This is a genomic window from Corynebacterium sp. LK10 (assembly GCF_008042455.1).
Taxonomy (GTDB): domain Bacteria; phylum Actinomycetota; class Actinomycetes; order Mycobacteriales; family Mycobacteriaceae; genus Corynebacterium; species Corynebacterium jeikeium_D.
In genome coordinates this window covers 1-104,776 of record NZ_NOVT01000033.1, presented here as the reverse complement: position 1 = coordinate 104,776, position 104,776 = coordinate 1, and the positions used below count along the sequence as shown (strand labels likewise).

Annotated in this window: 94 protein-coding genes; 64 read left to right on the top strand and 30 right to left on the bottom strand. The window is 56.0% G+C overall.

All coding sequences use genetic code 11. From position 1 onward, the window contains the following. Nucleotides 1-147 precede the first annotated feature (147 nt). The 11 genes from CHU70_RS11170 to CHU70_RS11120 all read left to right on the top strand — a co-directional run bounded on the left by CHU70_RS11170 (nucleotide 148) and on the right by CHU70_RS11120 (nucleotide 12,606). The gene (locus CHU70_RS11170) at nucleotides 148-768 is read left to right on the top strand and encodes an exonuclease domain-containing protein (RefSeq protein WP_187269958.1); all 621 of its coding nucleotides are present in this window, start codon (nucleotides 148-150) and stop codon (nucleotides 766-768) included. A 600-nt stretch (nucleotides 769-1,368) separates the two neighbouring features. After that, entirely contained in the window at nucleotides 1,369-2,325 is a 957-nt protein-coding gene (locus CHU70_RS11165) for a DUF932 domain-containing protein (protein ID WP_187269957.1), read from the top strand. A 259-nt stretch (nucleotides 2,326-2,584) separates the two neighbouring features. Continuing rightward, complete coding sequence (locus CHU70_RS11160) at nucleotides 2,585-3,757, top strand: hypothetical protein (RefSeq protein ID WP_147739903.1); 1,173 nt, start codon at nucleotides 2,585-2,587, stop codon at nucleotides 3,755-3,757. A gap of 730 nt (nucleotides 3,758-4,487) precedes the next feature. Then, nucleotides 4,488-5,477, top strand: coding sequence for a tyrosine-type recombinase/integrase (locus tag CHU70_RS11155; RefSeq protein WP_187269956.1), 990 nt, complete (start codon nucleotides 4,488-4,490; stop codon nucleotides 5,475-5,477). A 188-nt stretch (nucleotides 5,478-5,665) separates the two neighbouring features. Then, nucleotides 5,666-6,364 (top strand): HNH endonuclease family protein, encoded by a 699-nt coding sequence (locus tag CHU70_RS11150; protein WP_242451402.1) that lies wholly within the window; start codon nucleotides 5,666-5,668, stop codon nucleotides 6,362-6,364. A 96-nt stretch (nucleotides 6,365-6,460) separates the two neighbouring features. Next, entirely contained in the window at nucleotides 6,461-6,985 is a 525-nt protein-coding gene (locus CHU70_RS11145; RefSeq protein ID WP_147739900.1) for a hypothetical protein, read from the top strand. A 20-nt stretch (nucleotides 6,986-7,005) separates the two neighbouring features. Then, nucleotides 7,006-7,524 carry a hypothetical protein gene (locus CHU70_RS11140; protein ID WP_147739899.1) on the top strand — a complete coding sequence of 173 codons (519 nt, stop codon included), beginning with the start codon at nucleotides 7,006-7,008 and terminating at the stop codon, nucleotides 7,522-7,524. 79 nt (nucleotides 7,525-7,603) lie between these two features. Next, on the top strand, nucleotides 7,604-9,259 hold the full coding sequence (locus tag CHU70_RS11135; RefSeq protein ID WP_147739898.1) for a DEAD/DEAH box helicase: 1,656 nt from the start codon (nucleotides 7,604-7,606) through the stop codon (nucleotides 9,257-9,259). 278 nt (nucleotides 9,260-9,537) lie between these two features. Next, nucleotides 9,538-11,400 carry an ADP-ribosyltransferase gene (locus CHU70_RS11130; protein WP_187269955.1) on the top strand — a complete coding sequence of 621 codons (1,863 nt, stop codon included), beginning with the start codon at nucleotides 9,538-9,540 and terminating at the stop codon, nucleotides 11,398-11,400. Nucleotides 11,401-11,482: 82 nt separating this feature from the next. Next, a complete protein-coding gene (locus CHU70_RS11125) occupies nucleotides 11,483-11,713 on the top strand; it encodes a hypothetical protein (protein ID WP_147739896.1) in 231 nt (76 codons plus the stop codon). Nucleotides 11,714-11,817: 104 nt separating this feature from the next. Next, nucleotides 11,818-12,606, top strand: coding sequence for a hypothetical protein (locus tag CHU70_RS11120; protein WP_147739895.1), 789 nt, complete (start codon nucleotides 11,818-11,820; stop codon nucleotides 12,604-12,606). A 48-nt stretch (nucleotides 12,607-12,654) separates the two neighbouring features. On the opposite strand, the gene CHU70_RS11115 is transcribed toward CHU70_RS11120, so the two are convergent. The 13 genes from CHU70_RS11115 to CHU70_RS11055 form a co-directional block, all read right to left on the bottom strand. Further along, nucleotides 12,655-13,788 carry a hypothetical protein gene (locus tag CHU70_RS11115; RefSeq protein WP_147739894.1) on the bottom strand — a complete coding sequence of 378 codons (1,134 nt, stop codon included), beginning with the start codon at nucleotides 13,786-13,788 and terminating at the stop codon, nucleotides 12,655-12,657. 41 nt (nucleotides 13,789-13,829) lie between these two features. Further along, the gene (locus tag CHU70_RS11110) at nucleotides 13,830-14,459 is read right to left on the bottom strand and encodes a hypothetical protein (protein ID WP_147739893.1); all 630 of its coding nucleotides are present in this window, start codon (nucleotides 14,457-14,459) and stop codon (nucleotides 13,830-13,832) included. Further along, complete coding sequence (locus CHU70_RS11105) at nucleotides 14,456-15,058, bottom strand: hypothetical protein (RefSeq protein ID WP_147739892.1); 603 nt, start codon at nucleotides 15,056-15,058, stop codon at nucleotides 14,456-14,458. The genes CHU70_RS11110 and CHU70_RS11105 overlap by 4 nt, the downstream gene beginning before the upstream one ends. A gap of 2 nt (nucleotides 15,059-15,060) precedes the next feature. Beyond that, nucleotides 15,061-18,450, bottom strand: a complete 3,390-nt coding sequence (locus CHU70_RS11100) for a transglycosylase family protein (RefSeq protein ID WP_147739891.1) — start codon at nucleotides 18,448-18,450, stop codon at nucleotides 15,061-15,063. A gap of 3 nt (nucleotides 18,451-18,453) precedes the next feature. After that, the gene (locus CHU70_RS11095; protein WP_147739890.1) at nucleotides 18,454-19,110 is read right to left on the bottom strand and encodes a hypothetical protein; all 657 of its coding nucleotides are present in this window, start codon (nucleotides 19,108-19,110) and stop codon (nucleotides 18,454-18,456) included. A 454-nt stretch (nucleotides 19,111-19,564) separates the two neighbouring features. Continuing rightward, nucleotides 19,565-20,005, bottom strand: coding sequence for a hypothetical protein (locus CHU70_RS11090; RefSeq protein ID WP_147739889.1), 441 nt, complete (start codon nucleotides 20,003-20,005; stop codon nucleotides 19,565-19,567). 20 nt (nucleotides 20,006-20,025) lie between these two features. Further along, entirely contained in the window at nucleotides 20,026-23,076 is a 3,051-nt protein-coding gene (locus tag CHU70_RS11085) for a hypothetical protein (RefSeq protein WP_147739888.1), read from the bottom strand. A gap of 238 nt (nucleotides 23,077-23,314) precedes the next feature. Beyond that, nucleotides 23,315-26,383: an ATP-binding protein gene (locus tag CHU70_RS11080; protein ID WP_147739887.1), complete on the bottom strand. Its 3,069-nt coding sequence runs from the start codon at nucleotides 26,381-26,383 to the stop codon at nucleotides 23,315-23,317. Nucleotides 26,384-26,395: 12 nt separating this feature from the next. Then, nucleotides 26,396-26,887 carry a hypothetical protein gene (locus CHU70_RS11075; RefSeq protein ID WP_147739886.1) on the bottom strand — a complete coding sequence of 164 codons (492 nt, stop codon included), beginning with the start codon at nucleotides 26,885-26,887 and terminating at the stop codon, nucleotides 26,396-26,398. 96 nt (nucleotides 26,888-26,983) lie between these two features. Next, nucleotides 26,984-27,274: a hypothetical protein gene (locus CHU70_RS11070; RefSeq protein ID WP_147739885.1), complete on the bottom strand. Its 291-nt coding sequence runs from the start codon at nucleotides 27,272-27,274 to the stop codon at nucleotides 26,984-26,986. 123 nt (nucleotides 27,275-27,397) lie between these two features. Further along, nucleotides 27,398-29,002, bottom strand: coding sequence for a conjugal transfer protein (locus CHU70_RS11065; RefSeq protein WP_147739884.1), 1,605 nt, complete (start codon nucleotides 29,000-29,002; stop codon nucleotides 27,398-27,400). Between the two features lie 96 nt (nucleotides 29,003-29,098). Further along, a complete protein-coding gene (locus CHU70_RS11060; RefSeq protein WP_147739883.1) occupies nucleotides 29,099-31,732 on the bottom strand; it encodes a hypothetical protein in 2,634 nt (877 codons plus the stop codon). 85 nt (nucleotides 31,733-31,817) lie between these two features. Then, nucleotides 31,818-33,062 carry a hypothetical protein gene (locus CHU70_RS11055; RefSeq protein ID WP_147739882.1) on the bottom strand — a complete coding sequence of 415 codons (1,245 nt, stop codon included), beginning with the start codon at nucleotides 33,060-33,062 and terminating at the stop codon, nucleotides 31,818-31,820. Between the two features lie 2,471 nt (nucleotides 33,063-35,533). Here CHU70_RS11055 and CHU70_RS11050 point away from each other — a divergent pair. The 20 genes from CHU70_RS11050 to mihF all read left to right on the top strand — a co-directional run bounded on the left by CHU70_RS11050 (nucleotide 35,534) and on the right by mihF (nucleotide 53,617). Further along, nucleotides 35,534-35,791 carry a helix-turn-helix domain-containing protein gene (locus CHU70_RS11050; protein ID WP_147739881.1) on the top strand — a complete coding sequence of 86 codons (258 nt, stop codon included), beginning with the start codon at nucleotides 35,534-35,536 and terminating at the stop codon, nucleotides 35,789-35,791. Between the two features lie 78 nt (nucleotides 35,792-35,869). After that, nucleotides 35,870-36,484, top strand: a complete 615-nt coding sequence (locus tag CHU70_RS11045; RefSeq protein WP_147739880.1) for a hypothetical protein — start codon at nucleotides 35,870-35,872, stop codon at nucleotides 36,482-36,484. A gap of 102 nt (nucleotides 36,485-36,586) precedes the next feature. After that, complete coding sequence (locus CHU70_RS11040; protein WP_147739879.1) at nucleotides 36,587-36,982, top strand: hypothetical protein; 396 nt, start codon at nucleotides 36,587-36,589, stop codon at nucleotides 36,980-36,982. Nucleotides 36,983-37,283: 301 nt separating this feature from the next. Beyond that, entirely contained in the window at nucleotides 37,284-37,901 is a 618-nt protein-coding gene (locus tag CHU70_RS11035; protein ID WP_147739878.1) for a hypothetical protein, read from the top strand. A gap of 251 nt (nucleotides 37,902-38,152) precedes the next feature. Then, on the top strand, nucleotides 38,153-38,791 hold the full coding sequence (locus CHU70_RS11030) for a hypothetical protein (protein WP_147739877.1): 639 nt from the start codon (nucleotides 38,153-38,155) through the stop codon (nucleotides 38,789-38,791). Between the two features lie 232 nt (nucleotides 38,792-39,023). After that, a complete protein-coding gene (locus tag CHU70_RS11025) occupies nucleotides 39,024-39,332 on the top strand; it encodes a hypothetical protein (RefSeq protein WP_147739876.1) in 309 nt (102 codons plus the stop codon). Between the two features lie 183 nt (nucleotides 39,333-39,515). Further along, nucleotides 39,516-39,896, top strand: coding sequence for a hypothetical protein (locus CHU70_RS11020; protein WP_147739875.1), 381 nt, complete (start codon nucleotides 39,516-39,518; stop codon nucleotides 39,894-39,896). 205 nt (nucleotides 39,897-40,101) lie between these two features. After that, entirely contained in the window at nucleotides 40,102-41,010 is a 909-nt protein-coding gene (locus tag CHU70_RS11015) for a hypothetical protein (protein ID WP_147739874.1), read from the top strand. Between the two features lie 301 nt (nucleotides 41,011-41,311). Continuing rightward, nucleotides 41,312-42,331, top strand: coding sequence for a DUF4192 family protein (locus CHU70_RS11010; RefSeq protein ID WP_147739873.1), 1,020 nt, complete (start codon nucleotides 41,312-41,314; stop codon nucleotides 42,329-42,331). A 135-nt stretch (nucleotides 42,332-42,466) separates the two neighbouring features. Then, entirely contained in the window at nucleotides 42,467-42,955 is a 489-nt protein-coding gene (locus CHU70_RS11005) for a hypothetical protein (RefSeq protein ID WP_147739872.1), read from the top strand. Nucleotides 42,956-43,192: 237 nt separating this feature from the next. Further along, nucleotides 43,193-43,486: a hypothetical protein gene (locus tag CHU70_RS11000; RefSeq protein ID WP_147739871.1), complete on the top strand. Its 294-nt coding sequence runs from the start codon at nucleotides 43,193-43,195 to the stop codon at nucleotides 43,484-43,486. Nucleotides 43,487-43,916: 430 nt separating this feature from the next. Continuing rightward, the gene (locus tag CHU70_RS10995) at nucleotides 43,917-44,234 is read left to right on the top strand and encodes a hypothetical protein (RefSeq protein WP_147739870.1); all 318 of its coding nucleotides are present in this window, start codon (nucleotides 43,917-43,919) and stop codon (nucleotides 44,232-44,234) included. A gap of 310 nt (nucleotides 44,235-44,544) precedes the next feature. After that, nucleotides 44,545-45,639: a ParA family protein gene (locus CHU70_RS10990; protein ID WP_147739869.1), complete on the top strand. Its 1,095-nt coding sequence runs from the start codon at nucleotides 44,545-44,547 to the stop codon at nucleotides 45,637-45,639. Continuing rightward, nucleotides 45,629-46,111, top strand: coding sequence for a hypothetical protein (locus CHU70_RS10985; protein WP_147739868.1), 483 nt, complete (start codon nucleotides 45,629-45,631; stop codon nucleotides 46,109-46,111). Before CHU70_RS10990 ends, CHU70_RS10985 begins: the two co-directional genes overlap by 11 nt. 146 nt (nucleotides 46,112-46,257) lie before the next feature. Then, nucleotides 46,258-47,805: a MinD/ParA family protein gene (locus CHU70_RS10980; protein WP_147739867.1), complete on the top strand. Its 1,548-nt coding sequence runs from the start codon at nucleotides 46,258-46,260 to the stop codon at nucleotides 47,803-47,805. Next, complete coding sequence (locus tag CHU70_RS10975; protein ID WP_147739866.1) at nucleotides 47,802-48,209, top strand: hypothetical protein; 408 nt, start codon at nucleotides 47,802-47,804, stop codon at nucleotides 48,207-48,209. The genes CHU70_RS10980 and CHU70_RS10975 overlap by 4 nt, the downstream gene beginning before the upstream one ends. 41 nt (nucleotides 48,210-48,250) lie before the next feature. Continuing rightward, a complete protein-coding gene (locus CHU70_RS10970; protein WP_147739865.1) occupies nucleotides 48,251-50,701 on the top strand; it encodes an ATP-dependent DNA helicase RecG in 2,451 nt (816 codons plus the stop codon). 194 nt (nucleotides 50,702-50,895) lie between these two features. After that, complete coding sequence (locus CHU70_RS10965) at nucleotides 50,896-51,216, top strand: hypothetical protein (protein ID WP_147739864.1); 321 nt, start codon at nucleotides 50,896-50,898, stop codon at nucleotides 51,214-51,216. Between the two features lie 1,465 nt (nucleotides 51,217-52,681). Continuing rightward, nucleotides 52,682-53,206, top strand: a complete 525-nt coding sequence (locus tag CHU70_RS11255) for a hypothetical protein (RefSeq protein ID WP_187269954.1) — start codon at nucleotides 52,682-52,684, stop codon at nucleotides 53,204-53,206. An 84-nt stretch (nucleotides 53,207-53,290) separates the two neighbouring features. Next, nucleotides 53,291-53,617 (top strand): integration host factor, actinobacterial type, encoded by a 327-nt coding sequence (mihF, locus tag CHU70_RS10955; RefSeq protein ID WP_242451401.1) that lies wholly within the window; start codon nucleotides 53,291-53,293, stop codon nucleotides 53,615-53,617. 60 nt (nucleotides 53,618-53,677) lie between these two features. On the opposite strand, the gene CHU70_RS10950 is transcribed toward mihF, so the two are convergent. Next, complete coding sequence (locus tag CHU70_RS10950; RefSeq protein WP_147739862.1) at nucleotides 53,678-58,036, bottom strand: cutinase family protein; 4,359 nt, start codon at nucleotides 58,034-58,036, stop codon at nucleotides 53,678-53,680. A gap of 349 nt (nucleotides 58,037-58,385) precedes the next feature. Between CHU70_RS10950 and CHU70_RS10945 the strand changes: the two genes are divergently transcribed. Continuing rightward, nucleotides 58,386-59,453 carry a replication protein RepA gene (locus tag CHU70_RS10945; protein ID WP_147739861.1) on the top strand — a complete coding sequence of 356 codons (1,068 nt, stop codon included), beginning with the start codon at nucleotides 58,386-58,388 and terminating at the stop codon, nucleotides 59,451-59,453. A gap of 579 nt (nucleotides 59,454-60,032) precedes the next feature. Here the strand turns inward: CHU70_RS10945 and CHU70_RS10940 are convergent. Both CHU70_RS10940 and CHU70_RS10935 read right to left on the bottom strand, forming a co-directional pair. After that, nucleotides 60,033-61,337: a WVD2 family protein gene (locus CHU70_RS10940; protein ID WP_147739860.1), complete on the bottom strand. Its 1,305-nt coding sequence runs from the start codon at nucleotides 61,335-61,337 to the stop codon at nucleotides 60,033-60,035. 136 nt (nucleotides 61,338-61,473) lie between these two features. Beyond that, entirely contained in the window at nucleotides 61,474-62,427 is a 954-nt protein-coding gene (locus tag CHU70_RS10935) for a hypothetical protein (RefSeq protein WP_147739859.1), read from the bottom strand. 226 nt (nucleotides 62,428-62,653) lie between these two features. Here CHU70_RS10935 and CHU70_RS10930 point away from each other — a divergent pair, with 226 nt between their 5' ends. Beyond that, on the top strand, nucleotides 62,654-62,962 hold the full coding sequence (locus CHU70_RS10930) for a hypothetical protein (protein ID WP_147739858.1): 309 nt from the start codon (nucleotides 62,654-62,656) through the stop codon (nucleotides 62,960-62,962). A 32-nt stretch (nucleotides 62,963-62,994) separates the two neighbouring features. Then, nucleotides 62,995-63,423 (top strand): hypothetical protein, encoded by a 429-nt coding sequence (locus tag CHU70_RS10925; RefSeq protein WP_147739857.1) that lies wholly within the window; start codon nucleotides 62,995-62,997, stop codon nucleotides 63,421-63,423. Nucleotides 63,424-63,439: 16 nt separating this feature from the next. Here the strand turns inward: CHU70_RS10925 and CHU70_RS10920 are convergent, their stop codons facing one another. Beyond that, the gene (locus CHU70_RS10920) at nucleotides 63,440-64,297 is read right to left on the bottom strand and encodes a hypothetical protein (protein WP_147739856.1); all 858 of its coding nucleotides are present in this window, start codon (nucleotides 64,295-64,297) and stop codon (nucleotides 63,440-63,442) included. A 320-nt stretch (nucleotides 64,298-64,617) separates the two neighbouring features. Between CHU70_RS10920 and CHU70_RS10915 the strand changes: the two genes are divergently transcribed. Next, nucleotides 64,618-65,895 (top strand): hypothetical protein, encoded by a 1,278-nt coding sequence (locus CHU70_RS10915; RefSeq protein WP_147739855.1) that lies wholly within the window; start codon nucleotides 64,618-64,620, stop codon nucleotides 65,893-65,895. A 13-nt stretch (nucleotides 65,896-65,908) separates the two neighbouring features. Then, on the top strand, nucleotides 65,909-68,332 hold the full coding sequence (locus CHU70_RS10910) for an AAA family ATPase (RefSeq protein WP_147739854.1): 2,424 nt from the start codon (nucleotides 65,909-65,911) through the stop codon (nucleotides 68,330-68,332). Nucleotides 68,333-68,604: 272 nt separating this feature from the next. On the opposite strand, the gene CHU70_RS10905 is transcribed toward CHU70_RS10910, so the two are convergent. The 3 genes from CHU70_RS10905 to CHU70_RS11520 all read right to left on the bottom strand — a co-directional run bounded on the left by CHU70_RS10905 (nucleotide 68,605) and on the right by CHU70_RS11520 (nucleotide 70,465). Next, nucleotides 68,605-69,330, bottom strand: a complete 726-nt coding sequence (locus tag CHU70_RS10905; RefSeq protein ID WP_147739853.1) for an Abi family protein — start codon at nucleotides 69,328-69,330, stop codon at nucleotides 68,605-68,607. Between the two features lie 690 nt (nucleotides 69,331-70,020). Then, nucleotides 70,021-70,245, bottom strand: coding sequence for a hypothetical protein (locus CHU70_RS10900; RefSeq protein WP_147739852.1), 225 nt, complete (start codon nucleotides 70,243-70,245; stop codon nucleotides 70,021-70,023). A 19-nt stretch (nucleotides 70,246-70,264) separates the two neighbouring features. Beyond that, nucleotides 70,265-70,465, bottom strand: coding sequence for a DUF2599 domain-containing protein (locus CHU70_RS11520; protein ID WP_353936068.1), 201 nt, complete (start codon nucleotides 70,463-70,465; stop codon nucleotides 70,265-70,267). Nucleotides 70,466-71,188: 723 nt separating this feature from the next. On the opposite strand from CHU70_RS11520, the gene CHU70_RS10890 reads away from it, so the two are divergent. Both CHU70_RS10890 and CHU70_RS10885 read left to right on the top strand, forming a co-directional pair. Further along, entirely contained in the window at nucleotides 71,189-71,404 is a 216-nt protein-coding gene (locus CHU70_RS10890; protein WP_147739850.1) for a type II toxin-antitoxin system HicA family toxin, read from the top strand. Beyond that, the gene (locus CHU70_RS10885; RefSeq protein WP_147739849.1) at nucleotides 71,401-71,793 is read left to right on the top strand and encodes an antitoxin HicB; all 393 of its coding nucleotides are present in this window, start codon (nucleotides 71,401-71,403) and stop codon (nucleotides 71,791-71,793) included. Before CHU70_RS10890 ends, CHU70_RS10885 begins: the two co-directional genes overlap by 4 nt. A 110-nt stretch (nucleotides 71,794-71,903) precedes the next feature. Here the strand turns inward: CHU70_RS10885 and CHU70_RS10880 are convergent, their stop codons facing one another. Then, the gene (locus CHU70_RS10880; protein ID WP_147739848.1) at nucleotides 71,904-73,178 is read right to left on the bottom strand and encodes an AAA family ATPase; all 1,275 of its coding nucleotides are present in this window, start codon (nucleotides 73,176-73,178) and stop codon (nucleotides 71,904-71,906) included. Nucleotides 73,179-73,341: 163 nt separating this feature from the next. Here CHU70_RS10880 and CHU70_RS10875 point away from each other — a divergent pair, with 163 nt between their 5' ends. The 11 genes from CHU70_RS10875 (at nucleotide 73,342) to CHU70_RS10825 (ending at nucleotide 84,228) form a co-directional block, all read left to right on the top strand. Next, a complete protein-coding gene (locus tag CHU70_RS10875; protein WP_147739847.1) occupies nucleotides 73,342-75,021 on the top strand; it encodes a hypothetical protein in 1,680 nt (559 codons plus the stop codon). Between the two features lie 122 nt (nucleotides 75,022-75,143). Next, nucleotides 75,144-76,058: a hypothetical protein gene (locus CHU70_RS10870; RefSeq protein ID WP_147739846.1), complete on the top strand. Its 915-nt coding sequence runs from the start codon at nucleotides 75,144-75,146 to the stop codon at nucleotides 76,056-76,058. Between the two features lie 92 nt (nucleotides 76,059-76,150). Further along, a complete protein-coding gene (locus tag CHU70_RS10865; RefSeq protein ID WP_147739845.1) occupies nucleotides 76,151-78,811 on the top strand; it encodes a hypothetical protein in 2,661 nt (886 codons plus the stop codon). 33 nt (nucleotides 78,812-78,844) lie between these two features. Then, nucleotides 78,845-80,101 (top strand): hypothetical protein, encoded by a 1,257-nt coding sequence (locus tag CHU70_RS10860; RefSeq protein WP_147739844.1) that lies wholly within the window; start codon nucleotides 78,845-78,847, stop codon nucleotides 80,099-80,101. 142 nt (nucleotides 80,102-80,243) lie between these two features. Further along, complete coding sequence (locus CHU70_RS10855) at nucleotides 80,244-80,606, top strand: hypothetical protein (RefSeq protein ID WP_147739843.1); 363 nt, start codon at nucleotides 80,244-80,246, stop codon at nucleotides 80,604-80,606. Between the two features lie 763 nt (nucleotides 80,607-81,369). Then, nucleotides 81,370-81,744, top strand: coding sequence for a DUF4313 domain-containing protein (locus tag CHU70_RS10850; protein ID WP_147739842.1), 375 nt, complete (start codon nucleotides 81,370-81,372; stop codon nucleotides 81,742-81,744). 267 nt (nucleotides 81,745-82,011) lie between these two features. Further along, nucleotides 82,012-82,509 (top strand): hypothetical protein, encoded by a 498-nt coding sequence (locus CHU70_RS10845; RefSeq protein WP_147739841.1) that lies wholly within the window; start codon nucleotides 82,012-82,014, stop codon nucleotides 82,507-82,509. 26 nt (nucleotides 82,510-82,535) lie between these two features. After that, nucleotides 82,536-82,895 (top strand): hypothetical protein, encoded by a 360-nt coding sequence (locus CHU70_RS10840; protein ID WP_147739840.1) that lies wholly within the window; start codon nucleotides 82,536-82,538, stop codon nucleotides 82,893-82,895. Nucleotides 82,896-83,116: 221 nt separating this feature from the next. Further along, nucleotides 83,117-83,542 (top strand): DUF3846 domain-containing protein, encoded by a 426-nt coding sequence (locus tag CHU70_RS10835; protein WP_147739839.1) that lies wholly within the window; start codon nucleotides 83,117-83,119, stop codon nucleotides 83,540-83,542. Between the two features lie 215 nt (nucleotides 83,543-83,757). Beyond that, nucleotides 83,758-83,958, top strand: coding sequence for a hypothetical protein (locus tag CHU70_RS10830; RefSeq protein ID WP_147739838.1), 201 nt, complete (start codon nucleotides 83,758-83,760; stop codon nucleotides 83,956-83,958). 6 nt (nucleotides 83,959-83,964) lie between these two features. Next, nucleotides 83,965-84,228, top strand: coding sequence for a hypothetical protein (locus tag CHU70_RS10825; RefSeq protein ID WP_147739837.1), 264 nt, complete (start codon nucleotides 83,965-83,967; stop codon nucleotides 84,226-84,228). A gap of 67 nt (nucleotides 84,229-84,295) precedes the next feature. On the opposite strand, the gene CHU70_RS10820 is transcribed toward CHU70_RS10825, so the two are convergent. From CHU70_RS10820 to CHU70_RS10810, 3 genes are read right to left on the bottom strand one after another with little or no spacing between them, the layout of a single operon-like run. Then, nucleotides 84,296-85,090, bottom strand: a complete 795-nt coding sequence (locus tag CHU70_RS10820) for a metal-dependent hydrolase (RefSeq protein ID WP_147739836.1) — start codon at nucleotides 85,088-85,090, stop codon at nucleotides 84,296-84,298. A gap of 2 nt (nucleotides 85,091-85,092) precedes the next feature. Beyond that, on the bottom strand, nucleotides 85,093-85,299 hold the full coding sequence (locus CHU70_RS10815; protein WP_147739835.1) for a hypothetical protein: 207 nt from the start codon (nucleotides 85,297-85,299) through the stop codon (nucleotides 85,093-85,095). Nucleotide 85,300: 1 nt separating this feature from the next. After that, on the bottom strand, nucleotides 85,301-85,555 hold the full coding sequence (locus CHU70_RS10810; protein ID WP_147739834.1) for a hypothetical protein: 255 nt from the start codon (nucleotides 85,553-85,555) through the stop codon (nucleotides 85,301-85,303). Between the two features lie 143 nt (nucleotides 85,556-85,698). On the opposite strand from CHU70_RS10810, the gene CHU70_RS10805 reads away from it, so the two are divergent. Both CHU70_RS10805 and CHU70_RS10800 read left to right on the top strand, forming a co-directional pair. Then, a complete protein-coding gene (locus CHU70_RS10805; protein ID WP_147739833.1) occupies nucleotides 85,699-86,310 on the top strand; it encodes an N-acetyltransferase in 612 nt (203 codons plus the stop codon). Nucleotides 86,311-86,448: 138 nt separating this feature from the next. After that, nucleotides 86,449-86,901, top strand: coding sequence for a hypothetical protein (locus CHU70_RS10800; protein ID WP_147739832.1), 453 nt, complete (start codon nucleotides 86,449-86,451; stop codon nucleotides 86,899-86,901). 70 nt (nucleotides 86,902-86,971) lie between these two features. Here the strand turns inward: CHU70_RS10800 and CHU70_RS10795 are convergent, their stop codons facing one another. Then, on the bottom strand, nucleotides 86,972-89,455 hold the full coding sequence (locus CHU70_RS10795) for an FtsK/SpoIIIE domain-containing protein (RefSeq protein WP_147739831.1): 2,484 nt from the start codon (nucleotides 89,453-89,455) through the stop codon (nucleotides 86,972-86,974). Between the two features lie 113 nt (nucleotides 89,456-89,568). Here CHU70_RS10795 and CHU70_RS10790 point away from each other — a divergent pair, with 113 nt between their 5' ends. Together CHU70_RS10790 and CHU70_RS10785 are read left to right on the top strand one after the other, a co-directional pair. After that, on the top strand, nucleotides 89,569-90,603 hold the full coding sequence (locus tag CHU70_RS10790; protein WP_147739830.1) for an ADP-ribosylglycohydrolase family protein: 1,035 nt from the start codon (nucleotides 89,569-89,571) through the stop codon (nucleotides 90,601-90,603). Nucleotides 90,604-90,697: 94 nt separating this feature from the next. Beyond that, on the top strand, nucleotides 90,698-91,336 hold the full coding sequence (locus CHU70_RS10785; protein WP_147739829.1) for a PolC-type DNA polymerase III: 639 nt from the start codon (nucleotides 90,698-90,700) through the stop codon (nucleotides 91,334-91,336). 39 nt (nucleotides 91,337-91,375) lie between these two features. On the opposite strand, the gene CHU70_RS10780 is transcribed toward CHU70_RS10785, so the two are convergent. The 4 genes from CHU70_RS10780 to CHU70_RS10765 all read right to left on the bottom strand — a co-directional run bounded on the left by CHU70_RS10780 (nucleotide 91,376) and on the right by CHU70_RS10765 (nucleotide 95,513). Next, complete coding sequence (locus CHU70_RS10780) at nucleotides 91,376-92,302, bottom strand: hypothetical protein (protein ID WP_147739828.1); 927 nt, start codon at nucleotides 92,300-92,302, stop codon at nucleotides 91,376-91,378. Between the two features lie 2 nt (nucleotides 92,303-92,304). Then, complete coding sequence (locus CHU70_RS10775; protein ID WP_147739827.1) at nucleotides 92,305-93,231, bottom strand: hypothetical protein; 927 nt, start codon at nucleotides 93,229-93,231, stop codon at nucleotides 92,305-92,307. A 234-nt stretch (nucleotides 93,232-93,465) separates the two neighbouring features. Continuing rightward, complete coding sequence (locus CHU70_RS10770; RefSeq protein ID WP_147739826.1) at nucleotides 93,466-93,987, bottom strand: single-stranded DNA-binding protein; 522 nt, start codon at nucleotides 93,985-93,987, stop codon at nucleotides 93,466-93,468. Between the two features lie 38 nt (nucleotides 93,988-94,025). Next, nucleotides 94,026-95,513 (bottom strand): hypothetical protein, encoded by a 1,488-nt coding sequence (locus tag CHU70_RS10765; RefSeq protein WP_147739825.1) that lies wholly within the window; start codon nucleotides 95,511-95,513, stop codon nucleotides 94,026-94,028. Between the two features lie 139 nt (nucleotides 95,514-95,652). Here CHU70_RS10765 and CHU70_RS10760 point away from each other — a divergent pair, with 139 nt between their 5' ends. The 4 genes from CHU70_RS10760 to CHU70_RS10745 all read left to right on the top strand — a co-directional run bounded on the left by CHU70_RS10760 (nucleotide 95,653) and on the right by CHU70_RS10745 (nucleotide 98,395). After that, entirely contained in the window at nucleotides 95,653-96,474 is an 822-nt protein-coding gene (locus tag CHU70_RS10760) for a RusA family crossover junction endodeoxyribonuclease (RefSeq protein ID WP_147739824.1), read from the top strand. Between the two features lie 76 nt (nucleotides 96,475-96,550). Further along, nucleotides 96,551-97,192 (top strand): hypothetical protein, encoded by a 642-nt coding sequence (locus CHU70_RS10755; protein WP_147739823.1) that lies wholly within the window; start codon nucleotides 96,551-96,553, stop codon nucleotides 97,190-97,192. A 129-nt stretch (nucleotides 97,193-97,321) separates the two neighbouring features. Then, the gene (locus CHU70_RS10750) at nucleotides 97,322-97,504 is read left to right on the top strand and encodes a hypothetical protein (RefSeq protein ID WP_147739822.1); all 183 of its coding nucleotides are present in this window, start codon (nucleotides 97,322-97,324) and stop codon (nucleotides 97,502-97,504) included. Between the two features lie 213 nt (nucleotides 97,505-97,717). After that, nucleotides 97,718-98,395, top strand: a complete 678-nt coding sequence (locus tag CHU70_RS10745; protein WP_147739821.1) for a hypothetical protein — start codon at nucleotides 97,718-97,720, stop codon at nucleotides 98,393-98,395. Nucleotides 98,396-98,495: 100 nt separating this feature from the next. Here CHU70_RS10745 and CHU70_RS10740 read toward each other — a convergent pair whose 3' ends face one another. Then, on the bottom strand, nucleotides 98,496-99,296 hold the full coding sequence (locus CHU70_RS10740) for a hypothetical protein (protein ID WP_147739820.1): 801 nt from the start codon (nucleotides 99,294-99,296) through the stop codon (nucleotides 98,496-98,498). A 169-nt stretch (nucleotides 99,297-99,465) separates the two neighbouring features. Here CHU70_RS10740 and CHU70_RS10735 point away from each other — a divergent pair, with 169 nt between their 5' ends. The 7 genes from CHU70_RS10735 to CHU70_RS10705 all read left to right on the top strand — a co-directional run bounded on the left by CHU70_RS10735 (nucleotide 99,466) and on the right by CHU70_RS10705 (nucleotide 104,534). Further along, nucleotides 99,466-100,503 (top strand): hypothetical protein, encoded by a 1,038-nt coding sequence (locus CHU70_RS10735; protein WP_147739819.1) that lies wholly within the window; start codon nucleotides 99,466-99,468, stop codon nucleotides 100,501-100,503. Then, entirely contained in the window at nucleotides 100,500-100,865 is a 366-nt protein-coding gene (locus CHU70_RS10730) for a hypothetical protein (protein ID WP_147739818.1), read from the top strand. The genes CHU70_RS10735 and CHU70_RS10730 overlap by 4 nt, the downstream gene beginning before the upstream one ends. A 165-nt stretch (nucleotides 100,866-101,030) precedes the next feature. Beyond that, nucleotides 101,031-101,612: a hypothetical protein gene (locus CHU70_RS10725; RefSeq protein ID WP_147739817.1), complete on the top strand. Its 582-nt coding sequence runs from the start codon at nucleotides 101,031-101,033 to the stop codon at nucleotides 101,610-101,612. A gap of 61 nt (nucleotides 101,613-101,673) precedes the next feature. After that, entirely contained in the window at nucleotides 101,674-101,946 is a 273-nt protein-coding gene (locus CHU70_RS10720) for a hypothetical protein (RefSeq protein ID WP_147739816.1), read from the top strand. 22 nt (nucleotides 101,947-101,968) lie between these two features. Beyond that, complete coding sequence (locus tag CHU70_RS10715) at nucleotides 101,969-102,553, top strand: hypothetical protein (protein WP_147739815.1); 585 nt, start codon at nucleotides 101,969-101,971, stop codon at nucleotides 102,551-102,553. Nucleotides 102,554-102,708: 155 nt separating this feature from the next. Continuing rightward, complete coding sequence (locus tag CHU70_RS10710) at nucleotides 102,709-103,404, top strand: DUF2786 domain-containing protein (protein ID WP_147739814.1); 696 nt, start codon at nucleotides 102,709-102,711, stop codon at nucleotides 103,402-103,404. Nucleotides 103,405-103,562: 158 nt separating this feature from the next. Next, nucleotides 103,563-104,534, top strand: a complete 972-nt coding sequence (locus CHU70_RS10705; RefSeq protein ID WP_147739813.1) for a hypothetical protein — start codon at nucleotides 103,563-103,565, stop codon at nucleotides 104,532-104,534. The last annotated feature ends 242 nt before the right edge of the window (nucleotides 104,535-104,776 follow it).

The window sequence follows — 104,776 nt, the reverse complement described above, 5'->3', positions numbered from 1 at the left end:
CCCCACACCGACCGCAACCAGGCGTTTTCCCCAATGCGGGCATCGATTGCCCACCCCGTCGCGCACCTGTTCGACTGCCAACCGGCCAGCCAATCCGGGCGCCACGGCATAGTTAAACCAAACACCACCACACGAGAAGAGGGCACCATGAAATACACCTACCTCGGCCTAGACGTCGAAACCACCGGCATCGACCCCTACGGAGAAGACCCGGCTGGCCTGCTTGAAGTTGGACTCGTCGCCTTTGACCGCAACATGCAGCCAGGAGCACACTTTCAATCCCTCGTAGCCTCTCCGGTCGCACAAACCCACATCGACAAAGGCATCAGTCCCTACGTGCATCAAATGCACACCAAAAACGGGCTCTTCAATGACCTCGCCCACGCAAACCCCGCAGACATCAGTGTGGACAAGGTGCAGGAACGCGCACTAGAGTTCGTCGCCACACACTTCGGAGAGCACAAGCCCTTCATGCTCGGATCATCGCTCACTCTGGATCGCACCTTCCTGTCAGCCGAAATGCCCCTTCTGCTCGATGCCTTCCATTTCCGCAGCATCGACGCAACGAGCCTGGCGCTTATCTGCACCGAAACCCTCGGCATCGACAGTGACCAGTTCCAGGCGAGGCAACCAGCGCCAGCATCTCAGGGTCTTCGTGGTAGCGCTCACCGTGTCATTGATGACCTTCATCGCAGCGCCTACCTCGCGCGCCGCGCAATCACCCTCATGGCGAACCACGGAGAGCTTGCGGGCACCCTCGCTGCATAGGGAATCGACATGGAACCTAGTCGGGGCTAGGGGAGGGGGTAGTCTCGTATGGTTCACATCACAAAAAGAATTGCGGCTTCCACCTGGCCACTCTTGAACCACGTAACTACATCTGTAGTTGCAGGCCAAAAAGTAGCTTTGCAATGCGTTGAGAACCCCACTATCACGTGCGACAATCGACAGTGTTCATCCCAGTTGTCGAACTGCGATGGATACACTTTTAGTGTGGTGCGAGCGCCCGGCATTTCCCCCTAAGAAAGCCCGCTCGGTTTTTGGTGAAAGGACGGTAGGTTGCTCCTACCGTCCTTTCTTAATGTCCGATACACTTAACTGCGTAGTCCATTTTCCCCAGCTCACTGGGGATGTTCCGATTTGGTTATGTGGGGCAGTGTTTCGGCTGAAAGCCCCCGAAGGACTACGTTTCCCCGCGCAAGCGGGGATTTTCTTTTAGGTCGAAAACCCTGCAAAGGGACTGTCCGACACTGGTGTGACAACACCTCTGGTGGCGAAAAGTCCGCGCCAACAAACTCCGGCCAGGTCTACAACTGCTCCTGCAAAGCTGAAGGCAACACCCAAGCACACGACCGAAAAGGAGCAGCCATGACCGCGCCAGCCATTTCTCGCACTACTCGCCAGACTGCGACCGCAACATTGGGTACAGACATTTCCCGCACGGCAAGCCTCGATGACGCCCTCGAACTTGCCGACCTGAATTGGAACATCATCGAAGAGCCCGCAGAAAAGATCTCGCTGCTCACAGACGAAGGAGTTATCACCACCTCCATTCCAGGCCAGCGCCTGATTATGCGTGATGACAACTTCATCACTCTTGGCGTCGTTGGCTCCCGCTACGAGCCGGTTGCCAATGCCGATGCCTTTGCCCTCGCAGACGCTGCACACATGCTCGGCGCCGAGTTCTCCCACGCAGGAGAACTTGACCACGGCCGAAAGACCTTCCTGAGCATGAAACTGCCAGAAGCGCAGATTACCGTCGGCGGCTATGACATCATTGACTTCTCAATCAATCTCTCCGCAGACCACGCCGGTCGGGGAACCATCCTCGGTGACATCCAGGGAACCCGGCTGGTATGCACCAACGGTATGCGCACAGGCTTTGGTGACAAGTTCACCTGGAGTATCCGTCATACTAAGACCGCAGAGCAGCGCATGGACGAAGCGCGTGAAACACTGCATCGAGCCATGATTTACGCCGCGGACTTCGCAGACTGTGCGGAGGCGCTCATAGCGAGCAAGTTCACTGCCAACGAGTTCGATGGCTTCATTGGCACACTTTTCCCCAAGCCAGATGAGGAAATGGGTGTACGTGCAGTCACCTCGTGGGAAAAGCGCCGCGACCAACTAATGCACCTGTTCGTTAATGAAGAAACCCAAGAGGAAGGCCGCAATACGAAGTGGGCTGCATACAACGCTGTTGCAGAGTGGAATGACTGGGTTAGGCCAGCGCAGGGCGGAGCCGAAGGCCGTGCACTTCGCAACTTCCGAACCCGCAATAGCTCCAACGTCGTAAACCGGGCATTCGACCTTCTGGTCGCTTAGCGCAACACCCTCAGAGCCCTCGGTAGCTACCGCCGAGGGCTTTCGTGTGGGGTGGGCTTACTGGCTGTGTGATTGGACTGTCCGACTACGGTTCAGCCACATACTCGCTGCACATAACGCATAAATAGGCGGTGACTACACACGTAGTGAGTGAGTGACTACGAGAGTAGTCACGTGGTGGAAATCATTTCGGCCAGATAGTGAAGCGCGGTTGCGACACTAAGCGCAGTTGTTCGCCACACACGAGAGGAAATCCACGATGACTACCGCAACTCAGACCATCGCCACCATTCCTGCTAAACCGCTTCGCCGCGCAACTAACTCACTCTTCCGTAAGCTCACGAGCACTACGGTCGCAGCCCTGCGTGTTGAAAACGGTAGCCTTTACCTGGAGCGCCGCGAAAACAAGAACTACGTATCGCGCTGGATCTGCGCTGTCGATACCCAAGATGCAATCTGCATGACCTGCAACGCAACCGAGTTCCGCAACTTCATCGAGTCGGCAACACCCACTCTGTCAGACCCGGCAGCCGACACGATATTCGTCAATCTATCCATCTCCACTGGTGAAATGGTATTCCAGGCAGAATCCAGCCCGTCGTTCGCCCCTTGTGTCACCTCTGGCAACCCCGATTCGGAGCCGTATTTCCGCGTATCTGCAAAGGCATTCAAGGAGGCTATCTCCGCAATTGAGGTAGCACGAGGCGAGCTGCAGGGGGCGCAGGGAAGAAAGCATCAGATGCTAGAGTCCTTTTACGTCTACTGTGAGGGAAATCAAGTCACTCTCCTTGCCACGGATCGCATTAGGATTGCAAAGCGAGTTCTGGAAGTGAACTCTCTATGTGAGCAACCCGATAGTACGCATCGACGCTTCACGATTGATGCCCGCCTGGTAGAGAACTTTGCACGTTCGATTCAGCCAAATGGCGAGGTAGAGTGCCGATTGGCGTGTGGTGGGGATGCTGTCATACTTTCCTCCGAGGAAGCTATGACAAGGATTAATGCCTACGATCCGGAAGTTGAGCTGGGAGTCTTCTTTACAGCCAATGCTACGTCGGTCGTGCTGATTGACACAGCGCAGTTCAAACGGGCGATCAAGAATGCCGCTCCGCGCGTGTCTCGCAATGGGGACGTGACTTTCGATATGCAAGATGGACGAGTTCGGTGCTTGGCAACTACCAAGAGTGAACCGGCTGAACTGCATGACTGTGGAGTGAGCGGTCATGGCAGCGCACTTTTCCGAGTTGATCTGCAGTACCTACTCAATGGCTTACGCTGCATTGATTGCGACAGAGTGGCACTATTCCTTGAGAAAGATGCGTCGCGTCGCCCGATTCGCTTTAATCCTGCCAGCTCGCAAGATGACGGTGAGCTCATTCCGGGAGCCAGTAGTTCGTCCTACGTTCTCATGCCGATTCGACTGCCGCGATAATGAGAGGTGGCATGTGGTGTGAGATTGTCATCAAACGTTAGACGCTTGATGGCCAATACGGCGTTGCTAGTATCATTCGAGTCTAGATGTCCTATGGGATTCTGGAGAACCTACGGAAGTCCCGAGTGCTACAACAGGACACAAGAGCATGAATGAGTATGGCGTACACCAATTTATGTGTGAGGAATATCACAGACGGGAATTTTCAGGCGATAAAACGGATAATCTCAATTATCCGTAAAGTATAATTGGCTCAAATCCCCCTCCCTGCGAGGCGGGATTGAGTACAAAAAGGCGCTCTGTAGATTGTTGAACAATCTGAACCGAAAAGCCGACTACCTGGACTAATAGAAGTTCAGTCACTGCGCAGAGATGTTGATGGAGGGTTGTGAGTGTCCGCGGTATCGCCGGTCAAAAAGAGTGGTCTAACAAGCGGTGGCCAATGGTTTTGTCGGCGCGCTCTAGCCCTTGCTTCTGGTGGTCTAAATGTGTTAGGTGTGTCAGCCCAATAATGTCACTGTGACAAATATAAGCCGATATGAGTGTGGCGCAGAACTGGCGAGAAAAACAATGTTCCATAATAGGACGCGCAACCACGAGTAGTAATTAAAGAGCTAGACAGAACGCACAGCAATTAGTGGAGACGATAGGTATGCCAAGGAAGCCAGCCCCCAAACGATACAGGTGGCGCACAGGAACACCTGTACGCACAGTAAATGACGCAACCACAATGTTCCTTGCGCACTGCCAAGCCCAACGACTATCGGACAACACAATTCATGCCTATGTCAATGACCTCCGCACCATTGAACGCATAATCCGCGAACTGCTAGAGATACCCCGCGACCAACCAATCCCGATTGAGGACATAGACCGAAACCTACTCACCGACGCCTTCGCGGAATACGCCGCCGACCACGCGCCATCCTCACACCGACGATGCTGGGCGGCATGGAACGGAATGCTGCAACACCTTGTATCGCACGAGATCATCGACCGAAACCCTATGGCACAAGTCCCCTCCGCAAACGGCAACCACGGAACATCCGTCCCCAACGCCCTTCCCCCAGAAGCTGTCGAACGCCTACTCAGCACCCTTGCCGACCCCCAACCCGAATACCGCACCGACAAATACCGGCAATGGTGGCAGCGAGACTACGCCATGATTCTCCTCATGCTCGCCACCGGAGTCCGTACCGACGAACTATGCGAACTCAACATCAGCAGCGTCTCTCCCACATTCGATGAATCCGGCGCGCGAACCATCACAGTAGTAGGAAAAGGCGGCAAAGAACGGAAAATCCCCATTGAGAAACCAGTGGGAGAAGCCATCGACGAATACCTAGTCTCTCGCGCTTCCCGCCTGCCAGAAACGGTTAACGACACATCGCGCAACAGTTTCAGTAGATGGGCGCCTGACCAGCCACTATTCATCAAAACAGACGGCACCAGAATCAACGACACCACGCTAACAAGCCGAGTATCTATCGCCTATAAACGCGCCGGCATCACCGGATACCGCGCCAAGGGGTCACTCAACCATCAGCTCCGCCACACGTTCGCAACCATGATGGCAGAAGATCCTGATGTCACCGTCTACCAACTCCAACGCCTTATGGGGCACAACTCAATCAACACGACAGAACGCTACACGCGCGGCGCCGGTCGCCACGTCCGCGATGCTATTAAACGCAACCCCATCTACAAAATGGTCGAATAACGCACGCCGCCTAGCCCCTCTGCGCAGTGCTGGAGGGGCACTTTTGCGTTTCAACGCCGCACAGCGTCGCACAGTGCACGTCCCTGACTGTCCAAAATCAAGCAAAATAGCCAACCTCGGCCAACAGAAAGCGCTCTCATGCGAAACTCGTAGGCACCACCATGCACACACCACAATCAGGAGTTCCTATGTCCACCACGGGTTCCATACTCGCCGGTATCCTCTCGATTGCGATTGGAGTACTCGGCCCCACCTCGCCAGACGCCACAGCAGAACAGCCCACGTCAGCACCCTCCGCAGTCAGCGAGCAAAGCGTTGATAAAGCTCGCGACCAACTCGACCAACTAGACGTCAAAGGTCGCGCACCTAAAACCGGATACTCACGCGCACAGTTCGGAAAGAGCTGGGACGACAACGTAGATGTCGAATACGGCAACAACAACTGCCCTACCAATGAAGACATCAAAGCCCGAGACTTCATCAACATTGCATTCGTTCCCAACACCGACGATTGCAAAGTGAAATCAGGTCTTCTTCACGACCCCTACAGCGGTAAGAAAGTCCAGTACCAGCGCACAAACAACGACCGCACAGTCAGCATTGACCACATCGTTTCCCTCTCCGACGCATGGCAAAAAGGTGCGCAGAAGCTCACCGCCAAGGAACGCCGCAACTTCGCCAACGATCCACGCAACCTTGTTGCCACAACGGACTCCCTCAACTCCCAAAAAGGCGACGGCGATGCAGCGACCTGGTTGCCCCCATCTAAGAGCTACCGCTGCGACTACGCCAAGAGCCAGATTGAGGTGAAAACCATCTATGACCTGTGGGTAACCGCTGCCGAAAAGGAAGCGCTTCACCGCCAGCTAGACACCTGCAATAGGTAAACGGGAAGGCTCTCGACCGGCTTCTCGCACCCCTGCGGAAAGCAGGCTTTCCCTATACTCGCCACGGAAAAACACCACCACACGAAGGACGAAAACATGTCTTCTCCCGCTAAGGAAATTGACTACTTCGCAGCACGATCACTCGACGAAAAGCTCGCTGCAAACTCCGACAACATCACGCATGGCGACTTCACGCCAGAATCGGTTGCGTCATTCTTGACCACGGCAGCTAACCGCGTCATCAGTGTTGCCGAAGTAAGTGCTTGCTACCCGGCACCGTGGCGGCTCTCGCCAATCGAAGATCAAAAGGGAATGCTCATTGCGCCAGACAACCGAGACGGGAACCCCTACGTGAACTTGAGTGCCGCAACGTCGGCAAAGATCTGCCGTATTTTCGTTGCCGCCGAGCCTTGGGTGCTTACGGAGATGGCAGAGGTCTTCAAGTCTGTAGCCAGCAGCGAAACGTCGGGAGTTAAAGACAACGTATTGCGTATCGCGCTTCGCTGGAATGCGTCGATGAAGCTTAACTGTCAGAAGCTTCTGGAAGGCAGGGACGGACGAAGCCTGGAAGACATTGCGACGCCAATTCACGAACGGCGCGTAACCGAAGATGATGCCTAAGAGAAAGCGCAGTTCAGAACATGGAAAACCAGTACTCTCCACACAACCAGTACCAGCAGCAGTATCAGCAGCAGTATCAGTACCCTGCCGAGCAGAACACCTACGGCCAGCCAGCTGATAATTCATCTCCGAGTCTTGGCGATCGCTTTGATTGGAAGCAGTTGGCTACCTCGATGATTATTCTGGGTGTCCTCGGCGGAGTCATCGTATTCGCAGTTGCATTCCTCGTTGACTTCGCCATCAGCGCTGGAGGAAATCAGCCGGGGTTCGGCGTCGAATACTGTGCAACGGGCGCGGCAATCGGGGCTATCATAGCGATGCTTGTTGGCCTTCTTTACATTCCAGTTCTCGGCTCAGGAAATGAAAACCTCTTCCCGATAGCCGTCGTACTACTAGGAGCCGCCGCAGTAGCGGTTATCACTGTGCGTGACGGACTTTTCCAGGGAAATCTCGCACCGCTTGTTTCAGTCGCCTTGATTCTTGGCTCGTGCGTTATCGCGGTGTTCTCCACATCCAGAGTTGAGAAGGCCGAGTTCTAGCTACAGCAAACAACTGCCCCACGCGAGAAGAGCTGCTGAATCAGCTGGCGGGCAGCAACCAGTTGGCAGCATAGAGCGCATGGCAAGGAAACGACGGAAGAAAAAGACTACCGCTGCTCCCCCGCTCCCCTCTCCACGGGCGGGGGAGCAGTTATGGCTTCTAGAGCTTCCGTGGGGGATGCGCGACTCGCGACTGTCCTACCGCAAAGACATCAAAGCGTCGCTGTATGTGGGCGAGAAAGTGCCGGATGATTTGGTGCCTTACGCAGCCAAGCCGTATTCCTACCTGGCTTGGGTGCAAGATCAGATCAATGGACGTTCGATACCTACGATGCGAGCTAGTGCGGCGCCAAAGAGCCCACGCGCAGAGCAGATAGAAGATGCACGCGCGATTGTCACTGCAGCGGCTGCAGGTTGGCGCGGAATCCTTGTGGCCAACGCTACTGGCACAGGAAAGACCCTGGCCTGCATCATCGCTGCGAAGGCAATCTGTTCTCTTCGAGGTGGAAACACTGTCGTTGTCACCGTAGATCGACCGGCCAGAATGAGTATTCCGATGTGGCGGTCAGCAATCGCGTCTGTCGGTGATGGTGGTCTTCGCTGGATTATCGTCAGCTGCGATGGAGGGCTGAAGAAGCTACTCCACCCCAATGGCCAGCCTCGCCTGAACCCCTGTGTGGTCATCAATGATGAGGCGCATGTTTTCCGTCGCGACTCCCAACGTACTGCCCGAATGCGCCGGCTTAATCGACTAGATGTGGCGCCGGCGAAGGATGTGCCGTTTTGCATCAGTGTCTCCGCTACTCCAGTTCACTCGCCGACCGAGTATCGGTATCTGGCGTCCCTGTTTGCTCAGATTCATGGAGAACCTGTCGCAGCGTGGAAAGACTTGGATGCGGCGTTAAAGCGCAAGGGCATTGATGTTGATAAGCACGCCAGTGTTGAGGTCGCCACGAAAGTGCGGGACTGGCTGTTGCGTAGCGATCCGCCGCTCATGCTGAACCGACCCGCCCCGTGGGGTGCGGCAGAGATGGAGGCATTGCCTGTGACGCTCAGCCCTGACCAGATGCGACAGTATTTGCTGGAGTGGGGAGATTTTCAGCGGGAAATGCACCTGGCACGTCGCGGAGCGGATGTGGCAAAGGGGTTGGCCGCGCTGACGCGATTTCGGCAAAAGGCGGCGTACCTGCGGGTAGAAGAAACTGTCGAAAAGGTACTTGCTGATGTCGAGGACGGTTACCAAGTGCTCGTTGCGGTGGAGCATGTCACGACTGCAGCGGATCCTATTGCCCAGTTGCTTGAAGACCGCGGTGAGCCCGTAGCTCGCATCTACGGGGGACGTGACACATTGGAGCAGGAACGGATCAAGTTCCAACGTGGCCGCTGCAAAGTCGCGGTCATCAACACAGTGTCGAGCATTTCGCTTCACGCCAATGAGCAGCTCGCTGATGGAACCGTGGCCACCGCAGCGCCGCGCCGTGGCTATTTCCACCAGCCGCGCTACTCGGCTATCGCCACCCAGCAGATGATGGGTCGAGCGCATCGTGATGGCCAGCATTGCCCGTGGTTTCTCCTTTATGGAGAAAACACCATCGAAGAAAAAGCAGCTCAGCGAATGACCGAGAGGCTGATCGTTAATGCCACCAGCGTCGATGCTGACACATCGTTCCTGGCGAGCCTCGCATCACTTTTCGGTGCCGACTGGCTACCGATGCAGTCAGCGTTCGACGAATAACCGCACTGCAGATGCAGCTCCCTGGGGACGTGACACCCCCGGATAAGGATGTACGGCCTTCCCGGCTACGCTGCCCACTCTTGACTATTTCATGGGAAAAATTACCCCTATGAAAAGCGGCCGCTACCTATGTTTCGGGCATGTGTCGAAACAAAAACGTTGGCGGTCGCAGGTGTCCCTCGTGCAATAGCCCACAAGCGAAGGCCAGGGCTGCGGCCAACCGTAAGAATGCACGTAAGGCACGAAAAAAGCTCTCTGAGTACCTAAACAGCATAGGCATGGAAGAGACCGCCGAGCTGGTAAAGAAGTCTCCCCCAAGCCTCCTCGGCGATGTCATCCAGTCCCTCGACCTCAACGCCGAGGAAATTCTCGACGAAACTAAGCTACCTTCCGCCCATAGTGGCATCGACCAGGGCAAACTCAACGCAATTCTTGCATCAGCCAAGAAGGAAGCCGTCACTGGCGAGCAAAAGGCAGCTCTGGAGACCATCGCTGCGATTCCGGCTGACTCCTCAGACGAAGAAATCGTGCAGGTCATTGACAAGATTGTTGCCGGGGAACTTACCTCTAGCGAGGAAACCGATGCGTTTCTGGCAAGCCTGAAGGATAACCCTAACCGCATTGAAGCCCTGAAACAGGTAGCAGTGCAGAACTCCGGTATCGACATGGACTCTCTCGCGGCAGTCGGCGGCGAGATTTCCACCAAGATGGGCAAGCGCGATTCCTCGATCTACGAAACTGCGCAGGTAATGGTGCATGGCTCCGATACGCCTGTCGAAGGCCGCAGACTCGATGGCGGTGGTGTCATCGTCCGCAATGGCGCAGCCGACTTCTCGCTGTATCAAGAAGTCGATGGTGTCTGCTACTTCATCGGCTCCGCTTCTTCGAAGAACGATGCTGTCACCAGGATCAATCGACTTCCGAAAGTCCAGCCGCTAACTTCTCTGCCGGAGGACGCTTCCGATCTGGAAAAGCAAGTGTGGCAGATGAAGCGTGATGCACAGCTGAAAAGCATGTCGGACGCGCTCGAAAGCTGCACATCAAAGGAAGCGGCGCGCAAGCACGTTAAGCAGGCGTTAGCTGACATTGACGTCAAGGAAAAGGTCGTAGACCTCACTGTTACCGGCCCAATTGACGTCGCTATTGACGATGCGGTCGCGCGGCACGCAAAACGGGTACGCCTACTCAACGCCGAAGCCAAGGGTGAAGAAGCCCGAACGGCCGCACTTAAAGCTGGCGCTTCGACAATTGAGGCACAAGCAGCCTACGACAAGGCCAAGAAGCAGGCATTGGGTACTCCAACCCGTTTCGGCGGCATCATCCCACACTTCGGCCACTCACCAATTCCCGCTGAGATGGATAAATCTGTGTATGACTCGATGTATCGCTCGGGTATTCGAGCCTGGGGAAGTGTGACATCTAAGGATTACTCGGTTATCACCGGATCTAAGGACGATCTAGCCAAATGGGGATTCAGTAAATCCGGCAGCAATCTCGTCAACACTGGATCGGGCGCTATTTCATTGTCTCAGCAAGCGCCGCTTGTGAAAGCAGCCCAGCCGTTCCTCGATGCTCTACCGCCGACTCAGAGGCAGGCACTGACCACCTACACGGGCGGTTCATACAGGGCAATCAACGCAGCAATTACCGGCCGTGACGGAGAAACGCCATCGAAGTCCACAGCCACCACTGTCAAGCGGCTAGAGAAGGCCTTTGAGACGCTCAAAGAAAAGCCCATCCTTGATAAGCCAATCCAAATTGCCCGCGGCACCCGCATCCCCTCTGGGTGGAAAGGCACAGCCGACGAGTACTTTGAAGCTGCTTTCTCCCCCGGCTCTCGCGTAGAAATGGGCAAGGTTTCCAGTTTCACCACCAGTCCAGGAACTGCGTCAAGTTTTTCCGGGGGCAGTGGCGACGGATATTTCATCGTGGCTTCCACGCGCAATGGTCTGCCGGTAAAAGCGATCTCAAGTTTCTCCAGTGAAGATGAAGTCATCCTCGCTCCAGGGCAGCAAATGCGATGCGTGCGTGTGGAGAAAAAAGGAATCAACGGAATGCCCACGGTCTACCTCGTAGACGAAGAAATGGCAGCTGAGGCACAAGATGGCGTGCTGGACTCTGCAATGGCCAAGGCCGCATAGTTCTTTTCGGCCAAGAGTAAACAACGGTGCCGCATAATAAACATGCGAGCACACAGAAAACGATTACCAAGGAGGGAGAAAGATGACTAAGTTCACTGCAGCTGAATGCGATGTTGTCGCGGACTACCTTCGCGACGGACAAATGCCCTCAGTCATCGCTGATCGTATTGCCCGAATCCACGATCTCGACGAAAAAGAAACCATGCGTGTTAAAGCCCTCGCCGGCGCAATTTACCGCAATGAATTCTGGAAGGACTACCTGAAGGACGGCGAGGAATGGACGCGACCAGCCGATATTCCGGTCGCCCCGTAGCTGATCCCCATTGGATTTCCGCATCTGCACTGTGCGGGAAGCAGGCGAATGCTAGTAGTACTACTTGAAACACCAAAAGCTTTTCGCACAACGAAGGAACACAGATGCGTAAACCCACTTTTCCCACTAAGGCTGCGCTTGTCGCGACAACTGTCGCTCTGAGCGTTTTCGGACTTGCATCCTGCGGTGACAAGACCGACGGCGGCTCTTCTTCATCGTCTGATGACATGCCGGCTCCAACCAAGCCGAAGCAGCAGCTTTCTGATGCGACCATCTCTGCGATGACAAGCCAGGGATGCGCCGACGATTACCAAGCGTGGTTGGAAAACCTGGTGCGCTGGAACAGTATGCAATCGGGTGGAACCTGGCAGGATGTCACCGTTGATTTCAAAAGCGGCACCGCCCAGGACGGCATCACGCCATGTACTGCCGAAGTGAAAAACCTTGGCATCAAGAAGCAGCGCGGGGATCTGGACAACATCACCATTACCATCATGGCCGCCGATGCCAGCCACATGAAGCTCGATAAGGTGAAGCTGGATGACGCATCCATGATTCCGGTCACGAAGGTCACCGCCAATGATTTGCGCGGCGCCTCCAACATCATGGATTCCGCATTCGCCAAGGGAGAACAACTCGGACTAGCAGAACCGGAGGTCAGCAATATCACATCGTCAGCCACAGAGTTCATCGCGCAGTACGACGATAAAAAGTACGGGCTGAGCGCCGGCGTTTATGATCGCGACTATGCAGACGCATGGGTGCTCGTCGAGGCCGATAGCGAGCAGAAGGGCGACGAAGCAGCGAGATCATCTGCGCTTGTTCTCGCTAATCAAATTAAACGTGCAGTCGATTTCGGGACTTTCACCAACCAGGTCTACTGGGAAAAGTAGCCACAGATCTGTTACAACGATTGCCTACTGGGCAATGGCAGTAACGGGTCAATTCACCAATGTCTTAAAGCCCTGCGCAACCGCATCCACATGCGAGTCCTGCGTCAGGGCTTCTGGCATGTGGTCAAGGAAATTCTCAATATCGCCTGGTGCGCATAGCCACCCCTGGCCAAAGAGCACTCCATCACGCTCGATGCGTATCCTCCCGAAGCCATGATTCATTCGGGCTCCGAATGCCACATAGACAATGTGAATAGGCATGTCTTCGCGCAGGCACAGCCGATTGGCAGCTTGTGCGGCCGAATGCACAGTTTGCGCTGGCAGTAATTCATCAACTGCGACATCATCGTTGGCAGTAAACTCGCTGACAGCTAGTTCGTCGGCGGCAAGAAATGCCTCATCTCCGTAGACATCATCGAAACGGAGAACAAACTCATCGAGGTCAGGGACGTCTATACTCTGGCCGTCATCCGCGGTTGTTTTGTAACGATCGTGGGTGGAAATATGTGTCGAGTAGATATACAGCATCCGCATCCAGCCCTCGTCGCTGGCAGCGCGCTCCGTCGGGCTCGCGGGCTGGTAAGTAATATCGCGCACCAGATCGCCGTCAAACTCGATCGGGGTAAACAGGAAGATTCCCGAGCGGTTAACAGCAAGGACTTCCGCCTTCACACTGTTTTCTAGAGCCACCGTCGGCTCCGGCAGCACTCGAACCTCATCACGAACTTCCCCATACCGCCGAAGAGCTCGCTTAGACGATGGAAACGACTCTTGTTTCAAACCAAACGGCCGAGCCTGGCTAGATATGCCATAAGCCTGGAGCTGTTTGAGCTCGCGTCGGCCGACCGAAAAGACTTCTGCCGCGATGAAGCCGACCGGGGCAATCCCTAATGCAACCCAAGCCTGGCCACTGAATCCAGCAGCCAGTACTGCGGCAGATAGCACTATCGCAGGGGCAAGACACCATAGCCCCGGCCTAGTTGGGCGACGATCAATCGCCCACAACCCAAGGACAGTGCCTGCGACAATCAAGAAATCAACTAGCGCCTTGTCGGCACCGAAATCTAGTGAATACAGCATCGCGCACACCACGATGGCGATGCCTGCGAACAGGAGCCATATCCATCGCGTATCGACCTCGGATGACTGAATTATGCGCGCTGTGGTGTGTGTGGTGCTCATGCACCGCAGCCTATCGCATGGGTGATACCTGCTGGCCGGTATCAATTATCCAGGTTGATAAACCGTGCATCATCAACCAGCCAGCGATCTTCGACCTTCTTTAGGGACACCTCCACCCGCTGCTTACGTGGCTTCGACTTTTTCCCGGAAGCAGCCACTGGTGTTTCCTCAGTGCGTAGCACCCTCTGGGTGACTACATCGTCGGCGAACACGGGGTTGGCACGCTCGGCTAGTTCCACGAGGGACGTGACAAGGACAATTGGGTCATCGGGATCTTCGCCGGCATTGAACCAACTTCCAGTACGCACAATGTCAGGATTGGTCACAGGAGCGCTGCGTTCTCTGTATTCGTCGGTGGTTGCCACATTGGAGCGCTCAATGAGCACATCGGGGTTGGAAATATCGCTGGCCAGAAACGTGGTGCGAAACTCCAGCCACCTCTTAGCCACATCCGTTGGGTCTGACCAATTAATTTCTGTATTCGACTCCTGTGGCAAAGAACCTCGATCCATTTGCGGCGCGGCATTCTCCGTGGTCGTGCGAATAGTCTGCTCTGGAAGGTCATCCTGCGGGTTCTTTGCCCTATCGGAAGAATCCGAACCACACGAAGCCAAAACCAAACCGATACTGGCTGCTACTGCCACAAGTAGAAATCGCGGTGCTTTTCTCACTTCATGGACTCCTTTTCCTTATCGACGGGCGTTGAAATATTCCAACGAGCAACCCGCCATGACTCATCTACCTTCTGAAGCATGAGGAAGTGAGTGCGAACAACGTCATGAGCGGCATGGTCGCCGGGAGTTTCAACCTGAATATGCGCATCAACAATGCGGAAAACCTCGTTCTCCGTATCTGGCGGTCTCACGTCATCAGCGAAAGCCGGAATTGCTGTGGTGAAAGCCTCCCAGCGCACCCAGTCTTCCCAGCGCGTCTCAGTGCCGCCATTAAAATCCGCCGTGTAGGCAGCGGCTGACTCCGGGGTCATCAGCTCTGTCGCGCGAGCAACGCTTGCCCATTCTTCCTTTTCTGTCGCAGCATCGTGATTTTCAACGATTTCTACAAATGCTGTGGCCACAGAGTCCGGCTGTGTGCCATCAACAGTGAGGTCGCTGGGATAGAGCATCGTTCGGCTAATCATCTCGTCGTGTTGCTCAATGGTCGGCTCTACCGGCTCCTCCTGATCTCGACTGCAGGCAGCGGCGCTGCACAGCAGTCCTGCACATAACGCAGCTGCCACGGTTTTCCGCATGGCGGGTGCTAAATGCTTCATAGCTACTCCTTTTCTCCGCCTGGAACAACCTCGTAAGCAGTGCTGTTGGGGTTGTACTTGCCGTACCGGACATCTTCACCAATGTCGTAGGCTTCAATGGTCTTATCGTCTCCGACGTAGATGGCGACATGGCCGGGGGTGTAGACCAAATCTCCAGGTTCGGGCTTATCGACCTTGCGCAAGTACTTCGACTGCGGCTGCGAATTGGTGCTGCGTGAGATGTCGATTTTTTCTCCTGAGGCTTGCCACACCGCGTATCGAGTCAAGCTTGAACAGTCGAAACCGATAATGCCTGCGCCACCGTTCCCAAATCCTTCCGATGGGCCATCAAGTGAGCCGCCTCCCCACGAATACGGGACACCCAGCTGCGATTCAGCCTCTTCGATGATCTTGGACTTCAAATCGTTCGACGAGCTCTTTTTCTTCTTATCGGAGCTACTGGACGGTTTCTTTGTGGCATCCTCAAACTGCTTTGACGTCTCCACGATGTGCTGGGCATACTCCGCCGGCGTCATATTGCCATCGCTGATGTCTGTCGGCAGACCACCAAACCGGAGAACATTTCCTACACCTGCCTGGTAGGCAGCAAGCATAAGCTCAGTCGGATCACCAGTGACTTTCCCCTCATCCATTGCTTTCTCGATAGTCTCTGCGTTGTCACAGTTATATCGCGCCTGCGCCATTACTGCGTCGCCAACATTGTTGCGATCACCAGACCCAGGCGGGCCAATAGGTTCACCGTTTTCATCAACCTTGTAGCCATACGCTTGCCACGTTCCGTCAATGAACTGAGAGTAACCGGCTGCGCCAGCACTGTTGTGGCCGTGCTGTTTAAACCCAGACTCCAAGTACAGCTGAGCTGCCAGGACTGGCTCAGTAACCGCGTCACATACCTTGGCGCCAAGCTTGATCCACTTAACGAACTCCTCGGGGACTTCACCTTCCTTTAGCGCAGCACCCGTGCTCGATGTCCCCGACCCCGAAGACGATCCCGATGTTCCTTCGCCTGGGAACGCCCCCAAAGCGCAGTCAATCGTTCCGTCGAACTGTGACCAGGAGATTGTGTCTCCCTTTTCAGCGCCTTCTGTGTGCCACAGTTTCGCCACTGCATCAATGGCGATGTTCTCCCACTTCACTAGCTCGTCTTTAAGGGACTCTCGTTCTGGGTACAGGCGAACAATGACTTCATTGAGCGGATCTGTAGCCCATGAGTCATCGTCCTTGTATTCCTCACGGAGCTTCTTGTAGAAGCCACGGGCAACCTGCTTGGGGTCTTCCAGAAGCCGGTTGGAGGTGTTTCGGGATCCAGTTTCGGCGAAGATGCCAACCCGATTGCGGTCATCGGCGGATCGACGGTTGATGAAGTTGCTGGACTGACCGGCAAGTGCTGCAGCGAGTACGGCTGCTCGGGGCTGCTTGTCTTCGGGCAGTCGTGATTCCTTTGCGGCCGAGTCAATAGCCTGCACTACCGATTGCTGCTCTTGGTTGAGCTCCATCGCCAGCTGTGGCCCTTCCGGGGTGTAGGGGCTAATGCCGGGGAAAGCCTTTGCTGCTTCCCCATCGGCGGCATTTCCGGTGCCAACCGAGGATGTATCACCGGAGATTGCGCCGCGCCCCGGTGTGCCGTCTTCACGGGTGAGTTGTCCGGCGTCTTCTCCCTTCTTTCCATCGACAGTGGTTTCCGGTGGCCCGTAGGGGTCATCCATGCCGGGGATTGCTTTTACCTCTGTGGCTGTACTGGATGATTCGTCTGGGTTGACGGAGACGTGAATGTGGTCGTAGTGGTTCTTTGTGGGGTCGCCGCGCTCTTCCATCATGTCCCACTTATCGGGAGGAGAGCCGGGGTGCCAAATGCGCTGCTTCCAAATGAGGTACTTAATGCCTAAGTCTTCGGCATTGTTCTGCAGCCAGGCGTTGATTTCGTCGCCGAGCGCGACCCACGCTGGGTCGGTATGAGGAACAAGCATAATGTCAATGGCTGTGCCAGTGCCGTGGTCAAGCCTGTCGCCGGGGCGAAGACCACCGTAGGTTTCCACCTCGGGATACCGTGCGTGGACGTTGCGGATGACTTTCAGCGCGTTGGACTGCAGACCATTTTCAACAGGGCTGTTGGCATTTCCGTAGTTTCCTTTATCGACCTTGGGGAGGTCATCTCCCGCTTTTACGCGAGCAGAGTTTCCGCTGCTGCTTCCATTTTGGGAGCGTTGGTCATCATCTGAACTCTTATCGTCCTTCTCGTCATCCGATGACTCTCCCTTGACGAAGGTGCCTTCCGGTGCTGGCTTCAGTTTTGTAAACTCCGGTCCGAAACCTGCAGTACATGCAGGCCATGCACCCCATCCCTGACTTTTAAGGATATTGTTGGCGACCTCCATTTGCTCTTCTTTTGAGGCCTTATCTGCAGTGGGGGCGTACTCGTCGCCGCCGAATGCCGACCAGGTTTGGGCGGCGAACTGCAGTCCACCGCTGTAGCCATTGCCGGTGCTGGTTTGCCAGTTTCCACCCGCCTCACATTCGGCCAATTTCTCCCAGTCTGCGACGGAAACAACACCATCTGTCGAGCCGTTTTCTGAGGATGTTTCCTCTGTGCGAGCCCGATCGCTGTCTTTGTCCTCCTTTTCGCTATCTCCACTGCTGCGCCCACCGGATTTCTTAGCTGCTTCCTGAAACTTGGGGAGCCACGGCTCGGGATCGACACCGCCACCCTGGCTCCACCCGCCTGGGTAGACACCAAAGTGAAGGTGCGGGCCCGAGGAGAATCCTGCATTGCCTACGTCTGCGATGTGGTCACCGGCTTTTACCTGGTCACCTTCCTTGACGTACACATGGCCATCTTCGATGTGCCCATAAAGGCTCTCCACCTTTTGACCATCAATGTCATGCATGATGCGCACCCAGTTGCCATAGCCTGTGGCCGGGCCGGCGGCGACAACTGTGCCGTCTGCAACCGAGTACATCGGGTGCCCCATCACTTCCGGGCCGTAAGCGTAGTCGATGCCGTCATGGAACGACCCCCATCGTGGCCCGAAGCCAGAGGTTGGGTTTTTTACCCAGTCATACGGGACGGGTAGGCCTAAGTCATCTTCGGAGATTTCTGCTGTTCCGGTCGGCGACCCACCTGATGATGACCCCGATGATCCCCGCGTCACGCCACCGAGCTGTGGTGTCGGCGTGCCGACATCCAAACATTGTTGGTCAGTACCACCTTCGCTGTCACCAGCGCCGCCACCACCGAAAATCACGACGCCCAGACTCATAATCAGTGCGACGACAATGATGACAGCGATAATGACTAGCGCTGTCGGGCCAACGGCAAGGAGAATCTTCTTCTTGATTAGCCCTACGGCTACGCGCTTGACAGCCTCTTTCGTATCGCTTTTCTGCTGCACCATTGACTAGACCTCGCTAGGCAGAACTGCGTCAGCAGGCACTTCGTCTACACGGTCGATGGAGAACTTCTCGCCGCGAGCGGTCATCCAAATCAGGTAGGTTTTCTCCTCCTGAGTCATGGCCTGTTCAATTTCGGCTTGGGTGCCTTCAATAGGCATCACCCACCGAGTAAGTGCCACCTTGGCAACCGCGGCTTTATCACCTACAACTGCTTCGGGCTTTCCAGGAAACTCAACGCAGCACGCCTTTTTGCCCTGGTTCCATGTCCATGACCACAGTGAGTCAGCTTGGCGACGCATCGACGCGCGGAACTCCGATGTTGCAGACTTCTCCCATGACGAAAACCAGTACTGTTTCGCGTCGGGGCGTGATGGTGAAAACTGCACCCACTGCTCGATAAAACGCTGAGCAGTAACAATCGCGGCATCTTCTGTTAACCCATCAACCGGGTCGGGAGCGCTGCGCACAGTCGGCATGATTGTCTCAGTGGAATCCGGGACTGGCCGCGTCGGAGTATTGCGCTCCGGGTCAGACTGTTCAGTGGCAGTAGTGACCTGCTCCTCGGGCTGTTTTTCGTCTTCAGAAGAACAGGCGGCAAGGAATGCTACTGCTGCACATAGAAGCGCGATGCTGCTTTTGCGGTGAGTGCGGATGGAGGTCATAAGGTGGTGTCTCCTTCGGTGTCGGAGAAATTATGACAACCACCCGCTTACCCGCTGGCCTCTTCTTTTCCAGCTGTTGCGTTCCCTTCCCCACAGGGATAGAACGGTCTCGACAGCAGCCTTTTAGCGAAGTGAGTCAGGAGCCTTCGCCCGTCAGGACGGTGAGGAAGTCACGTAACGTGCGGCAACACTTCGAGTGTTAAAACGCCTGCCCACACAATAAAAACCGTAACCTGAAAAAGTGTGCTCACTGTCTTAGGTACGTCAGACTGCTTCGCTACCGTCGCGCAGGAAAATGCGAGCACACTCCACAGCGCAAGCTGGAACAACGCAACACCGATCCCCAGGCTGGCCGGCGGGGCAGACATACTGATGGCCGCGAGGGCAACAGTAAGGAACGCTGCCCGCCTTCCGGGACTATGGGCAACCCCCTGAGCCTGTGTGACCACTTTGCCTAGAAGATCCATGATCCAATCACCAACAGAACGCTGATAACGCCTACGACCATGACCAGAAGCGTAGGTATATCCAGCCCCTTGATACTGCTCTGCGGAGAGCTAGACTCCAGCAGCCCTTTGACGCCCGCAGGGTCTGTGGTCACTTTCTTGACTCTTCGCCCCATGCGCTTACCCCAGGATGGTTCATCATCGACGAGTTCTCCGTCATCCGGTTCATCGTCATCGCCTTCTTCCGGCGTAAGACGCTGATTGGCGATGTCGGCGAAAACCGCAAGCGTGTCATCACTAACTGGCAGCACCATTGTTGCAGTCGCTTCATCTTCGGCAACTCCGTCAATGACCAGGTACAGGTCACCTTCGTCGTCAACGAATCGGTAGGCTGTGCCCTCGGCAACCAACGGAGGTGCCGGTGCTACATCGGGGGTTTCGGTAGTCATTTTTCCTCCATATTTAGGGTTTATTCGGACTTATCGTTGCCATTAAAGGGTGGCCTGCCTGATGTTTTGTCTCGGGAAGACCTACGGACTTGCCTCACGCGATCTCGTACCGGACGAGGTTCGTTGCGCTGCGGCCGTTGCGGCCGTGACTCCTCGACATGGCGACTTCCCTGTGCAGGCTCTGACGGCTTGCTATCTCGGTTTTTCGCTCCGTGCAGACGATTGGCCTTATCTTCGTTGCTGAACCGGGAAGCATTTTCTCGTTGACCTCGACGGTTCTGGCGGCGCTCTCGCTGCGACGAGGCTCCCCCGCCAAGGGTTCCGGTCGGATCATCGAAGTTATCGGTTGACCTTGAGCGACGGCGTTGTGCTTGTGTCCCCTGGCTCGAAGCCACAATTTTCGCAGTCGAGCCACTGTCACCAGAGCTTTGATTGACACGCTCTTCCCTGGCTTCCTGCCGTGACGCTCTCGTCGCAGCATAACTCGACTTAAAAGGCTCCTTCTGGTTTGCGGCTTCGGAAACCTTCTTGGACACCTTCTCGGACCACTTCTCGGTCTTCTCGGACTCTGCACTCGACTTCGGCTTGGCCGCATCGGTGTCTCGACTGACTGCACCAGCGCCCTTTACTGGAACAACAGCACCAGCAACACTTCCAGCCTTACTAGCGACAATGTTCTTGCCAGCCCTTCCAGTAGTAACGACCATGTTTTTGCCCGTCTTTTCGGCATTGTTGATAAAGTCCACGCCCTTACCGATGGTCTTCGTCGGCAACACCTTGCCAGCAGCAGCTCCGGCAGCGCCGGCAGCAGCATTACCCACACGCGGTGCCGCACGAACAGCAGACCTTGCTGCTGCCGTACCGCCCTTGTATCCGACAACACCGGCTGCAGCGGCACCGACCTTCATGCCAGTTGAGCTAAATCCAGCAGGCTCAGCGCCGCCGAAAGCGGTCATCGCATCGAGCTTACGGAGCCCCTTAATGACGCTGGCGACCATCAAGCCGAGCAAGAGCATTCGGAAACCAGAAGACACATCGAGCACCGCAATAATGCTGATAGCCAGGATGATGCCGGTGACTGCAAAGCCATAGAACATCCGCAGGATGAAGGTCTGGATAACTTGAGCGCCCCACTTGTTGACTACCTCGAAGCCTCTAAGCATTGCACCGAGGAAGTAGAACGGGCCGGTCAGAAACAGCCATAGCAGCTGGAAGTGGGCCATCAAGGTTGCGGCCGCAATCACTGCGATGATGCCGCCAACGACTACCGCCGCGACTAATCCAAAGAATGCGCTGGATGCGTGCCCGCCGGATCTGCCTGTATAGGACAGCAGCAGCTCCGTGCCCTGGGTCTTTGTCTCTACGGTTCGTTGCTTCTGGAAGAAGTCTTCAGCAACGGCGTAGTACGGGTCGCATACACGGAGTTGGTCAATCTCAGGCGGGTCGGCGTCATCGTCTGGTTTTGGAATCTCGTACCCGTTGGATGACAGGCACGTTTCGTAGTCTTCGATATACGACGGGCCACCGGCCTGTGCAATGAGGTAGCTGCGAATATCAGAGCAGCCGTTGTAGCTGTTGTAGCAAGGAAGCGCTTTAGGGTCGCCGTCTTTGCTGTTTGATGCCCCCTCGACGGGCTTCACATTCGGCTCAATCTGCCTTTCGCCGCTAATGCCGAACTGCGCTTTCGCCCACGGGCGATACGCTATGACTTCTGCCATCAGGCATGAGGAGTACCGCTGGCCATCCTCAACGCTGTTTGTGCCCCCCTCGGGCTTTCGGCACATTGAGCTTTCTGCATCCGGGATACCATCGAGTACTTCGGAGGCAACTGCTGCATTCAGCGTGCCGACAAATGAGTCGGCATCAGACATGACCTCATAGAACAGGCTTCCGTTGGGGTTGTCCATCGAGGCTGTCAAAATGCTGCCGTTGTAGACCACACCAAAGAGGAATGCTGCCAAGAGACCACCCATGAGCTTGCCACCGTGCGTCTGGAGGCTTCCGCCCTTCACGAGCTTAAAGAGCAGCACGATGAGAGACACCATGTAGAGCAGGCCAAATGCTGACATTGCGATGGTGATGAAGACATCGAGCATCGGTGAGAACTGTGCATACAGTGCCGCGAATGGGTTTTTCGTCTGTGAGTATTCCTTTAGCGCGATGACGGCCTGCAAGATTGCGCGCGACAACGTGTTGATTGAGTTGCCTGAGTTCACAGACATAAATGCACCAAATGAGCAGTCGTAGCCGCCTGATGCTGTGTGCGTCCAGTTAACGAAGCGCAGTCCGCGCAGGCCTGCAACTTCAAACAGGGTGTATTTGTCGAGGTCTCCCTCCATTTTCAATGGAGTATCGAGATATGGAGGAGGGTTCGGCACTCCTTCTTGGTTCTGTTTTGCCGGGATCTGGGCAAAGTTCTTTGGCGGAAACCAGCTTTCCGGGCCAGTGCCGATTGGCTCCTGCGTGGTTTCTGGGGACATCATCGAGCACAGCTTGTCATCGAAAATGCCGAACAGTGCGTTGGCTTTAGGGGGCGTGGCAACCGCAGCCACGCTGATTAGAAGGATGCCGCCGACTATTCCCGCGGCGACCATACGGATGCGCCGCTTCTTGCGAGCATCTTCATTCTGCGTGGCCTGCCCAGCATGGTGGCGCAAACGCAAAAAGATAAGTGCACACCCGAGGCTGGCGGCGATAAGGGACGTGACACCGGAATGCTGTGGCCACGCGGCTGCGATAAACATGCCAACGTTGATTGGGACAAGGCCCATAAAGGTAGACCACCCACGATGACAGTTTCCTGCCGGGGCAACCCACACCAACACAGTGAGTAGGAATGCTCCGATAGCAAAACCTGCCCCTAAGTCATGCGAGCCGGCCATTGCAAGATCGGGCCCCATGACCCCAGAAAACAGCATGGCAAGTGCCCATGTTGCGGCGAAGGACACGAGAGATCCTAGTTGCTCTGGCCATCGAGCGATAAGCGGCTTCGCGCCCCAGATTGCAGCTATCAGCGTCGCGACTGTAAGTGCGGCACCGGGGCCGCCGATGGCGTAAAAGCTAGACAGCATAAGCCCTGTGCCGCCGATTCGGCGACTCAGGGTTACAGTGCGATCCTCGCCCCACCAGTGAAGAAGTCTGCTGAGGCGGGATGATGTGTGTGACTGTGGAGGCCTGGTAGGCGGTGCCTCCACCTCCTGAACTATTGCTTTCGGCATCCGAGCCGTTCCTATCTACGTGCGGTTATGGTGCATGGCGCAATTAGTGTCACACACCGCCGCTTTCCGCCTTTTAGAACGGCATCGGCTCCTAGACGGACAGGACAGAAGCGTATTCGTCGAACTCTGCGGACTCGTCGCGAGCATCGTTAATGACTTCTCGGATGCTGCCAATCTCGCTGGTAATCATGCCGGTGCGCAGGCGGTCACGAAGCTCGGTGTGAACTGTCCATTCGTTACCATCCGCTGAGACAGGCTCCGACTGTGCCTGTGAGCGCGCCGTCGGGTTGGTCTGAGTCGCCGCCTCGATTTCTCGGAACAAACGGTCTACAGCGATGGTGGCCACACGGCCATCCACATCACGCATCACGCATTGGCCAGGCAGAAGCGTGCCACCATCACCGGGTGACATCAATCGCATAGCCATTGCGTTTCGCTCCATATCCGTCAGATTCTTCATTGCTGTTGGCTTCAGCAGCGACAAAGCATCGTTTGCCTCACTCAATCCTGCTTGAAGGAACACGAATCGAGTAGCGAACTGGTTGACCGATGCATCTTCATCGCTGCTCTGGTCTTCATCCAATGCATTGAGGTCGCGTGCCTGCTGAGAAATCAGGACGAGCGAGAAATACAGCGAGCGGCCTTGGCGAGCCAGGCGATCAAGCAACACACGACCAGCCCGGATTGCCGCCACGAAGTAGAACTCGTCCACCCATAGCGACCGAGGCGGGTAGCCATGCAAGTTACCTCGCGGGTTTTGCACACGAGTGGTCTTACCCATCATGCGCTCAATCTCGCGCAGCACAATCAGCATCGCAGCTGCAGTATCACGAGTATTTTCATCCCACTCAGACACGGGCGTGTTCTGAGACGGCGGGGACGTACCAAGCAACGTAATAATTGTTCGACGCTTGTTGCCGATCCGGAATGGCTCTCGCGCCCGCGACTTACCGAACATCAGGCGCCCTAACTGCCGGGTTTCAGCGCGAACTAGCTGATCCTGCACGCTACGGATGCTCCGCAGTTCCTCACGGACACGGATTGCATCACTCGGCGTGGTCTTGGGATCTTCCAACGCCTTTTCATTGAGCTCGATCTCTGCTCCGAGGTGCTGCGCCAGCTCCGACAATGACGGCTCGGAAACCCCTGGGTGATTGAGGTGCTGATCGCGCATGTTCTGGAACGCAGTGTTGAGAATCTTGCGGTCATCCTTTTCAAGGAAGACCAGGTTCATCACGTCACGCGCCAAGTTCTCGCCCTGCATGTACGCAGAATCACCTGTACCGCCGGCAATAGCCCACGGATCCAATGCGCCGGGGGCGCCATTGCCGAGGGACACGATTGCGGTATCAGCCCAGAATTGCGGATTGGTGGGCCGGAACTTGCTGTCAGGCCCGCCGAGGATACCCGCTTGGGCTTCCTCGGTGAATCCGGGGAGATTGACCTGATTTCCGAACGATAGGTAGTAGACGAACGCCTCAAAGTCGTTCTTCGGGTCAATGACGATGGTCTGCGTGCCAGATTCGCTCACCCAGAAAAATAGGGTCAGTGCCAGCGAGGACTTACCACCACCGGAGGCGCCGATGATGACGATGCCGGCTCCTCGGTTACGCGCCATCTGTACGAGCGGGTCGAAGTGGACTGCCGTTCCGGTGTCGAGAGTGTAGCCAATCTGCATTCCCTGCCAGGAAATAGGCTGCCCGCCGCGGAACTCCACTGCATCTCCTACCAGCGTGGATGAATCGAGACGAGCGTATGCAAGCGCTTCGAGGTCGCTCCACTGTTCGTCTTCCACGTCGATGCTCTGGTTAAAGTTCGACATGAAAAGACGCCCCACGCTTGGTGGGAGCTGCCCGCGCCTTCCCTTCGGAGGTGTCATGTCCCCTGGAAGTTGATCTTCAAGCAGGTAGCCCTGGTCGCCAATTGGTCGGCGAACACGAGCACTTTCCCCGAACATCGAGATGATGTCGGTGGTGATTTTCGTCAGCTCTTCCGGGGATGCGGCAGCAAATGTCAGTCGCTGCTGATGTACAAGAACCGGCTTTGCACCGATTTCGTGTTCATGCTTCAGTGTCTCTGCGGCCTCCCATTTCCGATCGAAAGACTCGGAGTGCTGGGCGCCGACTTCCTGCCGCACATTTGCTTCATCCAGAACATTCTTGGTCAGCTTTTTCGCAAGTCGGCGCCACTTTTCTGCAGACAGAATCGTGGCCGGCCAGATTACGTCTACGGGACGTGGCATCGTCTTGAGCAGGCGCCCCCAGGCGCCGGAGTACTCAAACGGCACTGTCGGGTCTGGATACTCAACGGTCAGGGTCGTGATGTAGGAATACTCCCCCCAGCCATTTTCCGGGTGCGGGTTCTTCACACGCACGTAGTCATCCTCAATGTCGGCCGAGATGTTAACAATCTCGTCGAACCAGCCACCGCGCCACGGTCGGGTGCGATTAATGCCGGTGACATTATTGACCGGGAAATGCCCGTATAGAGCCTTTTGAATCAGCCAGTTGAGGTCATTGCGGTACATCAATGATGCGCCGTGCTGGGTCAGAATCGCACACGTCTCACGTGCTCGTTTGCGGAACTTCGACAGGTCTTTTTCGTTGAATACCTCTTCTGCGACACCTGCACTGCGGCCAAGTATCTGTGTTAGAGGGTCAACCTGCCGGGGTGCCTTGAAATCTCCAAGCCGAACCAAGAGATACTGGCGACGCTCGGGAGCGGTTTCCTCCAGGTGCGGTCGCACCTTGTTTTCAATCAGGGACGCAAACAGCTTCGTTGGATCCCAACAGTTCTTCAAGTAGTTTTCTTGCCACTGATTTGCGTTCACGGGAGCAAAGCGTGTGATGGTCTGGATGGTGACATCATCTTCCTTGTACGCATTTACGAAGTGCGTGGAGAGGTCACCGTAGATTTGCACGTTGCGCTGCACAGCCGCGATCTGCTCTTCGCCAGCAGCGTATTCATCAGACGTGGTGGATAGAATAACGCCTGTCCAGACCGATTCTCCCTTGATAAATAGGAATGGGTCATCTTGCGCGTAGCGGTAGTCAAGCCGACGTGCATCAAGGAGTTCCGCAGCCTTGGCGGTCGCATCCTTTTTACGTGGCTGCCACCACTTTCTCTTTTCAGTAGATTCCTGGGGTGCGTTCTTCCTCATCGTGAAGACCTCTTAGTCGGGGTAGTCGTATTCGACGAACTTCTGCGGGTTAAACGGGTCGCGGTAGCCAACGAGAATGTCGGCATATCCTGGCGGGTCTTCCCTGCGCTCGTCGTAGCCAACTGGCTGCGGGTTGTACGAATTAAACTGGCGGATTGCCCCAATCTCGGCGGTGTTGTCATGCGGTCGCCACAGAATGACCTGCCAGTGAATTTTGGTTGCCTTTGTTTCGGCGGTCACCGCTCCGGCGTAGCGACGAGGAGCGGTGATACGACGAATAATCTTTTTCAGCGCCGTAATGGGGTCGGTTTTTGCGCTCTCAGACGTTGCTCGACGGTAAAACCATGTGCCAAGAAATCCTCCAACTATCAGTGCGAAGACTACTGGTGACGGCAACCCGATAATGCTTGCTACGACGAATACGATGAATCCCACCGCGATGGCAATAGCAATCGCGATACCGGCAACACGAGCAACGAGGCCACCGAAAAGCTTTAAGTCCACCTGGTCTGAAAGTTTCCAGACTCTAACCTGGTGATTTTTCAGCAGTGTGTAATCGCGGAACTCATACGGATTCGACATTGCGAGTCTCTCAGTCGATTAACCGGAGACAGACTGGCCGAGGCTGATAAGCCAACCAACGGCAGCGGTTCCGATGCCGAGCAGGAATGCGCCACCAAGCACGGCCCCCAGCGGGCCAATTAGTCGCTGAATATTGCCACCGCGGACAACGATGACCAGGCCGATGACGACCGCAGCGATGAAGGACAGTGCTGCGACAGCACCGCCGATAATCTGCAGCTGCTGCGTGGTGTTGTTGATGGCGTTGGTGATACCCGCCGAGCCCTGCCCGCCGCCTGACTGCTGCTGAGCCAAAATCTCATAGAACATGTGGTGTCTCCTTGAAAGTGTTTTGGTGGTTATCGGAGGATGCGACCGGGGTCTTCCCCGTGCATCCTTGATTATGAACTATGGCCGCTTTCCCGCTTTTAGCTGCGGAAATAACTGTGCGTGCTACTTCAGGTCGTTGACCGTCCCAATGCCGTCACCGGCACCCGCAGCGCCGCCTTGGCCTTCGCCGGCAGTTGCGGTGGCTTCTGCAACCAGCCCCGGTAGCATTTCGCTGACCTGCCACTTGTTATTGATAAGCGTCATGGTGACGCGGTAGCCCGCTGGCTGCGTGCGTCCGCCACTATCGTCCTTAACAGTCCAGTCCAGGTTGACCAGCGCGGTGACCTGCGACCCTTCGACGTATTCAAACGTCGCAGTTTGTCCTTGCACTTCAACGGGCGGGTCAAATGGGATGACTCGTACCGACGTAATCTCTGGCTTCTGGAACTTGCCGCTCATTCCCGAGAGCACGTCTCCCTTAGCGTCGGTCGCAGTCAAAGCCTCCAGGGTCTTCCGGTCGGACTGCCCCCAGGCCTTAAAGAACGTCTCCAACATGGGCTTAAGCTTCGGCGCGATCTGCCGATCTTCCATCAGGCCAGTTTCCAGGTTCGGAACTGCGTCTTGTGCTGGCGCCGCGGAGTACCCCAATTGGCCGACCACCTTGAACGCCTTACGCCCATCAGTGTTCTCCCCTGCCCACACCGGCAAGGTGACGTTCATAAAGTCACCCGAGCTCATGGAAACGAAATATCCCAGGTAGGCGACCTGCCCTCCCTGATACTCCGTGCGATTTTCGACTTCACCGTTGAAGTTGATAGTGACCGGGTTTTCCTTCTGTCCACCAGATGTCCACCCGCAGCCTTCCCCAAGCTGCTGCAGCGCCATGCCCTTCATCAGCTCGACGCGCTTATTCTGAGCCTCTTCCTTATCCGGGTGGGTCAGGCACAGCTCAACATAGTGACGTCCAAAGGTAGCGGCGGAATCGGTAGGGAATGAAGACAGGTGGTATTTAGCGGCTTCCTCTTCTGTGACCTGGCCTTGCGCCGGAACAGCAGTTCGCCCCACGATCACACCGAGCAACAGGCTTGCACAGGAAAATGCTGCCAGGCTGGCCGCGCCGACCATGAGGGCTTTACTTCCTCGCCGGCCACGTCCGCTAGTAGGCGCGTGGCCAACGCTTACGACATCGAAATCACCGATTGGTGTTCCGTGCTTGTCGTAGACAATGACATCGGCTTCATCGTCGCCGCCCGATGGGTCGCCAATCTTCTCGGCGATTTTGTCCCACCACCGCTTTTTCGGCGGAAGGGGGTGTCCTTCCATGTCGCACAGGATGGGCTTTCCTTTGGCATCACACAACGCTTCGTCACTGTCGGATTTGGTTGCGGTGAAGGTTCCATCGCCGTTATCCATCAGGTACAGGTACGTGATAGTGCCATCTTCGGAGACGCGCATGAGGCCATCTGCCGTGGTGGTGTGGGTTTTCCGCTTCGCTACCGGCAGGGGCGAATCAGGGAAGGAGGCCTGGTGATTGTTACTGGCTTGCTCAGCCTTGCGCGTGTTGGCGAAGAACTGATCCAGCATTTTGTGTGTGGCCGGATCGTTGGGAAATGCGGGGCGGAAGGTGTCGGTAAATCGCTTGGGGACGGGGGCGGGCTTTCCATCTGGGCTGGCTGGAATGAACCCATCTGGGAGGACAAAATCGTTGGTGGGGATGGTGGTAGTCATATAGCGAGCCTTTTGGTGTGGTGCATGGTGTTCTTCTCGATTGCGCTCACAGTAGCGCTCGACCGCTTTCCGGCATGGTTTTCCCGACTGGCCTGGCTATTTCGGTGCGAACGGGTCATCGTCGCCGCCAAACGGGTCGGTGTCGGAGAAGTCGCCGAAGGGGTCTTCCTCGTCACTAAACGGATCATCGCCACCGGGGGAATCGTCGAAGAGATCAGCGTCAGCATCGCGAGGAGCACCTGCGGGAACTGCGGCGAAGGAATCCTCATCTTGCTCATCAAAGGTGTCGTAGTCCATTGGGATTGTTCGATCGTGCGGTGCGAGGTCTTCTTCGCGCATCTGCCGCGGGGACGGTTGCGGCCGTATGTCACGGGGACGTGACACCTCCGGTTCCGGATGATGCATCGGCGCGGCGGGGAGGCTATTCGGCTCGGGTAGGTTCTCCAGCGGCAATGGAGGTTCGAAAGCGTCCTGCGCCGCAGTGGCAGTTACGTCCAATGTCTCCTCTGCAGCGTTGAGAATCTTGTGCAGCATAGGGTTGGTCTCCAAGTCTTCAATCAGCGCTTCATAGACGGTGCGCTGCTTTTCTTTACAGGATTCGACGTACTCTTCATCGGAAAATGGTCGCCACTGATACGGAGGCTCCCACACTGGGGTCAGGGTCAGGACTTCCGACCAGTTATTTGGCCCTTCGGGGGCGGTGGTGTGCACCGCAGTGATCTTCGGACTCTTGGAAACCCACAGCAGCTGGCGCTGCTCAATATCAAGGGCCAGAGCATCTCCTTCGCCGATACGGGTCACGGTTTCCTGCCTGGCCATGAGCCTGCCGGCACTTCCGGCGCCTTGGAACAGTCCGGTGCGTGTGCTCGTGATTTCCTTCTGTTCAGTGGGGATTTTCTTCGAGACTGTGCCGGAGAAACCAGCGAATGTTTCTGCATCCTGAGCGACTGACAGCTGGAATGACACCAGCCCGGATAGCTGTCCGAAAAGCTGGCGCAGCCACACGCCGGTGGAGTCCACGGCTTCAATATCCGATAGTGACTGGGTTGACAGGATGGGGCGAATGTTGACGTCAGCGGACTTATTGAACAGCCCGAGCATGGCTTCTGCTGCTGCCGGCGACCGTGTGGAGCCGAGCTCTTCAATCTGAATTGTCATCGGATTCCACGGTGTTCCATCGGCGACATGAGACTCGGCGTTAAGGAAGTGAGCGACTTCTTGGTGGTACTGGCGCAGCGTCGATACTGCGCTTTGCAGGTCGAGGAGCACCATCGTGGCGATCATGGAGGCCATCTTCGGGTAGTCCTGTGCGGGCAATGAAAACAGCACAATCTCATTGCGGAGAATGGCTCGCACAAGGTCAATTTCCAACAGTGGCGTGGTTCCCGGATTCAGGAACATGCCGACGCTGGGGTCGTTGATATAGGTGGCAACCAGGCTGCGCACGTCTCCAATTGCGGCATTGACAACCGACTGTCGGTTCGCCAGTTCCTTCTCCAGCGACTCCACGCGAGCTCTAATTGCCGTGGCTTTCCGGTCTGCAGCAGCAGTGCTGAGGAAGGGGTTGGCTTGTTTGACCTGAGCGCCGGTGATGGAGGTGCCTTTTTGCGTGAGCGTGTCAGGATCGAGCATCTGCAGCAAGATGGATAGGCCGGAGACGGGAAAACCTTGAGCATTGCGTTGGCGGTCGAATCCGGTCAGCGCGGCGATGTCGAATGCCAACTGGACGATTTCTAGGCTGGTGCGTTCATACACCGCTGCATCGCCGTCGCGGGGCACCGATCCCAGAAGCATGGATGCTTTCGAAGCGCCGTTTCCGCGCTGGAATGGGTCGTAGTGGGCGGGGCGGTCTGGGGCAAATGGATGGGGCTGGCGGTAGCCACCGCCCGTCTTGGGCATCATTTTGAAATGCAGGAATGGCACGCCTTTTTCATAGGCCAGCTTTGCTTTCGCGCGCGCCATATCGTCATCGCCTTTAAGGTCGATGGTGATGTTTCCGCCCGAGAGTTCATGGACTTGCTGGGCGACAATGGAGTTGGCCAGGCGGGTCTTACCTGAGCGTGACGTGCCGACAATGGCGAAGGCCTTTTTAAAATTATCGACCATTGCAGAGGCAACATCGCCGTATGTTCCAATGCCGATGGCAATCTCTCCGGGGTGTCGTGTTGACCACTGGCCGGACTGGACTGCAACAAGATTGCGCTTGCGTCGCCACTTGTCGAGGAACCCTACAGGTCGCCGGTCAGAGTACTCTTCGCCTTCATTTTGACCGCGGAGCCGCAACGAGTACGAGCGTGCCCACCACCAGATTGACATGAGAAACAGCGCCACTGGAGTAGCGAAGAGGGCGTGTTTAAGGAAGAGATACTGTCCATTGTCGGCGGTTTCTGCGATGAGAGATAGCAGCGGAATCCCTTTGAGAGGTGCGGTGCCGGCTTGCCAAAGCATTGCTGCGCCTGCCGGCCACCAGCCAAACCATGTGGCCGGTGAGAAACCTGCGACCATGATGCCAATGAGCCACGTTGCGACGGTGGCTCCTGCCCATCGGCTCAGTCGGACGCGGCGCTTTTCACCAATAATCGCGAAGATGGCGAAGAGGATGACGATAAGCGGCTGGGTCGCCAGCGTTAGTAGGACGAAGATGGTGCCGCCGATTGCTAATCCGCCCTTGTTTGTTTTCTTCTCTGTGTCAACGCCGCTTGCTTGCTCGACGTCGTTGAACCAGCCCATAGCTGAATCTCCTTTCGTGGTGGATTGCGGTGGTGGTGCTTTGGATAGGGCTACTGTGCCATGTCAGCGCTGCCCGCGATGCCAGTTATCGGCCGGCTGCTTCTAGGCAACGACGGTAGTTGCCGGGAAAGCGGAGCCACTGTTCAAAACCGACGGGATTAGTGTCGCCTGCAACGTCGGTTTTCCATATGCGCCGCCATTTGCGCCAGGCGCTGTATGAGCAGCGGTAGGTCGGAGGAAGGCTTCGTTGGAGCAACTCGTACTCCAGGCCGGGGTCATGGGCGATGTCAATGAGCTCGCAGCTAATCGGCCAGCGCGTTTTGTCAAGCTTCCACGTGTCGGGTTTTTCAAAGAAGAGAAACGACGATAATGATTCGTCCCATACCTCACGCACCATGCCTTTGTCGGGCTTGTGAGTCATGGGGTTGATGCCGCCTTCGGGGCCTCGCAACAGGTCATAGACGGGGTGTGTGCAGACCCATCGGACAGACTCGAATTGGCGGAGATGTTGCTTAGCTTTCTGCAACGTCCACCCTTGGCCTCGCATGACTTCACCGTGGCCGGTTACACAGTCTCGGTAGCTGGCGAGAATGTTGCGCGTGCGCTGGTTAGCTTTGGCAGTCAGCTCTACTTCGACCGCCCGCAGAGTGCCGCGCTCGGTGACTTCTATGAAGTCTGGGGAGCGCACGTCAGTGTCTCCGTGGGTCATTGGTACGACAAGCCACGCTTCAATTTCACGTCGGCCCAGCCCATCAAGATCGGCGAAGGTTCTTGTTGGCACAACACCAGCGGTTCCGCCTGCCGATCGTCGAACCCCTGCGTCTTCTAGCATCCGGTACAGGTAGTCTCCGCCGCGAGCCTGGCAGACCTGGATTTCACGTTCGGTAAACACAGCTCGGTGATGAACGAGTGATGCTCTGAGCGCTTCCTCGGCAACGAGAAGTCGGTGCAGCATCGTCGTTATCGACGGCGGTTCCATCTCCACCAACGGGGAGTCTTCTCCGACTCCAACAATGCGCCCAGCACGGGTAGGCCACAACACGGTTCCTGCCCACGGCAACGTGTCAATGCGTTGCAACAAGCCCGCTTCGACCATGAACTGCACTCGTCGTTGCACATTCTTTTCGGTCGTATCGTAGACGTACTTGACCGCCTGCCGTTGACTAATCGCACCTAAGCGCGTGGACATGTTCAACAGGATCTGATCGGCTGTGGTTCTACGCCAACCATCACCATTTTTCTTCCCAGAATCACTGCCGGCGGAACGACGTCGCCGACGCTTACTCACAACCGACTCCGGCTCTACCGTCTTCACAGTGCTCCGCACCATTTCCGACACTTCAACTAGCCGCGCCATAACGACCTCTCAACTGACTACACAATGACTACAGCCCTGACTACAACCACACTGCACACAGGACTACAGCCGCACTACACAACTGACTACAAACGTGACTACACAGCTAACTACACCGCGACTACACCTCTAACTACAGACCAACTACAAAACACGCGACCAACCACGCGGCCATACACGCGACACCATAACGCGACCCCGCTGACCCCACCCCCAACCCCAATACCAGCACAAACACCACCACAACCCGCACCCACCACCCAAACACAAACAACCAACTCACCCCACGCCCGCACCGTGCGCGGGGTGCCGGGTAAAACCCCGCCCTCCTTTTCCTCCGTCGCTGTCACGAACGGGCCCTTTCTCCTTGTTCCTGCGTGCTCTCGGAAGCTGCGGTGTGGGCCCGTTTTGTCGTGACGGTGTGCTCGGTCGGATAAAGGTGGGCGTTGGTGGGTTTTCCCGGTGCCGCCGCTGTGGTCGCCGTGGCCTGGTGGGTGCTGGTGGCCGTGGCTTCCTGTGCGGCGGCGGGCTTGTGCCCGGCGTTGGCGGCGTGCGGCGTACCACTGTGGTGCCCCTGTGTGGTTCGCCTTTGCTTGCCTGTGGCCGTGTGGCACTGCGCCAAGTCGCCGCTTTTGCGGCTCCTGCGTCACCTGCCGGTTACGCCGTGCCGGGGAGGTGTCCCCCAGAGGTGAGCCCCCTCTTGCCTGCCCCTCTTCGTCGTGGCAATGGCAGGTACACCGGAGGCACGTAACGGCCCTGCCATATGCCCCGAGGAAACGGTGCCCTGGTGCGGTTGCGGTGACCCAGTGGCCACCCTGGCGGCCCCCCAAAAAAATGCGTGGTGCCCCACGATGATCCCAGGCGCGACAATGACCCCACGCCACCGACGGCTACGACACGACCCTGACCCACCTGCGCGGGCACCGATGCGCACCAGCGCTCACCCCAGCCCCCAGGGGGCTGACACCCATCACCACCCCACGCCCAACACCAACCACCCGCCCCGGCAGGCAACCGGGAGGGTCGATGTGTAGCGGGAGCACCGCATCGCGGCCACCGCCCCAGGCGACGCCGACACCGGGAAGGCAGGCCACGTGGGCCACCACGGGCAACTGCCAACCCCGGGCAAGGCAAGCCACTGGGGCAAGGAGGCCAGCGAACGGGCTCGCCGCGTCACACACATCGACCCGACCGGCTCCCGACAGCGAGCTGTCGGGAGACACCCACAGACCACGCCCCAGGCACACCCCACCAACCCCAACCACCAGACCACCCCAACCGGGTAGACACCGACTCGGCCAACAGGGACACCAGGCGGAAACCACGGGGCACCAGCCCACGTTTCGAGAGCACGCAGAAACACAGGCGACAGTGCAACCCGGTGACCCGCCCCCTGTTGGCACGAGATCTCGGTGTCTACCCGGCCCCGCCGCGCGCGGCGCGCGGCGGGGGGGGGCACCCCCTTCTTTCGCCTTCGCCCCTACTGTGCCGCAGAAGACCAGCCCGCGGCAGGGCACCACCAAGGCACTCCCCCTCTGGCTTCATGCACCTGGTCACCCTCGACCTAACCCGCTCACGCCAAGCCACCAGTCGAGGTGCACCCCACCAACCCCAACCACACGACCCAACGGGGTTACGCCGGCCCCCAGGGCCGGAGTGACCCCGACCAACCCCTGCATGGTCACCGCACGCAACGACGGCGGTCAGCGAGGGTCGTTGTAGGGGTTGAATCCGTATCGGGCTTCGTACTCGTCGAGGTAGGCGTTGGTTCTTTCGATGTCTTCCTGTCGGTCTTTTTCTTCTCTTCGCCGTCTGGCGATTGTGATGCGGAGTATGCAGATTACGAGGATTGTGATGCCGATTGCGATGGCTGCGAGCACTGTCTTTTCCTTTCTTTGTCGGCGATTTTTGACTGCCATTATGCACGGGTTTGAACGTCGTTTCCTTTTTCGTGCACATGGCTGTTTTTGCGGGGGCTGCTGCCCCCGCTGCCCCCGCGCTTGCAGCGGGCTTGGTCGCGCTGCGCTGTGCTTCAGTCGGTGGTTTCTCGACTTGCCTGCCCCCCTTCTTTGGCTGTGGGGTGAGGTTTTCCCTCGTGGGGTTCTTCTGGTTTCTAGGGGGCGTTCTGTCGCCACTGGGGCGACCACTCAGGCGCCGTGGTGGCTTGCGCTCAGTCGCCGCGCGGGCTGTGGTGGTGTGCTGCGCGTGGCCGGGGCGTGGCGTGTGGTGTGTGTGGCACGCCATACATTGTCGCGCGTCACTCAGGCCCGCTTCTCTACTGCAACACAACGCACCGCACTACCAGGCGAAATCATGTCTGGTATTGCCACCACCCACCACTGAAAAGCGTTGCGACTGTCCACTATCAAGGTTCGCGCCTCCTGACATCGCCCCGAATTTGCTGACAGAATGCATAAGACGGACAATCCACTAAAGGATGCACCATGAATCCACGCACTGACCACGCCTCCGAACTCCGCGAACTCCGCGAAGCAGCTGGCCTCACCCAAGCCGCTGTCGCAGCCAAAATGTCAATCGGCCAAAACCGCATTTCCCAGATCGAACACGGACGCCTCGACCGCCTCCACCTCGACACCCTCAGCCGCTATTTCACAGCCCTTGGCTTCCGTCTCGTTGTCACCGCCGAGACTGCCGACGGCAGCCGCAAGATTGTCCTGACTCCCCCATCGCTATCGCCCTAGCCGGGCAGCGGGCGTGCCTTAGTGTGAGTGCCACCACGCATCCACTACCCCGTTTTCACAAAAAGGAGACTTTCACCAATGGCACGCCTCGTCAATACCGCAGAGCAGCGCTCCCTGCGCCAGCAAGCCCACAGCGATGCCACCGCCAACGTCCGCCGCGCTCTCAACATCGAGCAGCAAGCCCAAGCCACCTACCGACAGCGCCAGCGAGAAACCGCCGACGCTATCGCCGTCGCCCGCGCTGAAGGAGTCCCGTGGGCACACATCTGCCAAGCACTCGGCGGAATTAACCGCTCCTCGGCCGTCCTGCGCCTCAACGTCCACGGCTCCCGCGCCACCGCCGCAGGAGTTGACCGATCTGTGCCAGACATCGCGGCCCCTCTCAAGCGTTGCCCCCTCACCGACGATGACCTCTCCGCCGCTCCACCCGCAGTCGCCCAGTGGTGGAATACTCCTCGCGTGGGTGATGCCATTGACGCCGCGCTGCAGGCCGTCACCGCCGAGCGGCGCCAACAGATGCTTGCAGAGGGAACCTACGCCACCGTCATTGTCAGCACCCTTAGCGCCATCGCCCAGTCCTGCACCACCGCCGCCTTCCACGCCCTGTGCGCCTTAGCTACCAGCAACCCCCATGCCAGCGACGATGACGCAATAACCTGCGCTTGCGATGCCGTGCGCACCGCAACCGAGTAGCGCACTGTCCACCCCTGCGGGAAGCGGGCGTCTGCTCTACTGACTCCATCGAGTTTCAACTCGGCACCTTCACCACATCCACGTTGTCACGAAAGGCTTTCCATGAGCTTGATTCTTGCCCACCCGCACCATGAGTCCGAGATCACGCTGAACTATCAGCTTGGCGCTGCGCTCGTTATCGTCGGGCTGTGCCTGGCATTCGTCATCTACAGCGCCCGCGTTGTCCGTAAAAACGACAAGGAGCGCTCGACCAGTAATGTTCTGCGCGGCATCATTGCCGCCTCGTCTACTCACGTCGATACGCGCATGGCGGGCTGGGAGGTCATTCGCCATTCTCTGTCGAAGGCCTCCACCCGCCGCGCCATTGCCGCCGATGGCGACCTGAACCGAGCGCTGCGCAGCACTATTCGCACCGCATCCCCGGACAATGGGACAGAACGCGATGCCATTGACGCTATTGAGTCGCTGCTAGGCGCAGTCCACGCTTCTGCGAGGTAGTCAGCACCTCAGTACAGTTTCACCGCCCCGGTGTTAGTGCCGGTCGGCGGTTTTTTCTTATCCCACTGTTACGTGTTGTAACTGTCCGCCCGTCATGGCGGTAGCGCTACCGGGTAGCGCACTGTCCTGCATTGTTACGGTGGCATCTCCCCTGGTCTGACTACCCATGTAGTTCTTTATCCGACTACGTGCGTAGTCACAGTGTCGGCCAGGTATGACAGGGCATTGGCGACACTCGGTTTATGCAAACGCAGATATGCGATTGCAGCGTCATATTCACCGAGTATCCAGGAGGCACGTCATGGGACAGCGAAGCCAGCTCATTGTCAATATCCATACCGTGAAAAACGGGGAGCGCGTCAAGTCGGTACGCATCGCCCGCCACTATCAGTGGGTGTGGGGTCAGTTCCTTATTTTCCGCGCAAATCAGCTCGCCCGATTTCTTCACCAGCAGGCACGCGCTGACTACAGCAGAATCACCTCCGAAGAGTTGGAGGCGGTCATTCCCGCGATTTACGGCGTGAACATCATCAATGGTGACGTGCAGGGCATCCACCCCCACTACGACGTTGCCGACTACTCGTTGGAGTGTATGGACAATAACGACGGCTACGTTGTGGTTGATGTGACCATTTCCTCGTTCGACCGCCGCATCGATGTGGACGTGGACTTCACGATGGGCATCATTGAGCGACAGATGACCGACACGGGCACAGAGTACGTCCTGGTTGCCCCTGGGGACTATATGGCGCAGTACGCAACGCTGGATATGCGCGACAGTGACGATTGGCGGCATATCTCTAAGGCCGTGATTTCTCTGGAAGCTTTGCTGAAAGATCGCGGCTTCGCATCAGGCGAGGAGGCGGCAACGGTGGCAGATTCGCTGGTGCCAGCGCAGCCAGATGTTGAGGCAGCGTAGCCCCTCCCCTTTTCGAGAGAAAGCCCCCGGTGTCTTCCGGGGGTTTCTTCGTTGGTAGCGCTACCAGGTAGCACACTGTCCGGCATGGTTGCGGTGGCATCTCCCCTGGTCTGACTACACAGGTAGCGCATTACGGGCTACGTGCGTAGTCACAGTGTCGGCCAGGTGGGAACAGGTGTGCTCTACACTCGGTTTATGCAAACGCAGATATGCGATTGCAGCACCATTCACCGAGTATCCAGGGGCACGTCATGGAACAGCAAAGTTATCTCATTGTCAATATCCATACCGTGAAAAACGGGGAGCGCGTCAAGTCGGTACGCATCGCCCGTCACTATCAGTGGGTGTGGGGTCAGTTCCTCATTTTCCGCGCGAACCGGCTCGCCCGATTTCTTCACCAGCAGGCACGCGCCGACTACAACACCATCACCTCCGAAGAGCTGGAGGCGGCCATTCCCGCGATTTACGGTATGAACATCATCAATGGTGACGTGCAGGGCATCAGCCCCTCCTCCGACGCTGCCGATTGCCCGTTGAAGTGGATGGCCCCTTTCAACGGCTACGTTGTGGTTGATGTGACCATTTCCTCGTTCGACCGCCGCATCGATGTGGACGTGGACTTCACGATGGGCATCATCGAGCGACAGATGACCGACACGGGCACAGAGTACGTCCTGATTACCCCTGGAGACTACATGGCGCAGTACGCAACGCTGGATATGCGCGACAGTGACGATTGGCGGCATATCTCCAAGGCCGTGATTTCCCTGGAAGCTTTGCTAAAAGATCGAGGCTTCGCATCAGGCAATGAGGCGGCGGACGTGGCAGATTCGCTGGCGCCAACGGAGGCAGAGATTGAGGCAAGGCCGCCAGATTTTTTGATATGGTAGCCCCCTTTGAGAGAAAGCCCCCGGTATTTGCCGGGGGCTTCTTCGTTGGTGGCGCTACCAGGTAGCACACTGTCCGGCAGCACTTCGGTGGCGCACAGCGCCGGAACTGGGGTTTTCCATCAAAGCGGTAACAGGGTTCGCCTTCCATGGTTCACGGCTGGCCATACCACCACAGCGTTACACCATAATTGCCCATGTAACGCACGGACGGCGACAGACAGGAGACACCACCATGACACTTCAACTCTTCGGCGCAGCAATTGCCCTTATCGGCGCTATCACCGGACTCCTTGCTATCGCCCAAAAGGAACGCTCTGACCGCCGCAAAGAATGGTTTGCCCGCTACCAGTGGGCAATAGAACTCGCGCACAGCGACGATGACGCCACCGCCGAGACGGGACGCGCCCACCTTGCCACCTTGAAGAACTCTCGTATCGCCACCCGCTCAGAACGTGAGTTCATTCCCACCTACCGACCCCAACGGCGCGCAAATACCCGCCGATACCCAACCACAGCCCACCGGACGAAACAGACCGCCTGAAAGTAACCGCTCCGCATAAGGCCACCGCCAGCGCCTTATGCCCCGCTCCCTCTGTAACTGTCCGCCCGCCCCTCTCAAGTCGGCCAGCGCGCTCGCTACATCAGCGATGCTCAATACAGGGAAGCGCACGTAGCGTAGCTTTTCCCGTACACCATGCACACCACACGACATAAGGAGCGCATTATGCACGCCGCCTTAATCGACCATTCTGGCGCTATCGCCATTGCCGCCACACTCACACTTGTGGCGCTGGCTATAACCGCCGTCATCCTGGCATATCGGGCTATTAGCGACGATCCTGCCGTCTACCCCGATGCCATGACCAATCACATCTACCGTTGCCTAGCGGAACTTCCCACAGCAACCCCACGGCAGCGCCTTGCCATGTGGAAAGGGCTTGCTCGCGTCTGCCGTAACCCGCACCTGTCGGCACCGGAATGCACCCTTGTTCATCAAATGGCGCGTGATTTTATCCATCAGAGCCAATCCGCCGAAGAGCGTGACGCAATCGCTCAAGTAGCTATTCAGTCCAACGCACTGCTGCGACCAACACCGCACGCCTAACCGTTCCGGGCGAGACACCCAATCTCGCCCGCTTCCTTACTTGCCCCCGAGACTGTCCGTTCCCTATCGCAGTTACGAACAGCGGACTAGAATTCCCCCACGATCGACATAGGCAGCAACACAGCTTTTACTTCCGGCCAGACCGTCTCCAATAGGCGCGATACTGCAGATGTCGCATTCACGACCAACTTAGGAGCCAATTTCAATGTCACGACTTTCCCCACTTGCTACCCTCCTGCCCCAACTTCCTGAGATGGGCCCCCTTGAACCAAATACCACCTACTTAATTTCCGCCGGGGTTTTCTTCGACGGCACTGGCGCCAAACTCCATACAGACATTGTGCCAGCTTCAACTACAGCGTTCTCCGACCTGACATCCAATGACAAATCTCCTCAGCTATACCTATCTATGGTGCTTATATTTGTTTTCCCAAACATCTCAGATTCCACTTCCTCTGAAAGCAGATCGGACATTGAAAGCTTCTGCCGCAGCCTAGAGGGGCTCCTATACAACGCAAACGTTGAAGGCTGCTACTACGTAGAATCTATTGACTACGGAGCAGCAGTCTGGTCATCCTCCGGCGAGATTGTTGGCCACTGCGGCAAGGACTTGGAGAAATCTGTCGAAACCAAGTGGAGTATGCATGACCTACTACTACTCCCCACCAAAATCACCAGCGCACAGGCAGAACGGGCACGCGAGGCCGCCGAATCCGTTTATCACGCGCCAGAGTCACTAAGCTCCCCCGGCCAATACAGACCGCCGGCGATAGCCAATTGCTTCAGCACCTACGTGAACATTCTCGACGCAATAGATACTCAACCATGCGTAAGCGACATGATTGAGCACCTGCTTGCAGCACCCGAGCACATCCGCTGCGCTGCAGAAATCTGCAAGTACGAACAGATGCGTCTTACTGCACTAGAGCTGATGTCCCACACGGACTACCGCGAACGCCAGCTTGCGTTTTGGTCGGCGTGCGTATCGCTGTTTACCGGAAACATGCGCGCTAACGCCTACAATGCACTAGGCGTAATTGCATACTTTATCGAGGATATGGAACTGGCAAATCGCGCAAAGGAACTGGCAGACAGCGCGAAAGAGAACCAATAGCTTAACAGATCTGCTAACACAACCAGAGTACGTCTGCACCCCGGCTAAGCCGGGGTTCTTTTTCGCCTTCCCGCCTCGACTGTCCGCCTGGCCGGGAAGTGGGGTGATTCCCTCCACTACTGTCCGCCACTAGGTCACCAGAAATAAACTAAAACTAGACCGTTTCACCTGCACTACTACACATGTAGTCACCCCATGACTACATGTGTAGTCTCTAATGCTTTTCATTTCGGCCAGACCGCTTTCGACGGTTGCGACACTGCACATGTCACGTTCACTTCCGACTTAGGAGTTGGTTTCCATGCCACACTTTTCCGCACTCACTGCCACCTTGCCCCAACTACCGGAATGGGCCCCACTCGCTCCGAACACCCCTTTTGCGGTTGTCACCGCACTCGCATTCGACGGCGCTGGCACCAAGCTTCACAAGAGCATTGTGCCGATTCCAGACACCACGGCACTTCCAGTGGTGGCCAACGTGGTGGCCAACAAGGTCTACGACCTGGCTTCCCGCCCCTGCCTGTCTATGGCAATTGTGTGGGTCGCCCCGCGCCTAGACAATGGCCAGGTCTCACAAATCTCCACACACATCGAAGAAGCCTTGTCGAACAACGGCGTAAGCTTTGACGGCTCTTATCGTGCGGAATCTATCAGTCACGGCAAGGCAGTCAGGTCGCTCGACGGCGCGCCCGTTGGTCACTGTGGCAAGAACTGGACAAACACGGTCGAAACGCGGTGGAGTATGCATGACCTACTGCTGCTCCCCACCTCAGTCACCAGTACGCAGGCAGCACAGGCACACAAGGTCGCCGAGTCCGTTTATCACGCGCCGAAGTCACGCCAGTGCTCTGAAAATAAGCCCCTGCCACCGGCTGTGGCTGATTGTTACGCCACCTACATGGATATTCTCAACGACCTGGACACTCAGCCATGCACGCGCGACGTGATTGAGTACCTACTTGCAGCACCCGAGCGCATTCATTGTGCTGCGGAGGTCTGCAAGTACGCCCAGATGCGTGATGTCGCTTTAGCGCCGTTGTTCGACAAGGAATTTTCTGAACGTCAGGTTGCTTTTTGGTCGGCGTGCGCATCCCTATTTACCGGCAACATGCGCGCAAATGCCTACGCTGCACTAACCATCCATGCACTAGTCAACGAGGATACGACAATGGCTATTCGCGCAATGCGTCTGGCATACTGCGCCAACGAAGCCAATAGCCTAACGGGACTGCTAGTTACCGCTATGGCCGGTGGTATTGCGCCGTTGGCACTAGCAAGCATCAAGAGCGCTACCGATGACCTGCTAGCACAATCCGAGTAAACCTCCGCCCCAGCACCCCGGCTAAGCCGGGGTGCTTTTGGAGTTTCCCGCCGCGACTGTCCGCTGACGTCAATCCTCGGCAGGGTCGCGGGCAAGTGCGACGATAGTAAGGACATCGGCAACTAGGAGGCCACAATGGATAATCCAACTTACGACTTTCAATCGAAGCTCAACGACGCGCGCGCCATGCTTATTCGCGAGTTCCTGCAGGATTTAGCAGCAGAGTGCGAGGAGACGGCTGAAATCGCGTCTGCAGCCATTGCAGAGGCAAGAAACTCCGATGGATCTGCCGAGTCTATGCTGCGCTTTGCTGAGGCTGCGAACGTGGCTTCCCAGGGACTGCGAGCGCTTGCTCAAGACGCTGCTGTGCAGTCCACGGTTGTCTATGACACTTCCCTGCGTACCGCTGCGACCGCTATTGGCACTAGCCCCAATACAATTAACCGCTGGCGTGAGCGTGGTCGCGCTGATCGACCAGAGAAGCTACAGACGCAGTGGTGGGTCAACGAGGCAGAGGTACTGCCCTCAGCTGAAGACCTAGAGGACATGGTAAACGGTTCCCCTTCGACTGATTCCGAGCCCTCTTTGGAGCCGGGTGACTCTATTGCCGGAGATGATGACTAACCGCAGCGACAGTGATTTTTCCAGAGGCTCCCACTGTCCATCTCTTGAGCATTTAGCCCATTTGACCTGGCTCACTACTCCTGTAGTTAGCGATTAACTACAAGCGTAGTGCTGCTTTTACTACTTGTGTAGTCCCTTTCTGACTACGTTTGTAGTTACCGTCTCGGCCAGGCGCTCGTCGGCTCATGCGATTGTGCTATCGACAGCAACGGCACACACTTCAACAAAGGAGCCACCATGACCAGTAGCACTACTACCGCAGATCTAACTCAGGAGTTCATTGCCAAGGTGCGAGGGCTCGCGATTGACACTCTCATCTTCGTCGAAAACTTCACCGACGAGGGGGCGGTATGGGAGCTCAATTCGGTTATTGCAGAGCTTCAGATTGCCCCGGCCGAAATGAATTGCCTACAAGAGGAGTGGTTTACCACCACTGACCACGCCGGAGAATCCATGTCTATCTTGACCAAGATGTTCCCAACGACCGTCATCAACGACAGCCACATCGAGGTTCATATCACCGGCGAGTAGACAAACGGTGCCCGTACTCACGCAAAGTGACTGCGGGCAATTCTAAGGCCGACCATTAGCTGTCCACCATCACGTTAGGACAGGGAAGACATAACAACTACATGTGTAGTCATCCACTCACTACGGGCGTAGTTGCTGATTTACTACGTTTGTAGCCTACAGCCCCCTTTCCGGGAAGTGACTGTCGAACTTGCCCAGCATGTAGCGCCTTTTTCTCCTGGTCACGCACCGCTACGCATAGAACCAAAATGATGTCAATGCCGGACACTACAGCAGTAGTTACTTCACCACTACGCATGTAGTCACTGTCTGACTACATGCGTAGTTGTTTATCTTTTTCCGGCCAGTCTAACAAGCCGATACAGCAAAATCGACATCGCACCACGCAGAGTCCGCTATTGCGCTCACACCGCACCGAAAGGAACTTTCCATGTCTCTCCATCGCAACGCTTCAGCGATCTACCGCCGCACTCTCGCTGCGGCGACAGTCGTGACCATCGGAACCCTATGCGTTACCGCATTGTTTACCAACATCCTCAGTCCGTCCCCCAACGGCTCATTCGTTAGCCTGCTGACCGTAGCTGGTTTCGCGTGCGTGAGTTTCTCCCTCGTCCTGTTTGCCGGAGTGGATAGCCTTGCTCGCCATGCCATCGCGTGCGAGATGCAAGCAATGAAGGGGCATCCTTACGCAAAAGATTTCATTCCAGCTTGGATGCAGCAGTACATGACTCACCGGCAGGCGGCATAAGCGGGGAGTGGCCGACCACCATTGACACCTACAGACGTTGTTAACTACGCCCGTAGTTACATCTCACTACACCTGTAGTGCATTTCGGACTACGGGCGTAGTGATTTGCTAATTACATTCGTAGTTATATTCGTAGTCAGAATGTAGTCAATTGCTTAATAGTGCTGCGTAACCCATAAATCACCTTGCTCCCCGGAGGTATCGCCAGTGTGTTACCGTGGCACGTAGAAACCAAAAACAACGCGATTACTGAGCAGAATCACCACACCTTTGTCGCAGTATTCGCCACACCGCACTAAAAGGAAAACGCATGGCTAGGAGAAAAACCGGAGGCCTACTAACTCCGCTACGAAAGCGAACCCTCGTCATCCCCTCGGCAAAGGGTGGTGCGAGCAAGACCACTTTGGCAGCACACCTCGCATACGAGTTCACTCGCTACGGACTCACCGTTCTGTGCATCGACACTGACAGCCTGGGCGGATTCACTTCCCTGATGAAGTCTTACGCTGGCGAAGGACAGCCATCGAGTCTTGAAGTCATCAAGGGAGAAATAGAACCCCAAGATGCCGCAATCATGGTTCCCGGATGGACGGCTCCTAGTGGAGTTTCGTGGCAAAAGGGCGGGGCACTCATCGAAGGAGGGCAGACCATTTTAATTCCTGCCCCGGCTGACACTGCCCGGCAAAGCGAGTTCTCCCGAGAGATGGAAAAACCAGGCTCGGTTGAGGAAATGCGACTTGCTCGTGCTCTCAACGCCGAGGCGTTCCACTCCGTTGACGTCATCATCGTGGATATGCCGGGAACGTCCTCACCTACAATCGTCAATTCAGTGCTCAACGCTGCAGCCAACGTGGTTTACCCAGCAAAACCCGAATACCTCGCACTGCAAGGTATTCAAGCCATTGATGACAACATTGACCGCTGGATTGATAACTCACCCGATGCAAATGCCTACTTGAACACCTTAGGCGCCATTCCAACGCAGATTGACCCAGGCCAGCCCGGTCGCCGCACTCCTGGCAAGGAAGTACTGGAAGAAACTGAACGTTGGCTGCAGTCCAACGAAGGCAATGAGATGCGTCTTTTTGCTCCTGGCATTGAGGAACGATCTGCGATGCGCAAGGCCGTCAACATTGGTGTTCCCATCCAGCGGATGACCGAGACCCAGGGCGAAATTCGCGATACAGGTACTATCCCGCCAGCGTTTGCCCGCATTGCGCTGTCGATTCTTGAGGAAATCAACGAGGCAAACGACGAAGAGCTCTACGACGTCGAGGGGATGAAGTCGGCATTAGAGTCGCAGGTCAAGAAGCTGCAAATTACTAGCAAAAAGATTCGCGACCGATGGAAGTCGGCGATTCTCTCCGAAAAGTTTATGAAGTTGGTGGAAAACGATGGCAACTAGGCGCAAAAAGACTCAGCCCGCAGACGGGCTTACTACTAACCGGCAAGCTGGGGCTCCAGTAAAAGCATTTGCTTCCTCCCCGAAGCCCGCGGCGAAGAAGGCGCCGGCGGCTGTGGATGAGACTGCAGGGGACGTGACACAAGCGCCTGCGCCGATGGCAGCTCCAGCCCCCGCGGCGGCCGAGCCATCCCCACGCACTCAGCCTTCCCCAAACGAACTGGATTTGATGGACGTGCTGCGGATGCGGCCGCACACGATGAAGACATCGCCAACGTCCGTGCGTATTTCGTCGGCGCTAAAAGAGCGCGTCAGCGAACAGATTGATATTTTTTCCACGAAGTTCCCCGACACTCGCAAGCCCAGTCAATCGGACGTGATTAATGCAGCTTTGAGCTGCTATGTGTCGCTGCTGGAGTCGGCATCTCCTGACGAATACGCACGTCTTTGGGCGTATCTAGGGTTGCGCGAATAGGCTCTTCTCGACCCTCCTTGAGTGATGACGCGAGTTCTGTGCACGGTTAGCGCAGGGCTCGCGTCTTTTTGTGTCCAGAAGTAGGGAAGCGGGCAGGTGTCACACTGTAGGCAACTTGCTAACGAATACTCCAAGGAGGCGGACACATGAGTTCCGACGATCTCTTCGGCGAGCGGCGAATCGAGTACCGGGGACGTAGTGACGATCGAGCCCACGATGCGTACAGCTTCGGGGCGGTCGATTCTAACGAGGAATCTCCCTTCGATTTCGACAGTGACACTGCAGTGCCTGAGGTGCGCGTCGATTCTGTGCGCGACCGTGAGGTTTCACAGCCGCCGCGTGAAGAGCCGCCGCAGGCGCGGCGTTCTCCGCGTCGCCGCTTTGAAACACGCCGGCGCAGTCACCTACAGGCTGTTCCGGCTCCTGCGGACTTTGAGGCGACCTCCGAGGATGAAGCGGGTGCGGTTACCCCCGAGGAAGACAACGAGGCTGACATTGACATCGACGCTATGGATGATGATGCAGATTTCGATGCTGCTTTTGACCAGGAGTTTGACTCCGCCTTCGACGAGTTTGATGACTTTCCAGCAGAGCAATCGGCCGAGGTTGCCGAAGCTCCGACAACTGCACAGCCAACACGTCGGATTGCAGCCGAGGCTTCCGTGAGTGCCATTGCCTCGCGACCGGCATTCGAGTTCGAAGAAGAGACCGCTGCAGTCGCTGCCGAGCCTGCAGACAAGCTCGATGACCGCATCGCTGGGGTTACCACCGGCAAGCGCGTTGCCAACCACAACTACGCCTCTCCGGATCTTCCAACCCCTGAGCGCAAGAGTTTCATTGAGCGCCTTACAGGACTTTTCCCAGCCAAGAAAGCCAAAGGGCCAACCACTGACGAGCTACGTTTTATTCGGCGCAATCTCACCGGAAGCTTCAATATTTCCGTAGTCAACGTCAAGGGCGGTGTCGGCAAGACCGTTACGGCCGATTTGCTGGGCAAGACCTTTTCTTCCCAACGAAACGATCGTGTCATTGCCGTAGATGCCACGCCGGAAGGCGGCGAACTTATCGACCGCTGTCGAAATGAGAACAACGGCACCATTCGCTCGCTAATTGAGCAGCTTCCCTTGGTGTCTCGTTACTCGCATATTCGCGAGCACACGTCGCAGTCCGACTCTGGCCTCGAAGTTCTAGGGTCTGACCCCTCCGTGATTGGAGCACAGCGTCTGACGGGGGATGAATACCGCGAAGTAATGAAAGCGCTGCGCACGTTCTACCAGGTCATTATCACCGACTGTGCCCAAGGCGTCACAGGCGAGCTCATGGAAGCTGTGCTCGATGAAACCGATCTGCTCCTGCTAGTTAGCGAAGGTGCCGACGGAATGCGAGCAGCAACCAAGACCGCCAACGATCTGGCTTCCGCTGATGGATACTGGAATGGTCGCTACGCGCACTTGGTTGAAGACATGGTGGTCGTGGTCAACTCCAGGTCACCACGATCGAATGTGGATGTCGGCAAGGTTGAGGAGTTCTTTTCCAGCATCGCCCGCGCAGTCGTGACGCTGCCGTTCGACCAGGCTTTAGAAGGCGGCAGGGGAGTGGAACTGTCCGAGGTGTCGGAGGCGACGCGAGCTGCAGGAATTGATCTTGCTTCGAAGGTTGCCGCATCGAGCTCATTTAAGGATGGAGGTCGATGAGCGGATACGGGGGCAGGCTCGACGGGTTCAATGATGACTTCGATTTCGCCGAAGCTCCGCCACAGCCCGCCCCCGAACTAGAGCCACCTCGCGTTTCCGTTCGTTATCGGCCTGGCCAACGCCGACTACAGATTGTTCTCAGCGTACTGGCGTGCGCTATCGCGGTGGCGGGTAGTTTCTTCGCTGGTTGGAAGGTGGGACGGGACAATATTCCAGCTCCAGCGCCTGTGACTGTCACCGCTGACCCGACTGCCCCGTCAGGTGTGCCTCCGGTGTCTTCTTCCAGGTCTGAAGCTTCCGAGCCTGCTGAGCAGAACGCTCCTCCTGTCGAGAGTGGGCGCGAGACCGATGGTGAGGATACCGAGCAGCCGGATGTAGGCCAGGGCGAATTGCTGGCCGATTAGCTTAAGGTCGTACATTTTCTCCGATTGTTCGAGCTGAGAGTATGAATCCGCTTCTTTCTTTGTCTGTTGTTGACTGCAGCAGGCTTCGCGATGCCGCCACTGTGCTGGTGCGACATGGAATTACGACGCCAGCACTGGATGCCGCAGTTCAGCGTGCGCAGTGGCCTGCCTTGTTGCAGCTTCAGTTGGTCACCGACATTGCGGCGCACTCTTCGACTGCAGCGCAATTGGGCATTGATGTGGCGATGTTGCCGGTGCCGCCCCCGGATGCGCCGGCGCCGGGAACGATTGGTGGCCGCGCCTCTGGATGCCAGTCGGGGGACGTGACACCTAGTGAAGTTTCCTCCCTGCAGGATGCGTCGGAGATTCTCAAGCCGGTCGGCACACCATTGGACTTCGATGGAACACTCGACTCTCTTCGCGGCGTCAGTATCAGCGAGCTTGACGTAGCATCGCCAACCCAGTTGGAAAACCTTGCGGCCAGCTCGGTGAGCACTGTGTGGGACGTGCTGATGCGGGTTCCGCTTCGCTACCTCAACCGCACTGAACTTCTCCCTATTTCCGCACTTCAACCGGGTATGAAGGCGGTAACTTTCGTCGGCAATGTGCGCACTATCCAAACATCCTACGGGCCAACCCAGTACTGCCGGATTTCAGTTGGCGATGCCAATGCGTCGATCAGTGTGATGTTTTTCCAGGCGCCGTGGATGTCGAAGCGTTTTCGCCGCGGTGATCGTGTCATCGTGCATGGAGACATCGGGGAGTTCAACGGTCGGCCGACAATGAGCTCGCCAATCATTGAAACGTTGGAAGACTCTACGGCTCCGTGGGTGCCGATTTACCCGCAGTCGCAGAAGAACAGGGTATCGACCTGGCTCATCCAGCGGCTTGCTGTCGCCTCCCTGCGCCGCATCCCTCATTTAAGCGACCCCATCCCTGTTGAGGTGCGACAATCATTGGGAATTCCCAGCAGGATTGATGCGCTTCGAGCACTGCATGTTCCGCAGTCGGCTGAGGAGGCCAACAGGGGACGTGACAGGTTGGCTTTTGACGAACTGTTCCGTCTTCAGCTGGCGATTGGTGTCGTTGCCAACACCCAGAAGAACTCCCAGGGAATTGCCCACCATTGCCCTGGACAACTGGTACAGCAGTGGCAAGCCAATCTTCCATTTGGTCTCACCGGGGCACAGCAGCGGACTATCCAGGAGATTCGCAACGATCTGGCATCCGCAGCACCAATGAACCGCCTGCTGCAAGGAGATGTCGGTGCCGGCAAGACTGCAGTGATTACTGCTGCTGCTCTCAGTGTCGTTGAAGGTGGACGTCAGGCAGTTATCGTCGCACCGTCGGAGATTCTGGCCCGCCAGCATCATGCTGAGCTTGCCGAAGCGCTAGAGCCGCTGGGTGTTCAGGTTGACTTGCTTGTTTCGGCACATCTTCCACGAAAGCGTCGTGACGTCTTAGCTGATTTGGCTAGTGGAGCTTCCAATATTGCGGTGGGAACACACTCACTGCTGATGGACAGTGTTGCGTACAAGCGCCTGGGGTGTGTTGTGGTCGATGAACAGCATCGTTTCGGGGTTGACCAGCGAGCTGCACTGGCTGGTCGTGGAGATGACGGAAAAATGCCGGATATGCTGCAGGCAACCGCGACACCGATTCCACGTACTGCGGCTATCACGGAGTTTGGGGACATGGCGCTTTCCATCCTCGATGAGAAACCTCCAGGGCGAAGCCCCATTGAGACAACATGGGTGGAAAACGGTGACCCACTCGATGAATACGCGCCCTGCTGGCAGGCAGTGCGTGAGCAGGTTCGAGGAGGGCATCAGGCTTTTATCGTGTGCCCCTTGGTGAAATCTTCCAGCGGCAAGGCGTCGGAGACGAAGATGGCTGCTGCTGCCGATGATGTCGCGCAGCTTCTAACGCAAGGAGCTTTGGCCGGCCTGAGTGTCGATGTGGTGCATGGCAAGCTCAAGCCGAAGGATCGCGCTGAGCGGATGCAGCGGTTTACTGCTGGAGAGACAGACGTTCTTGTCGCTACGACGGTTATTGAGGTCGGCGTGTCAGTGCCGAACGCGACCGTGATGGTGATCTTGGATGCCGCGAAGTTTGGGCTCGCGCAGCTGCATCAACTTCGTGGCCGTGTCGGTCGAGGGCGGTGGCCTGGGCAGTGCTGGCTAGTTGGTCAAGCGAATGGAGACGGGGCAGCTCGGATGCGGGCAATGGTGTCTACGGATGATGGATTCGCGTTATCAGCAATGGATTTGGAGATCCGTGGGCCAGGAAGTTTGATTTCGACGGTTCAGGCTGGAAAGCAGTCTGGCTTGGTGGTTGCCGATTTGATTGCCGACGAGGGAATCCATCTGCAGGCTCGCCAGCAGGCGCAGGCGCTGCTGGCTAGAGATGCGCTGCTTTCGCGTCATACATTGTTGCGTACTGAGGTCGAGATTGCGTTGGGGGATCGAGCGGAGTATTTGAGCCGCTCGTAGTCGCTGGGGGGCCTGGTATCAGGCTACCGGGTAGTGCACTGTCCGGTTTTTTATGCGCCTTTTCCTGGTGGTTTGCTTATGGTTCGGGTCTGTTTCTGCGCGATTCGGCCAGGTTGAAAATGCCGTCCTGAAGTCTGGTGTCAACACCACCCGCTACGCCCCAGAGTGATTTGGGGGTTCCAAAGGAGGACACCATGCTCATTGCGTTCAAGAAGTTAGTGCAGTCAGAGATCCGAAAGCGCCGCAGCAAGCACAGCTATTTGACTAGTTGGGCGGGCGAGGAGAATAAGGCTCTGTTAATCCCTTCGGCTCGAAAGATGTCGTGGGAAGTCACGCTGCGCTGCGATGGCGTATTGCTGGCGCGATTGGTTGATCCAGTTCAGTGGCAGGCAGGTCGGAGTTGTTCTGACGGCAAGGTCTTTTCTGCGAAGGCCCCCTCGATGACGGACGCGGCCGCAATGGCGCGGGCGATTGATCGGTTGCTGCGTGACAAGACTGTGCTCCAGGAGTCGTAATGAGGCAGCAGCGTAGAACACCAATTAATCTCTCGGATACTCAGCTGCAGGAGGCCATTCAGGATGGAGCTTTCGACCAGGGAGTTCGCATTCCAACGTTTTTAGAGTTCGATGGCGCAGTTCGCCGTCAGTGGGCCCGCAGTAGAGGACTCGACATGCTGGATTCCTACAAGATCGCTACCGACGAGGCTCTTCGAGGTGACTATTGCCGGTATATCGTGGGTCGCTTTGTCCTTGGTGCGTTTGTCGGGCCAAGGATGTGGCGAGTCCTTGACAGCACTTCTAAACAGGAGCTTTTGAAGGTAAGCCGTAGGTTACAGTCCCCATATGCACGGACAGTACGGCAATAATTTCACCCCCGCCTAAAACGCCCCCACGCTGGGGGTATCCATTTGGCCACCACGCCGGATGGGGCTGATTACACATAAAATCTAACACTGGGCGGTAGCATTAGGTTTGCGTCGGGGTGGTGCCCGTCGCTGACATGATAGCTTTTGCTTTCGTGTGGATTATGCGCAATACCCCTTGCGGGTATGTGCATGGTGTTTTGGTGAGCTTCGATTTTTCGAAGCTTGCTTGACCCCGTGGGATGTGGTGTCCCACGGGGTCTCTTTATGTTTATTGAGACATCTCTCGCGTGGCGACGTGGAATGTGGTGCTTCTCACGCCCGGTGGTGTTGGCGACCATATTAACGGTTTTGCCTGTTTAATAAGAGACTCATTAAGCACTCATTACCCCCGCCCGTCGATGGGGCATCTGCATTTGTTTATGTATTTTGTTGCACAGATACATTCGCATGACTCCTGCAACCCCCCCTCCACCCCCTCCGCTATTTTATATATATCCACATAGGTTGTTGTGTATTTTTTTACATCTTGTTATGTATCCGAGACGAAAAGTTTCCTAATGAGCCCCTAGTTTATGGGGTCACAACACGTCCAATATAAACGTCATTCACCATTACACTTCTACATTTATAGAAACATCTCAATCGTTTTCCAGCCCATTTCACAGTGTCGGCGAATTAACTTCCGTCACAACGGCGACCCACCGCCCCCCCCCATTAGTAGACCGACTGGTACACATCACGCCCCGTAAATGGGGTTAATAAATTTCTTACTTTTCTTCCCCCAAACACCCCCGCCGCTCTCGGCCATCCCGTAAGCAGCCCCATGCGACACTCTTGGCATGACCACACCAGCATTCACGGCAAAAAGCATCAACGCCATCTTCAAAACCGCAGAATGGCTCACCACCCCGCAAGCAATAGCCATGACAAGATTCACCGAGCAAGTCCGCGGCCAACACACCGGAACCACACCAGGAATACCGAATGATCCCCATTATTCATCCTGGATTGACTCATACGGGCCGCTAGACAGCCCCAAAGAGATTGGCAACCCGACAGATCCCACCACACGACTTTGCGCCACCTACGCACGACGACTACGAACCAGCCCAATCGTGACAGTAGGAAAAGACATTACCTCTGCCTGCGCAAAGCTCGCATCAAGCACAGCCCTTCCCGCATTCGCACCTTCTGTCACTGTTGGCGGACACAATAACTTCACCCTGTGCTTCGACGGCTCGGCAGGAAATAGCCCTTGGCCAGAGACCACTCCAGGCCACGCCACCACCCATCCGCAGCTCAGTCACCTCACAATCGCAGACGGACGGTGCCTTGGACTGAGCTCCACGCCAGCAGCAGCCACCTTGCCAAAAGAGCTGCAGGAAGCTGCAAAGACACTTCCCCCACTGCAGATCGAAGGAGACGGGGAAGCCTTCGTGAAAAGCATCAGCCCCACAGAAGCCCGTCGATATATCTCCGAAGCCGCCGATACGGTTGACCACTCCTTTACTCCTGATGCTTCCCGCGTGGCCACAGCAGCCCTCTACGCAATCCATGCGGGCCTTGTCGGAGTCTCAGAGAACTCGGTGATGACCGACTACGGCATCCGCACGGCCTACACACTCACACCGCCGCTATAGGCCAAACCCACGGCCAGAGGGAAACGCCCCTCCGATATATTGATGCCCAAACACCACACCCTACTTCCACGAGGAGAAAACACCATGCAAATTAGCCCGCCGACCCTCACCGAAGATCAGCGCAAGGAGGCCCTGAAAACCGCCGCTGAGGCACGCAGAGAGCGCGCAAAGTTCAAAGAGGAACTAGCCGCAGGAACGGTCAGCCCGGCTGATGGCCTGGACAGAGCGTTGTCCAACCAGGTGCTTTCCAAGATGAAGGTCATGGAGTTCCTTCGCGCTCTTCCAAAAGTCGGCACCGCTCGAGCTCAGACTGTCATTGAAGATTACGTCCAGTGCTCCGCCGACCGCCGACTGCGCGGACTTGGCCCACGCCAGGTAGAAGCCATGCGGGCTTTCTGTGCGAGCCGCTGATAGAAACACGAAAAACCGCCGTACCGATTCGTGGTACGGCGGTTTTTGCTTAATGTTTGACTATGCCTGCGGCAAACCAGCTAATGGATCGCCCAGCGAGGGCTTGTTCGATTCACTGGTCGGCTCACTCGACGAGCTCGGCGAGGATGACTCAGACGGCTCAGATGACTTCGAAGATGTCTCCGACGAAGACTCCGAATCCTTAGGTTCGGAAGTTGCGGAGGAAGAAGTCTCATCCGAAGTCGATGTCTCCGAGGAGGATTCTTCCGAAGAATCTTCCTCGCCAGTCTTGACGTCAACTGCAACCTCTCCATGAATCACGCCACCAAGAACATTGATCCAGTCCTGCGACCAATTCCAGGAACTTTGTTCATCGTTGACCTGAAGGCCTCGGAAACCAACCTCACTGTGACCAATGTTGACCCAATACTTGGGGTTGGTTGCAAGCTCCAACAAGCCGCCGTTGTCGGTAGCCAATGACTGAAGCAACGACTGCGAGGACAGAGGCATGGACAGAACCTGTGTGATGTCACCAAGGCCAGCGCCAGTAAATCCTTGCGCCAGGTGCCCCACAAGCTGATCCGCTCCCGTATTCTTCAGCAGCTCTTCCGGTGCCTGAGGCAATGCCGCCAAAATGGCCGGCAAATCTTGAATCTGTGCAGCTACTTCCGGCAGGACGTTAGGCAGCTCTGCGGCCGCTTCCGTCAGCAGTTTCATCCCCTGACTAATCAGGGGAGCGGAAACAGTGGAGGCAGCACCGGCGACCATCGGAATACCAGCGCCGGCGATTGCGCCAACCGCAGTACCTGCTGGGCCAGCCGCGCTAGTAATCGCACCACCACCAGCTGCAAGCGCAGGCGCTGCTGCGGTAGCGGCCATGCCACCAGCTGCGAGGCCACCGCCAGCGGCAACCATCGTCATACCTGCCGCCAACCGAACAAGAGTGTTCATTGATTCTGGCGAAAGCTTGGTTTCTGGCAGGCCAGTCAGCTCTGCGACATAGTTGACAGCCTCGATCGCCATAACGCCAATCATGCGCTCATCGCCTTCGAGAACCTGCCCGATGCCGCCAGGAAGCTTCACGCTCGTTCCAATGGCTGCAAGATCGCGAGCAAGCTGGGAGTCTTCTGGAAGGTCACAGAAAATGTCACCTGGAGCGCAGAAGCTGGCGACGGTGCCAGCAAGCTCACCGAAGTCCTGATCGCGCTGGCCAGTCAAACCGCCACCTGGGGCAGGCTTTGCAGTCACCGGCTTAAGACCTGGCACAGCTTCATCATCGGCCTTCTTCTCTGTAGAAGCCTCGGTGCTTTCATCGCTGTCTTCGTCATCATCGGAGGTTTGAGCATAAGCGTCTGACAGGGAGTTACCGGACGATTCTTCATCGTCGCTGTCTTCACTATCGAGCAAGCCACCCAGACCGGATGTGGTTTCTTCGGAAGAAGACTCCGACTCCTCGTTTTCCTCCGATGCCGCCGAAGAAGCGTCAGTCGAGGACTCGGAAGATGTCTCGCTTTCCGTATCGGAAGTGGAGGAGTCCTCCGATGCCGCCGAAGAAGAATTAGAAGAAGAGCTGGATTCAGATGGAGTTTCTGAGGAAGAATCCGCTGCGCTGGAATCCTCTTCGGCGCTTTCTTCTGCACTAGCCTCACCATTTACCTTGCCTTCGGCGACGACCTCACCTAGCGCAGCAACATAAGCAGCCTTGCCCTCAGCGCTGTGATGAATACCATCGGAACCGAGGTACTTAGCATCCTCCTGGCCATTTGCCCAGCGCACAGGGATAACGCGGGTATCCTTCTCAGCAGCATCGTACACAGCGGTATTGAAGCTGTTGACCTTATCTGCCGGCAGAATGCCCGCACCGCGGGAGTAGACGTAGGGCCAGAAGATTGTGGCCTTTTCGTCGATTGCGCCAAGCGCCTTCTTGACAGTCGCGTTATCGTCAGCGCCGGCAGTAGCATCGTTTGTTCCCAAAGCAAGCACCCAGCAGGCGTCAGCTGCGTCAGCGCCAAGTTCCTTCTTGACTGCTTCGATAGCTTCCATGCCGTTGCCAGGGTCACTCTTGCCGCCACCGGCCCATGCGAATGCACGGCCGCCGTTGGCGTTGATAACTACCTTGTCGGCACCTGCATCGGTGTAGGCCTTGGTTAGTTCATCGCGAATGGGATCGCTGAGGGAGTCACCGATGTGCGCGACTGTCGAGCACTTGTTTTCAGCGTCTGCAGTTGCCTTATCATCTGCAGCACCAGTGTCATCGGCAGTGCTTTCATCGGTTGATTCGTTAGCATCGGTCGGTTCGCCAGCGGCAGAAGTATCGCTGTCATTGGCCGACTCTTCCTTTTCATCCGAAGCGGACTCGGAATCAGGCGTCTCCATTTCCGTCGTTTCAGCAACCTGCTGAATCTGAGCATCCGGTAGGGTCTTAACTTCTGGGTTCTCACCTGCGCCCGTTGCCGCGCAGTCAGCAGCCGACTTGTCCGCGCACGCAGTCTCAGCGAGGTTTCCCTCTGGGATTGCCTGCCTCATTTCCTCAATCTCTGCAGGTGCAGGATCGGGGACGGCCCTGGAGAGCGCCAAGAGAGCAGCTGGGCCTGCAGTTGTATCAAACTTTTTGGCGCACTCAGAGTAGGTATCTTCGCCACAGCGACCATAGCGGTAGGTCTTTCCCAAAAACTCGCTGAACATCGTGCGGTCAACGGTCGAGGGCACGATGTACTGGTCAGTGCCAGAGGTAGCCGTGATTGCTGCATAGGCGCTCAGTTGGGCTCGAGCAGTCTTTTCATTTTCCTTATTCGCCCAGACTTCATCGTCGCCGATGGTTACATCGTCCATCTTGTCGGAGTTCATTGTCACGATGACTGGAGGAACTGGTGGGTTGGCATTCAGATTGCCTTTATGAATAACCCCTCGCGCTCCATCACGTGCCTCATCGCCTTCGACATACTTGTACTCGCGGGAGAGGGCCAGGCAGGCTTCGGCATTGAGATCTTCGCACTTGTCGAAGTTTTCCTGCAGAAGCTTCTGGTCATCGTCGGAGACCATCTTGACCTCATAGTCGGCCGATTCCTCCGGGTAGATGTCTTTGAGACAATCTTGCATGTCAGCCACGGTCAACTTCTTGTCTTCCGCGCTGCGATCCTTGGACGCCTCTTCTAGAGCCTTGTCTGCAGCCTCGCCAGAGCAACGCTCACCAAGTTCATTCCACTTGGTCTTTCCGAACACGCCCATTGTGTAGAGCTTCTCGCGCGAGCCAAGCTGCTTGGTATCTGGCTTCTGATCTGCAATGCGCTCGATGCTAACAGTGCGCGTGGCGGGAGCAGAGTTCAAGTTTTCGGTAGAACCACCTCCGAGCAGGCCACTAAGTCCTTCAAGAGCCCCATTGTCGGACTCGCTGTTTTCCTCGGAGGAGGAAGTCGAGGATGGGGCCGAGCTAGATGACGTGGATGATTCATTCGACGGGGCAGAAGAGGTCGTAGAAGTCGATGAAGAAGAGTTCTTCGAACCAGAGCTGTCCGTCTTGGAGTTCGTCTTATCGCTGGTATCGTCACCCGACAGGATCGACGCCAAGCCGCCAATATCGGAGGCGGTCATCTGCAGCTGAGCCAGCGATGGATCTTCTGCCATCTTGCCGACTGCCTTGCTGACTTCTGCGGGCATCTTAGGGGTATCCGAAGAGGTATCCGGCAATACCGGAGCGCCATCAGCACGCTTAGGGTCAGAGAACAGCAGTACAGATGCAATGAAGTCAGGGTCAATCGACGTTTGCTTATTACCAATCAGCGTCGCTACATCGCCTGACACCTCCGCCCCTTGAGAGAATCCCGCGAGGATTACCTTTGAGTCGCTGCATCGTGCCTGTGCATCCTCAATGGTGGCAATTGCCTTTGAGACGCCATACTCAACGGACTTTCGGTAAGAGGTTCCCTTAATTGCCAGGTCGGCAGGGTAGTTGATGTAGGTCTCGGAAAGCTTGTCACCCAATTCTGCCCGTAGCGGAGATACAAGCGAGTTAATTAGCCCCACGGGACGGTTCGGATCCCAATCTGGGCTAATACCGCCTGTAGCCGGCACTGCAACCAGCATCAGTGGCGCACATTCAGGGTTTGTAGATTCCTTGGCGCCAGCTTCATCTGGAGGGGTGAGGCCGCCTGCGCCAGGAATGACCTGGCCTGCAGCATCAGCCGCCGTGCCAAGACCGCTCGATACAGCGCCAGCGAGATTAGTGGGGTCAATATTGCCGCCGGCTGTCGATCCCACACCTGGAATATCTGGGAGTGAGGTCACACCGGGAATGAGTGAGCTGACATCCGGCAGAGCTGGCGCTTGTGCCGTCGCAGGGCTGGCAGAGCCAGCGGCTATGAGCGAAAACGCTGCCGTCGCAGCCAGTGAGCGCAACATTGTGCGCCTGGTCGTAGACATCGCTGTCCTTTCGTGTGGTGGTTGAGCATGGTGTTCCGGCCAGCCACGCCCAAAAATAGAGACTTGGTGAAAGTAATTTTTGGCGCGTGAATGACATCATTGAGAATATCAGCGTAGTGCTACCAAATTCGCCTCTAAAACCGCACATTTCTACCCATAACCTGCAGGAATAATGGTAACTTGCGGGCCGACCAGGGAACTCTTGAACTTCTCCGAAGGAGTAAAATTTTCCCCCCCCTTCCGCCACTGCGCAATGTTCCATCTACTACTTATCGGCCAGATTAATATTTTGGCCTGCTAACGTAGACGGAAATCGGGTCACCACCACCGAAGGTTTCACGCACACCACGTGGAGAACGCCTTCGAGACCGTACCAAAACCAATCCACACCGAAAGTTCGTTCATGTCATCTCACAATTCGCAAGACGATCGCGACCGTGAAATCGGTTCCGCATTAGAAGGGCTTTTCAGCATGAGCGTTCCTGCCAACTTCGGAGATGAGCGCGACGATTCGTCGCGCTCATCTCCGTCGCCAGAGAACACGCCTGAGAAGATGCGGCCAGAAATTGGTTTCGCTAACCCGTACCTCACGCGGATGACATTGCCGTACCGCAAGGTCGAAACCAACCAGATTGTCGTAAAAAACGGCAACCAGACGCTCTATGTCACCGCTACAGGCTCAGGTGGCTTGCCATACGGTAAATACCCACGTCTCGTTCTGCTGTGGCTTACAGAACAAGTTATTTCCAACTATGCCAAGTACTCTGACACGGATCCGAGACAGAAGGAAATTAACCTTGGCTCAAGCCTCCGATCTTTTATGAAAGAGGTCGGAATTTCTATCAGCGGCAGGTCGGCAAGCCAGCTCATTGAACAAATCAAGCGTCTAAGCCACACCACATTCCTCATTGAAGAAACTGGCCACTCAGACGGCAAGAGTTACCACAAGCAAGCGTCAGCGCTGGTTTCGGAGAAGTTAGAGCTCTACTGGTCAGGAAAAGATTCCGCCGCTTCGGAGTCCACTACCTCGATGTTGGACTCGTCAATTCAGCTATCTTCGGCATTCTTTGAGCTCTTGAGGGAGCGCTATTTCCCCTACGATAAGCGCATTTTGCGCCACGTCCAGGCAAGTCCGATGGCGATTGATATTTATCTGTGGCTCACGCAGCACGGGTACGCGAACAAGAAATTCCTTTCGCTGCGTTGGGATGATGTCATGGCCCAGTTCGGCACTTCCTACAACGGACACGAGATTACTCCCAGCGACCGACGCGATTTCAGAAGAAAATTCGATAAGGCCCTCAATAAAGTGCGCGAAGTATATCCAGAGATTCGCGTAATCAGTGAAGCATCAAAACTGACAATCCTTCCTTTCAATGCCTCGGTAAATCCACTCGAAATCGAGAAAAAGGATTAAAGCGACACATTAATCGGCTTTGGGTGCACAATTCACCAAGGCCGATTTTTCTATATCAAAAACCGTAATCGAGCCTCTGCTCAGTCACCCCACAAAGGCATACCGCACCGCATCAGAGGTGTGTACTTTGGACACACGCACCAAGAAACCCGGTGTGTACTTTGGACACATCACCCCTAAGCACTCAAGTCCGGTGTGTACTTTGGACACATATAGTGTGTACTTTGGACACATATCCGTGTACTTTGGACACATATCCGTGTACTTTGGACACATGCATACCATCAAAACAGCAGGTCACAGCAGCTAAATTCCTTGGACCAATATACAATATGTTCATTAAGAACAATATGCGGCGTGAAGTTATCCACAGGCAGCTTTCCAGGTAGAAGTTATCCACAAGTTCAAGTTTTTAGCTCACGCCTCGCTTCGCTCGTTGTGCTGCCGCGGCACCTTCGGTGCCTTGCCTAACAAGCTGTCATGGGAATAACGCTCCATTCTCAGAACAAGTAGCGCACAATAATAAAGAAAAAGAGCACCAGACTACTATCTGATGCCCTTGAAAGTTCAGCCATTCAATTAACTAGTAATCTCTTGGCCTGAAATAACCCACTTGTTTCCGTTCTGTTTAACAGTCACAGTCTGATCCGTTTTCCACATTTGAGGATCTTGCCCTTCAGAGGTGGGCTTCACAAACTCAATGACGCTGACCTTAAAGATGTTAGACCCTGAATCTTGGATATGAAGGCAGTACCCGTCACCGTTGTCAGGATGGTTAATGCCTTCCTGAAGGCTCGAAACCGACTTATACATGGATGAGTCCAGGAACTCGGAAGCCGCTTGTGCGTCTCTCAACGTGAAGTAGGCGTAGTTGAATCCCTTAATCGCCTCGACTGGTGTCGATCCGTCGCCATTGGCACGTGTTGTAGTCTCGCCGCTACTCGTTGCTTCTTGGCAACGTTCTGCAACATAGCTGTCGAAACTATCCTGCGGAGCCAAAGTCGAGGTGCTGGAGCTTGTCAGAGGAGAAGACTGTGTGGCACTTGATTCAGTACCCTCAGACGGCATAGAAACGGTTGCTTCCTCCTGCGCAAACGCTCCTTGAGCTACGGAGTAGAGCTTCATTCCGCTAGGCACCATAATTGCGGCCGTGGCGACCGCAGCGACGCCTACAACCGCTCTACGACGCCAATTACCGGGCTTCGTCTCAGAGTTAGCTCCTTCTCTATTCTGCGCCTCTAGCTTGCGGAGACGCTGCTTTTGTTTACGTTCTTCCTGCTTCTTTTTGCGCTGCTGCTCTTTATCAATTCGCTCTTGCCTGAGCTGCTTTCTCTTTTCTTCCTTCTTCGCCTCCCGCTCTTGCTGTTTCGCGCTTTTCTCCTGCTGCTTCATTTGCTCATTGACTAGCGGTTGAGAAGCCTTACGCTGCGCCTTTTCATCAAGCTTGGCAATGTCTATTCCCTTAGATCGCCCCTTGGTGGCTTTGGCGGTGGAAGCAGTCAGCACAGATGACGCCATTGGAGCGCGGAAGGCCGTGGGAGAGAGAACAATATCGTCGAAATCTTCGTCATTGTAGGTAACCGGAACGAAGTCTTCTTCCTCGGTCTCAATCCTCGTAATCCTGGGGCCCGCATCGAAGGCAGCGTCATCGTCATGATCTAAAGAGTCGCTATTGTCGGCCGCGGGCGTTGCCGATTTGATAATCGGGGACGTGACAGGTTCGCTTGGCTGTTGCGAGTTATTCTCACGTTCTTCATCAGCGACTGGATCACCGAAAGAAGCAGCTTCAAACTCCTCGAATCCGTCATCGTTTTCTTCGTCGAATCCCGAGAAGGACTCGAAACTGTCTTGATCCCACTCGTCTCCTGGGAACTCTTTAGACATTGTGCGCTCCTTCGTGTGGTGTGCAAAAAGGCGGGGCACATCTCATGGTGAGATGCTTCCCCGCCTGGTGTTTTGGGGGCGCCTTCACTGTAAAAGGTGCCCGCTTACCTGCTGATTTTCGCAGCAGTAGAGTTGGTTAGCTCTGGATGTTTTCAGTGTCGAGCTTTGCCTCCACTGTGGCGTTTTCCGTGGTTGCGGAGGCATCTGCCTGGACTGCAGTTCCTTCACTGGAAACAGAGGCATCTGCCTGGAGTTCAGCGGTGTCAACCTGGACATCGGTTTGGCTGGAGTTAATGCCGGCTGGAGAGAAGGTTGTGGTGTTTGCAAAGGAAGCGTCGCCGGAGGTTTCCGGGGTGTCCCAAGAAGCATCAGCTTCGATGTTGACGGTGACGCTCGGAGTAGTAGGGAGCTGGGGGAGACGGCTGTTGTCAATGGCAGAGTCTTCCTGGGCTTCCTGCTCGGTTGGTGCTGGCGCAGTCTCCTGTGCCGGGGCCTGCTGCTTTGGAGCTGAGGTTTGCTCGGCCTGCGCCGGGGTCTTCTGCTCCTGTGCTGCGGGCTGTGTGGCGGTTTCCTGCTTCTGCTGTGCCGGTGCTGGCGCAGCCTCCTGTGCCGGAGCCTGCTGCTGCGGCTCAGAGGCCTGCTTTTCTTCCGCTGGCGGTTCCTGTGCTTCGGTGCTGGTGCTCGGTTCCAGGCCCGGCTGAGTCTTCTGCTCAGTCGGCTTGGTTTGTACATCCTGATTCGAAGTCGGAGCCTGCTGCTGCGGCTCAGGCGTGGAAGTGTCCTGGACGTTAGTGCTGGTATTCGACTCCAGGCCTGGCTGAGTCTTCTGCTCAGTCGGCTTCGACGGCGCTGCCTCAATCGAGGTCTGCGGGGCCTGCTCCTGCGGTTCCTGTGCTTCGGTGCTGGTGCTTGGTTCCAGGCCCGGCTGAGTCTTCTGCTCAGTCGGCTTCGACGGCGCCTCCTGGGCGGTGGAGTTCAGTCCCGGCTGTTCACCAGGAGCTGCATTGGCGATGCCTGCGGCGGCAAGGGAAGCTGCTGCAGCGCCGAGGGAAAAAGTGACGAGGCGATAGTAGGGCTTAGAGATGCGCATTGATGATTTGGGGGCCAATATCTATGGTCTCCCCATCTCCTTTCAGTTCGGTGCATGGTGTTCTGTCTCCTGCTTTCGCAGGGATGTCCATAGCGTAAATCATGAGCGCTTCCCTTCTATGGAGTCCGTAATAGAGGTTCCATTCGTGCAGGTAATCATGGGAAAGCGGCGCTCCTTTAGGGTGTTGAATACCAATCGCAATCAGAACACCTAAGGAGAAGTTGTTATGGCTCGGTCAATGACGGCAGTTGCTTTTGACGAGACGGAAGTAGACATCTTGAAGGAGGTCAACAATTCCAAGCGAATTAGTGCGTTGACCAAGCCATTGACGGATGAAATTCGTGAGATGTCGCGAGATACTGCCGAGCTGGCGAAGAACAATTGGGTGGAGCGAGAATCGCTTGAAAAGGCTGCGCGGAACATCGAACGCCACCGCACTCTTGTTGAGTCTCTTCCTGAAACAGATGATCGGGCCGAGCATCTTGAGGCGCTTCGCGTAGCCGGAGATGTTATCAACGAGGCTTTGAACCTTTAGAGGTTTCGTACAGTTAGGACTCACTTTTCAAGATGGAGAGCAAGTCGCCGGCCGAGTCTTGCCAGGAGGACTCGGAAACAGCATCGCGCATTGAAGTGGCGTATCAGCTTCTGCTGAATATGAGCGATGACGTAATGAATCAACTTGAGGCAGCTGTCGCTGCGAAAGAGGTATCCGTCCGTATTGCAGCGGAGCGTCTGCACGACCTTATTGCGCATCACTACGGCAATGCCGACGATCGCAGGAAAACACTTCCCCGAAGCATGTCCGTTCTTGATGACGTAGAGCAAGACTGGCTTTACAGATTCAATCCGCCCTTGCTTGAGTACCTAGTTGGTGTGATGTACGCTTACGCCTTCAAAGATTTACTTAACAGTACGGCCCATCATGCAGTGCAAGTGCTTGCGAAGCCACTACAGTCGGCGAGCATTGACCTTCCTGGGCTAGCGGAAGTCGGATAGCCTTACTTCGAGGAGGCTAGAGCAGTGCAAGTTGTTGCCACGGGGCGGCTTCTTGCCACTGCGCATCAAAGTTTTCCACGGTGACTGGTGTCTGTTCAGCGAGCGCGTCAGTTGGAATGCTTACGCCGAGCTGTTGACGGAGGCGCTGAACAAAGTCCCACTTCATGCGGAGAATCGAAGACACCCGCCTTGTAGCAATGCCGGTGGCGTCTGCTCGGCGGATAACCTCGCAAACATCCGCGTCAGTGAGCACTTCGGCGCGGAGAGCCTCTGGAGTGATGGGGTGATGGTTAAGTGCGAGCCACCGCTCGGTAACCACGGGGCGGCGCGGGTCTTGGCTGAGTGCGGCTTGGACTGCGATTTCGTTGATAGGGGCCGACAGTGGGGGAATCCATGAGTAATCCCAGGGAGTAAATTCCTCGTCAATGAAGCCAGCTTCGTCGCTGTCCACCGGCTGCGTGCCAAAGGAGAGCTTAATGGTTTTTGGGAACTCGTCTCCGGCGTCGTTGGTGACGGTAGCTTCGGTGAGTTCTCCGTGAGCGGTCTCCCGAATCTGGGTAGAGGCTTTGGTGGTGAGGCATCCGTTGAGGGTGGGGTCGGGGTGCCCTTGGTATCCCCAGTAGATTCCTGCTCGTACTACACCGCAGGGGGCAGCGTTGCTTTCTGTGAGCCTGGCTGTTTCTTGCTTGCAGGCTTGAAGTAGCGGGCAGTCGGCGCAGATGCTGAGCGCAGTTTTGACGTCTTGAACTGCCTGGTCGAGGTATTCGAGTTCGGTGTTGAGCTCGTTGGAGTCGGCGGCATTACGTACAGCGGTGGAGTCCAGTTCTTCTGCGAAGAAAAGGTGCTCTCGACCGCAGCAAGCTGCAGTATTCATTGAAAGCTTTTCTCTCTAGTGGTGGCGGTGTTTTGGTGCGTCATCCCCCTGTGGGGCCAAGAAGGTGGTGGGTCCCCTGGCTAACCACAAGGATGTAATTATTTTGGCTGACAACCTAAACATACAGCATGTATGTAGTGTGATGCGACACATAAACCGCAGAATTGTCTTACATCTGGGCGGCTAAAGTCTCGGCCAGACCACAGAGGCACCATGAAACTCTTTTCTTCACACAGCGCATGTAACGCATGAAGGAGAGAAGCGAGATGTACGCAATTGGTTTTCATGGATGCAGCCACCTTGGCTATCGAATGGGCTCAATGAATCGTTCACATACGGACGGTATTAACCTCCGCGAGAACGACGGATACGTAGCCCACAGAATGATTTACTCGGAGATGCTTGACGCAGGAGTCATTGGCATTGTCGATGGCGGAGATCTTTTTCACGTCGAACATCCGTCAGTTCGGGCAGTAGCGGAAGCTATCAGCGCTGACGATATGCGCGTGGCCGCGGGCAAACGGCGGGGGACGCCGATTTGGCGTCGCACGAATGGCGGAAACCATGATAATGGTGCGTCAACACATGTTTCTGCGGTCTCTCACATCGAGCGAGCGGAGCTAGAATCTTTGGCTGTTTTTCCTGATTCCCCGCATCCGATTGGGCCACATCCAGGCCTGTATGAGGTGCATCAGCCAGATGCCGATCGTGACTTGTTTTTGCACTTTGTGTCGCACAACGGCCTAGACCCGGCGCTGGGGGACAAGGGGATTGTCATTGATCCGAAGCCGGTTTCTGGCGCGGTGAATATCTTTGTGGCGCACGGAATTTTCGAGGCTGATGGGCGACTGTTCGGAGCGGTCGATGGTCATGGAGCTCAGCGGGTTATCCCTGTTGAGTGGACAAATCGAGCGTGGAGCGCAGTTATCTTGTCGGACTATCACACACTGGGGCCGATTCCGGGGTTTGGGCCGGATGATGACCATGCAGGGCCGGATGTGTGGATGACCGGCTCGGGGGTTCGCCGAGGCTTTTCCGACGAAGATGCTGGCCGTGGCTGGATTGAAGTGCGGGTCGATGATGATGGTCATACGAGCGTGATTCCGCACTACATTTGGCAGCGCCCGCAGATTGACTTTGAGCCGATTGATGCTCGGGGGAAGTCGGTTTCCGATATTGATCGGATCGTTCGGCAACGACTCGGGGACGTGACACTTTCTGATGGGGCCACCGAAAACCTCACCGGCGATGGTGGCGTCATCATCCGACAAGTCATCGACTACACAACCCAAGCTCAGCGGCAAGCACTGGCTGCCTGCCAGAAAGATTGGCGAGCAATGGCCGCCGATGCGGCATACTGGTCAGCCCCCTATGCGCACCCACAGCAGGCGCGGCCGACAATGGCTGACTGTGCATCCACCACAGACTTCTCTCGCCTCGATTTCGCCAATGAGTTCACTACGCGACGTCAGGGCAACGGCACCGTTGCGGCCGCACTAAAGGCATTCGCTGACGAAGGCGACGAAGTGCTTTCGGCCATTGTGAAAACCACCACCGATACCTTGCAGTCACTGCAATCAGCCGACGCGAACAACTAGGAGAGCGGTCACTATGCGCATCACCACCATTCGTCTATTCAATTTCCGATCTATCGAGGAACTCACCCTCGACGTTTCTAGTGATGGACTGCACGCCATCACCGGGTCATTTGGAGCGGGCAAGTCCTCCTTTTTTACCGCTGTGCGGTGGTGTTTGTTCGGCGATGCCGGCGATGCTGGCACCAATGCTGACTTACGCCGTCGCGGCAGTGATGAGCGTGCCGATGCAGGCGCAGAGGTGACCTTTACGCATGGTCAAGATGTCTTCGTTGTGCGCCGCTGGATGCGTCGCTCCAATACGAAAAATGGAGTGAAGGAGAAAGTGCTTGCCGCGCTGAGCATCAACGGCAAAAATGTTGACGGCATCGGCGCTCGAACTTTGACTCGCGAGATGGAAGAACGTCTGGGAATGACCGCAAAGGCTTTTGCTGGCGCTGCCATGATTCCGCAAGGAGAAGTAGCAACCTTGATGAAGGCCACACCCGTTGAAGTCCAGGCGCTTGTCGAAGAACACACCGGCATCGCGCCACTGACAAAGGCGCGCGATATTGCCCGCAAGCAGGCAACAGTGGCCGAGTCGAAAGCTGATGCACTGCCGGGGACAGAAGAAGAGGTCGTAGTTGCTGTTAACCAGCGCAACGAAGCCCAACAGGAGGTTGAAAACTGTCAGCAGCGCGTCGATGAGGTCAAGAACCAATTGGAAAGCGTTAGTGGTTTGCGGAGGAATCGTGATGCTCAGGTGCGAGCCTTGCGCGATGCCGAACGTGGTGCGCAGAAAGCGCGCGAGAACGTCGCCGTTGCTCGTGCGCGACGTGATGACGCCCGCCGAGAAGAAACCCAAGTCACTGACGCTGCGCGGCAGGCAGGGATTTCTATCGACGGTGACCTCGCAGAAGCGTTTGAACAGGCGCGATGCGCTGCGGAGGAAAAGTCGGCCAGTATCCAGCGAATCAACGATCTCGTTGTCAGGGTGCGCACGGCCAAGTCTCACAAGGACGCTGCCAGCGTGGCCGTCGATAAGGCCGATGCTGCAGAAAGACTGGCTCTTGATGCTGCCGATGAAGCCGGATCGGCTAGGCAGCAGTGGCTCCAAGAACTCGATGAAGCTAAGTCTGATGATGTGGAGATCGAGCAGTCCCTTCGGACTGTCTTTGGCCAAGCCAGCGTGCACGAAGCCGCATTCAATCGGCTGCGGAAGGCCATTGGGGTTCTCCAGTCGGCTGGCCAGGGACATTCATGCTGCCCGACCTGCCAGCATGAGCTTGATGATGTCGATGGGTTGATTCTGGCAATGCAGACAGAAGCCGACCAGGCCCAGGCTGACTATGACGTGGTTTGTCGCCACGGCGTTGAGCTGGAGCAGCAGCGAAAGAAGACGCAGGTAGTAATCAGTGAGCTGCAGAAAAAGATTAGGGAAGCGGAAGCGCAAATGTCTAAGGCTGAGATCGCTGCACGACAGGCTGCAGACGCGAGGGGACGTGACACTCAGGTGCAGGCCGACCTTGATACCTCGCTCTCTGAGCTCGCAAAAACCCTCAACATGCCAGCAAACGCCCGCCCAGAAAATCTGTTCGCACAAGCCAAAACCACCTATCACCAACTCCAATCCGATCGTGATGAAATCCTGGCCACCTGCAATCTCCTGGAGCGTGTCACCTCCGTCATTCAACGCGCACGCCACGCGCAACAGCTTCTCCGCGAAGCTGAAAAGGCGGCCCAAGAAGTCAGCGCCCCCACAGTCGAAGAAATTCACCACGCAGAGCAGGAAGCAGTCAAGGCCGCTACAGCAGAGCAGCAAACAGTAGAGCAGCTCTCCGAGGCGAACTCCTGCCTCTACAGTGCGAAGTCAGTCTTAACCGTGGTCACGATGACTGCCGAAGAAGCGCAGATCCGCTGGGAAAAGAAGCAAGCCGCGGTATGCGACGCGCTTATCGCTCGAGGTAAGGCCAATGCCATTGCGGCATTGCGCAGCGAACTTCTGACAGAATCCACTAAGGCAATCTGCCAGGGAGCAAGCGACCTCCTAGCCTCCTTTGGTGGCGAATACGTTGCCTTCCATCTCGACGAGGACTTCATTCCCCGCGCTGAACTCTCCGATGGCCGACTCGTGCGCACTTCTGTGCTCTCCGGTGGTGAATCTGCTCTCGTCGGGCTGGCGTTCCGCGTCGGCATCACTCTCCGGCTTGCCTCTGGTGGCCTGCCCGAACAGGTGCTATGTGACGAGGTGACCAACTATCTGGATGAACAGGGACGGCGCAGCGTTCTCGCGGCGCTCAACAACCTCTTTTCCTCCGTGGTACTGATCTCGCACACGCAAGAAGCGTTGGACTTTGCGACACATGTGCATTCGATGGTGAGATCCCCGCTGGGGGCTACGCATTTTGAAGGCCAGGAAGTCCTGGACGAAACCTCTCCCGATCACCGCATCGCGGCTTAGCCGCACCAGTATCGAACGCGAGGAGACGTGACATACCTAGGCCGTTGCGGGGGCTCCTTCGCAATATGCCGGCTTGCTCTCAGTGATCCCTCGCGCTTGGCGCGGCGCTACTGCTCCGGCGGACTATCAAAACACCCCACCCCCAGAAGGGGGCGGGGTATAGTGGTTGGTAATTCAGTGCTGTAGATTAAGGCCCAGAGAAGGCAAGGACTAGGTCCCTTGTCATGAGTGGAAAAGGTCAACAGGACGAAATGCGCCTGTTGGCCTTTTTCTTATTTTGGGCGTCGGTCATACACTGCATGAACCGTACTAGTGCCAGTTAGCCAAATAGCCAAATCGGGATCAATACTGCTCACCAGATCGAACGCATCGTTAACAATATCGAGTACATCCACGTTTAACACGCTATCCATATGGGAGACTCGATTCCGCAGCTCATGCAAATGGGCAACTCGCCAATATGTTTTTTCTCCATCCAAATCCACTATGTGTGGAAAAGCATTTATCACCGCGCCCTTCCACAATCTCATGCGGTTCTTATTCTCGGTCTTATCTTGATCGGCGTTGGGTGCATGATTCGGTAAAATGTCCTTCCACATGCCAAACATTGTGTGAGCAAGAACGTCATCATGTGTCACCTGCTGGCCGTATCGAAAATGGTTAGCTGGGCGACGCTGGGCTGATTTGCTAGCACGGCGTACAGCCTCAATCCTCTTGCTTTTCGTCAAGCTACGTAAAGGGCTGGCAGGGTCGTGAAGCAACCAACTTGTCTGGTATCCCTGCTCCGCGTTGTTCCATTCCTGCAGCTGCTCATCAATAGCATTGCGAAGAAACACTTCCGTCAAGCCCAACGTCTCCTGAATAGACGCAGTCAACTCAACGCTCCAGCGGTAAAGAGAGAGAGCTTTCTTTTCATTCCCGCCCGCCGCCGCCAAATACGGGGCAATGCGGGCTGTGCCCAAGGCACTAATAATTTTTCTCCTGTTAGAGCTCTTCATTTTTCCTATATTGCCAGATGACGCAGAACTAAATAGGGCTTACAGCAATACCACGATAGTTTTTCTAGGTATGTCTGACTGGAACATTTGCCGGTTTTCGGGCAAAAGTTGGGTATGCGCAAGTGGTTCCGCGGGGAGGGGAGCCTGCTCGTCAGATTGTTGAACTAAAAGTGCAGTAGCCTATCGAATTTTTCTCCGATAGAACTAGCTGATTACGCGCAAACGCTCAGACCTAGAGGAAACGCTGTGTTTTGTTCACAGGGGTCAGCTGATTGCGGCATTGATGACCTTGTCGGCCGTGGTGGTCCTTTTAAAGAGAGGTAGGCCTAGTCGAAGAATCCCTCGCTGGTTTCCTGTTTGATACTGGGGTTGTTCGGTAGCATTGCAGAGTTTGAGTAGGCGCTTATTTTTGGGGATAAGCCGAAGGGATTGAATAGGCGTGTTCCCGTTTTAGATTCTGGTCCAACTAAACAGGTATGGCGGTGGAATAGGGAAGGTATATCGAAGGCAGAAGTCGCACGTCATCTTAGAGCTGGCAGCACTTCTCTAAATCGGTAGTTTCGGAGGAAAATACCCCTGGTATGAAAAATCTGGAGTCGGAACATGGGGTTTGCCGGCTGCTAATGCAGGGGAGTGGAAAGTCCGCGCCTCCTCATGACAAGAGGAGGCGCGGACCGTCGATGTCGAACTTTAATTGCGCCTTTCTTTCAATATTTTTCCAGGAAAGTACATTACAGAGACTATGATTGCGACTATCCCAGACGCTATTAAAAGAAAGGCAATGAGCCCATTTTCTGCGGTCAAACCGGTTAAATCTGCCTCGTTTACTGAAGCCGACATATAGCTATTGCCAAAGAAAATGAGGGCAGCTCCTGCTAGTAGAGTGCCAATGAATAGCGCGACGAACTTAGCCATTGTGTACTGCCTTTCCTACTTATGGGTTACAAAGTGCCCTCACTGTCGCAGCATAGCCGACATCTGGCCGCCAGCTTTCGAGATTCCAAGGATCTTTTGCGCCTATGTTTGCAATATGGCACGAAAGCTGATTTTTCATACTGTTAGTGTGCAGATGAGGAGGTGTCTTTTGCTTGTACTCATTCCACATGCGCTCATGAAGGCGATTTGAACTTGCCATCATTCCCGGATATGTATCACCACCATGATGGTAAACATGAACGCGGTCACCTTGCGGGGTGTGCGTAATATCAATCCTCGGGAAGTAGTTTGTGGTAGCAGCGTACGCAGGAGCCGCTAGTGTCACAGACATTGTAATTGCCGTAGCTGCAACCGCTAATCTGCGGGGTATCTTCATTTTTGGTCTCCTTGGGGCTTGGAGCCCGTGTCGGGCTGACTTGGTTTCCGGAGTAAGTCATATAGTTATATATATGACTTAAGTTGCACGATATCCCCACCCGCCCGCGGGTTCAATAGGGGGTGTCTATCGGGGGAGATGTGTTGCCCTATGCCTGTGTTCGGCATAGGGCGTCTGTGGTCGTGCGGTGATATCAAAAAAGCTAGCGGGGTCCTGCTGTGGCGAGGTTTGGCCTGCCAGGTCCGTGCGTAGTTGCTGGAGTAGATCGGTGGGCCGGGACAATGCTGGGTCATCTTTTTAGGGCGTTAATACGTGGTGCGTTACGTGTTGGGGTGTTGCTAGGTGTTCGTCGCTATTTAGTCGAAGGATGACCTTGTTAATTCCCTGCTCAGACGGGAAGTATGAGGAGTGCTATTTCTGCAGTTTGTGTTGGTGTTGACGTTTCTGGGTCGGGTGTTTTCCTGTTTTTCGGCAGTGTCCACCCTGAATCCCTAAAAAGTATAGCCCCTCTATACATTGATGATATAGGGGGGCTATACTATGCTTATGACTAAGCCAATGAAACGGCGCGACCTAGTGAGAAAGCTGACCAGAGCAGGATTTACATCAAGGGAAGGAAAAGGCGACCACGAGGTGTGGACACACACCTTGCTGCAACGCCCTGTGGTTATCACGCAAACCCGCGAAATATCCCCCGCAGTAACCCGCAATGCCCTCAAAGCAATAGCCAACGTAGAGCGCCTGAAAAAGGAGGAGAAATGAGCACCACAATCCACGTCACCGCTGAAAGATGGGAGAAAGGGTGGGATCTAATCCTGGACGAAGATAACGCAACCAGCGTCACTCGCCTCAAAGACGCCGAACAACAAGTACGCGACTACCTCGACACCATTGAGCCAGCAATCGACCATAGCGATGTTGACATCGATCTCACGGTTGACCTCGGGGGACTGCAAGACGATATTGCAATCGCTCGCAAAGAAACGCTTGAAGCCGCTCGCCAGCAGGAGCGTGCTGCAGCACAGCTCCGTAAAGCAGCTCGCAGCCTGAAATCTAGGAACATTCCGGCTGCTGATGCAGCAGTGCTACTAGAGGTCAGCAAAGGCAGGGTTTACCAACTGCTTGCCCCAGCACAGAAAACCCACTCCTAACAGATTTGCCGCTCTTCCTTGTTGAGCCCAAGTCGGTGTCGGGGGCAGGCACTGTCCAATGCGGACATGCGCCTGGGGGCGCAGAGCAACATCAATGATCCGACTTTTCCCTAATCGCGCGCCTGAGATACCAGGCCATCGGCAATCTCCAAGCGGGTCTGCGCCTCCAGGAGGTCACGGACGAAGGTTCGATAATCCACATCGGTAATAGGGCATTCCGCCAGGAAAGCTGCAGCTGCAATCGGAAGGCCGAAAACCTTTGCTTTCTTTGTAGCTGACAGCAGTGAGCGGATGGAGGGAACCCAGCCAATGCCTCCATCGAGGCGGCGCTGCTCCATGTCGTACTCCAGTCGGTAAGCAACAGCCAGGAAATCCGGGTGAGCTCCTAGCGCAGAAGCGGTCGCCAGGTCAGTTGGCACATCGAGCGTCACGTCAATGCGGTCGGCAATGGGCTCAATGATGCCGATACCTGTGTTCGGGTTAGCAGTGATGATGACAGAGAAGCCTTGAGCTGCCTTAATCGTCTGGTTTTCGGGACGGTCAACGACGGTGATTTCTCGCCGATAGTCAAGTACCGGCAAAAGGGCGGATTGCACAGTGTTGGATGCCCAGGGGAAGTCATCGAGGATAAGGGCGGTGCCGGTTTCCATTGCAGTAACCAGCGGCCCGTCGTGCCACTGGAAGTCGCCAGGAGATCCTGGCACAGGTTTCCATTGGCCAACAAGGTCGGAGATGGTCATGCCGTCGTGGCAGTTGACGGTAATAGGCTCATGGAGGGCAGCGTTGCATAGTGTTGTCTTGCCGGTTCCCGGAGGGCCCTGGAGTAGCACGGTCATGTTGTTGACATGGGCGCGTCGGATCAGATCGACGTCGCGAAGCTCGCCGATATAGCGGGGCTGATATTCGTCGTTGAAAACGGGCTCATCTGACGTTTCCGTCGCCGACTGTGGCTGGGGTGCTGTTTCTTCCAGGTCGGCTTCCTGCTCGCCGGGGGTGGCCATGCTGAGTTCTAGGCTGCGGATGTAGGTCGCGACATCGGCCGAGTTTCCGCCTGTCTCGTCGAGGATGCGCAGGAAACGCTGCATTAGGTTTTCTGGACTGTCACCTTCGAGGTCATCCATTGGGAAAGCCACGGTGTGCAGGTACGACAGGCCATGCTGACGCTGATCGTTGTCGGACTCTTCGTGGATCTCGTCGGCGATGCGCTGCAGGGTGCGGAGTCGATGGGAGGAGTTCTCGGAGAGTTGGTAGAACTCGCAGTTGACGTCATCAAGGCTTCCCCAGATGTGGTAGCCGCGGTCGGTCATAAAATTGCAGTGGGAAACGGAAGTGGTGTCGAAGACATCAGAGGAAGGGATGAACCCGTATCCAAAAACGTGATGCATGGTGCTGTCGCTTTCTAGTGGTGGATTTTCTACGACCAACGTACAGACCTCATTAAGTCATGTGACCGCTTTCGCCGGGGGGAGTGAAAAAGGCCAAGAGAAACAGGTGGTGTGCGACGATACGGAGCAAGAAAACACCATTGCACCCAAGGAGACCTTTGCGATGACCGCCACTCGTGCCCAAGCCCCAATTCATCCGAGCTGGGAAAGGATCATTGCCCCGTCGTTATCGGCGACAGTGCGTAGCCAGTTCGGTGTTGACTGCCAGGTATCTTTTTCCGCATCACCACTATCTCCTGACGCGGTGACGATTCGACACCGCACCATCACCATTGATCCTCGACTGCTCGTTGAGAAGCACGCCGAGGCGCCGCATGGCGCAGTGACCGATACTGCCACGCAGATTCGCCAACCGATGATGTTTGGCGCGTTGTTTGCCGCGCTGGCACCATTGCGGTTTTCTCCGTGGCGCACCGATACGTCCCTGAGGGACGCCACAGACTCGCACGCATACGACGTGGCAGTGTTTTGCGACCAGGTACGAGCTGAAGCGAAGTATGCGCGTTCCGCACCAATGGCACGACCCTTGTTTACCAGCTGGTATGGGCATGACCTGCATAGCTTCGCTCCGCACTACGGGGAGGTGTTGTGCGCGACCACGATGGGGGTCGGGTTGCGCTTTAAGGCAGGCCTTGTGGATGACCGTCATGTAGGACAAATCCCACAGCTCCTAGAAAAAATCTGGGGCGATGACTTCGCGGCCATCGAGAAACTGTGGGATGACGTGCTGGCGACGCCGAATACCCGAGGCGACATGCTGTTGGAATGTGGTCGCCGGTGGGTGGAGCTGGCCCAACACATCGAGGATGACGTGCTGCTTTCCGAACTGAAAGAGGAGCTTGCGCTGGTGGGTTATCGGTGCAAGTGGAATGCAGCCGAGGATATGCGAGCCTTGCGCACCCTTTTTCCTCCTGTGACGAAAAAGCGCGGACGGAAGCCGGCGGCAACCACAATGCAGGAGTGGGCTCAGCTTCTTGACCCAGCAGGGGACGTGACATCCGAGCGGAGCACCTCCTCCGCTGGTCTTCCGATTAACCGATACATCACATACCGGGACGCAAACCAGGAAGAGAAGAACCTCAGCCACAGACTTACGCTCGCGCTGAAAAAGGCGCGCTATCGCACCCCCCGCAACACCACTAATGCCAGCTCCATTCCTTCCGGGCGTCTCGATACACGCCAACTAGTGCAAGCCGCCGCGCAACGAGCCGCGGGAGTGGAAATGACGGCTACACCGTGGCGAAAGCCATCACGTAGAACCGTTGAGCAGCCAGGCCTATCCTGTGCCGTCGTGTTCGATTCGTCGGCAACCACACGCATGTTCCGCAAGAACCTCGAATCGTCAACATGGGCGCTATCGCACGCAGTGGCCACCATCGGGGGCACAGTCTCGTGCTGGGGATTTGGCGGAGAATCATTCGAAACTATCCGGCCGGACACGACGCCTCGGCAAGTGCCTGTAGTCACCGACCCTGGAAGTCAGTCCAGTCACGGGCCCGCCAGTGTCGCCCGAGCTGCCGCAGCGGCCCGGCTTCTCGAATCCAGCGGAGCGCGGGTGCTCATTGTCTTCACCGATGGCGCGCTGCCTGAGGGGGACATGGAGATAATTGATGAACAAATGCAGCGACTAGGAAACGACGGTGTGCGCTGTATTGCAGTTAAACTCGGGGTCTTTGGCCGAGAATTTCCCATTAGCCACGGGAAAGTCATCAGTTGCAGCTCGCCTGACGATCTCGACACAGTGATGCTCAGCGAAGTCATCAACGCCCTGGCAGAGCAATAAAACCAACGACGGCATCTCCTGATTGCGAAGCGATTGGCGGTAAGCGGGCATTGTTTACCATCTTCTGCAAACACCATGCTTCACAGCTGATAATTCGCATCGACAGGAGGTGTCTGCTTGCTATGGACAGTGCTTCGTTCCATATTGCGCATGACCCAATCGAGTACCGAACTATTCACCCAGACACCGGGCATATTCCCCCGCTGATTACCCATGACGGGCACATTCATGCAGTGGGTACAGCACACGGGCGGACAATCCCAGTGGTCTGTTCGACTCGACCACCAGTATTCGATGTTTCCTTTGATCGAGTGCTGCCTGACCATATCCGCGTCTACGCCGACTACGCTGAGGATGTGCTCGCGGCAGTCTGCGGCCCGGACTACCAAGAGCGCCTGGCTCGTCTGTACGCCATCCAGCGGGAATACAACGACCTCGACGATGCGGAGAAGGATAAGCGCCGATTGGTCTTGCTAGACGAGTCCGACCGCATTAATGCCGAACTGACGTACTTGCGATCCGATTTCGCTCACCAGGCTCGTCTGGTGGCGCAGGCCATTATCAACGACGCAGCAAAGAAAGACGGCAGTTGGGACGAGCTTTCTGACCGTGAGCGTGAAGTACTCGACCGCGCCGCAACGAGCATCGCATCGGCGCCGGTAGGCATCGTGGATGAAATGCTGTTCGCCAACCCCAATGGCGAATTATTCACCGGAAACCGTGGAGTGTGGCGCGCCAATGTTCCCCTTGTAGTCAATGATGGGGACTACTACCCGTACACCACCGTTCCCACGGTGTACTTCGAAGCGACACTCGTTATCGAAGGACGGAAATACTCGGACAACGTATCGGATCTCAACGCCCGCCACATCAGAGTAGACAGTGCCGACAACCTCCTCGAAGACCTTGACGCGCTAGGGGCTATTACCAGCACAATTAGGCCGGTCACGCCCGTAGATGCTCTGTACCGAGATAGCTACGACGAGACTGTTCGTCAGCGATACGCAGCAAACCTGGCTGCATTTGGCGAGCACTAAACACGCATGAAACACCATCACCACGCCACACCACATTCACAGGAAGTTGAGAGCTAATGGTTTGCCGCGAAAATAAGGGCCGTAGTGCGCAGATGGCAGTTGTAAAGGCGATGCAGCGCTACTACGGAGAAAACGCCTTCCACGACGCCGAAGTGCAGTCCATGATCCACGAGATCAAGCACACCGGCGACGCACTGGATGCTGAAGCTCCCGTCAGCGTAGACGAGCAGCTGCAGATGGTGCGGACACTTCGGGAGAGTCTGCGTAACGCAGAGTTTCTCAGTGATGCACAGAAGTACGCCAAATCGTCCGGCAAGCGGGGAAGTCGAGATGGCATCATCACTCGCCTTGACCTTGAAGAAAAGCGCCTTCTGTCAGGTAAGAACGAGAAGGGCGAACCTCTAACGAACGCCCAGATGAACACCGCTGCGAACATCTACGCCATGCAGAGGCTGGGAAATCTGCTGGAAAACGTCTCGCCGGCCAAAGAAAACTTCCTGGAAGTCAACGCCCGCCACCGCGGTATCTCCGTCGATGAAGCCCGCAAGGAATGGGACGAAATTGTCTCCCAAGACGGGCGACGCGACCACCATTCACAGATCCGCGACACCGAACGAAACGCACTGGCCACCGCAGGAATCGACCCCGCCACTCAGCACAACCTCGGCGTATCAGGTCGCTCTGTCCAGGCCATGCAGATTATGGAACAGCGCCGACAAAGCGCTATCGCCCAACTCGACTCGAAAGCAGCAATCGACTCCTCACACGTTCTGCGTACTTTCGAGCACCCTGGGAAAGGCGTGGTCAAGTGCGCCAAGTGTGGTCAGTTTGGACACACCGAAGACGAGTGCCCAAACGCTGCCATGCTCGCTCAGCGAGAGAAGCTGTCGGAAATCTACCATCGGTCATTTGAAATGATGGAAATCCACGAGCGCCTGGGCAACTATGCCAACAAACCGGCAGATAAGACTTTGGATGAATGGCTCCACACGGCCTACCCAGAGGATTTCCAAGACGGCAAAAGCGTTGAAGAATGGAAGCAGCAGCTCGATAGCCGTGTCGCCGATTTTGAAGCATCCGGCGGTTTCCTGCCAAAGATGAAGGCAGCCAAGCAGCTGGCCAAGGCCGATCATTCGTTGGAAGAACTCAACCGGAAGATTGATGCGAACAATAAGCCTGTGAGCTCCTTTGCCAAGTCACTTTCCTACAACCAGGACAGTGGCGTGGTGCTCATTGAGCGTCATCCAGACGCGGAAGGCAATGAGCGGCCTCCGCTGATCTTGCGCGCACAGCCACATGAAGTCACGGAGCTTCTTGCAGAAGCGCAGTCACGACCAGTAGGGGAGGTGTTCACCGAGTTTGCTGACAATGAGGCGCACCAATTTGCCAACGCGGAAGACGCTAACGCTGCACTGACTCTGTATCGCTGCCCGACGTGTGGGCAGTGGGCATCGTTTAATACGAGCCATCAGTGCCCTGTTCCTGGTGGTCACAGCGAGAAGCTGGATGCGATGAATCGCGCCGCGCGTATCGCTTACAACCGCAATCGGCGTGAAGAGCTGCGGAAGGGCCAGTTTGAGTTCAACGAGGTGGGGCCGCAAACGATTGCTTTCGGCGCCATCAAGGCGTCGATGAAGCCGGGCACCCTCAAGGGACGTGACACCGATGGTGTCATCCAGGATCTATCGCTTGCCTCGGGACACATGCCGAAGGCCGCACTGGTCGAAAAAGAATTGTTCAACAACAAGATTGTGCAGGCCCCCATCGGCATGAACTTCGTAGACGGCAAAGTCACCGGCATGGCAACCGTATGGGAAGAACTGGACACCGACGGGGAATACCGCCGCGTCCTCACCGACAAAGCCATCGGCAACAACCCTGGCCTGCGATGCGATTGCGACGAGTACAAAAAGCACGGCACCTGCCGACACACCAGCGCAGCTATGAACCGTCTCGCCCAGGCCTGGCGACCCGACAAGACCGCAAGCGAAGCACAGAAGTGGGCCGCGAAAAACAAGCGCTCAACGATCGTGACCTCGCAGTACGTCCCCGGCGACACTATCGGCAACACCGTGGCTCAGGACGCACGCCAGTACGCACCTACCCCAGGTCTGGGAACTGTCCGCGATTTGAAGCGCCAACGCATCGAGGCTGACATGCAACGCTTTATCGCCAACCGCGCAGCCGGGCAGGGCACCACAACGCTGATGACCCAAGGGCCAACCGACCGAGAAGGAAACCCCGTCGATTGGCCGACCACCTGGACACCAACAACCCACGATGACGAGGGGCATCCGCGCAAGCAGTCAGCCCTGGATAACGTCACCGATTTGACCAATGATGCAGCCGTGGCTGCTCGCATGAAGGATCTGTTTTCCACCACGCGGCGTACCGACCCGACAACAGGTAAGTCGTTTTCCATCCGAGCTCGAGTTGCCTCCACTATTTCCCCAGGCGGTATCTCTGTGCGACTACCAAAGAAGCTCGATGAAGCCAGTCCTCAGCAGAAGAAAATCGCAGTGGAAGTACTTGCTGACAAGCTTGGTTTGAACGCGAACGCCTACGGGCCCAAAGGATTTTTCATTCCGTCGAACACCGCGACGTATGCCGAAAAGCTCGACCTGATTGCCGATACTCGCAATCCACGTATCCGAGGGCCGAAGCTGACGTACCTGCCTTCTAAGCAGCAGACCGACACGGCGAAAGAAAGCGCAATGGGCAACTATGCGCACACCGACACTCCGCACGTTTAGGTACCACGACGGCGCCCAGAAAGGAGCTAAACCATGAGTAGCGCAGCAGTCGATGCCGCGATGGAAGCCGCCTTAGCGGACTCCGCACAGGCACCATCTGAGGCCGCAGCCGAGCAGCATCCAGTTGCTTCCGACAAAGGCCCATTGACGGTTGAGCAGGCAGAAGAGCTGGTAGAACGTGCGTTAGTCTCTGCGACAACGTTCGTGGAGACCATGCAGGAGATCCTGGACAGGAAGGCGTGGGAGCCGTTGGGCTACCACTCGCCGCGGGAGTTTATTCGTGAGCGGTTTCAAAATCGCCTGCCCAACGCGCAAGGCAAGATGTATTCCGCTTCCTACGTTCGTCGCATGAGCAATGTGGCATGGATGATGTGGTCAATTGCAGAGAAAACTGGTGTTGATGCTTCTGACCTTGTGGTGCCAGACAAACTGCTAAAGCAGATCCCTGGTGGTGCTGCCGGCGAGAACCATGAGCGCCTTTTGGATGCAATCGTCGCTCGATCTGAAGAGGCTGCAGAAGGCGGGGACGTGACACCTGACGATGTTCAGGCCGTCATCGACACGACGATGAAGGAAACCATCGACGAGGGCAAAGTTCCCGATCCGCCTGCAGACACCGGGTTCGCCCCGTGGGTATCCGAAGAAGACCTTGCCGCCGCCGAAGCCCCACAGCGCGGCCGCGCAGCCAAGGTCACCCAAAACGACCGCTACGGCACCACAGACGAAGAGCCCGACTGGCAAGACGCGGTGGCGCCGAACGAGCAGAAATCAGGTCAACCGCAAGCACGAGCAGAGTTCGACAAGGCAGTGTCCGAGCAGACAGGGGCTTTCGCGCCTGCTGGTCAGCCGAGCTTTGAGGAAACGCTTGCTCGCGCAGCCCAGGCCGACAACGCGGTAGAAAAAGTCGAGCAGGTAGCCGGATTCACACGCACGCTCGCGCAGTTATCCCCACAGGTCAATAAGAACCTGGATGCAGTAGTAGAAACCATCAATGTCGCAAAGAAGGCCATGCAGGCACTGTGCGACATCGCAGCCCAAGAGGGAGCCGAAGGCATCTTTGATTCCCTGGATGACACCGAGTTGGAGGAAGCGCAAAAGTCCGTTGAAGATGCTCTAGAGACGATGGACATGGTGCCAGCGATTGCCGCCGTACTTCAAGCAGTGCCCGAGGTGGATGATTCGATTATCGAAGGCGAGCGCCTTGCAGTGGCACAGAAAGCCGAAACTGTGCAGAAGGCGCGAGCAGAGCTGGAGGAAATGATCGACGAAATCGAGTTCTTGGCACTGTAAACAGCTGTCCGAATTTTCTATACGTAGCGAGTAGATAAAGGAGGGTCGGGCACATCATAGCGGCCAGAATGCGGACATCACGCTGTAGCGTTGGCATCAAAGAAATGACGCGAAGCCGACTTCAGAGGGAAAGGAATGCAAGATGGCCAATACCACCTATACTATTTCACCAATTATCAATCGTGATGGGCATCGCTATTTCACCATCACTACGAAGGATGTAGTTGACGGCAAAGGAGTCGCTGAATACCGCACCGATGAAGAAGGCCAAGGTCTGTGGGTCAAAAAATGGGTATCCAATATGCTCGGAGGAGGCTATGCCGAATGGGAGCAAATTCTCGGCACAAGCCAATTCACGCTCGCAGGCACTAGCGCACAAAACCGGGCTGAAGTTTCCTGGCTCGCCCTCAAGGGAGACCTTGAGTTTGAGCAGTGGTGCAATCGCGATGCCCGCACTCCATCGCGTACTGCAGCACGCGAATATCTTGCATATCTCAACCGATAGCCCGAAGATGCAGCACGCCAAAAGAAAACAGCGCATGGCCTCGCCCGAGCTACCACCGCTTCCTACCTGGAGTAAACCAGAGCGCAGCGATGATGGCTGCTGGTATTTCACGATGACTATGCCTACCTTTACAGGCAGATTTCGCACCGACGAAAAAGGCTACGGTTGCTGGGAACTTCGATCCGTCAGGTGGGAGCAAATTCTCGGCACAAGCCAATTCTTCTTCGGTGATAGCCTCAAAGGAGGCCACGAGCACCTTAATCAGCTTGGGAGCGATTTGCGTATCCGTGAATTTGCACGGATCAATAGGCTCGATCCAGTAATGACCGCCATTGAGGTGGGGGCAAGGTACGTAGGGCGATGACGGTTTTCTACCTCGTCGCATGAGAGTGCTCCATCGTTCACGATGGAGGTGAATCATGCTGGTCGGCGTTGGGATTGGATGTAGGTGGCGATGGTTGAGTGTTCCGATTATAATTAGCTATGTATTCTCCGCTGTCGCGGAGGTATTTCGTTATAATCGGCGAAATCTTTATTCTCCACTTTCGTGGAGGGAAGCATCCTCTACTTATCTAGAGGATGCTTTTTTATGGTGTATCGGTATGACTGTCCGGTTTTCATCCCAGCTACCGCAAGTCATGGTGCAGCTTTTCAAACAATAAAGCTGCACTAACCCCGTTCTCATTCCGGCCAGATGGAATACCCCTGGTGAGAACATAAATGCGTATTCAAAAACACCACCACGCACGAAGGGGACACCATCATGGGCAACACCGACTGGAACATTCCGCTGAACTTCTACGGCAAGCACTTTGACCTCACTGTCAAAGTTGAGCGCTACCTGGATGGAGGTCGCATCGCCCTGCAGCTGACGCACCTCGAAGACGGCTGGGAAGAGTGCTTCACCACCTTGACTGTCAACAGCCCCGATATTTTCCTGGAGGACGAAGACCGCCAGGTCATTGTCAGTCACAACGTCGCCAAGGAAACCCTCAATGCCGTCATTGCATCTGGTTTCCTGGAGCCGGAGCCTGATGCGGCGGTACAGATGAACATGGCACGGGTTTTCGTCTACTCGCTGACGGATAAGGCGCTGGAGTGGGTTCAGGGCAAGCTGGAGGACGTGCCCGCGGTCTAGGTTGAAAATCGTCCTCGGGGGGTATTTCTGCGAGGGCGATGCGTTCCTCAATCCCGTGACTGTCCGGCGTGCTTCCTCGCTCCAGAGTAAGAGTGTCAATCTGGCACTCTTACTGAAAGCGGACTAAAAGAGCTGGTCATGGTTTAAGTGTCAATCTGACACCCAAACTCTCCTAGACAAAACGGTCAGAGCGTATCACTCGGCCACTTGCGCAGTCACAGTAGCTACAGTCAGGGCATAAGCAGCACATAGACCAAGGAACGCACCATGAGCTACCTATCCAAGACGCTCGCTGAGCGAGACATTGAAACTGCTATCCGTTCTCAAGCCGGGCATTATCTATCGACGATTCGTATCCGGCACGTCCTCCGCGCCATCTGTTCTGCGAATGGGCTAAGCGACCGTAGAAGTCTCAGCAGACGTGTCTCAGAGGAAGACAATGCCGCCGTGGTCGGCGCACCAATGGCGCGACTTATCACCCTGTCGAACTCCGACATGTTGCGAGCTGAGGGGATTGACAGCACACTGACAGAAATCCTGGGGGAGGAGCGCACCATTACAGGCGGATACGCCTACAAACAAGGCGTACTGCGCTTTGAAGAGCCATCTGACTACATCGACCGCGACCACATCGCCCGCTGGATTACCAGCCTGGAAAACGCCGGAGTTCACGATGACGGAAGCATCGAGGGGTGTGACACCAAGCCCGGCAAGGTCGAGCAGAAGCTCCAAGGCATGACCTGGAAAGCCTATTTGAACCAGTAGCCTCGGCTACGCGGAAGGAAAACACCATGACTCACGGCTACTACATTTCCAAAGCCCGCTACGTCTTCGAATCCGCCGGCGGAAACCCAGACAACGCGATGGCTCTCGCAGACTGGGCAGAGAGTATCCACGAAAGCGATGACTTCCACCTGAACCCACGAGTCATTGTCACCGAAGACGGCGCCATCGTCGCAACCGCACGGCGCATACATGCACCGAACCGAGCATCTGCCTACTACATCGACGCCACAGAGCGAACCCGCAACTGGGGAATCGCCGGGAGGGTGGCAGACTTGGCACTGCCGATCATTCGACGGCGCACGGGGCAGCGCGTCATCGAGGTCGCTGCAGCAGACGTGTGTAGCGGTGCAGCACTGAAAATGTGACGCATACGAACCGACAGCGGGAGGTGAGCCGATTGGCTCACCTTCTTTTGTGTGCCCATAAGAAATAGCGACTGTCCGGTTTGGCGTAGGCGCTAAATGCCCTGGAAATGGCCACTACCTCGGCAAGGTGGCAGGCGTACTAATCCGGCCAGGTTGTCGGTAGCGGTTGAGACGCTGAGAGCACATCAGCTACCTACGAGATTCCTTTCAAGGAGGACATCATGGCTACTGCAACCGCATTCGAAGTCAAGCCCAACGCCCCAATGAAGGCCGTCAACGTCGAAGTCGATAACGACGGCAGCATCACCTACGCCGAGCTTCAGAACGCCACCAACGCCCGCCTGGTGGACGTTGTATCCCTTGAGACCAGCGTGGGTGCCCTGGACTTCTGGCTCGACGAGGAGGGCATGTTTGCTCCCGCCCCCGAGGTCAACACTCAAGTCATGTGGCTGATGCACTCAGTAGGTGCTCAGCTCCACCAGTTCTACGTCGGCGACTGCTTGGTTACCACCGCTGATGACATGGGGCGTACTTTGCCTTTGAACGATGAGCAGATTCGCTTCTTGGAGAACCTGGCGCAGCAGTTCGATAAGCCGACGTTTGAGCACAACGTTTTGATGCCGATGATGCTGCAGCGCCAACTTTAGAAACCACGAGGGGCAGGGCATTATGCCCTGCCCTATTTTCTACGTTCTGACCGTGACTGTCCGACTAGCCATCAGTGACACAGGGTAAGGGTGTCAATCTGACACCCTTACTGAAAACAGGCGAAAAGTGCTGGTCACGCTTTGAGTGTCAATCTGACACTCAAACATTTCTAGAAGCGCCACTGGGCATGATGCGTGTGCTTTAGGGGCGTTGCGTGTGGCTCCGGCAGACGTGCAAAAGAACGCGTGGACAAGCCCTTGTTTCGCCGCCAGGCATCGCGACTGTCCACCGAAAGAAAACCGCAAAACAGCAGTTCAAGGTGCTACTGAGTGTGATTGATGCAAGCAGCGATTCCGGCCAGGTCAACACTGCCGGTTGCGAAGATGAAATCAACAACAACGACGACGAGGAGTAAAAGAAGATGCTGACCAAGAAGCTCACAGTTGACCAGGTAAAGAAGCTCCAAGCCAACCCTGATAGCCCAGAAGCACGTCAGGCACTGCCAGAACTGATTAAGCACTTTCTCGACATGGAGCACCGCGTGGCTGTTCTCGACAAAGAATGCGCCGATTCGATGCAGGACTACTTCACCGAGCGCACCGAGTACCTCAACGGTTACACGGACGCGACACAGCAGCTATGGGCATTGTTCACCGACCCAGTGGAAGCTGAGGTGAGCGCCTAAGGACAATGAAAAGCACTAGGCCGGTGTTTCCACCGGCCTAGTGCGGGGAGTTGTGGGGGCGGATGTTTTATCCGCCGATAGCCTGCAGACTGTCCGCAATGGTTCGCCCGGAGCCAATCAGGAAAACCTCGTAGCCAACCATTAAGGTAAACAACCCCAGCAAGAACTGATCGGCCGTTCCATTAGCGGAGATGCGCAACGCCCCTGGAGCTCCGAAGTCCCACCAACGCTTGCCGTTGACCGTGACTACGCCACCCAACATGGGTACGCCAGCTTTGGTGAGCCAGTCGCCGAAAATGTGCGTCAGGACACCGACAGCGACCGCGCAGCCGATAGCAGCCGGTGACGCGGAGGCTGGCACAAATTGCCACACAGCAAGGGCGATACCTAGAGATAGAGCAGAGATAGCAAGCCAGTCGTTTTGCTTTGACCAGGAGGGGAACAGCCCACGAAGCCCCAGCCCAAGGAAGAAAAACAGCAGGGCTATCGTCGCGGTTTTCCCGCCGATGGCTACCAGCGCCGAGCACGCTAGTCCTGCGGCGATAGCGAACCAGATGGTGTGTGTCGCTGTCCGGTGTCCGTTGCCGCAGTATTCGTCTTTTGGTGTGCGTGTGACATTGACCAGGGCTTGCGCTGAGTTTTCGACTAGATGCGAAAGGCCGATTGAGGCGGGGCCAAACGATCGAGACACTGTTGCTTGTGGGCTGTCGAGGTCGGGGAGGAGCGCTGCGCCTGCGCCGATGCCGGCGAAAACGAATGCCTCAGCCGGGGACGTGACACCGCCCCAGGATGCAGGAATCAACTGGGCTACGGCAAGGCCAACAGCCGCGCCACTCATGGAATGCGTCGGGCCCATAACCATGACTACGCCACCCCGCCCGCATTGCTAACAGCCTGGATGATTTGCGGAATAAGGAAGACTGTCAGATCGGCGATGCCGTTGATAATTGACGCCAGTAGGGTCTGCAGGTCAAACCCATCAGGCATATCAGCTTCACCGATACCTTTAACGACGCCGATGACAACGAGAATGGAGACAATCGTCCCAAAGATCTTGGAAATGGCTTGCATATTAATTCAGCTCCTGTGCTGGAGCGCCTGGCGCATCAGTTGCAACCTGGGGAATCTCCGGGAGATTGATGCTTTCAGGAGGAGGCAGTGTCTGTCCGAAATCACGCCCCTTGTCGATAACCGAATCAGTCTTTTCTCGCACGACGGAGAACCATTCCTCGCTGAACAGTGGCTGACCATCGCCAGCCCATTGAGCAATTCCATAGGCCACTCCGAGCGCGACAACAATGGCCACGATCGAACTGAAAATGCGCATAGCGTTCCTACATTCATGTGGATGTTTTGTGGTGCTCGATTATTGTGGCACCAGCCCGCTTTCCGCAGATAGGATGAGAAATCGAAGCTCGATTAGCCAGGATTAGACAGCGCTAGTCCGTAGGTTTTCAGGAAAGAGAGACAATGGGCAAGGACTACCGCATCGAAGTGGTGCAAGAAGAAAACGAGGAGCTCCGCATGAAGACTGCAGAGTTTCTCTCTACACACGGCTTCGAGATGTCTGCTGCCACCGCGCAAGAAATCGAGAGAGATCGAGCGCACCTAGAAAGCTGTGGAGCGAAGAACTGGGCAATGCTGAATGAAAGGCTCATTGTGGCTCTTGCGCCGGATTCCAACGAAATCTACGGTGCCGTGCATCTTGCCTCACCCCGTAGTCTCATCATCTGGCACTTCTGCGATGACCAGATTGACCCCGCAGAGCGTAATCGGCGGATTGACGCTGCACTCGAGCGCATCAATTTATCGAAATTGGCTGTTGACTCAGCGCATGGCGGAGTAGGAATTGGACATGCGCTTGTGGAAAACGCTGTCGAGGTCGCAAGAGGGCTCGGATATGATGTTATTTGTGGGCAGATTGACACTGAACTAGGCAACAACACGAAACTAAAAAAGTTCTACAAGAGCTGCGGTTTTACAGTCGCCGCCCCCTACAGGACCCCTGTCGAGATGACAGGGGGAAAGAACTTCCACAGAACCTCCCAGCAAAAAGGCAGCAAGTTCTTCTTGAAGCTGTAGGCTGCGAGGGAAGGCAGAGGCTCGACTGTCCGACCGGTCGGCGCGACTACGCGCGTAGTCGCCACGGTCGGCCAGGTCGTTTTAGCTCATTGACATGCTCAGGCAAGAACCAACAGCCCACCAAAGGAGCTTGCCCTAATGAGCACCAGCACCCTCGCCTTCATCGAAATCAACTACGCTCTTGTCGCCCTCGACGTGACCATCGACCCCGAGCGCGGTTCCGTCTCCTGGAAGACCTCAGACAAAACCACCGTCGTTGTTCACGACGATGCCATTTGGGAGCGCTGCAACAGCAGCAAGCTTCACGCCAGCTCGGGCGCGTCGGAAGCTCTCGCCAACGCCCTTCCAGGAGCTGAGGGGCTGACCATTGACTACCTGTTCAGCAAGTTGCATGAGGTCAATTCCCGCGTCTACCACCTCACCGACGCTGAACTTGATGCCATCGAGGACAACCAGGAGCTAATGACCGCCACATACGACTACATTCGTAGTGAGAACGTCAACTGTGGCTATTCCCGAGATGACGTCGCCGACTGGACAGTGGAGTTCATCGCCAACCACATGCTCGACATGCGAACGAAGGCTGCTTAAGCCACGACAGCCCAAAAAAGGGGCGTATCGAAGGATGTTTCCACTTCGATACGCCCCTGAATTTTGTCCTCTAATTTTCCACCTTAACCCAACGGGGTTCCACCCCGCCGTCACTATTCGTAATCTCTGTCCGGGCATATCCCAGCGTTTGCAGGCGTTGTCGGACAATCTCTTTGAAACCCGCTGCATGAATAGTCGGATCCCAAGGTAGTGGCCCACTTTCGTCAGGGAGATAGTATCCCTGAGCCATGCGGTAACCGTCCTTGGAGTCGTAGGCCCATGCACGTCCTTTAGGGCTTCCCCCAGAGGGGAATCTCGTGCCGTGGTCGGATCCCATAATTTGCTGTGAAGTGTAAATATTTACGGGGCCGACACAAACGCGAAATTCCAACTGTTCGAGCAGCTGTGAAGAAATGACCTTGGCAGATGGTTTCTGCGCGGCAGCAATGACATGAACCCACATAGCTCTGGCTAGAAGACCAATGGACTCCAAATCGGATCGTGCTTCGTCTTTGAGTTCCTCCAGGTCACTATCTGAACTCTTGGACAAGAACTGTGCCAGCTCGTCGAAGAACAGTACCAATCGTTTAGGCGCTGGGCCGTATTTCTTTTCCAGCTCCGGTTGGCGTCTATAGAGTTCTCGCAATTGTCCGACGTTTCTAACGCCGACTTTCCCTAGCAACGTTTGCCTACGATCCATTTCCTGTCGCGCCAAGGAGATTGTGTGAACAATGTCTTCTGGTCGAGCTGCGAAACGGGTGACATTTGGAAATTCAGGAGTCCAGGTAAAGTCAGTGCGTTTCGGATCGCATACGAAGAACTCAAACATGTCTGGGTTGTAAAGGCCGTAGAACAGAATATTGCTGAGTAACACACTTTTTCCGCTGTTGGTACGTCCGCCGACGAGTCCGTGTGGAACACTATTTATGTCCCATACCAAGTCTCCGCCTCCCATCTGAGGGCCGAGAATGAACTTTCCTGTTCTAGCAAGCTGATTAACTCGCTTAAACTCTTCTGTTCCTGGTTGAGGAAACACGATGGATTGGGGAAGCGGTGGGACTGCGTTCATCTCGACAATTCCACTCGCGGGAGACCACTTGTAGTGCCAGTCATTATCAGTGGTCAATGAGTTCCAGTGCTGTTCAAACGAGTCTTGAGTCTCAATGTTTGTGACATCGTAGTCGCCGAAGTTCACACGAGCAGTTTGAGGCAGTGCCTCTCCCTTTTGGCTGAGATTGTCCTGCCAGGAAGTAATATCGCAGTCCACGAAGTTCCGAGAGTTGCCGAACTTCGATTCGACCACGTTGCGCAAGCGACGCTCCGCCGCCTTGCGAAGCGCCAACTTTGACCGCGCAGGAACTGCGGCAATATCCAACGTTGTTTCCGCCCCGGTAGACGTCCAGTTATACAGCCACACGACCGACGGGTACGCGGCTTTCATCGTGTCATCAAAGTTGGACTCGAAAGCATCCCGAGTGCGCCGTGCGGCAAGATTGCGGGTGCTGAAGTCAATATGCAGCTTCTGCGGATGGTCAACGGGGAAACTGCTGTTCTCCAGCCACTTCGTCACGGTCACCACTGGGTCATCTGCGCGGCGATCATTGCCGCGAACCATGCCGATTACGTTGTCCTCGATCTTGCGGGTGGTGCGCTTACGCTTGGCCTCGGTCGATTGCCTGTCTTCTTGCTGCATTGTCAGCACGCCACTGTCCCATGAATACATCCACTCGCCGGGAGCCTTGATGCGCTTATCGAAGGTGCGCTCCACCTGGCTGCGAGCAGCCGGGTTGGAATCGTCGAAAGAACCGTAGTCAATCGCGATGGTCTGGGGAACCATAACCTGCAGGCCTGCGCGAGTTTCGACCTCTTGCCAGCCGTCGAAGGTGACATTGAAACCATCATCGACATTGCGAGCGTTGATTCCAAGCGTTGTGGCCACAACCGACAACGCCGACCGGACAAATGCTTGCCGCGTGACTTCCGGGCTGGAGTTAGCGACGAGCTTTCCGTGGCAGACCGCGGGTGACGGCCAATCGAAGACCCACGACATGCCCTCTGGCGACCCAAGCGTATTGTCGATGGCCTGCTCTAGGGGAGCGTGGGCGAACACACTGTGGGAAGCAGGGCAGTCGCCGACAGTGAGCGTGAACTCTTCGATGGTGGACTTTGCGCCCCATCGGCGCACCTTGATGTGACGGTCGGGTGCGGCCGGTGAATTTGCAGTTGATCGGGGAAGCGCTGCTCGTTTTTGAATCTGTTCATAAAGCGTCAGGAGTCGTTTTCTGCGCTCCGGCATGATGATGGCAGCACGGCCAACGGTGAAGACAAAACCGACGGCGAGCGCAATTAATGCCCAGGTGCGCAGACTGGGGACTTTCCACACCACAGCTATAGCCGCGACCGCAAGGAAGACATGGATTACTGGCAGAGGAACTGGGCCGGCCCGGAAGTGGTCGGCGCGGAAAGTGAGGGCAATCCAGTCTTTAAAGAGCTGCTGTGAATGGCGGCGAGCAGCATCCTCCAAGGGGGATGGTCGGCGTCTGGCTTTAGCCATCAGTGGTTGTCCTCCAGGTCAGGCGGTGAAAAATGGATGTTGCTGGGCTTCACTGTAAGGGCAGGCCGCTTTCCTGCCGCGGGGTTGCTGCGGTCGAGTAGGGGGGAGGGGACGTGACATACTGTGGCTCCGCTCCGCAGTCCCGGATGTCGGCCAGGCGGAAACCTGAGCTCGATAGCCTCGGCGATATGGAAATGATGATGAACAATAGCCTGGCCGATTCGATTAAAGACCGCGCCCGAGGATGCCTTCTCGGGCAATTTATCGGCGACTCACTAGGAAGCCTCGTCGAGTTCCTCCCCGCCAAAGCCATCGCCAAGCTGTACCCCAATGGCGTGCGAAACATGGCCAACGGTGGAACCTGGAACCTTATCGCCGGCCAGCCCACCGATGACTCACAGATGGCGATGATGCTCATCCGCGCACTAGAAAACGCCGACACCTTCGACCCAAGCGTCGCTTTCGCTAATTACCAGCACTGGCTATCGACAGCACCATTCGACATCGGACTGACGTGCCGAACAGGCCTAGCCGGAAAGCCAAACGCCCAGTCCCAATCCAACGGGGCACTCATGCGCGTTAGCCCACTGGGAGTCTTCGGAGCGCGAGACACTATCAGCCTGGAGCAGGCAATGGAGTTTGCACGCCAGGACGCAGAGCTGACCCACCCAAATCCGATCTGCGTTGATGCCAATGCCGTGTTTGTTGCCGGAATTGTGACCGCCATCGAGACCGGAAACACGACCCGAGTGCTCAGCGCGATGCTCTCCTCCGCGCAAACTGAAGAGGTGTACTCGGCAATCATCGCTGGTACACAAGGAAAAGTCGGACGATACTCCGGCCATATCGGCTGGGTGCTCCTAGCTCTATCCATCGCAGTCGAAAGTCTCCTGATTACCGACAGTGGCGAAGAAGCGCTCGTTCATGCCATCAATTACGGCGGAGATACTGATACCAACGCTGCCATCACCGGAGCGTTAACAGGCGCGGTCTACGGCGCCGATAGTTGGCCGCGGAAGTGGGTGTCAACCGTGCTGGAATGCCGACCAGAGGCATCAAACCCCCAGGTCAAAAACCCACTCCGGCCAGAGTTCTGGGCAGCCGACCTGCTCAATCAGTCCGACCGGCTAGTTGGGCTTGCTGCATAGCATTTGACTACCCGGCTGACTACCGATGTAGTCACAAGGCTAAGTCTGTCTGTTCATGGTCAGTCAGTGACAACAAGGGCATTAACATGCTGATATGGGTTTCTTCTCATCTCTCATTAACGGCTTAATGACGTCTAGCCAGCCCGCTTATGCCATCGTGGACACCGAAACAACGGGGTTTAGCGTCCGCCGCGATCGAATCGTTGAAATCGGCGTGGTAATTGTTGACCAACAATTCCGGGAGTGTGGACGCTGGGGGAGCCTAATTAATCCCGAGAAGAGAATCACGAACTCCGCGATCCACGGGATCACCGATGCAATGGTTGCGCAGGCTCCAACGTTCAAACAGATCTTTTCAGAGTTCGCCAGCACCGTACACGGCCTGCATCTTATGGCGCACAATTCCCCTTATGACGCAAAGATGTTGTGCGCTGAAATTGACCGCTTTGGTGCTGAATATGAAGGAGACGTAGTTCTGCCTTTCATTGACACGATTGAATTGGCGAAACAGTTGACCGGCAGGCCGTACAATCTGGAATCCCTAGCTAGAAGATGCGGCGTCTTTAATCCCAATGCACATGCTGCAGTTGATGACGCTGCGACAACTGCCGCAGTGATGCGAAAGCTTGGAGGCGAAAAGTTTGCCGAAACGATTGATGAGCAGGGCATGAGGTTTGATGCCAGTCTCGTGACTGCATGGCGGCTTCCATCGCGTCCAACAGTCTCCCGGTAGCCCATATCGACTGCGGACGAGCGCGGTATCACTCCTAATCTAGGCTTCTTTCTTCCACACCGTGACGTTGGGCTTCTCGATAACCTCTGCGTCTCGCGCTCCGGCAGTGTGGGGCGCGATAAAGACAGGTTTGCGCAGTTTGCGGTTCTTCCCCCACGCCTGCTGGCGCCAATGACCGCGTACCCACCAGCGGGTCGTGGCTTTGCCACGACTACCTCCGCCATTTCCTCCTCGATGCTTACGTACTAGGGAGCGCACGTTGACCTGAACAGTCGCTTTAGAAGATTGCCCGGTACGCACACCGGGGCGCTTCACACGCATCTGAACCGGATTGGCTTCTTCCACCACTGTTGGCTGTGCCATGAGCAGCCACATTGCTCCCAACGCTCCGATTAGCTGCTCGGATCCGGTGGCGTCAGAAGGAAACCCCTCGGCCACGACTAGTTCCACGTCGGACTCTTTTCCGAGCAGCGTCTGCACGTGTGTAGTGGTTGCGAACACTTCGTCCCACGGGATTCCTTCACGGAGAGGGGAAAGTGCGTCCCGTGCTTCCCCCAGGCGAGATAGCGCCCGAATTTTCACCATGTCACCAGTTCTTTTCCAAAAAATGGCGTCAATCGGCACTAGGTAACGCTGGTTGTTAATATCCCCATTCCAGACAGCGGAAAACAAGGGCGTATCAAAGGCGACCAGACCACTTTGCGAGGGCATGATTTCCTCAGGCGACCACTGAGGGACAGTGCCCATCGTGTCTCGAATCATGGAGCAAAAATCGCGGGCAATCCACGTCAGCGGTGCTTCACGGAGCGCATCGGCCATTGCGTGAAAGTCGAGCGCGGTTGATCCAGGAACCTTCTCTCTGGTGTGAGCCTCTGGCCTGCCCCAAAATTCTGCGAGCTTTAGCCACGCGGCGACCTGCGCCTCGCGCAGGTACGGCAAATCGTAGGGACTCCATCTCTTATTCACGGTTAGAGACTTTCGGAGATGATTCGGCGTACCATCGACACGTCAAGGCCTGTCGTGGCAGCGATGTCTCTACGGCGTACTCCAGAGCGAGCGGCTTCGATGATTGCTCGATTACGGCGAAAGAGAGCTTCATTGAGATTCTTCTGTGCCTGCTTGTAAGCAGCACAAGCATCTTCTAGGTCATCGAACTCTTCCGTACCTAAATTTCCATTGCGAATCTCTGACTTGAGAGTTTCGTGGAGATCTGTGAAATGCGCTTTTGTGAGCTTGACCGTATCCCAGTAGCGTTCATCTATTTCATCGTCAATAAAACGTCCAGCGATTAGCTTGCTGATTCCTTCGGCTTTTGCAAGCGCTCTTACTGCCCGATCATGGGAGATATAGTCGGTATCAGTGATTTTGATATGCTTCGGCGACTCGTCTAAGACGGTCGATGCAATCGCGATAGCAACGTCTGCGGTGTAGTCCGGATTTTCGGGGACTTCCTCATCATCAAGTAGGAAGCTGTTTGGATCCGACCAGTACACGTATGGCCAGTAGTCGGCAGCAAGGTCGGCGTTGCCCCAACGGTCATTGTGAGCGATGAGGGCGTTGATGATTTGGCTCAGTGATCCTGCAAAGACATCTTTCTTGCCAGGGTGGTTGTAGTGAGTGCAGATTAGGGCATAGACGATAGGTTCTACCAGCCATACCGCATCGTTATGTGCAGTGCGAAGGCCGGCACGGCGAAGGGCTGCTTCGTAGTCGGCCTTGTCTTCGCTTTTGTCCACGGGGATGCAGATATTGACGCCGAATCCTTCTTTGTTCTTCTCATACCAGAAAGGCGAGTTGTTTTTAACAATCACATTCGCAGCGTCTTCGACAATGATGACATCTTGATTTTGGTCTCTTAGTCGATCGGAGTCGAGGATGGCGGGAAATTTATTCATGGCTTATTTCCTTTCGGTGTGGCGGTGTTTACACAAGAATAGCAGCGTGAATACGGTAGCGCTACCGTGGTCACGCTATAAGGGTTGTGGTTGGGGGTGTGAGTCAAGTGATGTTTTCGCTCAGCGCCGACTGTCCGATAAAGCGGTTGCTCCAGATACAAAAACGCCCTGCAAGGGCGGAATAACCGCATCTCACAGGGCGCTACAGCCACGGAACACTACATTAAAGACCTCTTAGAACGGCGGCTCTTCACCTCCCATGCCGGAACCGGCTGCCGGGGCAGACCCCCACGGGCCACTCTGTGGGGCACCGCCACCGAATCCGCCTCCGGCGTTGCTCTGCTGTGAGCCACCGCCGAAGCCTCCATTCTGAGACGGCCTGCTGCCACCACTCTTTGCAGTGCGATTGACCTGGGCGGTAGCAAAACGAAGGGACGGCCCAATCTCGTCAGCCTCGACCTCAAAGACCGTGCGACGTTCACCCTCGCGCGTCTCGTAAGAGCGCTGGCGAAGGTTGCCGTGAACAATCACGCGCATTCCCTTGGTCAGCGTCTCTGTGGCGTTTTCTGCCATGTCGCGCCACAGCTTGCAGGTCAAGAACAAACCTTCACCATCAACCCACTGGCCGTCACGATAGACACGTGGCGTAGATGCCACTCGAACGTTGGCAACAGCCGTACCGCTGTTGGTGTACTTCAATTCAGGATCGGCAACGAGGTTGCCAATCAGCGTAATCGGGGTATCTCCTTGAGCCATGATAAAAATTCCTTTTCGTGTGAATGATGAAGTAGCTGCTAGGCAGCGTCATTCATGCTTTCCTGGTACTGGTTGCGAGCGAAATCAACAAACTGCTGCGGCTGGTCTTCCCACTGGCTGAGCATCTCCTCAAACTTCTCCGCCGGAATCTCGGCCGACTGGTAGGTGCCAAAGCAAGACACAAGCGCAGGGTTTAAGTGCGCCACGTGGCCACCCATATTGATTGCGACAATCAAATCATCCCAGCGCTTCCGCAGCTCCGGGCTGTCAGACAGCATCGGTGTGGATTCACGAGCATCTGCAGTTTCTGCATCCTTTGCCGGTTCCTTCTTCTCGGAAGTGTCACGTCCCTTATTCGACAAAGAATCGCAGTACTCCGCGGTAAGCTCCACGGCCTCTGCAAACAGCTCAAACGCACGATTGCGAACCGCCACACTCCACTCCTGTGGCACCGACCCCTGCTCCGCAAATACTTCCGCAGGCAACGGCAACTCCGCCTCCACAACGTAAAACGCCCACTGGCACGCCTCGTCCCACGCCTTATCCATCCGGTCAAGACGCCCGCACATACGCGCCTGCACAGTATCGGCAACCCACAACAACGCCTTCGTCAGCAACGACTCAACTGATCGAACCGTATCCGTGCTGACCTCTCCAGCGCTGGTAGCCGACTGGGAAACAACCTCGTGAGCCTTCGAGCGCACGCGCCGCACATGAGTAACGGCATAGCTGCCAGGGTTGACCTCGCCGCGAGCCCCACGCAGCATCCACGGCTTGTTCGTCGAACATGCCGGGGCACCGCGCATGGCCGTTAGCTGCTTTTCAATCCGTGCGATAGCCGCTTCCACATCGGCGCTCATACCTCCGACGGGAACTTCCGATGCCTGGATAATGCAGCCAGCCGGAGAACCATCTGCCAACTTCGGAATAATGCAGCCCTGCGGGGGAACAGTGCCGTCGTAATTGCCTCGCACCGCACCCCACTTGAGTGGATTGGTGCGACATTCCTCGCTGATAAGCGTGTGCTCTTCGTCAGCAAAACCCAGAACTGCAATCACCTTCGAGCAATTTCCACTGGTCGCATCTGTGGTTGCCTTGCCGTCAGGGTTATCGTTACAGCCACGCAGGGTGTTAATCGGTGTCGTAAAAGCAATGTAATCGCCAGCCCGGTTGCGGACTTTGCGGCGAATCTCAAAGGCAACATAGACAGGCCTCTGGGCTTCACGAGCAGCTTCTGCAAGCTGGTGCAGTGGCGAGTTCGTCTTACAGTTACCGTGAAAATCAAAGCTCAACGGCTTGCCGTTGCGGGTTTCCACACTCGAAGCATCGAACGTTACTGAGACCAGATCGTCTTTGACATTAACGCTCTTAATGAGCACGCTCGGATACTCCGTGATGAACGCCTCTGGATGAACTCGGGTAGTCATCTCGTTGCCATTGACATGAATCTCAACAGGCTTACGTGAGGGGGCTGATTCATAGGCAATGAAGCTGGTGTTGTGCTCGCTTCGTGTAAAAGCGCTCATGGTGTGTTCCTTTCGTCGGCTGGCTTCATCAAATCACTCGCCCGTTACCACCTGGCCGAACTCAGAAACACCCCGCCAACCTGCATAAACAAACGCACTGAAACCGGAAGGGAAGCGGGCGAGTGTGACCATTGCCTGCATGACATCCATTCTGAACGTCAACGACCTGATTTCCGGCGGCACCCACAAATGGTGCCCAGAGTGCAAAGGCGCAATCATCGCGGTGACCAGCGACAAATGCTCCGCGTGCGCATCAGGATGGAAACGCGCCACCATTGAAATTGGCCCCACGAAAAGAACCACCCGCACCACCGCTCGACCCCCGCACCTTGATGCACATACCAGTCTCAAAAAGGAGCGATTGGCTCAACTGTCCAATCTCCCCGATGGGCAATTATGGCTAGTAGTAAAGGGCAAACCCGTCACTCAAGGATCAATGAAAGCAGCTAAGGGGCGGGTTATGCACTCCTCAGGCCCCGAGCTTCGGCAGTGGCGCGACAGCATCACCAAAGAAGCACTCCGCGCTGTCGGATCAGACTGGGTGCCCCTCGACGTTCCACTACGCCTAGAGGTCGTGTTGACAATCTCACGACCAAAGACGCTCAGTACTGATGCCTACGACTGCACAGACGGTTTTCCCCGTTGTGCCCCAATGACCCCACCCGATACCGACAAGCTACTGCGCGCAGTTCAAGACGCCTTTTCTCCATTTCAGAAAAAGGAGTCGGGCAGACGTTTTCAAATCGTCGCCGATGACTCACGATTTGTGGATTCCTACGCGGTGAAAACCTACCCCGCGCCAGCACACACCCACCCGTGGGCACTAACCCAACCTGGTGCTGTGATCCGTGTGAGCCCATTGGGAAATGACCTGCCTCCCATGCCTGCATCCTGTCTAGATAATCCAGGGACACTCCCCGAGATCCCCCGCCAACGCGCCACCGAAATAGGATTGTCATAAAGACGCGGCGCTACTGTGTCATCAACCTAAGCACTTGCCCTGATAAGACCATATTCGCCGATAGATAGAGAAAACCATGCCTGCTGTAAACACAGCCGATATTGAACGTATCCGCACCCGACTATCTGATTATGAGATGACGATTCACCACGCTGATGGGCTGTACCGTCACCTGTATTTTCACAGCACTACTGATCCGTTCCCCGGTAACTGCTCTTTCCATGTTGTCACCTGGCCCGGACACGCCTGTATTCATGGCGATTGGTGCGGCGCCCACACAATCGCCCGCGAGGCAGACATGCTCAAAGACTTCCTCAATGTCGATCACATAGACCGCAACTACTGGGCAGAGAAGATGAGCATTGCTGGTCATCATCAACAACTCACTGAAGAAAGCCAAGAAGTTTGCAATCAGTGGATTACTGATCGTCTTCAGGAGATTGAAAAAGAGTTCGTTCTGAACGACACGGATCGCTTCAACATCCGCGATGAATACGAGTCATGTCGAGACGGAAACGGCATCCTTCAGTGGGAGAAGCTGCAAAACCTTGGCACCTATGTGACATGGGAAGGTAGTGAAGGAATCCATCTCGGCATCGATGATGCTTGGGAGCTTGACTTCACTGTCTACCGGCATGATTTCCTCGTAGCTTGCGAGGGGTTGCGTTACGCGGCTGAACGTTGGGCAGGAGTAAATGGGGGCGCGGGGTTAAGCTGATGTACACATTTGGAATCGCAATTAATATTCCGAGTGTCCAGTCTGTCGCTGTCAAATTCTCTGCGGTTAGTGGCGACAAAATCAGCCATTATCGATTTATGGCCATAGGGAGGCAAATGTATGGCTCGAATGGGTAAGAACTTCGAGAAGAAAATTAAGGATTTTGAGAAGAAGCTTGCGGGAAATGTTCCTGTCGGAAAGTCCGAAAAGGAAACAAAGCAGAATCTTGAGAATCACTTCAAAAAAGCCGGAGCTAAACCCAATAAGAGCGAAATAAGGAAGCTGACAAGGGAAATCCACAAGGGGCACTAGCTGGGGTTTCGAGAGCAGGCGATTGACGCTGATGTAAACCAGTTGCGCCTGCTTTTGGATGTTTCACAAACCACCCAAGCAACTGTCCAACCTTATCCGCCAACTGGCTCCGCCAATGGAAGACCTCCACTGACGTTTTTCGGCCAGGTATGAAAACGGCACTGCCATGCTGGCAGCAGCACTGTTCGCCACAACCGGAAACGGAGTCCGACGATGAATACCATCGACATCAACACTCTCGACTTCACCAACGCACCCGCTGGATTCGATCGAACCGACAGCCTCATGAACATCCTCATCGCCGACATCGACGATAAGCAAGCCATCATCGGTTTCGACATCGATACTCAAAAGTCCAGCATCGCAGTCGGAAATCCAACCACTGGGAAGTGGGCAGACTCCGCTGACCCCCAGGATTGGCCGGCACTCGACCGCCTGTTTGGTCGCAAAAACTGGCAACCATTCCTCCGCGATCACGAGCAGGAATCCCGCGACATGCTCAACGCCGATGACCTAGCAGAGCTGGAGGCAGAGCACGGACGCCCTCTCACCGACGAGCAGAAGAAACAAATCCTCGCAATCGCCGACGATGGCACTGATATCGATACCGCCATCGCGCAGGTCATCGAGGTAGAGGCCACAGTCCAGATTGATGCAGGGCAGGTGCCAATCACCGACGAAAACGGCGGCTACACAGGCGAGCAGCGACACTTCGACTTTGTGACCTTCACCACCGCAGACGGCGAGCAGCTCGAAAAAACCTCCCCGAACGGAGGTTCCGATCAGGGAGTTTATGTCGAATCCTGCGAAGCCCCAGAGCCATACGATGCCGCTGCCGAGCAGTGGCTCGCAGGGATCCCCGGTATCTGGGTAGTCGGAACCTGGAACTAGCCACCCACCGCCCCGCCACAGCGCGGGGCGCAGGATAAAAGCCCGGTAGAAAAGGAACTATCACTAGTCCTTGTACCTACCGGGCTTTAACTATTGAAAACTACGCGCCTTGCTTTTCCTTCGCCAGCACCTTCGCAACCTGCGCATTCCACAGGATGCCAAGCGTGTCGAGAGCATTGTCATCGACGCGGCCACGGAACGTCAGCTTCACTCGCAGCGTCGTATCGTCAGTGCGGCCGAGTGCCGTCAGCGTCGAGGAACTTCCCTGGAAGCCCTGAGGCGTCGTGGTGGATACAGTCTGAGCATAAATAACGCCGGTGTCAGCGAGACCGTACTTTTCCTGCATATCAATCGGCATGTACTTGTGCGTCAACCTCACTGTCCGATCCTGCTGATTGAACTCCACCAGATCGCACTGTTCCAACCAGTCACGAACTGGCCTGTACTGCTCCTTCATCGGCGCGTCTGAAACATCCACCCGAATGTTGGCGTTGTACGCGGTTTGCACCAGCTCAGTGCCAGACCACTTACGAGCCCCCTCGATAATCATGTTCTCCGCGGCGGCATGAAGCTCACCCCCTGGAACGCACTCTGAGCGATTAAGAGCTGAAATGTCTTTCAGCTCATCTAGTTTCTCTGGCGGTTTCGTTTCCTGCTGCTTCCAACCAATAAACGGCGGTGCTGGCAAGTCTCCCTTATTCAGCTGCACCAAATAGTCGTTGTAAGCTTCCTTGTCCAACGGTCGTAGGTAAAAGAAACCCGCAATCAGGGCGCCAACCAGCGCAATTGCTGCAACAGCGACCCCGACAGTGGCCCCGCGTCCCCCTCTCGATGCCACACCTTCCCACCACATCCGAAGCGATGACGGGGCAGACCGCAGTTTCTCAGTTGTTGCAGACATCAGTTTTCTCCTTGAGCGTCCTTTTCTAGGTTGTTGCAAAGCAGCTGAGAAAGATTGTGACCTACAGCCGCTTTCCTCAAAGCAGGCTTTGTTCCAGCAGTTCGGGAAGCGGGCAAGTGCGACAATCAATCGACAAACACCACCCACGCAACAAAGAAAGAGAAAGCGCATGGCACCGAAGCCACAGAAAACCTGCGTCGCCATTGACCTGGGCACCGCAACCATCTCGGCTGCAACCGTGGACGAAGATGGTGTTATCCAGCCGGTTCTTTTCCCCAGCGGAGATTCCTACGCAGCATCCCTTCCAGTCGATAGCGACGGCGTGCTTCACGGGCCCGACTGGGGCGGGGAGGCCGTCGAATGGGTCGGAAACATCACGCGGTCACTGGCCAATAAGCCGTGGGTTATCGCCGATGTCCCCTACAGCTCCGCCACGCTTATCCAAATGGTCACCGCACCAGCCGTCGAACAGGCGAAAACCAACCTCGGCGCCATGCCTGATTGCCTCGTCGCCATCATCCCGAATCACTGGCCTGACTACATCGTGGATTCCTACATTGTCGGCCTGGAGCGACACGGTATCCGTGTCTATACCATCTCTCCGCAGGAAGCGATAGCCGCATCCCTGCCTGAGCACTCTCCAACTGGTTACGTCACCTATTTCGATTTCGGCGCCACGAGTACATCATTGTCCCTGGTCAAATGCAATCGCGTGCGCAAGCGCGGTGAGGTTACCTTCCATATCGTCGATCCCAACGGAGGCGAGCGCCGCGTCTATGCGGCTGTGGCTGGTCGCATCGCCAGGGAAGCTAATCCTGCTTTTTCCCCTGATCGCCAATGGAGGCTGAATGCGGCCTTCGATGTCGGCGAAGCTCGGCTTGCCACCCACGAGACCGACACCACAGGGGACGTGACAATCTCACTGCCTGACCCCATTGGCTCGGTCAACATCTCTGCTCGCACACTCCTCGACTACATCGAAGAAGAAGTATGCTGCGTCATTCAAGACCTCATTGACCGGCCGGAGGTCACCCAAGCCTGGGAAGAAGATGGGGGCGCAACCCCCAACTTGCACATCGTAGGTGGCTACAGCCGGGACGTCACCGCGGCCAACGCACTGCGCTCAGTCCTATGCGGATACGACGCGGTGGAATACCCCGCTGCATCACTGGCCGTCGGTGCCGCCACCGTTGGAGCAGCCAAGTGACCAGTGGAACCGCACTTATCGCAGCGGCAAGACAAGTCCCCGTTGAAATCCCCAACTGGCCACTATCGCGGGTTCTAAGAAAGGCAATTCAACACTACAATCGCCGAAACCCTGACAAGCCACCCGCGACAATGCAGTCCGACCCCGAGTTTCTTAAGCGCATTGCGGTCAATTGGCTTCGCCACATGGGAAGTAACTACGACGCACACCGCAACTCCATCAGCGCACTTGCGCACAAGGAAGACCGAAAAACAGCCGGCTCCATCGTCAAAGGCCGCATCCTCGCGCAAATCGCGATTCAATATCCGCAGTTGGCAGACGAAGCGAGACACCAAGCATTCCGAGAAGACCGGAAAGCATAAAAAGCCACGTCACGCCTAGTTTATTGCGGACAGTAAAACTCCCCGTGAATACGCGGGGAGTTTTACTGTCCGCTTTCATCGCGCAGATGTGGCCAATGGAAAGCACCACTAGGGAACAATGAAATCCAGAGACGCCCGGAAAGCCCAACAGGAAAGGAGCACGCAATGCCAATCCCCGGTGTACGAGAAACCGCAGCAGGCTGGGTAGCGGTAACGAAAAACTCTCCGCCCCCAGCTCAACCTCAGAGCTCCCAACGACGCTGGTTTACTTGGAAAAAGCCCGCTTCAACCCCTGAAGCGCCAGTCATTGAGCGAGCCGCATTCCGCTACGACAACATAGTCGAATACGCAGATCGAGCAGTCGCGGCCATCGGTGCGATTGCCCACTCCGACTGTTTCAAAAAAGGAATCCTCGGAGAACGTAATGCGACAGGCGCCATCTTGACGAACCGACTGTTCGACTGCCTGGAAAACATGCTCAAAGTCGATCAGCTTGCCCGGAAAGCCCAGAGTATCAGCGAAAAAGCCGAAGCTGCTGGAATCGCGGACACCACAGGCGCAGCCATTGAAAAGTCCATCAAAGCTAGTGTCATCGCTCCAGTCTGTCAGCTGGAGGAACTCGCGAGCCAAGTTCTCATCCTCGACCTTCAAGCAGTAAACAGCGAAGACTTCCGCTTCCAGCAGCCCACATCGTTTGAAGATCTGGAAGGCCGAGTCTTTGCGGCCGCACAACTATCCGAAATCTAGTCCGACCATCCTGGGACGTGACACATCCACGTCCTGCGCCCAACACTAGGAAAACACCAGCATGACCTACTACACCGAAGAAATCGAACACGACCCCGAGATCTACGAACCACTCAGCGGAATTGAATGCGCCGGACACCTTTACGTAGACAAAGGGGCAGACTTCATCACCGTCGCCCTCGGAAACGAAAAGACCGACATCTACCTCGACGAACCATTCACAGGAGAAGGGGACTGGGAAAACCAGCTCAGCGCCATCCTCGACGCCAACGGCATCGACCGCTCAGATGCCGCCTACATCGACTGTGGGTTCGCAATCGTCGCCTACCTCTAAAAAAGGGAGACATCGCAACACCATGCCGTCACCCTCGCGCACCCATCACCCCTGGTGGGAGGACACCCTATCCCGCTACAGCCAGATGCTGAATACCCAACAACCAAACCGCATCCGCATCGGCGCCACCGCTGGCATCGACTCATCAGGGCAAACGTTCATCGCTCCTCAGAGAATTGTCCGTGACCTCAACGGCACTCCTGCCGGCGAATGGGTTGTCGCCCGAGCGCTATGCCGACACCTGCAGAAGCCCCGCACTACCACTCTCGAACGAATGATTGCGCTGGTAAGCATGATGACGGCAGTGTCCGGCTTCCTAGTACTTCTCGCATGGGCAATCTCGCCCACAAACAGCAGCCTCGGGTTCATCTTCGCCACCATAGCCGTCATTTTCTTCTTTGCCGCCACAGCAATAGGTCGCGCGGCATCCCGCAAGCTCCGGGAAATCAAGTACCACGCTGATCTTACTGCCACCGTCACCGCAGGCTCCGACGCTGCCAAGGACTACTTCGACAGAGGCGGCGACCAACACCGCACACTGCTCCACACGTATCTGCTCGGAGAGCTCCCCGCCGCATCACTGCGTCACCAACTTGACCTAGACTAAGCCCGCAGCAATCGACTGTCCGCCCCAAAAAACTGCGAATAACTGGGAAAACAGCACGCTTCCCGCAGAACTAAACCGGCCAGTTTCTCCACTGCGAATGCGAACCTAAACCCATCACCAACACACGCATTGCACGCGCAGAAGGAGACAGGACAATGGCAAAGGACATCGACGGAATCAAGACCAAGATTCAAAAGTTGCTGGCGCAGGCACAAGACCGAGCAGGAACACCTGAAGGAGACGCCTTCCAGGAAAAAGCATTCGCACTGCTTGCCAGCTACGGGCTAAAGGAATCCGACATCAAAGATGCCGAGCACAACCCCTCCGACATTCTCCGCGAAATCGTGCACCTGCACGGTCGCTACATCCCACTTCAGCAGTACCTACTGACCAAAATCAGCCGAGCACTGCACTGCCGAGTGGTATTCACCGATAAGACAGGTTTCCTCTTTGGCGCGCGACGCCACATCGAGCGCGTAATGATGCTGTTTCCCATGCTCAACAACATCATGGCAGCGGGAGCAACAAAGCAGAAAGCCGATGCACTCTCCGCGCTCAACACCACCCAACTGCGACGCAGCTACATGTACGGATTCTCTAACGGAGTCGAAATCCGCCTAGCTAAGGCCGATAAGGACGTCGCAAAAGAATCCGGCGTCGGCACGGAAATCATGCTTGCTGATGACGAGTTGCGAGCAAAAGCAGCACTCAATAAAGCTTTCCCCCGCGTAAAAGCCACCCGGCGGACAGCAGCACTCAGCGCCACCGCTCTCGAAGCCGGCATGGCAGAAGCCCGCAAGCTTGACCTTGACCAGAAGCTTTCCTCGCGACGAGCAGCACTGACACGCTAGAAACCCAAATACCCTGCTTAGCAGGGTGGGAACGCAGAGGAGTGTCCGCAGCAGCAGCCCCCGAACCATCATCAACCACACTGCGTCGGCCAGGTTTACAACACTGTGCCCAATACTGCAGGGGAACCAAAACACCACCACGCGAAAGAAGGTTTCCCATGAGTACCGCCAATGCTCGATGTGGAGCCAATAGCGCTCACGAAGCCGTCAGCGTCACGCTCCCTATCGTCGTGACCCTCCCGTACACCCAAGGGCGGCAGATTCTCCCCCGTAGCACACAATTCATACGCCCCATCAAGGTCACCATTCCCAGCATTCAGGGCACTCAGATCAGCCGTAACCTCACCGGCTATGACCCGTCAGATGGTGTCTACTTCGACCCGAAAACCGCAACCTACTGGGATAAAAACAGTGGAAACGCCACTGGCAGCGACCTCCAAGAAAGGTTCTCCGACGACGCCGCTAGCCGATGGACTCCCTACCGCAGGGAAGAACCAATCCACAACATCCCCGAGGACTGGAAGATCTACTGCCGCATCGCTCACCTCGACAGCACGGCAGTAAACCGGCATCTCGATGCCAACCCCATTGAGCTTCAAGATCTGCCAATGCAGTCTCTCACTCGAACCAAGCGAGGCGGCTGGATTGTCACCAACCCGGAGCCCGCGCTCGATGCTGCAGAACGGATAGCCAGAACAGCGCTACGCAACGTTGCCCTCATAGACGGCGTGCTGACCGATGCTGTTTCAGAGCCTGTCATTGTCTTGCGGCCTGCATGTCACAACAACGATTCAATCGTGCGACCGTGGGCCGACATCGACTGGCGCGATGATGTTCACCCAGGAGAGACCTTCTTCCGGCTTACCAACGACATCCGCCAGAGGTGCGGCAACGAGTACTTCGATGCCATGAGCGTGCTCGATGAAGCCTCGCCGGCGTGGACAGCGCCGCCCGTTGACCAGGTGCTCGGCGAGGTGAGAGGGCAGGTGCAGCGCTGCCGGGATGAACTCATTGCAGCCCTGGAAGTCCAGTCTCCACACGACTTCGATTACTACCGTGCCGTCGATCTCTTCAACCGTTTTAGCGACAAAGTACTGGAGCAGGAGCTGCTAGAAGGCCTGGCGGGCTAGTCTCGCGGCTGCGACCCCCTTTTTGCGGCGGGGCGCGAGAGGGTGCCAACTGTCCGTCGGCTACGGAGACCGAAGCGACTGCCGATAGCGCAGTTCAGGGGACTAAAACACCTTTCGGACTACACCTGTAGTCAAGTAGTGACTACAGGTGTAGGCACAGCGTGGGAAAGGGGTAGATGCGGCCGTTGGGCGCGACGCGAACGCCACCGATACTCATCTCCATCCAACACGACTAGCCAGCG

Coding starts and splice junctions, on each gene's coding strand:
- CHU70_RS11015 (WP_147739874.1), top strand. CDS start 40,102: ATGTCACGACTTTCCCCACTTGCTACCCTCCTGCCCCAACTTCCTGAG.
- CHU70_RS10725 (WP_147739817.1), top strand. CDS start 101,031: ATGCCAATCCCCGGTGTACGAGAAACCGCAGCAGGCTGGGTAGCGGTA.
- CHU70_RS11090 (WP_147739889.1), bottom strand. CDS start 20,005: ATGACTACCGAAACCCCCGATGTAGCACCGGCACCTCCGTTGGTTGCC.
- CHU70_RS11065 (WP_147739884.1), bottom strand. CDS start 29,002: ATGACTACCACCATCCCCACCAACGATTTTGTCCTCCCAGATGGGTTC.
- CHU70_RS10720 (WP_147739816.1), top strand. CDS start 101,674: ATGACCTACTACACCGAAGAAATCGAACACGACCCCGAGATCTACGAA.
- CHU70_RS10715 (WP_147739815.1), top strand. CDS start 101,969: ATGCCGTCACCCTCGCGCACCCATCACCCCTGGTGGGAGGACACCCTA.
- CHU70_RS11130 (WP_187269955.1), top strand. CDS start 9,538: ATGGAAGAGACCGCCGAGCTGGTAAAGAAGTCTCCCCCAAGCCTCCTC.
- CHU70_RS10985 (WP_147739868.1), top strand. CDS start 45,629: ATGGCAACTAGGCGCAAAAAGACTCAGCCCGCAGACGGGCTTACTACT.
- CHU70_RS11070 (WP_147739885.1), bottom strand. CDS start 27,274: ATGTTCTATGAGATTTTGGCTCAGCAGCAGTCAGGCGGCGGGCAGGGC.
- CHU70_RS10885 (WP_147739849.1), top strand. CDS start 71,401: ATGAGCACCACAATCCACGTCACCGCTGAAAGATGGGAGAAAGGGTGG.
- CHU70_RS11020 (WP_147739875.1), top strand. CDS start 39,516: ATGCACGCCGCCTTAATCGACCATTCTGGCGCTATCGCCATTGCCGCC.
- CHU70_RS10845 (WP_147739841.1), top strand. CDS start 82,012: ATGAGCTACCTATCCAAGACGCTCGCTGAGCGAGACATTGAAACTGCT.
- CHU70_RS10900 (WP_147739852.1), bottom strand. CDS start 70,245: ATGGCTAAGTTCGTCGCGCTATTCATTGGCACTCTACTAGCAGGAGCT.
- CHU70_RS10935 (WP_147739859.1), bottom strand. CDS start 62,427: ATGCGCATCTCTAAGCCCTACTATCGCCTCGTCACTTTTTCCCTCGGC.
- CHU70_RS10825 (WP_147739837.1), top strand. CDS start 83,965: ATGCTGACCAAGAAGCTCACAGTTGACCAGGTAAAGAAGCTCCAAGCC.
- CHU70_RS10865 (WP_147739845.1), top strand. CDS start 76,151: ATGGCAGTTGTAAAGGCGATGCAGCGCTACTACGGAGAAAACGCCTTC.
- CHU70_RS10740 (WP_147739820.1), bottom strand. CDS start 99,296: ATGTCTGCAACAACTGAGAAACTGCGGTCTGCCCCGTCATCGCTTCGG.
- CHU70_RS10735 (WP_147739819.1), top strand. CDS start 99,466: ATGGCACCGAAGCCACAGAAAACCTGCGTCGCCATTGACCTGGGCACC.
- CHU70_RS10925 (WP_147739857.1), top strand. CDS start 62,995: ATGGAGAGCAAGTCGCCGGCCGAGTCTTGCCAGGAGGACTCGGAAACA.
- CHU70_RS10855 (WP_147739843.1), top strand. CDS start 80,244: ATGGCCAATACCACCTATACTATTTCACCAATTATCAATCGTGATGGG.
- CHU70_RS10745 (WP_147739821.1), top strand. CDS start 97,718: ATGAATACCATCGACATCAACACTCTCGACTTCACCAACGCACCCGCT.
- CHU70_RS10815 (WP_147739835.1), bottom strand. CDS start 85,299: ATGCAAGCCATTTCCAAGATCTTTGGGACGATTGTCTCCATTCTCGTT.
- CHU70_RS10915 (WP_147739855.1), top strand. CDS start 64,618: ATGAATCGTTCACATACGGACGGTATTAACCTCCGCGAGAACGACGGA.
- CHU70_RS11150 (WP_242451402.1), top strand. CDS start 5,666: ATGTCCACCACGGGTTCCATACTCGCCGGTATCCTCTCGATTGCGATT.
- CHU70_RS10765 (WP_147739825.1), bottom strand. CDS start 95,513: ATGAGCGCTTTTACACGAAGCGAGCACAACACCAGCTTCATTGCCTAT.
- CHU70_RS11105 (WP_147739892.1), bottom strand. CDS start 15,058: ATGAAGCATTTAGCACCCGCCATGCGGAAAACCGTGGCAGCTGCGTTA.
- CHU70_RS11140 (WP_147739899.1), top strand. CDS start 7,006: ATGGAAAACCAGTACTCTCCACACAACCAGTACCAGCAGCAGTATCAG.
- CHU70_RS10810 (WP_147739834.1), bottom strand. CDS start 85,555: ATGCGCATTTTCAGTTCGATCGTGGCCATTGTTGTCGCGCTCGGAGTG.
- CHU70_RS11045 (WP_147739880.1), top strand. CDS start 35,870: ATGGCACGCCTCGTCAATACCGCAGAGCAGCGCTCCCTGCGCCAGCAA.
- CHU70_RS10940 (WP_147739860.1), bottom strand. CDS start 61,337: ATGTCTAAAGAGTTCCCAGGAGACGAGTGGGATCAAGACAGTTTCGAG.
- CHU70_RS10890 (WP_147739850.1), top strand. CDS start 71,189: ATGACTAAGCCAATGAAACGGCGCGACCTAGTGAGAAAGCTGACCAGA.
- CHU70_RS11060 (WP_147739883.1), bottom strand. CDS start 31,732: ATGGGCTGGTTCAACGACGTCGAGCAAGCAAGCGGCGTTGACACAGAG.
- CHU70_RS10970 (WP_147739865.1), top strand. CDS start 48,251: ATGAATCCGCTTCTTTCTTTGTCTGTTGTTGACTGCAGCAGGCTTCGC.
- CHU70_RS10910 (WP_147739854.1), top strand. CDS start 65,909: ATGCGCATCACCACCATTCGTCTATTCAATTTCCGATCTATCGAGGAA.
- CHU70_RS10875 (WP_147739847.1), top strand. CDS start 73,342: ATGACCGCCACTCGTGCCCAAGCCCCAATTCATCCGAGCTGGGAAAGG.
- CHU70_RS11055 (WP_147739882.1), bottom strand. CDS start 33,062: ATGGTGCGGAGCACTGTGAAGACGGTAGAGCCGGAGTCGGTTGTGAGT.
- CHU70_RS11115 (WP_147739894.1), bottom strand. CDS start 13,788: ATGAGCACCACACACACCACAGCGCGCATAATTCAGTCATCCGAGGTC.
- CHU70_RS10795 (WP_147739831.1), bottom strand. CDS start 89,455: ATGGCTAAAGCCAGACGCCGACCATCCCCCTTGGAGGATGCTGCTCGC.
- CHU70_RS10770 (WP_147739826.1), bottom strand. CDS start 93,987: ATGGCTCAAGGAGATACCCCGATTACGCTGATTGGCAACCTCGTTGCC.
- CHU70_RS10860 (WP_147739844.1), top strand. CDS start 78,845: ATGAGTAGCGCAGCAGTCGATGCCGCGATGGAAGCCGCCTTAGCGGAC.
- CHU70_RS10775 (WP_147739827.1), bottom strand. CDS start 93,231: ATGAATAAATTTCCCGCCATCCTCGACTCCGATCGACTAAGAGACCAA.
- CHU70_RS10800 (WP_147739832.1), top strand. CDS start 86,449: ATGAGCACCAGCACCCTCGCCTTCATCGAAATCAACTACGCTCTTGTC.
- CHU70_RS10820 (WP_147739836.1), bottom strand. CDS start 85,090: ATGGTTATGGGCCCGACGCATTCCATGAGTGGCGCGGCTGTTGGCCTT.
- CHU70_RS10840 (WP_147739840.1), top strand. CDS start 82,536: ATGACTCACGGCTACTACATTTCCAAAGCCCGCTACGTCTTCGAATCC.
- CHU70_RS10750 (WP_147739822.1), top strand. CDS start 97,322: ATGGGTAAGAACTTCGAGAAGAAAATTAAGGATTTTGAGAAGAAGCTT.
- CHU70_RS11035 (WP_147739878.1), top strand. CDS start 37,284: ATGGGACAGCGAAGCCAGCTCATTGTCAATATCCATACCGTGAAAAAC.
- CHU70_RS10920 (WP_147739856.1), bottom strand. CDS start 64,297: ATGAATACTGCAGCTTGCTGCGGTCGAGAGCACCTTTTCTTCGCAGAA.
- CHU70_RS11080 (WP_147739887.1), bottom strand. CDS start 26,383: ATGAGGAAGAACGCACCCCAGGAATCTACTGAAAAGAGAAAGTGGTGG.
- CHU70_RS11165 (WP_187269957.1), top strand. CDS start 1,369: ATGACCGCGCCAGCCATTTCTCGCACTACTCGCCAGACTGCGACCGCA.
- CHU70_RS10880 (WP_147739848.1), bottom strand. CDS start 73,178: ATGCATCACGTTTTTGGATACGGGTTCATCCCTTCCTCTGATGTCTTC.
- CHU70_RS10930 (WP_147739858.1), top strand. CDS start 62,654: ATGGCTCGGTCAATGACGGCAGTTGCTTTTGACGAGACGGAAGTAGAC.
- CHU70_RS10990 (WP_147739869.1), top strand. CDS start 44,545: ATGGCTAGGAGAAAAACCGGAGGCCTACTAACTCCGCTACGAAAGCGA.
- CHU70_RS10805 (WP_147739833.1), top strand. CDS start 85,699: ATGGGCAAGGACTACCGCATCGAAGTGGTGCAAGAAGAAAACGAGGAG.
- CHU70_RS10710 (WP_147739814.1), top strand. CDS start 102,709: ATGGCAAAGGACATCGACGGAATCAAGACCAAGATTCAAAAGTTGCTG.
- CHU70_RS11030 (WP_147739877.1), top strand. CDS start 38,153: ATGGAACAGCAAAGTTATCTCATTGTCAATATCCATACCGTGAAAAAC.
- CHU70_RS10785 (WP_147739829.1), top strand. CDS start 90,698: ATGGGTTTCTTCTCATCTCTCATTAACGGCTTAATGACGTCTAGCCAG.
- CHU70_RS10905 (WP_147739853.1), bottom strand. CDS start 69,330: ATGAAGAGCTCTAACAGGAGAAAAATTATTAGTGCCTTGGGCACAGCC.
- CHU70_RS11160 (WP_147739903.1), top strand. CDS start 2,585: ATGACTACCGCAACTCAGACCATCGCCACCATTCCTGCTAAACCGCTT.
- CHU70_RS10975 (WP_147739866.1), top strand. CDS start 47,802: ATGAGCGGATACGGGGGCAGGCTCGACGGGTTCAATGATGACTTCGAT.
- CHU70_RS11170 (WP_187269958.1), top strand. CDS start 148: ATGAAATACACCTACCTCGGCCTAGACGTCGAAACCACCGGCATCGAC.
- CHU70_RS11040 (WP_147739879.1), top strand. CDS start 36,587: ATGAGCTTGATTCTTGCCCACCCGCACCATGAGTCCGAGATCACGCTG.
- CHU70_RS10755 (WP_147739823.1), top strand. CDS start 96,551: ATGCCTGCTGTAAACACAGCCGATATTGAACGTATCCGCACCCGACTA.
- CHU70_RS11100 (WP_147739891.1), bottom strand. CDS start 18,450: ATGGTGCAGCAGAAAAGCGATACGAAAGAGGCTGTCAAGCGCGTAGCC.
- CHU70_RS11000 (WP_147739871.1), top strand. CDS start 43,193: ATGACCAGTAGCACTACTACCGCAGATCTAACTCAGGAGTTCATTGCC.
- CHU70_RS11125 (WP_147739896.1), top strand. CDS start 11,483: ATGACTAAGTTCACTGCAGCTGAATGCGATGTTGTCGCGGACTACCTT.
- CHU70_RS11005 (WP_147739872.1), top strand. CDS start 42,467: ATGGATAATCCAACTTACGACTTTCAATCGAAGCTCAACGACGCGCGC.
- CHU70_RS11155 (WP_187269956.1), top strand. CDS start 4,488: ATGTTCCTTGCGCACTGCCAAGCCCAACGACTATCGGACAACACAATT.
- CHU70_RS11025 (WP_147739876.1), top strand. CDS start 39,024: ATGACACTTCAACTCTTCGGCGCAGCAATTGCCCTTATCGGCGCTATC.
- CHU70_RS11120 (WP_147739895.1), top strand. CDS start 11,818: ATGCGTAAACCCACTTTTCCCACTAAGGCTGCGCTTGTCGCGACAACT.
- CHU70_RS11085 (WP_147739888.1), bottom strand. CDS start 23,076: ATGCTGTCTAGCTTTTACGCCATCGGCGGCCCCGGTGCCGCACTTACA.
- CHU70_RS11135 (WP_147739898.1), top strand. CDS start 7,604: ATGGCAAGGAAACGACGGAAGAAAAAGACTACCGCTGCTCCCCCGCTC.
- CHU70_RS10870 (WP_147739846.1), top strand. CDS start 75,144: ATGGACAGTGCTTCGTTCCATATTGCGCATGACCCAATCGAGTACCGA.
- CHU70_RS10980 (WP_147739867.1), top strand. CDS start 46,258: ATGAGTTCCGACGATCTCTTCGGCGAGCGGCGAATCGAGTACCGGGGA.
- CHU70_RS10850 (WP_147739842.1), top strand. CDS start 81,370: ATGGGCAACACCGACTGGAACATTCCGCTGAACTTCTACGGCAAGCAC.
- CHU70_RS11095 (WP_147739890.1), bottom strand. CDS start 19,110: ATGACCTCCATCCGCACTCACCGCAAAAGCAGCATCGCGCTTCTATGT.
- CHU70_RS10835 (WP_147739839.1), top strand. CDS start 83,117: ATGGCTACTGCAACCGCATTCGAAGTCAAGCCCAACGCCCCAATGAAG.
- mihF (WP_242451401.1), top strand. CDS start 53,291: ATGCAAATTAGCCCGCCGACCCTCACCGAAGATCAGCGCAAGGAGGCC.
- CHU70_RS11145 (WP_147739900.1), top strand. CDS start 6,461: ATGTCTTCTCCCGCTAAGGAAATTGACTACTTCGCAGCACGATCACTC.
- CHU70_RS10950 (WP_147739862.1), bottom strand. CDS start 58,036: ATGTCTACGACCAGGCGCACAATGTTGCGCTCACTGGCTGCGACGGCA.
- CHU70_RS11520 (WP_353936068.1), bottom strand. CDS start 70,465: ATGGCAAGTTCAAATCGCCTTCATGAGCGCATGTGGAATGAGTACAAG.
- CHU70_RS10995 (WP_147739870.1), top strand. CDS start 43,917: ATGTCTCTCCATCGCAACGCTTCAGCGATCTACCGCCGCACTCTCGCT.
- CHU70_RS10760 (WP_147739824.1), top strand. CDS start 95,653: ATGACATCCATTCTGAACGTCAACGACCTGATTTCCGGCGGCACCCAC.
- CHU70_RS10705 (WP_147739813.1), top strand. CDS start 103,563: ATGAGTACCGCCAATGCTCGATGTGGAGCCAATAGCGCTCACGAAGCC.
- CHU70_RS11050 (WP_147739881.1), top strand. CDS start 35,534: ATGAATCCACGCACTGACCACGCCTCCGAACTCCGCGAACTCCGCGAA.
- CHU70_RS10965 (WP_147739864.1), top strand. CDS start 50,896: ATGCTCATTGCGTTCAAGAAGTTAGTGCAGTCAGAGATCCGAAAGCGC.
- CHU70_RS11010 (WP_147739873.1), top strand. CDS start 41,312: ATGCCACACTTTTCCGCACTCACTGCCACCTTGCCCCAACTACCGGAA.